The sequence below is a fragment of the Vibrio sp. L5-1 genome, assembly GCF_021728315.1.
GTDB classification, from domain to species: Bacteria; Pseudomonadota; Gammaproteobacteria; order Enterobacterales; family Vibrionaceae; genus Vibrio; species Vibrio splendidus_K.
In genome coordinates this window covers 1010591-1125933 of record NZ_JAKKCQ010000002.1, presented here as the reverse complement: position 1 = coordinate 1125933, position 115343 = coordinate 1010591, and the positions used below count along the sequence as shown (strand labels likewise).

Genomic DNA, 115343 nt, shown 5'->3' with positions numbered 1-115343 from the left:
TATTTCCTAGAGAGCATGCTGCAAGGTAGGCTTTTTCTATATCCTGATTGAAAAAGTGCATGATCATTGATTCACCTTGTGTCAGCAAGGCGCTTTGAGCCAATAGAGCCTGCATTACACTGGTTACGCCATTGAGAGAAAGTTGCGGTAACTCTTGAAAAGGTTTTGGTAACTTTTCCTTACTCAGGTCGATGTGTTCTGATTTTAATTTTACGATCAGCTCTGACAGCGCAGTCGTTTGAATGCCAACTGCGAGAATAGATTGTCTACCCATGACGACTGTTTCTAAAAAGTCCGCCGCTTCTATGCGTTTTTTAGAATGAGAAAAGATCTCTTTGACTCGTTTACTATCAGCAAAGAACCCTTGTAGCAAAACGGCATTATGGAGTTTGGTTAGGCTATTACTTGCAATGAGCAAGTTGTTCTTTGTTGAGCCCAGCGCCATAGGCTCTTTTTTAACCTCAAAGAAACCTTTGCTTCTTACTAGTGGGTACACCAAATCTTTGAATGATTTATGTTCGGCTAACTTTATGTTAAATAGCTTCTTAATTGCATCAGGCGTTGAGATGTAGCTATCGGTTGAGGTGTAGCTATCGTTAGATTTCACACGATAGCTCCAATAGTTTTCGCTCTGGCAACGGCTTATCTTTTAATGACTCGCGTGCAATAAACTGTGCTCGCTCATACCAATCTGAACGGCAGCCATATTCGGACTTTTCATATTGGTCAATCACTCCCAAGCAGTATCCTGCACGTAAACTTTCTGATAGCGATGTGGTTTGTGCCGCTAACAATCGTTTCGAACTTTTGGAGTCATAAATATTGATAAGTTCAACACAGCTATCGACCAGAGAGAGTTTTTTAGCATTGGAAACCATTGGTAAGATCGCTAGTGCAATAGCAAGCATGGCGTGTTTTTTATTGAGCATTTGTTACCTCAGCGTCCGTTTGTGCTTGTTTAGTATCGTTGTCGTTATTTGGGGTTTCTAATGGGGTGTCTGAGCCTGGGTTTAGAATCAGATCCTGGCTTGGAACTGCAATATACAAGCACAGTAATATAATGCTGAAAGAAAAGATTTGGTCGTAACTTTGCTCTAGCAATAACAGGTTTTTAAAGTGCTCGGTACCTTCGAATAGGTCAATAAAAACAATCGTACTGGCACAAAGTAACGCAGCCGTAACGAATTTTCCGTGCCATAAAAACGGGGTGCTAATGATATGCCACCAGCGAAGTGAGGTTTGTTTTGTATATACCCAATAGCGTTTTAGCAACACAAGAAATGAGATAAAAAAGATAATCTCGATGGTTGATACATCAGAGAATCCATCTTGATATTCAAAAATATTGAGTAATTCAAAACTGATGACTGCAATACTCATACTGACGAGGAAAATGTAAATTAACGCTTTTAAAATAAATCCTAGCAAGCGACTTAATGTCCAATCAGCCTGCTGTAAATAGTGTTTTAAAGAGGGCGTAGCCAATTTGGGCTTCGGGGTATCGTTGTTGATAGTGCTCTGCTCATGATTTGTTTACGTAATAGATATTTTACATACATCACTGGTATTTAATTGCATAAAATATAGATACTCATATGAAATGTTATGCAAATCATGGATTGCATCGATGATTTGTTGTGTTTGCACTCTTTCATTGCCCCACCTGCCACTTCCCCGTAAAAATCCGCGTCAATATTTTTTGAATATCAATGGATAGTCGAAAAGGTAGCTTAGTACCAAACCACCAGCTCTGCGACAATGAAAGAATATGTTTCAGGTGGGTTATTCCATACTTAGGGCGCAATTACCGCTTAAAAGTGCTTAAAGGCGACTTAGCGCCTACAAAACTGCTTAATGGGCGTATTACGGTCACCGTTCCTGAACCATCCACACAAACGCACTATATTCGCCGCGCTTTAACGAATTGGTATAAGCGTCATGCTGATAAGAAGATTCGTGAGAAGGTAAGGCGTTACGAGTCGTTGGTGGGCGTTGAAACGGGAGTTGTTCGTACTAAAGAGTTTAAGAGTAGATGGGGCAGTTGTACCCCTTACGGTGATTTAGAATTTAACTGGGTGATTGTCATGGCTCCCAACAGGGTTGTTGATTACGTAGTGGTGCATGAGCTTTGTCATCTAATCCACCATGACCATTCGCCATAGTTCTGGAAAGAAGTTGAACGAGTCATGCCTTACTATAAAGAGCATAAAGAGTGGCTTAGAGGAAATGCACAAAATCTAATCATATAGTGTGTACGCTCATTAATGTAAGAAGGCATCCTCAAATAAGACATAAAAAAAGGGCCAACTCTTTCGAGTTGGCCCTTTCCAAACGTTTGGTGGAGCTGGCGGGGTTCGCCTTCAAATCCCTTTAAAAACAGTGACTTAAATAGGTTAGGGTATTTGTGATTTTTTAGAATAACCCGTTTAGTACCTCATCTTAGTACCATATGAAGCCAGTATCAAGATGGAAGCCTATTATCCTAAATATGGACGTCGGTTCAGCTCCCAAGTAAGAGCTGAATACTTTAAATAGACACGATGAACAGACCTACCCGGACAGGTTTGTTATTCAAAATTATATTTTATTTAGAAAAGTTCGGAGTTACGAGTCTTGCAGGAAAAATAACAGAATGGGCTATAGAAGCTGACTTCCTCACCTTAAGTTGTACATCTTATATTTGTATGGTTTTAAAAAGGTTACTAATCTCAATCAGCTCTTGGAGCATCGTTACAAACAAGTGAAGGACATTCTAAAGTTATTTGCTAAGCGCCTCATTGATGCAACTTAGAATTATAAAGGGTGATAATTCTGACTTAGTAAATATTCTAAGCGACGAATGGATTAAGTTTAATGATGAGATTAGTGCTTGCAACCCCTAGAGCAGCCCCAAGAACAATATCGGTTAGAAAGTGCACTCCGAGTAAAACTCGGGATATTGCAATCGCTGTTGCCCAACATAAGCTTAAGATCAATAAGCTTGGGTGAAAATACCCAATTAATGTTGACATTACGAAAGCGGCTGCAGCATGACCTGAGGGTAAACTATATTTATCGGGAGGAGTTATGTGAGAGTGAATTAATGAAGATGAATCAGAGGGTCTTTGGCGTCTAAATGTATTCTTCGTTAGCCAATAGATAGGTAATTCAATGGCAAAGCTTGCTAAGCCAATTATTACAAATTTTTCTCCATTATTACTTATTAGTGATGCAATTAAAGCGATAAAAACATAGAAAGGTCCATTCCCTGTATGGGAAATTATTTTTGCTATGGGAACTAAACTGGAGTATTTCTTTGAGAAGAAAATGGAAAATGCCAAGTCAAAATTAGCTATAATATTTAAAATACGCATGTGATTTATTGAGGTATATTATTATTGTATTTTTTGGTAATTGGCTTGAAAAATGAAAGCTCACACAAGCCAATTACTGATAAAGAGAAGTGGGTTATGTTATTTACATGGTTAGTTGAATTCGGTCTACATCAATCTTTACTTCAGACCAATCTTTATCTATTTCACCAATTATAGTAATTTTATCTTTTGGTGTTACTGCAATGCCCATCCATTTATCGCTGTCGATTTCGATAGCGATATTATTAACGCCATCACTAAATTGATACTCATCATCACCTAAGAAGTGAGTGATGTTCCCTGTAATTTGAACCATAGAATCATCCCGAGCGTTTAATGCTTGAGCTACAGTAGTGCCCATTTGAGCAACTGGCCCGTTAAACCCCCCGCCTATAGTTAAGTTTTGAGGGTTTGCAATTGCAAATCCTGAAGTGAAAATAAGTGCTGATGTGATGATTGTTTTTTTCATGGTTTTTTCTCATGTAATGTGAACTGTTTGGAATGGCTAAACTCTAACAAAGTGCGGATGAATAGGGTTTGAAGTTAAAATTCATATTATATTCATTTAAGGATGAAAGGCTGTTTAAATAAATTCCCCGGATGAATCAATCAAGACTTAGTCATTTTTTCTTGTTATTTATTTCTTTGTCAATGCATTGGTTTTATTCTATGTTTATATTTTTTAAATAAACTCGTGCTCTTTTTAAAAGAATGATGTGTGAAAAATTACTGTTAGTTACCATTTTATTGCCAGTGCTGTTCTTGCAAGTTAATATTTAATTTTTGAATATGGTATCGGAACTATAGAACATGGTTATCAGCCAATAGTTGACGGTGAAACTCTACATTCTAATATGGATTATGGGGTTGTAGGAGGCTTTGTTGGATATAAATTTAATGATGATTTGGTTATTGAGTTAGGTTGTCGAGGGTATAAAGTTGATGATTCCATTGAGTTTGAAACATTTGATTTGACCTATGAGTATGATGAGGATTGAGATACTGAAGCCCGAGCCTAGAAATTATCAGTCATGCCGATTTTTACTCTGTATTAAAATCAAAGTTGGAAGATCAACGTAGGAGTTGGAGGATCTAATGCAATGTATAATTACCGCTCTTCATATACAAAAAACTAAAGAGTCGCACTTTATAGGTAATGAACAGCTAGTTAAATATATACAGGGAGATACGGGTGGTTTTAGTCAATGGGGTGGGATTATCAGCACTTCTTTAAATTATCTCGTTACGCCGAAATTAACTTTAGGTATTGGAGTTAAGTATCAAGTAGATGACTGTACGAATTTTACTTCATTAAGCTTTAAGATGGCATATCAGTTTTAACTAATCCTTTAGTTAAGGTGTTTGTGATTTTTTAGAATAACCCTTTAGTACCTCATCTTAGTACCATATGAAGCCAGTATCAAGATGGGTGCCTATTATCCTAAATAAGGACGCCAGTTAGTTGAGTTACTTTTTATTGGCTTTCCCAATAGGGGGAGCGATTTATCATGATATCCAACTTTCTGTTCTCTCAGAAAATATTGAAAAGCTCCGCGTATGTCGGTGATTGCGAACACTTCCCTCCAAATCAGAATAAAATATAGCATCACAAAATAATCTTAATCGACTACGTTTTATTTATATGTATGATTAATAATTCATTTTGAAACTATAAATCAAGAAATATTTTTTTACTGTTTTTATTAAATTCCTGTTTTGTAAGGCTTTTGTGGTGAAATTTGGGCGTGAGATCACGCCCGAAATTAAGGCTTTTTTACGATTTACCCGATTCTCTTAGGTTGGTGGCGTTATATTGAGCAATTTTACAATTGCTTCTATCTCAATCAGGTTAATTACCTCTTGAAGCTGACTAACATCTAGCTCTTTTCCGTAACGATCGTAGGTAATGTTGTGTAAGGTGTGACCTAAGATTGCACCAGCGGCAATATGTGAAACCTGTCTTCGTTTGAACTGCGTAGCAACGGTATGCCTAAAAGAATGGAAATCATGGCCTCTACTAAAGCCGAGCTTGGTTTTAAATCGGCCATACCACTTAGAGGCGGCGCTACCAAAACCATCTCGTGAGTCTTTCAGCTCAGGAAAAACACGCTCGTGTTTAATTGAATGTAGGTAATCAATGAAGCCTAGTTCTATTAATTGTCGGTGAATTGGAATCACATGACGGCTCGTTAAGTTTTTGAGTTTCTGCCCTTCGTACTTGTCATCGATTTCAATAACCCAAATCCCATCGCGTTGGCGAACGTCCGATTTGTAAAGCTGGCAGAGTTCATTCAGTCTGGCACCCGTTAGACTGGCAAGGAGTGGTAGCCAGTAGTAGTAGGGGTGTTTTAACTGTCGCTTAGTATGAATCTCGGAACCAAAGATTTTTTGTAAGTCTGTTTTTGTATATGCGTTTTTGGCTTCACTGTCTTTGCGCTGTTTTCGAAATCGGATTGCTTTGAATGGGTTGATATCGGTGAGTTCGTTTAAGAGGCACCACTCGAAGAAGCCTGACATTTTTTGGCAGTAATCTTTTACGGACTCTTCGCTCAGTGTCGGCATTTCAAGGCTCTTATTGAGTTCAATCGCTCCCTTTGCCGTTAGTTCCTTAAATTGGGCATGCTTTCTCATATTGACGGGGTACATGCGTAAGAGGTGCATGGCATCCTCGGCATTACCTCTTCGAATTTCGGTAAGGCTTGCCTTTCCTATTAACCCAAGAACGGTTTGGCATTTAGCTTTAAGCATTCCGACGGCCTTTGGCGATATATGTTGGGCTTTGTAGAGACAAAAGTGTTCCAGTATATTTTCAGGCGATAGCGTTTTAGTTTGTTTGGTTTTCGTTGCGGTGTCTTTTTTATCTTGGTTGAGAGGTTTTACTTGAGGTGATGTTGCGATGGAAGTTGGCGTTAAAATGGTACGACGAACCTGTATCTCTAGCTCTAACGCCAAAAGAATAGCTTTGTCTTTGTTGGATGTTTTCAGCGAGCGCTTGATCTCATGGAATCCATTAAACCGATGTCGATGCTCAGAGGGGATCTGATATCGGAACTGCCAAATACCGGATTTCGAGATAGATAAATAGTGCATGTCTTAGTACCAAAATGTAGTACAAACAGCCTAATATCGAAGTTACAAATACAAAAAGGGCGGTAAATCAGTGGCTTACCGCCCTTTCCAAACGTTTGGTGGAGCTGGCGGGAGTTGTATCGTCAAGTCTTAAAATATGAACCAACCCTCAATTCTTGTTTTTCTAATAATATGAACAACCCTAAAGTCTTGACTTTGTCATTTTTATGAACGAATCTGATTGTGTTACTAACAGCTAAGTTGCCTTCGTATGTATATGACTCACAAGATCAAAAGCCTAAACCTATTATCCGATTTTTATGATAATGAAAAATTATCATTGAAAGATGGGGTTCTCTATGCTGATTCAGATCAGAAAACTTGTGAGAATTTATACGTTGTTATAGATAGTGAAACAGGTGTAGTAGTACCACCTGTATTATCATTTATAGTATCGCACTATAGAAATCATTCAAAAACTTCGTCAGCAACACAGGCTAAAGCACTACGGCTATATTTTGACTTTCTTCATCAGCACAACTTCTCTTGGAATATAGGGGCGCTAGAATCTGTGGATAGACCTTTTACTGTGTTTAAGTGGTGGTTAAAAGAACAGTACGAGGAGGGCAAAATTGCTGGTAGTACAGCTCGGTCATACTTTAGTGTTGTCGCTAATTTCTATATATTTCATTTAGATATTAGTACTCCATTTTTCTCTATTCCGATGGAATATGAGCACATAGAAATAAATCAGTTTGATGATGATGTATTTGCACATATAGCAGGAAGAAGCAAAGTAAAGTGCGTATCTAAAGAAAAACTGGACGTGTCAGCCCAAAGCAAGGAAGGGTCTTTAAAACCATTTACTATAAAAGAACAAGAGATATTTTTTACGAAGCTGAAAAAACATGGTTCGGAAGAGTTTTTGCTTATATGTTCACTGGCAACCTTATCAGGGCTTAGAGCAAGTGAAATTGCAGATCTTCGAACAGATATGTTTGCAAGTTATAAGGATGACGACCTGCACTTTGAGCTAGAGCTTGGTGCAAAGGTAAATCATAAAAGCAAACAGAATAGTGGGCTTCCAGTAACAATCGCAGGTTCTGCCGTGAAGTTGTTAAAGAGCTATCACATCAGTAGTCGATACGTAAATCGCTTAGAAAAGTTTATAAACAATGGTGGTGAAAGAGCTAATGTCTTTCTTACTCAAAGGGGGGGAGCTTACTCACAACACACAATCTCGACCCTTTTTAATCAATTCGTACATAAGTATATCTATCCTGAATATCCAGATTTTTCTCATGACTTTCATGATCTAAGAGTAACTTTTGGTGTTGATGTAATGAATGCTGCGCTAAACGTAAAAAACCTTAGTAATAGCGATGCTTTGATGTTAACTAAAAGCCAAATGAGACATAAAAGAATCAAAGATACATTGAGATATCTTTCTTACTTTCAGAAGTCCAAAGCTCTGGTAGAGCAATCAAAAGTAAATGAAAAGTTATTAGGCTTAATTCTTGGTGAGGCAGCTTAATGGCTAAGAAATCAAGAAAAATTGAAGTGTTGAAGGGTTCTCATTTGAGGGAAACCAAGGCTGCTGATATCGGATATTGCATCAAATTCGACAATGAGTTTGGTAAAGAGTATTCCGAAAATGTGCTGAATTGGATAAAAGAAACAGAGTTAGATACAAAAGAAATTAGGCAGGAGTTATCTTTATTTGTTAAGCATATTGTAAGTAGTTCGTCCTCCTCAGAAACGAAACTGACCAAAGTTCGAGATTTTAGATTATATGTACAGCACTTAAGCACGTATGACATTGTTAAGCCAATTGCAGCAAAAGATAACATTGAAAGTTATCAAGGACTGTTACACAGGAGATACAACCTTAAAGAGATATCAAAAGCGACTTTCGAGAAGAAAAGAAAAATTCTGAAGCAAGTGATGTCTGACTGCTTTTCTATAGATAAACATGACTTTGATAAGTATTTTCCATCTTTAGGTAAGCGAACAGGGGTGCTGTTTGGCGCAACTATTAATGGGATTGATAACTCGAAAGGTTACAGTAAAGAAGGGTACAAAGCTTTACTTAAGTTCTTAGTAGATGCTGCTGGTTTCTATCACACTTTGAGTGTTCAAGGTGCTCCAATTGAGTGCCTTAACGACACACAATTTAAGCATGATATCAGAGATGTAACCTATACCATCAAGCATAGGGTCGCAGGAGTTATCAATACTAAGGGATACATCTCGAACATCGCTTCGATGCTTTATTCTTCGGTGTTTGTTGCAATCACGGGTATCAACCAGTCTCCTGCTTTCAGGTTGAAGAGAAGCTCTATATCAGAATCAGAAATCATAGATGACATGATAAAGATATCGATAACAGACAAAAGAAAGAAGAAGAAAGATGCAGAAAAACCGTTACTAGTAAAGAAGCATTTTAAAGCTTTACTTGAGAAGATTATTGAACATTCAAAAAGGATTGATCCAGACGGAGAACTCCTTTTTCCGTTTGTTAACCCAGATGGCAGCATTGGTCCTATTCAGTCACAAGCGTACAGAGGACTTCTGCGCAACACTCTAAGCCCTTTAAATCTATCACTAGGAACTGAGAGTTTAAAACTAGATACTCGAAAGCTACGACACTCCTACGGATTATTTTTCAATGACATTCAACAAAGAGCAGAAGTACTTAACAACTCGGTAGCTGTTTCTGATAAGCACTATAACCAAGGCTCTGTCGAAGAAAACAATAAAGCTCTGAAAAAAGGCATGGCTGCCTATCAAGATTTGATTCAGGTAAAAGTGATCGATGAAACAACTTCGAAAACTGTACTTAATGATAATGAAAACTCAACCAAAACGCCTTCAGGTGGAGTGTGTACTAACGCAGTTTCATCTAAAGAGGCTGAGAGAAACACTCGAAAAATCAAGAAGTCTGGCTTACGTAAAGAGGGGGAGGTTGTTTATTGTACAAGTTTTTTGTCGTGTATTACTTGCCCAAATCATCTGTTTGTAAAATCCGAAAGCCATGTTTATCAACTGTTATCGTTACGACAAGTTTTAATCAATAGTCGATATGAATGCGAGGCTGGAGGGCTTTTTGGAAGTAGAAAAGTAATAGAGAACGCTATTAAGAATATTAAATACCTTGCTGAGCATAAGTTAGATAAAAAACTGGTTAAGAAAGCGAAAGATATGATGAGAGAACAAGGTATTTCACCACTATGGATGTATGATCTATGAATAATTATTCAGTTAAATCAGAAATCTTCGTTAAAGAGCCTTGTAAGAACCTATCTGATTTGAGTATTTTTGAGTTATTAACTCAAAACCCTGTTGTTGCTTATGATTTAAAGGGCAAAGTTGTCTCTAGATTCACTGACCCTAAATGGGATTTCAGTGCATATCGAGACCTTAGGAAGAACAGCTCTAACTCAACATGTAAAGTGTACTTTCCAACCGATAAGATGTCGGCTAACTTACTGCTAGAGCTGAGAGTTATTGTTTTAGCTGTCTTTAAATCAGAGTACAAGTACAGTGGTCGTGCAACTGTTGCCACAGATGCCATGAGAACATTACGCCCGCTCTTCAATGAGCTACAAGAATGTAATCTTATGTCAGTGACTAACCTCAACAGTAGTATAGGGATGATTAAATACCTAGAGTCTGTCAAAGGAAAATACTCCCATTCAACTCTAGAAGGCAGGATCGGGAGGCTTAACTCAGCTTCCCGTTTGGATTTAAATGGTTTGAATATTAGTCTTCCAATAAGAGGAAATGTACTAAAGGGTAGCTGGGATTCGATAAAGCAGCTAGTTGCTCCCTACGTAGCTGAAAATGATCATGTCAAGCAAACCTTGTACATACCCTTAGATCTACACTCAAAGCTAGTATCTGAATCGCTAGAGATCATTCATGACGCACCAGATGTGATAACGAAAATTAATCGAGTTTTAGAGAAAAAGTTCAAGCAAGTTAGAGAATCCAGAACAGTTGCACAATCAAAGTCTTTTACAGACGTAACATACCAGGCAGAAAGGCATCGAGTTTTTCAAGAAAAGAAAGGTAAGTTCAAAAGCTTAAAGCAGCTCTTGATAGATGAAGGCTTGGGTCATCTTGCCTCAAAAGACAAGAATACAAGAGTCTACCATGGATATATAAGCCGTGTGTTTGCTGCTTGTTATGTAATTATTTCATCTTATACAGGGATGCGGTTTGATGAAATCACATCATTAAAAGATGATTGTTTTCGGTGTACCCCAGGCGATGACGATGATGATGATAAATATTATTATGTCAGAGCATATGAGACCAAAATATCAGGAGGGGTAGATGTAGATTACATTACTATTCCTGAAGTGAAGAAAGCCATTGATCTAATAAAGTTGATACATAGACCTGCTAAAAAATTAGTACCATCCTTGAAGAATAACGACTTTTTGTTGGTCAGTGCAAATGTCAGTATCCTCCCAACATTTGCAGCTCTAAACCCAGTTACAAAATCGTTGCAAGACTTAGCTAAACACATCGGACTTATCGTGACTGAATCTGATTTAGAGCAAAGCAAAGCGATGAATCGAGGTCGAGAGAGCGTGAAGCTCGGAAGCATCTGGAAGCTGAATACACACCAGTTCAGGAGAACTCTAATAGTTAATTTTCTTACCCATGATCTTGCCTCTGCCCCAGCGGTTAAACAGCAGGTAAAGCATATGTACCAGTATATGACAGAGTATTATGGCAAAGGGTCAGAATTAGCGTTTACTCAAAGGTTGCTAAGAGATGGGTCTTTCATGGAAGATCTAGCTAATGAGAGCATCGTGGTTAAAACCAACATATACAGGGATTTACACTACTCAGATTGCCACCTAGAAGGGATTAAGGGTAAGGAGATCGAGGCAATGAGAGGCTCTGCAATTCAGTTAACTGATGATGAAATTAGGGTTTTGATAGAAAGTGGAGAATGGGATATAACGAGAAGTCCTTTTGGTTACTGCACAAAAGGGCATAAGTGTGAAAAAACGGATACCACTGATCCGTCATCTTGTGGAGAAACTTGTGACACAACGATAATCACACTAAAGAATGCCATTAATTGGAAAAAGCTATACGATAGAAATATGAAGTTACTCAAGCTTGAGAGCTTGGAAGGCTTTGCAGGGAATGAGGAAATGATGAAAAGTCAGAATGTAGTGGCGTTACGAATCATGAAAGCATTCAATTTAGAACCTGAGGTACAAGCATGAGTAGCGAACAAAAATTAAGAGATGCTTTAACAAGATTAAAGGAAGGTAAACCGATTAATATAAGCCCAGAACGGAAAATATCGCTTTCCGCTGTAGAAGATGAGGCAAGAGTTAGTCGTAGCTTAATAAGACAATATCCTGATTTGCATGAAGAAGCTATCAAGGCAAAAAAAGCCCAAAAACAGGGGCTTTTAAGTCAAAATGTCAGACAAGAAAAAACGGAAGATATTGATAAGATAAAGAAAGAGTTAGTTGAAAAGAAGGCTGAGCTATCCGAGTTACGTAAAGCTAATAGTGAGTTAATCAGAACCAATGCCGAGCTATTTACCTTGTTAAATGCAGTGGCGCATAAGAACAGACGAGACATTGACCTAGACAGTGTGGTTGGCTCAGTAACGAAGGTTAATATTTCGGATAACATAAGGTCTTTGCTGAAATGACTCTTGGATCTGATTAACTCTGTGGCATCACGATCATTAGTTAATTGAGTGAATCGTTAATGTAAAATAAATTAATACATTAGGAAATCTTGAGTGGATTTTATCTTGATCGATACACCCCCCAAAAAAGTGCGAGTAAGGTGTAATAGCTTGCTAGTTGATATAATTTAATCATGAGTTTATATCGTAATTAGGTTGAAGCTGATTAGCCATTATCTTTATGTGTAGAAGCGGTAAGATCAGAAAGCAAAAGTGTAAATTGTTCATCAGTGAGTCCCTGAGGTTTACCTTCTAACCAGAGTCGTGTGTATAATCTCTCTTTTTGCTGAACCCTGGCTTGCTCTTTTTCGAATTCGAGGACTTTTGGGAGACCGTGCAGTTTCTGCTTAGTCGAAAACTTCCTTAGCAACACTCCAGAGATGATTGAAATAAACCCCATGACTAATAATGTCAAAGCGAATATTTCTGTCTTTTCCAATATTACAAGGCAGACGCTGGTAATAACGGCTAGCGTACCAAAGCCAACACAGAATGAGGTGTAGTCATTCTCAAAGTTTTTTTGAATCGAGCGTAATAAGCGGTCAGCTTTCTGTCCATAGTTTTCAAGAGCTTTCGAATTTTCGTACATCATGCGAGAGAATTGTTTTTCCTCGTCACTTTTTTCATCTTTCGACATTTTTATCCTCGATTATATATTTTAGGGTTTAGGTTTAATTCAAAGGGGCTTACTGTGTAAGCATTCTGGGGACATTGCGTTTCCCCCTTGTGTCATGAGTAGCAGCCCCTTTCAGACGACTCAGTTAACCTCAGTCGTCTTAGTTTCAGTACTACAAACCGTTTACGCATTCGAGCGTTTTTACAACATGGCTTTGCAACTCGACCATGTTTATATCATTGCTATTAGTGTTACCGCCTTTTGCATGATGAGCTGAATTGACGTAATCATTAACATCTTCAAGCTTTTCAAAAACCTCATCAGAAATGCGAAACTCACCTGCATCTTTCTTATGCCTTACTTTTTTGATTAGCGTTCCTAAATAGTCGTCCTCATCAAAATAAACGGGGTCAGTCGAGAATATCTTTGCCTCTAATAATGGACGAATTCGACCTTTTATATATGCCATTTGAGATGGTTCATCACAAGGGATGTCTCTAAAACCAGCCAAAGCATGATAATCTTGAACGTATGACTGTATTGTTTCTTTTTTTAGGTCTTCACGGCTTACAAGTGCGCACTTTCTATAAAATCCATTGTTTTTATAGTGAGTTGTTCTTTCAAAAGCGAAGTAACTAGTTATTTTGTGATTGTCCTGATAGTCGTGAATGTCATTTAAGAAATAAGCATCGTGGCTAAATACAAGCACTTGGTTTTTGGTGGCTATTTTCGAAAGTAACGCTATAGTTTGATATCGTCTGTCTTTATCCAATGAGCACATTGGGTCATCAAATACAACAATAGTGTTAGGTGTTAAATCCATATTAGCTTTTGCGATAAAAAATGCTAATGCTAATGCATTTTTATCGCCAGTTGATAAGAGGTTTGATACTACTCTTTCAGCATCGTTTTTTTTCGTTACATCTAAGAGTTTATCAATGAATTTTATGGAGAATACAAATCGATTATTGCTATTGCCGTGATCTTTTTTTGAACCAACTAGACGAATACTGGAGCCAAACCCCTTTAGCACATCATTGATGGCAGACTCCAGTCTTTTTATATTCGATTCTTGGTCTGCTGCGACAGCAGCTCTTAATTCTTTAATCTCTTTATCTTTAGCTCTCTTCTCTATGCCCTTATTATTTATTTCTATCAGTTGATTCTGAACCTCTTGCTTTTCAAACTCTAGAGCATTCTTTAGTTCGTCAATTTGTGTATTAACCGTTGCAATATTGGTAGATTGTAAATTGCTGATATGATTATCTATAAGTGATAAAGCGTTATCAATGGCTTTGTTGTAGCCTAGGACTTCTACATTAATAAAAGTAATATAACTTTCAATTTGTTGAAGATGAGTTATTAAATCAGCATTATCTGTAAAGATATCATCTTCTTTTTTCTTAGATTTCTTCTCATACGCTTCAATATTTTTATCAAATTGAGCGAGGCTATCAAAGGAAATATGGCACTGTTCAATATCTATGCGCTCTGACCAGCTTATAATATTAGCGTTTGAAGTTGTAACTTGAGGAACTGCCTCATGAAAAAGTTGAGAGTAACGTTTTAAACTATTTATAAAGCTCTTATTTTTGGCTTTAAAGGTAGCGACAGAGGTTTGAAAAGTATCTTCTAAGAAGTGTTTATAGTGTTCAAAAATAGGTGATTGATTAAGCCCTTGACCGCAAAAAGGGCAGTTATCTCCCTCAGTAACTAGTTCTGTCCCTGTAGTGATCCAAGCTTTGTTTTCGCTTCGCATGTTGTCACTGATATGTGAGTGAATCTTATCTTCTGCTTCTTTGCTTATCTTCTCAATTGATACATCAAGGAAATCTATATTTAGGATAGGAGTATCTAATTCAAGCGTTGTTGGGCGCGGTAACTGTCGAATTAAATCAATAGATTTCATATCTACTAACTGTTGTTCTAATACATTAATATTCTTTTGAGCGTCAGGGATTGCTTTAAGCTTCTTAACTGCTTTAAAGTCTAAACCTACGAAGCGACTGGCTAGTTTAGATTCCAAATCAGCGATTTCACTTTTAATGCAGGAAACTTTTCCGCTTAAAATATCAATCTCTTGTTCTTTCGCTACTGCGTATGAGCCAAGGCACAATTCATAGAAATTTTTAAGGTTCTTCCCCTCAAAACGAGTGCGAGAGTACACGTTGTCTTCAACGAAGTTCTCATTAAATATCAGGAATTTATCAAATGCGCTGTTAAGATTGTTTAGCGTTACTACTTGAGACGGATTATTGAACTTGAGAACAAAATTAACGGTTTTGTTTTCAGGTGCTTCTATCGACTTTAGTTCTTCAATAGAAGACTTATTCTGATCGTTGATGAATTGAAATAACCTAGTGATGGTTGATTTCCCATCCCCATTTGAGCCATAGATTAATGATAGTTGCGAAAACTCAGTGTTTAGTTGTGCGTTATGCTCCAACTGTTTGATATGAGATATTTTATTGATATTCTCTAACACAAAAATCCAACCCTACAGTGACAATAGACCTTTATAATATCACGAACAATGAATACGAATGTGATTGCACACTGAAGATTTTTAGTTGAGGGTGAAAAATAGGAAAATTAAGTCGATTAATTTGGATAGGAGTGAGCCAACTAGTAAAGTTTATATAAAAGAAAAGCCGTATATTCACTGAATATACGGCTTCTCGAATGTGGAGGTGGGGGGAGTTGAACCCCCGTCCAAAAATCATTCATCATTGGTACTACATGCTTAGTCGATCTTTAAATTCACCAAGTACCTGCGAACCGACACGCTAGTAAATGACTATCCTGAATTATATTTCGAACTTCATCTCTCAGGCGGGAGAATCCGATCTAGCTAGTTTGGGTTTGACTCTTTGTTGTTCCCCGTCTTACAAGCGGAAGCTAGGGCAAAGAGGCTCTCAGCAGGTTATTAAGCTGCTAGTGCGTAGTTTTCGTCGTTTGCGACTATTTTTTTGCGGCTTTTAACGTGGCCAACCGCCCCACGGCATGCACCTCAGACTTCAAAATTCCTGTCGAATCCTAAATCACCCCCGTTGTGTATAAATCGATTCGCAATTTATACGGTGCATTTTATGAATCTGAGGTTCATAAAACGACTTATTCGTTTACTAAAGTTATGAATAATATAATCATAACTAAGAATTTATGCAAGATTTTATGAAAAATACGATTAACAGAAAAACTATCGTTGAACCCTTACTCAGTAAGGCTTTTCATAAAAAATACTAATTTTAAGACTTGATGGTAGAATCGAACCCGCGTCCAAAAATCATTCATCATTGGTACTACATGCTTAGTCGATCTTTAATTTCACCAGCAACCTGCGAACCGACACGCTAGTTAAAGGCTAACCTGAATTGTTATTCGCGCTTTTCCTCTCAGGTGGGAGAATCCGCGCTAGCTAGTTTGGGTTTGATCTCTTATTGGTCCCCGTCTTACGAGCGGAAGCTAGGGTAAGAGAGCTCTGAGCAGGTTATTAAGCTGCTAGTGCGTAGTTTTCGTCGTTTGCGACTATTTTTTTGCGGCTTTTAACGTGGCCAACCGCCCCACGGCATGCACCTCAGACTTCAAAATTCCTGTCGAATCCTAAATCAGCCCCAAGTGTTATTAGCATAGTACCAGAAAAGCTTTGCCTGTCTAGCACTGTGCGTTTAAGTGCTTAAAATTAACGCAAATTACTCTTCATAATTCGTGCTTTATCTCTCGCCCAATCTTTTTCTTTCATATCAGTACGTTTATCGTGCAGCTTTTTACCTTTCGCTACGCCAACTTTAATCTTCGCCCAAGAGCGAGACCAGTAAAGCGCGGTTGCGACAAGTGTCATGCCTTCACGGTTAATACGACCGATAAGGTTGTCGAGCTCTTTTCTCGACATAAGTAGTTTACGGATGCGTGTTGGGTTCGCCACGATATGAGTACTCGCCTGAGTGAGCGGAGTGATCGTCATACCACTGATGAATGCTTCGCCGTCTCGGATGTAGACGTAGCTTTCTGCGATATTGGTTTTGCCTTCACGTAGGGATTTTACTTCCCAGCCTTGTAGCTCAAGCCCCGCTTCTATCTCATCATCAATGAAATATTCGTGGCGAGCTTTCTTATTAAGCGCAATGGTATTGCTACCGGCTTTTGATTTTGATTTATTCTTTGCCATAATGGCCTCATTATACGGATTGCACCCTAGTTGGGGAATCCTTTTTATTTGCGCTCTGGCCCAATACAATTAAAATTGCAGTTTGTGTTAATGTAACGCTGTCTTTAACAGGAGTCTATATGCCAAAGGTTACTCGTTCAGCATTAGTGTCGTTTAGTGCCGACCAGATGTTCAGCTTGGTCAATGATGTTGCTCGTTATCACGAGTTTTTGCCAGGGTGTTCTGGTTCACGTGTGATCGAATCTTCAGATTCAACTATGGTGGCTTCGGTTGATGTCTCTAAAGCTGGTATCAGCAAAACATTTACCACATCGAACCGCTTAGCGGATGGCGCTGAGATCTTGATGGAGCTGGTGGATGGCCCGTTCAAAAAGCTGCAGGGCGGTTGGTATTTTACTCCGCTCGATGAGCAAGCGTGTAAGGTTGAGCTTAAGTTGGAATTTGAATTTTCTAGCCGAATGATTGAAATGGCATTTGGTAAGGTTTTCAATGAGCTGACGAGCAATATGGTCAGTGCTTTTACTCAACGCGCGAAACAGGTTTATTAAGCCATGACTATTGAATCGGATATGATCCACGTAGAGGTTGTATTTGCGCTTCCGCACGAGCAGCGTGTGTTTACCTTGGTGGTGAACAAAAACGCGACTGTGGAAGAGATTATTGCGCAGTCTGGTGTTTTGGAACTGTATCCTGAAATCGACTTAGCGAAAAATAAGGTTGGCGTGTTCAGCCGTAACGTTAAGCTAGATGCGACGGTTCGTGATAAAGACCGTATCGAAATCTACCGAGCACTGTTAGCCGATCCAAAAGAGATTCGCCGTAAGCGTGCTGAACAAGCAAAAGCGGCCGCTGCTAAATCGTAATGCCAAACAAGTTTGACTAAGAAGAGAGCTCGCTATATTGGCGAGCTTTTTTGTGCTTGCTGGTTAGACAACGCAGCTAATTTGTTAGCAGATATTAAAAAGCCTGCTCGTGTTAGCAGGCTTTTGCGATTCTTGCTTTGTCGACCGATAGCTTTGTCGACTGATAGCTTTATCGGCTAAGAGCTTTGTTGACTGGAAAGCTTTGTTGGTTGAAAGCTAGCGAAGGCTTTCGAAGAACTCATCACTGGCTTCAAAATCACCGTTGATCGTTACTAGAGTGCCTGTGGCATCAAAGTTAACGACTAGGTTTTTCTGAATAGGGTCTTCATGGCCTTTTTGGTGGTGGTAAATGTAATACCACGTATCTGGGTAGCCGTTTTCGATAAGCATTGGTGAGCCCATAACGTAACGAACTTGTGTTTTTGTCATGCCAAACTTGAGCTGATCGACAGCTTCTTGTTCAACATAGTTACCCTGATTGATGTCAATTCGATAAACCAACTTCTCTAGTAGAGAGCAACCGGTCAACATTGTTAGTGCAAGTGGAACTGCAACTAACCACTTTTTAATTCGCATAGTTTGAGATCTTTCTTCGCTAAAATACTGCCTGATAATAAACAAGCTCCAGCAAGAAGTAAAAAGCTCCTTGCGCTTTGAGCTTGTTATGACTGGCAATTTTGAATTAAGTTGCAAAATTGCCAAGAATTTTCGGTAAATTATCAGAAAGTTGCCGAATATGTAACCTAAGCTGCGATTAATAACTCTTTTGCATTGGCAAGTGTCGATTCGGTAATTTGGCTGCCACCAAGCAGTCGAGCAAGCTCTGAAACGCGTTGTTGTTCATCAAGCGTGTGCATTTGAGTCTCGGTTTTACCTGATTTCGTGTTCTTCGCAACAAACAGCTGTTGGTGACCGCAACCGGCAACTTGAGGTAAGTGCGTCACACACATCACCTGCGTAGATTCGCCCAGCTTACGTAGCATTTTTCCGACAACCGCAGCCGTTGGTCCACTGATACCCACATCGACTTCATCGAAAATCAGGCTTGGTGTATCGACTTTTTGCGCTGTGATCACCTGAATCGCTAGTGAGATTCGTGATAACTCACCACCAGACGCCACTTTCGCAATTGGCTGCATTGGTTGGCCTGGGTTGGTCGAAACAATGAAGGTCACGTTATCCATACCCAATGGGGAAGGGTGCGTGTTGGTGTTGTTCACTTCAATGGCAAACTGCGCTTTTTCCATGCTCAGTTCGTGCATGCTTTGCGTGATCAGTTTGTTGAGCTCTTTTGCATAACGAGTTCGAGATTTATGAAGCTTCTCTGATTTGGCAACGAACGATTGGTATTGGTTTTCTACCTCGTTTGCTAGGTCTTCGAGTTTTTCATCGGAGCAATCAAGAGCTTCAACCTGTTGTAATAAGTCTTGATGGTGCTTGTAAAGCTCTTCTGGTAATACGTGGTGCTTACGAGACATCGACATCACTTTAGAGAAACGCTCTTCAACGTAAGCCATACGACCTGGATCGACATCAATGCTGTCTAGGTAGGTTCTTAATTCGTTATTGGTCTCTTCAATCTGAATAATGGCTTCAGACAGTAAGCTCGGCAATTCAGCCAATCTTTCATCAAGCTCAGCTAACTGAATTAGGGAGTTATTGGCCGATTGCAGAATACCAAGCGCATTAACTTCTTCGCCTTCATAAATAAGCTCGATAGCTTGCTGACAGGTTGTGGCCAGTTCTCCGCTATTGGAGAGGCGCTTATGCTCTTGTTCGAGGTCTTCATATTCTTCCTCCCCAATAGACAGCTCATTTAACTCTTTGATTTGGTATTCAAGAAGTTGTTTTTGAGCTTGATTTTGCTGGCTATTTTCACGTAACTCTTTCAAGTGGTTATCGGCTTGTCGCCAGGATTGGTAAGCATTACGTGTCGATTTCAACAGGTTCAAGTGGCCTGCGTATTGATCAAGCATGGCCATTTGGTAATCGCTCTTCATCAATTGATGGTGCGCGTGTTGACCGTGAATGTTGATCAACAGCTGCCCAAGCGATTTCAATTGTGAAAGAGGGACAGGACTGCCGTTAATGAATGCGCGAGAACGACCTTCTTTTGAGATGGTTCTGCGCAAGATGCATTCACTGCCATCAAGCAGCTCGTTGTCTTCTAACCAGCGGGTAGCATGCAGATTGTTCTCAAGTAAAAAAGCGGCACTGACTTCGGTTTTTTCTTCACCTTGTCGAACCATTCCCGCATCTGATCTTCCTCCAAGACATAAGCCTAAAGCATCGATAGCGATAGATTTACCTGCCCCCGTTTCACCGGTGATTGTTGTCATGCCTTTAGAAAGTTCTAGCTGTAAAGACTTAACAATAGCGAAATTATTAACACTTAGATGAGCCAGCATTTTTATTTACCTGTATAACTGAACAATACTGTATATAAGCTCAGTATATACTGTTTCTTTATACAGTAAAGTCGACAGGTGAAAATTTTTTGTGACCGATCTCAGAATTGAGGTTGTCTGTAGATCACTGAAACCGCTATAGATTCCCAACTCAGTCGTTCCTCCCTCTTGGGAATGACGATGTGGTGGATTGGCGTAAAGGTAGAGGCGGTGGGCTTTTAATCGGCAATAAAAAAGGCTGACGAATGTCGTCAGCCTTTCAAGTTTTCGGTTACCACTAGAGCGTTTATTCTTTTAGAACAGCTTACTCGACCAGCCTAGTTTGTTACGTAGAACATGGTAGTAGTTGTAGTCTTTAGGGTGGATCAGTTTGAGCACATTCGGGCTTTGGTAAATATGGATCTCGTCGCCAGGAGAAACCGGTAGCGAGATTTGGCCATCGCAGCTGACTTCCTGTGTACCGCGGTTATCAGGCGATACGATCAGCTTGATACGACGCTTTCCATCCACCACAAGTGGGCGGCTTGAAAGGGTGTGCGGGAACATTGGCACTAGTGAGATAGCATTTAGGCTTGATGAAAGGATAGGGCCGCCGCCAGAAAGCGAGTAGGCGGTAGAACCTGTCGGTGTTGAGACGATCAAGCCATCAGAGCGCTGTGAGAAGGCGAAGCTATCATCGATATACACTTCGAACTCGATCATGTGCGCGACTTGGCCGGGGTGCAGTACAGCCTCATTAAGGGCTGCATTGTGGCTTTTTATCTGGCCGTGACGATGAATTTCAGTTTCAAGCAAGAAGCGCTCTTCTTCCATGAACTCCCCCTTAAGCACATCAGTCAGCGCGCTCTGGAAGTTTTCAGGGTTGAGATCGGTTAGGAAACCAAGATTACCTCGGTTAACACCTATCACTGAAATGTCGAAACGTGACAAAATTCTAGCGGCACCGAGCATATTTCCATCACCACCCACAACAATTGCGAGATCGGCACGTTTACCCAATTCAATCAGGCTAGAAAAATGTTCTTGTGGGATATCGTCCAAAATGCTGGAGAGCCTATCATCAACAAACACTTGATAACCCTCAGTACTTAACCACTGATAGAGCTCTCTATGAGTCTGAATTGCTTGCTGATCTCGAGGTTTACCAATAATTGCGATGACTTCAAATGGCTTTTTCATAACGTTTCCAAACGAATTAGGCTTGAATCAAAATTCTTCATCCCCATAATAAAGGCAAGTTGAACGTCTATGCGAGTGTTTTATATCAATTTGAGGCGCAAACACGCCTGTCACTGGCATTGAAAACGAATTCTGGAGATATCATGAGCAACGAAGAAAACAAAGTAACCGAAGAAGAACTAGATCAGATCATTGCTGAAGCTGAGAAAGTTGAAGAAGCTGAACTGAATGAAGACGCGGCTGATGAGCAGGAATCAAAAATTGCTCAACTAGAAGCCGCACTGCTTTCTAGTGAGTCTAAAGTGAAAGAGCAGCAAGATTCTGTTCTTCGCGCAAAGGCTGAAGTTGAGAATATGCGTCGTCGTACTGAGCAAGAAGTGGATAAAGCACGTAAATACGCGCTAAACAAATTCGCTGAAGGCCTACTACCTGTTATCGATAACCTAGAGCGTGCAGTACAAGCTGCAGATGCTGAGAACGAAGCGGTTAAGCCGATTCTTGAAGGTGTTGAGCTAACTCACAAAACGTTCGTAGATACAGTGGCTAAATTTGGTCTTACAGAGATCAACCCTGAAGGTGAAGCATTCAACCCTGAATTCCACCAAGCAATGTCGATTCAAGAAAGCCCAGACCACGAGTCAAACACTGTGATGTTTGTTATGCAGAAAGGCTACGAGCTTAACGGCCGTGTTATTCGCCCTGCAATGGTAATGGTTGCTAAGTAATTGAGTAGCCGCTTGCTAAGCAGTTGATTATTGCAGTTGTGAAGTAAGACAATAGCGGCGACAAAACAATTCACTGGTTAACGTGAAATGAAAAGAGAGGCGTATGCCTCTCTTTTTTTATGCCTGTAACTTGAGAGTCCACGTGAATAGTCACCAAAATCGCATTAAGAATGTCGTTCTTTTTATTTTATCCAGAACAGTGATTTAGAGTTTTATATTATGAAACTGGTTGTTAATGAAGAAATGTTTTGATGTCACACTTGTAATGTTTTTGTAAATAAATGCTTTTAATTGTTACCTTTGTATGTAAAATCCACTGCAATATAGCGATTTGGGTCGCATATATAACTATAAAAGTACAATTTTTAAACACAACAAACTGGAGAAGAACGATGGATAAATCGCTCTCAAGTAAGATTTTTGTAGGCTTGTTTGCCGGCCTTATTATTGGTACTGCTATTCAGTACCTATTCAGCGGCATTGCTATTTTTGATACGTACCTACTCGGCGCTGCTGAAGGTGCTGGTGGTATGTTCGTATCACTTATCAAGTTGCTTGTAGTACCTCTTGTATACGTATCTATTGTTTGCGGTATCGTTGAGCTAAAAGATATTCGTTCATTCGGTCGTCTTGGTGGTAAAACCTTTGGTCTTTACATTATTAACACCATCATCGCGATTTCTGCAGCGCTAACGATTGGTCTTATTTTCCAACCGGGTGCTGGTGCGAATTTAGCGGGTACAGTTTCTGAGACAATTGCGCTTACAACAACTGAAACGCCAGATATCTTCTCTCTTGTTGTTAACATCGTTCCTAGCAACCCAGTAGAAGCATTTGCAAGTGGTGACATGCTACAAATTATCTTCATGGCTATTCTGACTGGTCTTGCTATCCAAGCTCTTGATTCTCGTGGTGGCCCAGCTATCAAGACATTCAAGATGGCTAACGAAATCATGATGAAGCTTATCGGCCTAGTAATGAGCCTTGCGCCATACGGTGTATTTGCTCTGATGATTCAACTGGGTGCAACACTTGATGCAAACACGCTAATGTCAGTTGCTGGCTATGTCGCGCTTGTTGTAGCAATGCTTGTGTTCTGGATCTTCTTCTTCTATCCAATGATGGTTGGTTCATTCACTGGTATTTCTCCAAAGCAGTTCCTACGTGCAACTCGTGAGCAAATCCTTTTCTCACTATCGACTGCAAGTTCGAACGCGACGATTCCAGTAACAATGCGTACTCTGACGGACAAACTGAACGTATCTAAGTCAGTGGCAGGTTTCGGTGTACCACTAGGTGCAACAATGAACATGTCTGGTGTATCTATCTACATCGCACTAGCAACTATGTTCGTAGCAAACGCATTCGGTCAGCCAATCAACACTGCTGATATCTTTACTCTAGGTCTAACTATCTTGCTACTGTCTATCGGTGCTGGTGGTGTTCCTGGTGGTGGTGTGGTTATGGTCGGTGTTCTATTGCACCAACTAGGTTTGCCACCAGAAGGTCTAGCGATTGTTGCTGCTGTTGACCGTATCTGTGACATGTTCTGTACTTCTTCTAACGTTGTTGGTGATACTGCGGTTAACACTATCGTAGCGAAATCTGAAAACGAAATCGGCGTTGAAGCTAACGAAGAAGCTGAGCTAAAGAAAGCAGAAGCATAATTCTTAATTAAGATTCGATAATTAGAAGCCCCGCTCAATGAGAGCGGGGCTTTTTTGTTTCTGATGATAAGTGCTTTGGGCTATCTGATAACTTGGCTAGAAAGATCTTTGATTGGTGTTAAGTCTCATTTTTTCTTTTTACTCGTGCCGAATTGGCCATCAGTTTTCAATCTTTAATATAGATCATATATAATAATACAATATTATTTTATTGTTCTGACAACCTACATTATGACGACATAAAGGAAACCCAATAATGAAGCCGTCTTACCTTAGCCTACTGACTGCCAGCCTTTTAGCCGCTCCCGCTCTTGCTTCTAATCACGATATTGGTCAACAGTTCAATCTTGACCCTGCAAAAGCACCAGCACAAAACTTCGATTTATCTAAATGGAAAATTAACTTACCGGAGCTGACGACTGAAGGGTCTAGAAAAGGTAAAACGCTGGAGATTGGTAAAAAGGAACTGTCGAATGTAGACACGCCTTACGTTCACCCTAAATGGTTCTACACGGATGCTGAATCTGGTGCGATGGTGTTTGTGGCTCCGAATACAGCTCCAACGACGCCAAACAGTAAAAACACGCGTAGTGAGCTAAGAGCGATGCTAGCGGATAGCTACTCTGCGCCGAGCAACAACTTCGCTATTTCAAGCCACGAGAACGCTGAAGAGTTTGGTTCTATCGGTGGGCAGATGACGGCGACACTTTCTGTTGATCAGGTGAGTACCAGCGGTAACTATAAGAAAACTGGTGCATTCTCTGTGGTTATTGGTCAAATCCACGGCTCGGATAATGAACCTCTGAAAATTGTTTACCGTAAATTGCCAGAGCACGAGCATGGTTCGTTAACGTGGAACTATGAATTAAATCCGCCAACAGAGATGAAAAATGCGAAGGATGAAAATGGTAAGAAGCTTCGTAAAGACATTCGCCATGATGTATTTGGCCAATACAATCTGAAAAAAGGCAGCTCGGATCCTACTGATGGTATCAAGTTAGGTGAAGTATTCTCATACGATGTGAATATCAAAGATAACATCATGCACTTAACCTTTACGAAGAATCCAAACTCAGCCGATCCTATTGTGAAGACGTATGATGTTGACTTGGCAAAGGGCAAATATCAGGGGCACGATATCGATCTTGGCTATGGTCAAGATTGGATGTACTTCAAAGCGGGTGCGTATAACCAGTGTAATACTAAGAAGTCGAGTTCCGCCTGTGAGTGGCGTGGTATGGAAGCGGGTGACTACACCCAAGCAAGCTTCTACCAGTTAGTTCTTAATCAATAATATTGTCTAATCAAAAATATTGCCGAATCAATAACGGTTCGACGCGCTGTTAGTTGAAAAAAGACCTTCCATATGAAGGTCTTTTTTTATGCGAGATAGAATAGGGAGACATTTTATTTATGAAGATGAACGCGTGAATATGTCAACTTTCGAGCCTTAAGCAGTAAGGGGTAAGCCACTTTTTACCTTTAAGTAGAAAGATAGGGGGAAAAACAGATTTTTTTTACCTATTTCCCTTGAAAATTAGTTTGCAGCCCTTATCTATGGTGCATACGAAAGCAAAATACATTTGCATTTAAATTTTGTGTATTAGGGTTGAATCCCTGATTACTACCCCCCACATAGTGGGTATAGCAAAAAACTAAATAGAATTTATTCGGAGAAAGCCTGATGGGTCGAATCATTGGTATTGATTTAGGTACTACTAACTCTTGTGTTGCTGTTCTTGACGGTGACAAACCACGCGTATTAGAAAATGCTGAAGGCGAACGCACAACAGCATCGGTAATCGCATACACTGAAGGCGAGACGCTAGTTGGTCAACCTGCGAAACGTCAAGCAGTTACTAACCCTCAAAACACGCTATACGCGATTAAGCGTCTAATCGGTCGTCGTTTTGAAGATGAAGAAGTTCAACGCGATATCGAAATCATGCCTTTTAACATTGTTAAAGCTGATAACGGTGATGCATGGGTTGAAGCGCAAGGCCAAAAAATGGCGGCTCCTCAAGTATCTGCTGAAGTTCTTAAGAAAATGAAGAAAACAGCTGAAGACTTCCTAGGCGAAGAAGTAACTGGCGCAGTAGTAACTGTTCCTGCTTACTTCAACGATGCTCAACGTCAAGCAACGAAAGATGCTGGCCGTATCGCTGGTCTAGATGTTAAACGTATCATCAACGAACCTACTGCTGCTGCTCTGGCTTACGGCCTAGACAAGCAAGGTGGTGATCGCACTATCGCTGTATACGACCTTGGTGGTGGTACATTCGATATCTCTATCATCGAAATCGATGAAGTAGAAGGCGAGAAAACTTTCGAAGTTCTTTCAACTAACGGTGACACTCACCTTGGTGGTGAAGATTTCGATAACCGCATGATCAACTACCTAGTAGATGAGTTCAAGAAAGAGCAAGGTATCAACCTTAAATCTGATCCACTAGCAATGCAGCGTGTTAAAGAAGCAGCAGAAAAAGCGAAAATCGAGCTTTCTTCTACTACTCAAACTGACGTAAACCTACCTTACGTTACTGCTGATGCGACTGGTCCTAAGCACATGAACATCAAAGTGACTCGTGCGAAGCTTGAGTCTCTAGTTGAAGACCTAGTTCAACGTTCTCTTGAGCCACTAAAAGTTGCTCTAGCAGATGCTGACCTATCTGTAGGCGAAATCACTGACGTTATCCTAGTTGGTGGTCAGACTCGTATGCCTATGGTTCAAGCTAAAGTAACTGAGTTCTTCGGTAAAGAACCACGTAAAGACGTGAACCCTGACGAAGCTGTTGCAATGGGTGCTGCTGTTCAAGGTGGTGTACTAGCTGGTGAAGTTAAAGACGTTCTTCTTCTAGACGTTACTCCTCTATCTTTCGGTATCGAAACGATGGGTGGCGTAATGACTAAGCTTATCGAGAAAAACACAACTATCCCTACTAAAGCGGATCAAGTGTTCTCTACAGCTGAAGACAACCAAAGCGCAGTAACTATCCACGTTCTTCAAGGTGAGCGTAAGCAAGCGACTTACAACAAGTCTCTTGGTCAGTTCAACCTAGAAGGTATCCAACCAGCACCACGTGGCATGCCACAAGTTGAAGTAACATTCGACCTAGATGCTGATGGTATCCTGAACGTATCTGCTAAAGATAAAGCGACGGGTAAAGAGCAGAAGATCACTATCCAAGCATCAGGCGGTTTGTCTGAGGAAGAGATCGAAGCAATGGTTCAAGAAGCAGAAGCTAACAAAGAAGCTGACAAGAAGTTCGAAGAGCTAGTAACTGCACGTAACCAAGCTGACCAAATGATTCACGGCACTAAGAAGCAAGTAGAAGAAGCTGGTGAAGCTCTACCTGCAGACGAGAAAGCTAAAATCGAAGCAGCTATCGAAGCTCTAGAATCAGTTAAGTCTGGTGACGACAAAGAAGCTATCGACGCTAAAGTTCAAGAACTTATGCAAGCAGCTCAAAAGCTAATGGAAATTGCTCAACAGAAAGCTCAAGCTGAACAAGCTGGTGCTGACGCTGGTGAACAACCTAAGCAAGATGACGACGTTGTTGATGCAGAGTTTGAAGAAGTTAAAGAAGACAAAAAATAATTTTTCGTCGCTATAACACGTGATTTCTGCGTCGAAGGTACTCACTTACACTTGTAAGCTCCGTGCCTTCTCCTTGAACTAACGTGTTTTAGCTTAGAAAAAGTCGTTTTTCGATTTCTAAAGATACGGGCGTCAGAGGTAACTCTCACGCCCGTAAATTTGTATTTAGACTTGTCGATCTAGATAATAGCTTTATTCGGCATTTCAGCCGGCAGAACTTTTATCTAGATTGATACATAGACTACTGAAGTGATCATTCGGTAGTAGCAATTATTTGGTGACCTAGAACATGTCAAAACGTGATTTTTACGAAGTATTAGGCGTAAGCCGCGATGCATCAGAGCGCGATATTAAAAAAGCGTACAAACGCTTAGCGATGAAATTCCACCCGGACCGTAATCAGGGTGATGACAGCGCAGCAGACAAATTTAAAGAAGTAAAAGTAGCGTACGAGATCCTAACCGATTCTCAAAAGAAAGCAGCTTACGACCAATACGGCCACGCAGCTTTTGAACAAGGTGGCATGGGTGGCGGCGGTTACGGCGGCGGTGGCCAAGGTGACTTCGGCGATATCTTCGGTGATGTGTTTGGCGATATCTTTGGCGGCGGTCGTCGCGGTGGTGGTCAAGCGCGTGCACAACGTGGTTCTGATTTGCGTTACAACATGGAGCTTTCTCTAGAAGAAGCCGTTCGTGGTGTATCTAAAGAAATCGAAGTACCAACTCTTGTAGAGTGTGATATTTGTGACGGTAGCGGCGCGAAAGCGGGTTCTTCTGCACAAACGTGTGGTACTTGTCATGGCCACGGCCAGGTACAAATGCGCCAAGGTTTCTTTGCGGTTCAACAGACTTGTCCTACTTGTAACGGTAAAGGCAAGATCATCAAAGACCCATGTAACTCATGTCATGGCCAAGGTCGCAAACAGAAAACGAAAACGCTTAACGTTAAGATCCCAGCAGGTGTTGATACTGGTGATCGCATTCGTCTATCTGGCGAAGGCGAAGCAGGGGAGCACGGCGCTCCAGCTGGCGACTTGTACGTACAAGTACACGTAAAAGAGCACAACATCTTTGAGCGTGACGGCAATAACCTTTACTGTGAAGTGCCAGTAAGCTTCTCTATGGCTGCTTTAGGTGGTGAAGTTGAAGTTCCAACACTAGATGGCCGTGTAAACCTTAAAGTGCCAGAAGAAACACAAACGGGCCGTATGTTCCGTATGCGTGGCAAAGGCGTGAAAGGCGTTCGTGGCGGCGGTGTGGGTGACCTAATCGTTAAACTAGTGGTTGAAACACCGGTTAAGCTAAGCTCTCGCCAGAAAGAACTACTGCGTGAATTCGAAGAAACATGTTGTGGTGAAGCGGCAAGCAAGCACAAGCCAAAGTCTGAAGGTTTCTTCAGCGGTGTTAAAAACTTCTTCGATGACCTAACTAAGTAATTGATAGTGATTTGAAATTTTTAAAGCCTGCTAGTGTGCAGGCTTTTTTGTATCTGTAGATCAGAGAAAAGAAGACCAGAGAAGAAAGAGTCGAGATTTCTCAGATAAATTATCGAGCCCTTTGGTGGTTGTTCTTGTTACTTCCAACACGCTTCTGGCTCTGAAACACCCGAGTGGTGTAATTCCAATATATCGGTATTCGAGTCTAAACATTCATCATTCACTTGCTGTGAAAGTGGTTCTGCTTGAATGGCATAGGTTGTACTACTCGCCGAAATTGCTAACGTGTATCGGCTGGTGTCGGTACCGCAAAACAAACATGTCCCTCCGGAAATAATATTCTCCGCTGCGGATGCATAGTTCCCCGTGTACAGCGTCTCTATTTCCAGTTGAATCTTGGTCATGTCGGCCATTGCAGTGACTCGATGCGCTTTGATTACATGGTTTGTATAACTTGGATAGGCAATGGCGCCGAGTATCCCCACGATGGCGACAGCGATCAATAATTCGATCAATGTCATCCCTCTAATGCTTAAGTTGTTGTTGTTGCATATATTTCTTCGAATCATCGCGAGTAGTTTCCTTTAATATCTCTGCCTATTTTTCTCCGGTGGTAGCATCGGCGCAAGATTAAATACGGTTACGAGCGGTATTACATAGGAAATTGGGAAATGACTCGCGGGTTTACTTTATTAGAGCTTTTAATCACGGTGTCGGTGTTATCGATACTGATAGCGACGGCTGCCCCGAGTTTTAGTTCAGTAACGCAAACTGTGAAGATGCAGCGATTGGCTAGCGAGTTGAATGGTTTCCTTATTCAGGCCAAGTCAGAGTCAGTAAAAAGGAATCAAGATCTTTGGGTTCATTTCTCGATGGAAAAGAATGAAGTGCAATCAACTGGAGATTGGACTGTTTGGTTAAAACCAACCGAAGATCTCTCCGGCGAAACGCTGGTGATGCTATCGGGTCAACAGTTTCGAGATGTCTCGTTTTCTCATAACTACACAGGCGCAAGAATTAGCTTTGAGAGTGTGAGAGGAAGGCCAGCAAGAGGGACGATTTACCTTTCTCCTAATACAGCTTCAACCGATCGGATGTTGATCAAATTATCCAGCCCGCCGGGGCGAATTAAGGTGTGCGGTGAATCGAGTGCACAGTATGGCTATGATGCCTGTTAAATCGACAGCGGTAGCTCCTAGCAAGCAGCAAGGCACATCATTAATTGAGTTAATGGTGGCGTCTGTGATTGGTGTGTTCGCGATTTCGATTATCGGTAGTGTCTTTATAACAGGGCAGAGAATAGCCAAAGACAAAGGCATTGAATTATTGCTGCTACAAAACCTAACAAGCACGATGCAGGTGATGAAGGAGGATATCCAACGGGCGGGCTACGATGGCTCTAATGGTTACTCAATCAAGCTGTCTGGAGCGAGTAACACCATCCAAGTGAGTGGCGGTGTTGCCGTTGGGTTTGTCTATTTCAGAGAGGGCTCGAACGGAAACAAAGATAATCGAAATATCGTTTATCGGAAAGATGGAACCAAGCTACAAATTTGTGAGAAGGGCACCACTGTATCTGAGGCGATTCCTACTTTTAATCAGGTTACTGGATGTTACTCACTTTTCGATGACAGCCTGATCGAGGTAGACGCATTCAGCGTTGATGCTCAGTTATTAGAGCAGAACTCTATTAAAACCACGCTTACCGATATCAGCATTACGGCTTCAATTCCAACCGCAGGTGTTACCAAATCGGTTTCGGTTTCCGTTAAACAAAGGAACTGGCAATGATGGTGTTTAGAAAGCAACACGGCGTGGTGACCTTATTGATCACATCGGTGCTTTTAATTGGTGCTTTAGTGGTGACATTAGGTACGTATCGCAGTGTATTCCATCAAATTAAAGTAGCTCAAAATGAGGTGCAAGGAAGGCAAAATCACTGGCGTTCAGAAGGTGGTTTAGAGTGTACTTATTCCTATCTACGTGAGCTCGATAAAGCCATTTTAGATATCAAAGACGCGAGTGCACGCCCTGCCGACTTTTCTGATTGGTGTTCTCCATATGACAACGCCCCCCAAATTGAGGTTTCGGATAGTGCGAGTTCCATTGCTTATATTGTTGCATCTACAACCGATACACAGCTGCTATCTAAAACCATTCGTGAGAGCTCTCAGTTAGGAAGTGGGGCGATTCAATCAACAGGGCCGATTGAGATCATCGGTACATTGAGCCTGAAGCCTACAGTTAAAGAAGAACCGATTAGTGGTAATGAATATGAATGCGTGAGTGTTACTTTTGCCGACCTTTTTACTTACCAATACGATTCAACACATGGTGATTCAGGACAAACGTTAGGCTTAGAAGTGCTTGACCCAAGTGCGGATGGTCCGTTTTCTGGTTTTGATGGCGTGTGTGATAGCGACTATAAGACGGAGATCCCTAAAGGCAGTTCGGGAAGTAGTTATTCAATCTATGCGCCTGATTCCTATCAAGGAACGAATCCGCTTCCCTTCAAAAAAGATTTTAATCCTGATCCTAATATGAACCCGTTTTATACCTTTTTTGGTATCGCTAAAACGGATCAAAATATTGTCGACTTATCTCAAGACACTGACCTTTTTAAGCACGTACAGATACTGAATGCGACAGAGTGTGGCACCGAAATCATGGACCATTTTACTCCTGGGCAAACCAAGGGATTGTGGGTTGAGGGAAATTGCTATATCAATTCAGCGGTTGCCGCCGCCAACAATCAATCTCAACTTCTAGTGATTCAAGATGGTGTGCTCGCGTTAAATGGTGCCATGACTTACAACGGTGTGATTTATCATTTGGTCGATTATCAAAAGAGTCATGTTAAAACTCGTATAGATGACTTCTGGGAAGCGCTTGTTACTCCTAATGTATTTGCACCTTTTATCAAAGACATCGATGACGCTACCGTCCTGAAAAATAGTGTCGGGATTCAATTTGCTTCTGGTTTACCTTCAGGTGGCCTTATCTTCGATTCGCCACTTGGGGTGACAACGATTGTGGGTGATATGGATTTGGATTTTCGTTCAGAGTCTAATCCGAGTGATCCGCCTTCTATTTATCAATGGAAGCGAGGATCATGGAATGATTTCTAAACACTCAGGTTTTAGCCTGATAGAGGTTCTTATCTCTTTTCTATTGATCGGTGTAGCTTCTTTAGGGTTGGTTAAGCTGCAAGTTTATGCGGAACAAAAGTCGGACTTTGCGCTTCACAGTGTAGAGGCACTTCACTTTGCTGAAAGGCAAATGGAATATTATCGAACGCGAGTCTCGGATGTGAGTGGGGCAGTAGGGCTTATTCCTTTTTCGCAACTCAATCAAGCGAACTATTGTCTCAATACGGCAAGCTCAGATCCTTTATCCGGTTTGTCGGACTCTGGATATGCGATGACTTGTGAGGTGGAGAATGCTGCTGGCGCTTTGTCGGGGGCGTTAAAAAGCATTACTGTTTCCGTTGCATGGCAAGATCGTATGAACCGTTCGCAAAGCATTTACCTCGAGACTATGCTCTCCAAATACAGTGAATTTGATTGATCTATTAAGCAAACGTTTACTGCATGCCAAGGCCTAAGCATCCTCTTTACTGATAGTTTTCACTCCTCGGACATTGTTTACGTGCCAGTTAAAACTCTGTATATGGAATGGTGTTTTTTGTGTTTTTATATTGTTGCTGTTGTACAGTATTTTTGCAAAATATGTCTCCATTTATGGAAAATGATGTGGAACCTTGTGCTTTTTAACAGCGACTTTAATAGAATATGTGCTGTACCAATAGGCCATGGTCAAAACTTTTATTAGGCCTAAACAAACAACATCACATATGGAGTTACAATGAGTAACCAAGCTGTAAAAAAAGCACCATCGACTGAGAAGATCAGTGGGATGGACCGCTTTCTAAACTTCATTGAACGCGCCGGCAACAAAATTCCAGACCCTGCAATTCTGTTCTTCTGGGCTCTAGTTATCGTATGGGTAGCATCTGCACTTTTATCGAATCTTTCATTCGACCTAATCAACCCTCAAACGGGTGCTGCTCTAGAAGTAAACAACCTATTAACTGGCGAAGCGCTTGCTAGCTTCCTAGCGAATATGGTTACCACGTTCACAGGCTTCGCACCGCTAGGCATCGTACTTGTTGCTATGCTAGGTGTTGGCGTTGCTGACTCTTCAGGCTTCATTACGACTGGCCTTAAGAAGATGCTGAACTTCACGCCAGCTAAGCTATTAACGCCAATGCTAATCCTTGTTGCTATCGTGTCTCACACAGCAGCAGATGCAGGTTACGTTCTAGTAATCCCTCTTGGCGGTATTATCTTCCACGCAGCGGGTCGTCACCCTCTAGCGGGTATTGCAGCAGCGTTTGCTGGTGTATCAGGTGGTTTCTCAGCGAACTTCATTCCTTCAGGTATTGACCCGCTACTAGCAGGCTTCACTCAAACAGCGGCAAACGTTCTTGACCCTGCATACGTGGTTAACCCTCTAGCGAACATTTTCTTTACTGGTTTGTCTTCAGTTCTCATTGTTGGTATCGGTTGGTATGTGACAGAGAAGATCATTGAACCTCGTCTTGCAAAAACACCTGTAGATGAAGATGCTGAACAAGCACCGGATCTAGGTACGTTCACGGCGATTGAATCTAAAGCATTCAAATTTGCTGGTTGGGCAATGGTTGCGGGTATTGGTCTGCTTATCGCAGCTTTAGTTCCTGAAAACTCAGCACTTCGTTCGCCTGAAGGTGAGCTAACAGCGTTCTCAGCGCCAGTAATGAAGTCTATTGTTCCTCTGATCTTCATCCTGTTTATCATTCCGGGTATCGTCTACGGCCGTGTAGCGGGTACATTTAAGAATAGCAACGATGTTATCAAAGCGATGTCTGAGACAATGGCAACGATGGGCGCATACATTGTAATGTCGTTCTTCTGTGCTCAGTTCCTTTCTGCATTCGCTCAATCAAACATCGGTACTATGCTGGCGCTTTACGGTGCTGAAGGCTTGAAAGCGATGGATCTTCCTGGTGAAGCAACGGTTGTTGGTATGATTCTACTAACGGCTGCAGTTAACCTTCTTGTAGGTTCTGCTTCAGCTAAGTGGGCACTGATTGGTCCTATCCTAGTTCCTATGCTGATGGTTGTGGGTATCTCTCCAGAGCTATCTCAAGCGGCTTACCGTGTAGGTGATTCAGTTTCTAACATCATCTCTCCACTGATGGTGTTCTTCCCATTGGTTGTTGTTTACTGTCAACGTTACGTTAAGTCGACAGGTATCGGTACTCTAGCTTCTCTAATGATGCCATTCTCGATTGCTATGCTAATCGGTTGGTCAATCTTCTTGCTAGCTTACTGGGCTCTTGGTATCCCACTAGGTATCCAAGCTCCTTACACTTACACAATGTAAGATAAGTAACGCTAAGTAATAAAAGTAAAAGTTAGTAAGATAAAATCATCGAAGCCCGCACCGAAATATGCGGGCTTTTTTTCGTTATTTTTTTCCGTTTTTTTATCCAAGATGTTTATAGCCAAGACTTTCTATATCCAAAACTTTCTATATCCAAAACTTTTTATATTCAAAATAAAGGCACTCAGCTTATACTCCGGATTACGGCTAATTGTTGGCCGGTAAAATTAGGAAATCCAAGCCACATGAAGATTCTGCTTTTAGTAGGGTTAATTGTTTTAAATGGTCTGTTTGCCATGTCTGAGATTGCACTGGTAGCAGCAAAAAATAGTCGGTTGAAACGCTTGGCCGAAAAACATCGCTCCGCTCAGATTGCTCTTGAGCTCAAAGAAAACCCAACCCGCTTCCTTTCAACCATTCAAATCGGTATTACGGTAATCGGCCTACTCAGCGGTATCGTGGGCGAGGCTACGCTATCAGCTCCACTTGCGGTTCAACTTGAACTGTGGGGATTCGACCCAACACAAGCGAATATTTTGTCTACTGCGGTAGTCGTTGTCGGTATTACTTACTTCGCGATTGTTGTGGGTGAGTTGGTACCAAAGCGTTTTGCTCAGTCTCAAGCTGAAAACATTGCTGTGTTAGTCGCGCTACCAATCTTCTGGTTATCTAAAATCGCAACGCCGTTTGTGTTTGCGTTGTCTGCGTCAACCGAAGGCATCTTAAAGCTGATGGGGCGTGGCGGTGAAGAAGATAGTGTCACTGAAGACGATATCCATGCACTGGTGAAAGAGGGCTCAGAATCTGGAGTGATTGAGCGCGGCGAGCAAGAGATGATTCGTAATATCTTGCAGCTTGATGATCGCCTTGTAAGCTCATTGATGACGCCACGTCGAGATGTCGACTTTCTAGATATTGAGCAACCTGTAGAGCAGATATTTAAGAAACTGCGCTCTTCAAAGCACAGTGTATTTCCATTGTGCCAAGATCACCTCAATAAAGTGGTCGGTACGGTGTCGTCCAAAGCCTTGCTGAATCAGGCAGGCAATTTAAGTATTCAAGTTATCATGGGGCTGTCTAAGTCGCCGATCTACGTTCCAGAATCGATGAAGGCACTGCGGCTACTTGGCTACTTTAAAGAGTCGGGTACCGAGATGGCATTCATTGTCGATGAATATGGTGATGTGCAAGGCCTTGTGACTCATTATGATATTCTTGAAGCGATTGCAGGTGAGTTATCCAATAACCCCAATGACCTATGGACAGAACAAGTGGAAGACGGATTGCTGGTGGATGGATTAATCCCTATCAGTGAGCTCAAGAACCGCTTAGAGCTGTCAGAGTTAGAAGGGGAAAGCGAAGGCTTCCAAACATTGAATGGCCTTGTCACTTGGCTGATTGGGCGTTTACCCGATACGGGAGAAGTGGTTCAGTGTCAGCAATGGCAGTTTGAAATCATCTCGGTTGAGAACAACCGTATCGTGAGTGTTAAAGCGACAAGATTAGTCAATGAGCTAGGCGATGATGTTAGTTAGATAAGCCGCTAGCGAGAGATTAAACGAACAAGCCAACGCTTGTTGTTCATTATCTCTTTATTGTTCATTATTACTAAGATTAGGTATGCTTCTCCGCATACCTTTTTTTGTTCTTATCCTTTGTTTTCTGGAGTTCCCTTTGTCAGACCATCAATTCACCCCTCAAGATGAAATCTTCATGCGACGCGCCATTGAGGTTGCTAAGCAAGCAGAGAAAGAGGGAGAGGTTCCCGTTGGTGCTGTGTTGGTGAAAGAGGGGGAGATTATTTCTGAAGGTTGGAACCGTTCGATTGGCAGCCACGATGCCACGGCACACGCAGAAATCGAAACCTTGCGTAAAGCTGGCCAAGCCTTGGAAAACTATCGCTTACTTGATACCACCTTATACGTCACGCTTGAGCCTTGCCCAATGTGTGCTGGTGCCTTGTTACACAGCCGAGTGAAGCGGATTGTCTTTGGTGCACCTGACTTAAAAGCGGGTGCTGCGGGTACGGTATTGAATCTCTTTGAAAGCCAAGCCTCATACCACTATGCCGATGTTGAGCATGGCTTATTAGAAGCAGAATGTCGTGAGCAGTTGCAGGCGTTTTTCAAGCGTCGTAGAAAAGAGATAAAAGAAAAACGGAAGCAAGACCGTCTGTTGGAAGAGCAGTGTTTAGAATCTGACAAGGCAAGTAATAAGAATAAGGTCAGTAACAAGAACAAGGTCTGTAACAAAAAATAGCAGCAAGCTTTCGGCACTCTCTATCGCAAGAGTGCCGCAGAAAACTTACTCGGTATATTTACTCAGAAAGTATCTGCATGAAAGCACGGTTGCGCCAAATGATTTTCTTCTTATTATTTGAAAGCATACGCTTACGACGGTTTGCAGCAACGGTCTTATCAAGGCGCTTCGATTTCAGTTTACTCTTCATCATTTCAACGATTTCCTATTTGTCGTCTGGCTTTGTAATTATGACTTCAGTTTTAATTATAGTGGTTACTTGTTTATGATCTCTGCCGCGAACTTAGCGATACTTTTTGAGTAACCATCGCGATTGTCAGTGTCTGAATACAACAGAACATCATGGCGCTTATGGTGTGTCGTTATAAAGTTCGATTGTTACTGCAATATGACACCTAAAATTTAACGGTCACTTTGTTGGTTTAGTTTCTCAATGCGAACTAGCCAATACGAACCAGTGGCTCATGTATAAAAAAAAGAGCAACGCTATATAGCATTGCTCTTTTTATTTATTTGGAAGACTCAGCTTCGTCGACAGCGGATTCAGCCGCACTGATTGTCGATTCAGCGCCCGAGATCTCTAAAGGTGGGATAACCACCAAACCTTCGAGGCTCGCTTCTTCTTCTTTATTTCGCTTATTCACATGACCAATAATGCTTTGGTAATAACGGCGAATATTCTCAACGTAATTCCTTGCTTCATCACCACGCGCATAGCCGTATCGAGTTTGGCTGTAGTACTTCTTTTGTTTCAATAGAGGAAGTCGATCTTTTACATCACCCCAAGCGTCAGGGTTGCCGCCTTGTGCTTTGGTTAAGCGACGTGCATCCATCATGTGACCGTAACCTACGTTATATGAGGCGAGGGCAAACCAGATCTTTTCATGTTGAGTAATTGAGTCAGGAACTCGATTCACGATACGACGTAAATATTCCACGCCACCTTGTACCGACTGTTTCGGGTCAAGACGATTGGTTACACCTACGCTCTTTGCGGTTGGCAACGTCAACATCATCATGCCACGAACACCTGTAGGAGAACGCGCGACTGGGTTCCAGTGTGACTCTTGGTATGCCAAAGCTGCGATTAAGCGCCAATCAAATTCTTGCGAGTATTTCTGAAATAGTGGCGACCATTTTGGTAGCTTGCTGTCTAGAGCGCGGATAAAGGCACGAGTATCGACATAATCGAAGGTGCCGATATGGCCAATATATTTCTCTTCTAGTGAAGCGAGTTCACCAGACTGCTTTAGGTTACCGAAAAACTCAATCAGCAGCGCATAAAGGCTTTCATCTTCAGACTTCTGTAAATACCAAGAGATCGGTTGGTCTTCTGTAAGTTCAAAAGCCAAAGCCACGTCTGGGTATAAACGTTGTGCGAGTGACAGCTCAATCGAATCCGCCACAGTAAACAAGCGTTCCCCTGTAGAGACTTCTTTTAGCAGGTCGTTGATGTCAGCATTGCCGATCGCATCGTAGATAAAGTCATCGTGCGTGTTTTGCAGCTGTTTTAGTGTTGGCTCAAAGTGTGAGTCTTTCACTACAACCAAAGATGGCGTCAATGTGTCAGTAGACGCTACCTCTTCTGGTTCAGTTTGTGCTTTTACGAAATCAGCCTGACGCTCATTCTCAAACTTGATCAGTTGCTCAAGGTTTCTTGGTCGCCACTGACCTTTTTTGTACACGACTTGTTGGCTTACATAGTAATAAGCAGGTGCAGCGCGATACGCACGTGTCAGGTTGTTGTTTTGTGTTAACCCAGTAGCGATAAGATCGATTTCGCCTTTCTTCAACGCAGGGAATAGGCCGGATAAGCGGTATGCAGGTTTAACTTCAAGCTTTACACCAAGCTCTTCAGCAAACTCGCGAGCTAACTCGTAGTCCAAGCCAGCAGGACCATCTGGACCGATGTAATAAGAGAGTTGGTTATTCAGGGTGCCGACACGAAGAACGCCACGCTCTCGTATCTGCTCAAGGACACTTTTAGGTTCAGATTCAATCTGGCATCCAGCCAACCCAAATAGGGCAATAGCGAGCAGAAGGAACTTAGACGAAAAGATGAGCGTAAATTTAGGCATCAAAATGAAATCTCGAAAAGTGGAAGCCCCTTTATACCAAACCCCGCAAGCCCGGCAAAGCAGGTTTATTTAAACAGTTGTAAAAGTGCTGATAAATGCAGCAAAACTGTCATTTATATCGTTAGATGAAAAAAATAACGCAAACGGTTGCTTTTGGTGTTACGTCACAAAAAGAAATGCTTTATAATGCGCTCGCATTGAAGAGGTGGAATCGGCATAGGTTTGTTAACCTTCGGGAATAGCTTCGAAGAAAACAGTTAGGTTGTTCCTATAACCCACTGAATTTATTCCAATATCACCTTAATCAACTGCATAAGAGACCTAAGCACATGAGAATTTTGCGTGGCTCCCCAGCTCTATCTGAGTTTCGTGTTAACAAGCTTTTAGAGCTTTGTCGTGAATTAAGCTTACCTGTAACAGGTATTTACGCTGAGTTTGCCCACTTTGCTGATTTAACGGCAGACCTAGATGCGTCTGAAGTTGAGAAGCTAGAAAAGCTACTGACTTACGGTCCAACGATTGAAGAGCATGAACCTGAAGGTTTATTGCTGCTTGCAACGCCACGTCCAGGCACTATCTCGCCTTGGTCTTCAAAATCAACTGATATCGCACACAACTGTGGACTGGCTAAAGTGTCACGTCTAGAGCGCGGTACAGCTTTTTACATTGAAACTTCTTCTGAACTTTCTGAGCTTCAACTTGTTGAGCTGAAAGCAATCCTGCACGACCGTATGATGGAAGTGGTTTTCACTGACTTCGAATCGGCAGCGGCACTATTTACTGTTGCTGAGCCTGCTCCTTACGCGGAAGTTGACCTATTAACTGGCGGACGTAAAGCGCTTGAACAAGCAAACGTTACCCTAGGTCTTGCGCTTGCAGAAGATGAAATTGATTACCTTCTTGAAAGCTTCACTGAAAAGCTAGGTCGTAACCCGACTGACATCGAGCTAATGATGTTTGCACAAGCGAACTCAGAGCACTGTCGTCACAAGATCTTTAACGCTGATTGGACTATCGATGGCGTTAAGCAAGAAAAATCATTGTTCAAGATGATTAAGAACACTTTTGAAACGACACCAGAACACGTTCTGTCTGCTTATAAAGATAACGCAGCGGTAATGACAGGTTCTGAGGTGGGTCGTTTCTTCCCAGACCCAGAAACTCGTCAGTACAACTACCACCAAGAGAAAACACACATCTTGATGAAAGTTGAAACGCACAACCACCCAACGGCAATCTCTCCATGGCCGGGCGCATCAACAGGTTCAGGCGGCGAAATCCGTGATGAAGGCGCAACTGGTATTGGTGGTAAGCCAAAAGCGGGTCTAGTTGCTTTCTCAGTATCTAACCTTAAGATCCCGAACTTCGTTCAACCTTGGGAAACTGACTTTGGTAAGCCGAGCCGTATCGTTACTGCTCTGGATATCATGCTTGAAGGTCCTCTTGGTGGCGCAGCATTCAACAACGAATTTGGTCGTCCAAACCTATTAGGTTACTTCCGTACTTACGAAGAGAAAGTAAACTCTCACGCAGGTGAAGAAGTACGTGGTTACCACAAGCCAATCATGCTGGCTGGTGGTCTAGGTAACATTCGTGATGATCATGTTCAGAAGAAAGAGATCCCAGTAGGTGCAAGCCTAATCGTTCTTGGCGGTCCAGCAATGAACATTGGCCTTGGTGGCGGTGCTGCATCTTCAATGGATTCTGGTTCTTCTTCTGAAGACTTAGATTTTGCTTCTGTACAACGTGAAAACCCAGAGATGGAACGTCGTTGTCAGGAAGTTATCGACCGTTGTTGGCAGCTTGGTGATGCGAACCCAATCGCATTCATCCACGATGTGGGCGCGGGCGGTATCTCGAATGCACTTCCTGAGCTAGTCGACGACGGTGAACGTGGTGGTATCTTCAACCTACGCGACGTACCAAACGATGAGCCGGGTATGAGCCCACTTGAGATCTGGTGTAACGAATCTCAAGAGCGTTACGTAATGGCGGTTGCTGATAAAGACTTAGCGACATTTGAAGCGATTTGTAAGCGTGAACGCGCTCCATTCGCGATTGTTGGTAAAGCAACAGAAGAACGAGATCTTAAATTAGAAGATTCACACTTCGACAACACGCCAATCGACATGCCGATGGACATCCTATTAGGTAAAACGCCTAAGATGCACCGTGACGCGAAGACGCTAAAAGCGAACAATCCTGCGATTGACCGTTCTGGTATCGAACTAAACGAAGCGGTTGACCGTATTCTTCGCCTACCAACAGTGGCAGAGAAAACATTCCTTATCACTATCGGTGACCGCTCGGTTACAGGCCTTGTCGCTCGTGACCAAATGGTTGGTCCATGGCAGGTTCCAGTTGCTAACTGCGCAGTAACTGCAGCAAGTTACGACTCTTACCACGGTGAGGCAATGTCTCTTGGTGAGCGTACGCCAGTGGCACTACTAGACTTCGGCGCATCGGCTCGTCTAGCGGTTGGTGAAGCAATCACTAACATCGCAGCGACTAACATCGGCGATATCAAACACATTAAACTGTCGGCTAACTGGATGTCTCCAGCGGGTCACCCAGGTGAAGATGCAGGTCTTTACGAAGCGGTGAAAGCGGTGGGTGAAGAGCTATGTCCGGCACTGGGTCTAACTATCCCTGTGGGTAAAGACTCAATGTCGATGAAGACCAAGTGGGAAGAGAATGGCGAGCAGAAAGAAGTCACGTCTCCGCTATCTCTTGTTATCACTGCGTTTGCACGTGTTGAAGACGTTCGTAAAACGATTACGCCTCAGCTTCGCACTGACAAAGGCGCTTCAAGCCTAGTACTTATCGATTTAGGTAACGGCAAAAACCGCATGGGTGCGACAGCACTTGCACAGGTTTACAAGCAGCTTGGTGACAAGCCAGCAGACGTAGACAACGCAGCACAACTAAAAGGTTTCTACGAAGGCGTTCAAGCACTTGTAGCGAATGATCAAGTTGTCGCTTACCACGATAAAGGCGATGGCGGTCTATTCGTAACGCTAGCAGAAATGGCGTTCGCAGGTCACTGTGGTGTTCAAGCTAATATCGAAGCGTTAGGCGAAGATACACTAGCAGCACTATTCAACGAAGAGCTGGGTGCAGTAATCCAAGTTCGCAACGATGACCTAGATGCTGTTCTTTCTACTCTTGCAGCAAACGGTTTAGAAGCGTGTTCACACGTAATTGGTTCTGTTGAAGCATCAGACGAAGTCGTGATTAAGTCAGGCGCAGACGTTGTAATCCAACGTAACCGTACTGAATTACGTACTATTTGGGCTGAAACCACGCACAAGATGCAAGGCCTACGTGATAACCCAATCTGTGCAGACCAAGAGCACGAAGCGAAGAAAGACAACTCAGACCCAGGTCTGAACGTGAAACTAAGCTTCGACGTAAATGAAGACATTGCAGCTCCTTACATCAACACGGGCGCTAAACCTAAGATGGCGATTCTCCGTGAGCAGGGTGTTAACTCTCACGTTGAAATGGCAGCAGCATTTGACCGCGCAGGCTTCGAAGCGACTGATATTCACATGAGCGACATCCTAACGGGTCAAGCGGTACTAGAAGAGTACAACGGCCTTGTGGCATGTGGTGGCTTCTCTTACGGTGATGTACTGGGCGCTGGTGAAGGTTGGGCTAAATCAGTTCTGTTTAATGATTCTACTCGCGACCAATTTGAAAACTTCTTCAAGCGTGAAGATACTTTCTCTCTAGGTGTGTGTAACGGTTGTCAGATGTTGTCTAACCTGCGTGAACTTATCCCGGGTGCTGAGTACTGGCCACGTTTCGTTCGTAACGAATCTGAGCGTTTTGAAGCACGTTTCAGCCTAGTTGAAGTTCAGAAATCTGATTCTGTATTCTTCAATGGCATGGAAGGTTCTCGTATGCCAATCGCTGTTTCTCACGGTGAAGGCCGCGTAGAAGTGCGTGATAACGACCACCTAAACGCGATTGAAAACTCAGGTACAGTTGCTCTACGTTACGTTGATAACAACGGTAACCAAACGCAGCAATACCCGAACAACCCGAATGGTTCACCAAACGCTATCACTGGTTTAACGACTGCAGATGGCCGCGTGACTATCATGATGCCGCACCCAGAGCGTGTATTCCGTACGGTTGCTAACTCTTGGTCTCCAGAAGGTTGGGGCGAGAATGGTGCTTGGATGCGTATGTTCCAAAACGCACGTAAGAATGTGGGTTAATCTGGTTCTTTAAACAGACATTTTTGATAAAGTGAGAAAAGCGCAGTTCGAAAGGTCTGCGCTTTTTTATTGCACAAAATTTTAGGAACTAAGGCTAAATAATTTGGTTTGCAGTTTGCTGTTCTAAAAATCTCCACTACGCTAAATGTTATGGAATCAATTTGTTAGGCCATCATTTTTTGTATTCATACAAGAACAATTCAATTTGGCCGTTCAAAAACTGAATCAATCATCGTGGCATAAGAGGGATCTATGAAAACAACAATCACAAAAGCAGTTGCAGTGGCAGCGATTGTCATGTCATTAGCTGGATGTGTCGGTAGTAATGCCGTTACTGGGAAGTTAATGAAATTCAACGTAGAGGTTGTGGACAACCGTTACGCTCGTGCTGGGGTCAACTTCTTGCTTGCTCCAGTTTACGCTTTAACATTCGCAGCCGATTACATCGTATTTAACTCGATCGAATTCTGGGCAGGTAAAAACCCACTCACTGGCGCGCCTCACATCTTTGATAGCAAAGTCGATACCATGATTGATGTGAACGACAGCCTAGATGATTCATTGAAAGAAGCCCCACTTGGCTTCAACAATCGCCATATCGAACAAGGCGAAATGCAACAAATCGATGAAAATACCATACGTATGGACATTACCTACAATGATGGCCAAAAAGCTGTACTGATGGGTGTTCGTGATGGCGACAAAGTTAGTTACTACATGGATGGAGCGCTTGTTTCGGAAACTTCAATTCAAGCCCTTGAGCAGTTAGCAGCAGAAAAAGCATAATCTTCTCAGCTTTACCGCTATAAAAGAAAAGCCGCTGGATTAAACCCCAGCGGCCTCGTATTTTTTAATATCTAGTAATTTAGCATCTAGCGCGTAGATTAGTTGTTGCTGTGTAGCTCGCTGTTCAGTTCAACAGCAGACTTGTTCGCTAGGCACTCAATTTGACCAGTGATCGAGTTACGACGGAATAGAAGGTCAGAAACGCCAGCAAGGTCACGAGCTTTGATGATTTCTACTTCGTTACCTTCTTTATCTAACATGCGAACCTTAGTACCCGCAGTCACGTAAAGACCAGACTCAACCGTACAACGGTCGCCCATTGGGAAACCAAGACCTGCGTTTGCACCTAGTAGACAGTTTTCGCCGATAGAGATAACCATCGTACCGCCACCAGACAGAGTGCCCATGATAGAAGCGCCGCCGCCGATATCAGAACCGTTACCCACAACAACACCCGCAGAGATACGACCTTCAACCATGCTTACGCCAGTAGTACCTGCATTGAAGTTGATGAAACCTTCGTGCATTACTGTTGTGCCTTCGCCTACGTGTGCACCAAGACGAACACGAGAAGTATCAGCAATACGAATACCTGTTGGTACTACGTAATCTACCATTTTAGGGAACTTGTCTACGCAATCTACAGACAGAGCGCGACCAGCAAGGCGAGCTTCGATTTGACGCTCAGCTAGTTCAGGAAGGTCGATAGGACCTTCGTTTGTCCATGCAATGTTGTGCAGTAGACCGAAGATGCCGTCCAGTACCGTACCGTGTGGTTGAACTAGGCGGTTAGAGATAAGTTGTAGCTTTAGGAAGCCTTCAGCAACTGATGCTGGCTTCTCGTCAGTTGCAAGAACAACAAGAACAAGTGGCTGTTCAGACGCTGCCGCTTTTTCTGCGAAAGATGCGTTTGCTGCATCGTCGTTTGCTGCGAATGCTTTCGCTAGTTCTGCGCTTTGTGCAGCAGAGATTTCTATAGCTTGGTTGCCTTCAGCGTAACCTGACACTTCAGCTACAGCTGCTAAAAGAGCGTCGCTTGGGTTTAGAAGTGGGTTAGGGAAGAACGCTTCAATGATTTTATTGTCGCGGTTTTTGGTTGCCGTACCGAAGGCTAGTGAAAAGTAAGCCATGTTGAATCTCCATGTGTTGAGTCTTGATTTTGCTATTCATAGCAGTGACTCGAATAATGAGTGCTGCCGTTAGCAAAGTTAATTTAATTGCGTTCATCATAAAGAGAGCGCCCTCGTTATGAAAGGGCGTATCGGGATAAAGTCTGTAAAATGATATTGCTTGTCTTTTTAGAGATAGTTTTCATTATCCGGATATTATACCTTGCTCTTAAATATGGGCGTGCTTACTTAAGTAGCGCGGTGCCATTTCATTTTCACATCTGACACTTATCTTTAGCCCATCCTCTTGTTAGCAGTATCAATAGAGTGAGTCACAATTTCTTTATAAATTCATGTTTATTACCAGAATTATTCGACTTCTGTTGATTAATCGCTTGTGCCTACAGTTAGGGTAAATACTCAATTTCCCAGACGTGTAATTAAGAGAACGATCACTAAAACCCTGCAAGATGTCAGTATATTGCCTGCCATAACGACATTAAAACGATTAATAAAGGATCTTCTATGAATTTTACTAAGTCTTTACTGGTGCTCTCTATCGGCGTAGCGATGGTTGGTTGTGGCTCGGACAATGACGACAATATTATTGCCCCCGATATGACATTGCGCATAGCACATGTGAATGACACCCACTCAAATTTTGATCCTGTAAAATCCAGTTTTACTATGGGTGCTGATGGCAAGAAGGTTTATAACGAATTTGGCGGTTATCCTCGCCTATTGAAAGCCGCTGACGATATCAAAGCGGGGGCTAAAGCAGACAAAGAACCTTTGTTATTCTTGCATGGTGGTGATGCATGGCAAGGTACCGCTTACTTTAAGCTAAATGAAGGTGCTGCAAACGCAGACTTATTGTCCCAGATGGGGTTAGATGCAATGGTACTTGGGAACCATGAATTCGACTTAGATACCGACAAGCTCGCATCGTTCATCAATACAGTTAGTTTTCCTGTATTAGCAAATAATATGGATGCATCAAAAGATCAGTCTTTAAGTAATGTAGATAATTTATATCCGTATCAACTATTTGCATTTGAAGGCTCAGAAAAAAGAGCAATTACCTCTGTTTCTGATGCAAGTGATGAGGAGAAAGTTGTTGCGGTAATCGGTGTTGTTTTGGGGGATATGCCAACGATTGCTACCGGCACTGGTGATGTGACATTTAGTGACCAAATTACAGCAACTCAAGCCACTATAAATGATTTAAAAACCAAGGGTGTGAATAAAATCATCGTTCTATCACACATAGGTAATGCTGCCGATAAGGAGCTTGCTGCCAATACAACGGGTATCGATATCATTGTTGGCGGTCATTCTCATACTTTACTTGGTGATTTTACCGATCTTGATCAAGGTAATAATGGTATTTACGCCGAAATGATTCCACAAAAAGACAAAACACAAAATACTTGTGTGGTTCAAGCAGGCCAATATGCGGAAGCTATTGGAGACGTTGATGTATCATTTGACATAAATGGCAATCTCATGTCATGCGTTGGGAACAATACTTTATTATCAAATGATGAGTTCTATCATGATTCTCATCGAGAACATCAAATGATTAGCACTGATAAAGATGATGTAACGTCGTTTATTGATAATAATGAAAAAATCACGATAAAAGATGAAGATATTGATTTAAGAACCCGTATCGACGCAACTTATAAGCCAGCTCTCGATGCTGCGTATGGTGATGTTGTTGCAGCTGCACCGACTGAAATCAGTCATGAGCGCCGTCCCGGGGATGCTGGAAATGATAAGCACGGTTCAGATGTTGCTCCGATGATTGCTCAAGGTATGATTTATTGGGCAAATCAACCGTCGGTAACAGCGGTTACCGGTAAAAATGTTCAGATTGGTTTGGTGGGAGCTGGTGGTGTTCGAACGGATATTGCGTCAGGTGATTTCAGGGAAGGTAATGCGACATTAGAATTATTACCATTCTCGAACTACTTGTCGATTTTAACCGTTAAAGGCGAAGTGATTCGAAATCTAATCGACAGCACAATTGAGCCTACGCTTGCGGAAGGTGCTCATGCTGGTAAGTTTCCGTACGTCTCGGGCATGCGTTACACGTTTACAGAAGATGTGAAAGGTGTATCTGGCACAGTGACGGCTCTTGAGGTAAATACTGGAACAGAAGACAATCCAGTGTGGACGACAATGAACGATGTTGATAACTACACTGTTATCGTTAATAACTATAATGCAAGTGGTAGTGATGGTTGGAATGTATTAGGCGATGCTCAATTAACATCAACAGATCGTCAAGACATTGTCATTTCAGGCAATGGTTTTAAAACTTACAAAGTTAATAACCTGACATACGATGGAAGTACCGAGAAATATAGCGTCAACTATGATGGTGGTACTAAACCATGTGCGGAAAGCTCAGGTGACGTATGTAATACTGATGCCGAATCATTTATTTCTTGGGCTGAGCATAAGAAAGTATTAGAGCCACTAGGATTTGAAACAACAACGGTGGAATATAAATAGTATTGATACGCTCTTATAGGAGCGTCATGTATTGTTAATGAAAGCCTTCAAATACAAGGTCATAGATTAACAATAAAATAAATATAGCCAGCAAGTTGCTGGCTATATTTGTATAAAACTTAGTGGAATTAGACGTTAAATAAACAGCGCTTTATAAGCCTGCTCAATCCCTTCAATCAACATCTGCATACCGATAACTGCGAGTATTAGACCCATCATTCGAGTAATCACGTTTAGTGCACTTGGTCCGACAGCTTTAACGAAGCGTTCACCGAATACAAACAGTATGTAGGTTAGGGTGCAGAGGAGGCCAAATGCCACAATGGTAATAATGGTCTCGTAGATTCCCTCTGTGCTGGCAAAGTTCATCGCAGTTGCAATGGTGCCGGGGCCCGCCAGTATAGGCATGGCTAAAGGTGATACCGCGATACTCAATGCTGCATCTTGCTGCGCGTCTGAATTGACCTTCTCTTTTGCTTTGGCGTGTGTCGAGTCACCTTGCAGCATGTGAAAACCAATAAGAAATACAAGAATACCGCCGGTTATGCGCAGTGCGTAAAGTGTGATGCCAAACAGATCAAAGATGAGCTTGCCGGAAATAGCAAAGGTACTCACGATGATAAAGGCGATGAGCACTGAGCGAAAAGCGATCGACTTCACCATCTCTCTATTGCTATCAGCCGTTAAACCTAAAAAGATCGGCGTATTGGCGATGGGATTCATTATGGCAAAAAAGCCCATGAACACGGTGATGGTATGAATGATCAACTCTTTCATATTATTCCTTTAAAAATATAGGGTTAAATACTTAGCGACTGGTGCATTTAATCTTATAGATAAATAACTATTAGGAATAGATCGTAGAGCAAATATGGATAAAAAACAGCCAGGTTAATACTGGCTGTTTAGTTTTAGTAGTAGGTGTAAATATTTATTCGTACGTTATTGTCGGTTTCTTAATTAACGGATTTCTTTTGGTTCCTCACGTTCGAATCACGCCGCTCTGCTGTTAGGCGTTTTGAGATTCGCTAACGGCAACCGCTAGTGCCACAGTTGCACCGACCATTGGGTTGTTACCCATACCGATGAAGCCCATCATTGCCACGTGAGCAGGAACAGAAGAGCTACCAGCAAACTGAGCGTCAGCGTGCATTCTGCCCATGGTATCAGTCATGCCGTAAGACGCTGGGCCTGCTGCCACGTTATCAGGGTGCAATGTTCGGCCAGTACCGCCGCCTGAAGCCACTGAGAAGTAAGGTAGACTTTGACGAGTACGTTCCGCTTTGTAGATACCCGCAACTGGGTGCTGAAAACGAGTGGGGTTAGTCGAGTTACCTGTAATACTTACGTCTACTTCTTCTCTGTGCATGATGGCTACGCCTTCGCGTACGTCGTCAGCACCGTAGCATAAGATCTCTCCGCGAGGGCCTTGTGAGAAGCGGCGACGTTCTGTTTCAACAAGCTCACCCGTTTGGTAATCGTATTGAGTGCGTACATAGGTAAAACCATTAATACGAGAGATTAAGTAAGCCGCATCTTTACCCAAGCCATTTAAGATTACTTTCAGTGGTGTTTGACGCGATTTGTTGACGTTAAGTGCAATTTTAATCGCACCTTCTGCAGCGGCGAAAGATTCATGACCTGCAAGAAAAGCAAAGCAGTGGCTCCCTTCATTTAGAAGGCGAGCTGCGAGCGCGCCATGGCCAATGCCCACTTTACGTTGTTCGGCAACACTGCCGGGTTTGGTGAATGCTTGAAGGCCTTCGCCAATGATATTCGCGGCTTGTTCAGCGTTGCTCGCTTTACGAAACAGAGCTAGTGCAGCACCAAGGGTGTACGCATCAGCAGCGCTTTCAAACGCGATAGGCTGGGTATCCATTACTAACGCTTTCGGGTCTACATTGTGTGATAGACAGTATTGGTTCGCTTGCTCTAAAGAGTCGAAGTTCATTTCTGCCAATACGCGACTTACAGATTCATTAAATTGAGTGTTCATCATATCTTTCCTCTAAATTGGCAAAAATTACTGTTGGCGTGGGTTAATAGTGGTAACGGCTTCGTCGAAGCGACCATAGGTACCCATAGCAAGGTCGGCTGCTTCATTGGCTGACATACCTTGATTAATCGCCTTCATCATTTTGCCGAGGTTGAGATACTCGTAGCCAATCACTTCGCTGTGATCATCAAGTGCAAGCTTGGTTACGTACCCCTCTGCAAGCTCTAGGTAACGAACGCCTTTTGCTGAGGTTGAATAGCTGGTGCCTACTTGGCTACGTTGTGTTTGACCTAAGTCTTCCAATGCTGCGCCAATTTCTAGGCCGCCTTCAGAGAATGCTGACTGAGTTCGACCGTAAACGAATTGCAGAAAGATTTCGCGCATGGCTACGTTAATAGCGTCACACACTAAGTCAGTATTCAGGGCTTCAAGAATGGTTCTTCCTGTGAGGATTTCGGCTGCCATCGCGGCTGATTGAGTCATGCCTGAACAACCAATCGTTTCGATTAGTGCTTCTTCGATGATGCCGTTTTTTACGTTTAGCGTCAGTTTGGCTGCACCTTGTTGTGGTGCACAAGTGCCTACGCCATGGCTTAAGCCAGAAATAGCGATGACATCTTTTGGGCTAACCATAGCGCCTTCAACTGGAATGGGAGCTGAAGTGTGAAGATCACCCCTTTGAATAGGGCACATTGATTGAATTTCTGAAGAGTAGTGCATAATGTTTTCTCACTGATAGAGCCATTTAAGACCTAGGGCGTTGAGAAAACAGGACGTGTTGGAAGAGGTGCGGCTAATTCACTACAGATCTTGAGTATCGGTAATCCAAAGGCGTCATGAAGCTCGGTCTTAATAGACTAAGTCCATTTCAAAATGGAGGAATAGCGATACATCCAACAGTATTACCTGTTTTCGATTCTGTAGGAGTCATTAGCACTGTTCGAAAAGAACGGGCGGTTGAAGCAAAAGCTTAGGTGGAACCCCATCACCTGATGACTATAGATTAGATCTTTATCACACTTTTGTGCAAGCGAATGTTTAGAGCGATTTCGACTATAAACAAGCTTCATTATATTTCAATAAGTATAAAAAAACGCCAACAACGGACTCTTATTAGAGGCATTATTGACGTTTTTTAGAAAGGTATCAGCTAGTTATGCTGCATCTTCTTCTGCGTCTTCAACAGCTTCAAGTTTCTTTTCTTTTTTCGGAGCTGGTTTGCGCTTAGCACCTAGTGCGTAAAGAACTTCTTCTTTATTCTTCGCTAGGTACATTGCAAGTTCTTCTTGCTTGCCTTCATCTTCAACTAAATCGCTTTTGCTTAACAGTTCAAAAAGCTCATCAGCCATATCCAGCATTTTGTCGTATGCGTCAGCTTCGGCTTTAGAGGTAAAAGTCATTTTCTCTTCTCCGTTGCGTTCGACCACGTACTTGACGATAACAGCCATGGTTAATCCTCTAAGTTTGATAAATTTTACTGGCTTTTTATACAGTTTCTGATGCTAAAAGTCCAGTTGGAGCCCTAACAATACGGCCTCAATCTTGATGTGTAGCCCAGTCTTCACAATAACCCATGAAAGATTTCAGCAGCGGGCTTTGATATTTGTCTTTGTGCACCAGCATCCAGAATCGGCGTTTCATGTCGAGCGGGACATCGAGTGCTTTTACTCGGCCGGAATCAATCGCTCGTTGTGCGGCTAACCTCGATAAACAAGCGAGCCCAAGCCCTGCAGAAACTGAATTGATGATGGCCTCGGTGGTGTTGAGTTCAAAGGACTCATACCAATGCTCAATACGAGGCGCGACAGCACGCAGGAAAAACTCGCGAGTTCCTGAACCTGACTCTCTCAGTATCCAATGGCTGCCTTCTAAATCTTGCAATGCAACTTTGTCTTGAGAAAGGAGAGGGTGTTGATTACTAACGATAATACACATTTCATCGCTACTGAACTGGCTAGAGATCAACTCCGGATGGAGTGTTTTTCCTTCAATTAACGCGATATCCAGTTCATAATCCACCAACTTTTGGCATATCAGCGCACTGTTTGAAATGAACAAGCTCTGATCTTGATGCTGAGTACGCTCTCTAAAGCCTGACAAAATAAAAGGTGCCACCTGATTACCAATCGTGTCACTCGCGCCAACCTTTAAATTGCCACTTAATGGTTGGTCATCTCGGAACAAAACATCGATGCCTGCGGCTCTGTGAAGAATCTCGTCAGCCAAAGGAAGCAGCTTTTGTCCTTCTTGATTGAGAATTAATCGGTTGTTGACCCGGTCAAATAGAGAGTGACCCAGCTGTTTCTCCATTTCGCCCAGCGCCATGCTGACAGCTGCCTTGGATAAAAACAGTGCTTCCGATGCGGCGGTAAGCGTCGAATGCTGGGTAATGGTGACAAACACTTTGAGTTGTTTGATTGAAATATTAGCCATCAGGTTCCTAGTTTTGCACTGCTGGTGGAATGAATATCGTTCAGAATTAATGAACACTTGTTATATATAATTGGATATTGTTAAACGAAGCGCAAGCGTATTATGGCTTCAACAAGCTGATGAGTTCACAAGTTTAGTGAATTAAGTTTAAGAGAGGCTGACATGATTCAACGTATTAAATATAGATTAACAGGAGCTCCAACACCCATGGCAGGGTTGGCACTAGCAATCGCAAGCTTAGGCTGGTGCTGGGATGGTGTTTTAGTCGCGCAAGGTATCTTACACACACCGGGTTTGGTGCAGTGGATCAGTGCTGGCATGGCTGCGGTATTACTTCTTGTTTTAGCTGTGAAATTTTTGATTCACGGCCACTTATTACGTGAAGACCTTGCTCACCCTGTTGTGGGTAGTGTTGTGCCAACCTTCGCGATGGGTTGCATGGTTGTGTCTGCTTCATTGGCTCCAATATCTCCGTTTCTTCAAGAAGCAATGTGGTTGGCTTCGGTAGCGTTACATGTCGTGTTCTTGGTGAGCTTCTTATACCACAGAGCTAAAAACTTTGAGATCCACCACATGGTGCCAAGTTGGTTTGTACCACCAATCGGTATTATCGTGGCAGACGTTTCTTTTTCAGGTAACCCGATCTTAGAACCCGTTGCTCACGCGACTTTAGTCTTTGGCTTATTGGTTTATGCTGTAATGCTACCGCTCATGATCTACCGTTTGATCTTCTCTCATGAAGTGCCTGACGCAGCAAAACCAACGATTGCGATTATGGCGGCACCAGCCAGTTTATCTTTAGCAGGCTACCTAACGGTGACGGCAAATCCTTCGCCAGTGATCATTGGGTTACTCTTTGGCATTGCAGTGTTAATGACGTTTATTATCTACATCGCGTTTTTCAAACTACTTCGTCTGCCTTTCAGCCCTGGCTATGCGGCGTTTACATTCCCAATCGTGATTGGTGCAACGGCGTTATTCAAATTGGCAGCGTGGATGCAAACTGTTGGTGTGGAAACTCACTATGTGGATCAAGTCTTCAACCTAGCGTATCTAGAATTGATTGTGGCAACGTTTGTAGTGGGTTATGTGGCGGTTCGTTATTACATGAATTACAAACCTCATCGTGTACTAAGCGCGGTAGGCAGTAGATTGTAAGAAGCAATAGTTCAAAAGATAAACGGACCTTAAGTTTTCAGTATTTCATAAGCTTATATTCCTAATCCAAACTCGGCACTTATGCTAATCTGGCTTTATATTGTGGCAAGATTAGCGTGAGTGCACTTTGTTTACTGTTTACCATTCCAATAAAGTCGATACTTTAAAAATCCTTCTCGTTCACTTAATCAAAAGTGACCCTTTAGCCAATCCTTTCGAAAAAGAGCAGATCTTGGTTCAGAGCCCAGGTATGTCTCAATGGCTTAAGATGGAACTCGCCAAAGAGTTTGGTGTAGCAGCAAATATAGACTTTCCTCTTCCAGCAACCTTCATTTGGGATATGTTTACCCAAGTGCTTCCTGATGTACCTAAACGCAGTGCTTTTAACAAAGAAGCGATGACGTGGAAGTTGATGAGTTTGCTACCCGCTAAGCTTGACCACCCTGATTTTTTACCTCTGCAACGTTATCTTGAAAACGACGAAGATGACTCTAAGTTGTATCAATTGGCAGAGAAAATTGCCGATATCTTCGATGGTTACTTGGTGTATCGACCTGAATGGATGGCGATGTGGGAAGCGGGAGAACCTGTTTCCGAACTTATTGATGACGAAGGGCAACAAGATCACCCTTGGCAGCCGATTTTGTGGCAAGCACTCTATGACCAGACCCTGTCTCAAGGCCAATCTAAATATCACCGTGGTAACTTGTATCACGACTTCATTGAAGCGTTAGCCAATCAACAAGGTCAACTGCAGCACCTACCTAAACGCTTGTTCGTGTTTGGTATTTCTTCATTGCCTCCTCGTTATATGGATGCGCTGAAGGCTCTGGGTGAGCAGATTGATGTGCACTTGATGTTTACCAACCCTTGTCAGCATTACTGGGGTGATATTCGCGACCGTAAGTACTTGGCGAGAGTGGAAGCGCAGCGCCGTAAACAGTTTGCTCTGGTTGATGGTTTACCTCAACTGGAAGGCGAAGTGTCACCATTGAAAGATGGCATTGAAGCCAATGTTGAAGATGAACTGCACACCAGCCAAGCCGTGGGTAATAGTTTGCTTGCGTCTATGGGGAAATTGGGCAGAGATAACCTGTTTTTGCTATCTCAATCAGACAGCGAAGAACATGAGTTCTTTATTGATGTTGAGAGGGATAACCTGCTTCATCAACTGCAAGCCGACATTCTCCAGTTAGAAGAGCATCAAGACGACCACATCTTAGATTCTAGTAATCATAAACAGGTGGTTGAGCTTGGCGATCGCTCGCTGACCGTGCATGCATGTCACAGCCCTATGCGCGAGGTGGAAGTTCTTCATGATCAGCTGTTGGCGATGTTTGATGCCGATCCGACGCTAAAACCACGCGATATCATCGTAATGGTGTCTGACATCAATGCCTATAGCCCAGCGATTCAGGCGGTATTTGGTAATGCTCCGGGTGAGCGTTATATCCCTTACTCGATCTCTGATAGAACCGCAGACCAAGAAAGCCCAATTCTGACCGCCTTCATGCAGTTGGTCGCGCTACCGAATACGCGTTGTCTAGCGTCTGAGTTGCTAGAACTATTAGAAATTCCTGCGATGATGGCACGCTTTGGTATTGATGAATTCCAATTTGAGCAAGCCAAGCAATGGGTTGAAGAAGCGGGTATCCGTTGGGGTGTCGATGCTTCAACGGCAACGGAATTTGATCTACCTGCGACCGAGCAAAACACTTGGCTATTCGGTATTCAGCGTATGCTCTTAGGTTATGCGATGTCTGATTCTGCTGGTTTGTTTGAGACCGAGCATTCTCCGATTGCTGCTTATAACGAAGTTCAAGGCATTAACGCCGAACTTGTAGGTAAGTTAACGCACTTTATTGATCGTATTGCCCATTACCGTCAACGCCTTGCTGAGACGCAATCCATCGATATGTGGCGTGAAACCTTGCTGCAAATGATTGATGACTTCTTTGCCGTTGAGCTAGAAGGCGAGGTGGTGCTTAAATCGATTCGCGATGCACTTTCCCAATTGAATGAACAGCTTGATGATGCCCTGTACGAACAAGAACTGTCGCCAAGCATCATCTATCAGTACTTGAACAATAAACTGTCGGGCGCGCGTATTAGTCAGCGTTTCTTAGCGGGACAAGTTAACTTCTGTACCTTGATGCCGATGCGTTCTATTCCGTTCAAAACCGTCTGTTTGTTAGGTATGAATGATGGTGTTTACCCTCGCTCAATGCCGCCAGAAGGTTTTGATCTAATGAACGGACGCACACGACCGGGCGATCGTTCGCGTCGTGATGATGACCGCTATCTATTCTTAGAGGCGATGCTGTCAGCGCAAGAGTGTTTGTACATAAGCTATGTCGGCCGTTCGATTCAAGATAATACTGAGCGAGTGCCGTCGGTGCTGGTTTCTGAATTGATTGAATACTGCCAGCAGAACTACTGCTTAAGTGAAGACCAAGCCTTACCAAGTGATGATTCAGGCATCAACCTGACTCAAGCGATCAGCTTTGAACACACCATGACACCGTTCAGTCCCGCTGCGTTTACTCAAGGTGATGCGAGCCATGTGTTGAGTTACGCCAAAGAGTGGCTTCCTGCCGCTAACCGTTCTGGTGAGCGTAGTGGTGAATTCAATCGTGCTTTGGATGACTATTTGTTGGGTGCGACTTATCCATTGGAGCTTGACCTAGTTGAACTGCAGCGTTTTTGGCGTTTGCCAGTGCAGTACTTCTTTAATCGCCGTCTAAAAGTGGTGTTTGAGCCGCCACTTCCTGTGATGGAAGACGATGAGCCATTCGTACTTAATGGTTTAGAGAGTTTCCAACTTAAGGATGCTTTACTGCAAGTGTTGCTGGACCACCCTGAAGGCGCAGACGAAGCGGTTCGATTGTTTGTCTCTGAGCAAAAAGCACAGGGTCGTTTACCGGTCGGCGCCTTTGGTGATATCGAATTTGAAACCAACCGTGTTCAAGCGGAAGACTTAGCCAAAGAGATTCGATTTGTGAGTGGATCACCGCAACAAGATCTCGAAGTGAATATCGAATTTGATGTGTTAGGCCAAGGCAAACCTGTTCGCTTGATGGGTTGGTTAACTCAAAACTATCAATCAGGTCTAGTGCGTTTCAGAAGCGGTAAAGTACGCTCTCAAGATTATTTGGCAGCGTGGATTGATCATCTATGTTGCGCTGTGATGGGACACGGAAAAACGACCCATATTATTGGCTACGACAGAAAAGAGGGCGTGGTTCACCAAACGCTACAACCTATTGGTGATGCACAGCAAGCGAAGAGCTTGTTGGCTGAGTTAGTGCGATTGTTTTACCAAGGCATGACAGCACCACTGCCTTATTTCCCGAAAAGCGCATTGGCTGGAGTTGAAGCGGGCTTTAGCCGCGGTAAATGGGTCGATGATGAAGAAAAGTCCCTTAAGAAAATGGCCGATACCTTTAATGACAGCTTCGCCTTTACGGGCGAGGGCAGAGACACATACATCTCTCGAATCTGGCCTAAATGGGATGATGAACTCGCTGCTGAGTCGCGGATGTACTCAACACTTGTGCTGCAGGCGGCAAGGTTGGCTGCTGCCGATCTGGAAGATCAGGAGTAAGTGGCTGTGATCGACAAGATCAATAGCGTGCGCGCTGAATTAATGAAAAACGAAAGAGAGTCGCTGGTCAGCGTTTGGGGTGCTTACTTTCTAGGTGAAGGGAGTCAAGGTGAAGAGAAGCAAGGTACAGGAAATAAAGTGGCCGCCAGTAAATCATTATTAGTGTAGGGCGTTCGCTGTACGGCCACAGGTCAGAGGGACCATTATTCTGTGGTTCAAAGTAACGCATGAGTATAAAACTCGAATCGGGCTCCTGAACTCGTGGGCGCATAGTAGCGAGGCGATCTGAATTGATCCGTGAGAGAGATCGCACTAACTATTAACAAATTAGCGTAGGACGTAAATTGAATGACGTTTTCCACGCTAGGTCACATTTGTAACAACACATTTATCAGAAGGCAGTAAGGCATGACGACCACAAGCAGTGTTCAGGTAATCGCTCCACAGACACTCGATACCATGACGTTTCCACTTCATGGCGCGCGTTTAATTGAAGCATCAGCGGGTACGGGTAAAACATTTACCATCGCTGGCTTGTACTTACGCCTACTGCTCGGGCACGGCACGGCTGCACCACAAGGTGATCTGACGGAAGCCACCCGACATCATGAGCCGCTAACCGTAGACCAAATTCTGGTGGTGACCTTTACCGAAGCGGCAACAGCAGAGCTCAAAGACCGCATAAGGAAAAAAATACGCGCTGCATATATATCATTTCGTAGAGGCGTTTGCGTTGACTCTAAAGACCAATTTATCAAGGACTTACTTGAAGAATACGATGATGCCAAGAGAGCATCCGCAGCCATAACATTGCTTAATGCCGAAAGGCAAATGGATGAAGCGGCTGTCTACACCATCCATGGCTTCTGTCAGCGTATGTTGACCCAAAATGCCTTTGAGTCTGGCAGCCGTTTTGATAATGAATTTGTGACCGATGAAAGCCATCTGAAAGCACAAGTGGTAGCCGACTATTGGCGTAAGCAGTTCTACCCGCTGCCAATTCAACTGGCTGGTGAAGTGAGAAATATTTGGGGTTCTCCCGCTTCGTTACTTGCCGATGTAAATCGCTATCTGACGGGCTCTCCGCTGAAATTGACGGTAGATGCGATGTCGGGCGACCTGCAAACTCTGCACAATCAAAACTTAGATAAAGTGAAGCAACTTAAGGCGTTGTGGTGTGAATCCGAAGCGGACTTTTTGGCTTTGATTTCTGGATCGGATGTGAATAAGCGCAGCTACACTAAGAAGTCTTTGCCGACTTGGTTAGAAGCCGTCACAGCATGGGCGCAAAGCGACACTCATGATTACCAGTTTCCAGATAAACTAGAGAAGTTCTCACAAGCAACGTTAATTGAAAAAACACCAAAAGGCACTGCACCTCAACACGCAGTTTTCGAAGCGATTGAAGACTTCTTAAATTCTCCTGCAGATCTTAAAGCCCCATTGTTGGCACATGCGATTATTCATTGTCGAACTATGCTAGCCAAGGCGAAACAGCAGAAGCAATGGTTATCGTTTGATGACTTGCTGACTCAGTTATCTGCGTCGATTGATGTGGATGATCAATCGTTGCTGGTGGAGAGAATCCGTACCTTATACCCAGTGGCGATGATCGATGAATTCCAAGATACCGACCCGCTGCAGTACAGTATTTTCAGCCGAATCTATTTAGATAACCCGCAATGCGGTTTGTTTATGATCGGTGACCCGAAGCAGGCTATCTATGGTTTCCGCGGTGCAGATATCTTTACCTATATCAAGGCGAGAAACCAAGTTAGTGCTCACTACACCTTAGGCACTAACTGGCGTTCGAGTGCTGGCATGGTCAGTGCGGTAAACCAAGTGTTTATGAATTCGGATAGCCCATTTATCTACGACCAAGATATTCCATTTTTGCCCGTTGCTGCCAGCCCATCGGCCGATAAACGCCAATGGGTGATGAATGGTCAAACTCAGCACGCGCTCACCTTTTGGCTGCAAGAGGCGGAAGACAAGCCCTTACCGAAAGGCGAATATCACAAGGCCATGGCTGAAGCGACTGCGAGTCAAATTCAAACCATTCTGACCGCTTCTCAAAACGAACAAGCCTATTTTGATAACGGCAAAAAACAACATGCTGTGAATGCGGGTGATATTGCTGTCTTGGTTCGAACTGGCAGTGAAGGTCGTCTGATCAAGAACGCGCTGTCTGAGCAAGGCATCGCGAGTGTGTACTTGTCGAACCGAGATAGCGTGTTCACCAGCTTGGTCGCACAAGATATTCAGCGTTTATTACAGGCGGTGCTGACTCCTGAAAATGACCGTGCATTACGCGCCAGTTTAGCGTCGGAGTTGTTTGCTTTGGATGCCGCATCATTGGATGAACTCAACAACGATGAAGTGGTGTGGGAAAACGTCGTTAACGAATTTCGAGAATACCGTAAGTTATGGCTACAGCGCGGCGTGCTACCAATGCTTCGCAGCGTGATCAGTAAACGACATCTCGCGGAACGTTTACTGGAAGAAGAAAATGGTGAGCGCTCACTCACTGATTTGATGCACATTGGCGAATTGTTGCAACAAGCAAGACAAGAGCTCGACAGTGACTATGGCTTGTTGCGTTGGTTGGCAGAAGCGATATCAGATGCACAAAATGGTTTAGGCGGTAGTGATGACGACATTCAACGCCTTGAATCAGAAAGAAACTTGGTTCAAATCGTTACCATTCATAAGTCGAAAGGCTTGGAATATGACCTCGTATTTTTGCCGTTTGTCGCGAGTTACCGTGAAGCGAGTGAAGGCAAGTTCTACGATCACGATTCAGATACCACAGTGCTTGATATTACCGGTAGCGATAGCGCATTGGCACAAGCAGATAAAGAGCGATTGGCAGAAGATTTACGTTTGATTTACGTGGCGCTTACTCGTGCTGTTTATGGATGTTTCATTGGCATGGCACCGCTACGTAAAGGGCGTTCAACCAAAGAGCCAACAGGCGTTCACTTGAGTGCTATGGGCTACTTGGTTCAAAACGGACAAGAGCAAGGCATCGCCGAGTTACATCAAGCTCTGTCAGCGATTGAGGGTAAGAATTCAAGCGTATTACTGTCTGAAACACCAACCGCTCACGAGCAAGTGTTTGTTCAGGCAGAGCAAGTGAGTGACGACCTACAGGCTAGCGAACTGAAGGCTTCAATTGACCGAGCTTGGCGTATCACCAGTTACTCGGGGCTTGTAAAACAAGGCAGTCACGGCGCAAGTCATGACGCTACGATTGAGGTGTCTGGCTTCGATATTGATTCAGCCGATGAGCAAGATGAGTCGGAACTGATTGAACCGGAACGTTCTATATTCACGTTCCCTCGCGGTGCTCGCCCGGGTACCTTCTTACACACCTTGTTTGAGGATGTTGAATTTACAGAGCCTGCAACCAGTGACCATAACACGCAAGTAATCACTCACTTGTTAGAGTCAGAGCAATACGAGCTAGAGTGGCTACCCGTACTTCAACAGCTTGTCGATACGGTGCTTAACACCGCATTAGATGGCAAAAATCTAAAGCTGAGCGAGAAAGACTCAACTCAACGATTAGTCGAAATGGAGTTCTTGTTACCGATCGAAGTGTTGGCCGCGTCGGAGCTCAATCAAACCATTCAGTATCATGATCCCTTGTCGGCAAAAGCGGGTGACCTAGGTTTTCAAACTGTACAAGGCATGCTGAAAGGCTTCATCGATTTGGTGTTTGAGCATCAAGGCAAATACTATGTACTCGACTGGAAATCGAACCATCTAGGTGATGACGTTGCCGTCTACCATGGTGAAGCATTGAAATCGGCGATGGCCGACCACCGCTACGATCTGCAATATCAAATCTATGCGTTGGCATTGCACCGCTTCTTACGCAGCCGTGTTGCGAATTATAGTTATGAACAACATTTCGGTGGGGTTTATTACTTGTTCTTAAGAGGAATGGACGGTCAATCTCAACAAGGTATTTTCTCGGCTAAACCAACCTTGGCTTTGCTCGATGAAATGGATCAATTGATTGACGGTAAAGTGATAGACAGACGTTCAGCACAATTGAATGATAATGAAACTGGACAGATGGGGCTTCTATAATGACAACGACCACGATTGATACGACAAACCCTGTAAAGCTAGTTTCACTTATCCCTGAACAGCTTATGGATGTATTAAAGTTCCTCGCGGATAAGGGTTCGATTCGCCAATTGGATTATCAATTTGCCCGTTTTATTGCTCAGCAAGCTACGAGTCATTCTCAAGAGATCGGCTTTCTTGCTGGGGTGGTGAGCCATGAATTAGGCAAGGGGCATATTTGTACTCAGCTTATACAAGCTCAAACGGCAGGCCCTGAACTAACGACAGATCTAGCTCAGTTACTCGGTTTGTATGGTGAAACGGCGCTGCAACTGAACCTAAAATTGTTGGGGATTGATTGGGTGGCGGTACTTCAATCGTCAAACCTAGTAGGTACAACCAATGACTGTGTTAAGCCGCTGATGTTTTATGGGCAGCGTGTCTACTTACAGCGTTATTGGAACTACGAAGTTGTGCTGGCTGACACCTTAAACCGTTTAAGTAAGCCGGTAGAGTTCAATATTGAACAGAAAAAAGCGCTAACCGAAACGTTGAATCAGTTATTCGCACGCAGTTACCATTTTCTGTTTAATGCCTTAGCCAAGGCTGAAGCAAACCAACAAACGTCTCAGGTATTACGCCAACAGCTGGTGTGTGATCATCTTGATATCGTCGATGAGCAATCTCTGAATTGGGGTGCAATCGACCAAGCGATTGTCCAAGCTAAGCAGGTAACGGACTTAGATGTTCTAGACGGTTTGGTGCCGTTATCTGCATGTTTGAACTGGCAAAAAGTGGCGGCAGCGGTGGCGTTAAGTCGTCGTTTTGCTGTGATTTCTGGTGGGCCGGGCACGGGTAAAACGACCACGGTAACCAAATTACTATCGGCGATGGCTGAGCAATCACTAAGCCAAGGTAAAACACCGACGATCAAGCTGGTGGCTCCGACAGGTAAAGCGGCGGCACGCTTAACTGAGTCGATTGGTAAAGCGATTGAGCAATTGCCTTTAGCGCCTGAAGTAAAGGCCAACATACCGACTGAATCCAGTACTTTACATAGGTTACTCGGCGCGATTCCTAATCGAGCGGAATTTAGACATAACCGACGTAATCCACTTCACCTTGATATCTTGGTGGTGGATGAGGCATCGATGGTCGATCTATCTATGATGTATAAGCTGGTGGATGCGCTTCCTGAGCACGCAAGGCTTATCTTATTGGGTGATAAAGACCAACTCGCTTCAGTAGAAGCTGGTGCCGTGTTGGGTGATATCTGCTCGTTTAATTCAACAGGCTACAGCACAGCACAAGGCAACTTGATTGCGGAGATGACAGGCTTTGATGCGATAGCTAAATCCAGACAGGCCAAAGCTGGAGCGGTGAATCCGCCTGCGATTGCAGATAGTTTGTGTATGCTGCAGAAGAGTTATCGTTTCGATGCGCGTTCTGGTATTGGGCAGTTGGCAAAAGCAATCAATAACGGCTCTGCAAATCAGGTCGACCAAGTATTTGCCAAAGGATTTGAGGATATCGAAAACCATCCCCTGTCGAGTGACAGCTATAACTTGATGCTGCGAACTTTGGTTAATGAGTATGGTGCGTATCTGAACCGAATGAATGTACCGCTTGAAGAGCTAGAGACTCAAGAATCACGCGCAAAATCGGTTCTCGATCTGTTTAGCCAGTGTCGATTACTGTGTTCTATTCGTGAAGGGGATTTTGGTGTTAAAGGCCTTAATCACAGAATCGAAAGGGCGCTTGCAGCAAGACGGTTGGTGAATCCGCACAACGATGAACTGTGGTATCACGGGCGACCTGTGATGGTAACGCGTAATGATCATGGTTTGGGTTTGTACAATGGTGATATTGGTATCTGTATGCTCGAAGCCGATGCAACGACTTTAGAGTCAAATAGTGCGAATTCCACACCTAGATTGAAGGTGTATTTTGAGTTGCCCGATGGCAGTGTGAAAGCCGTGCTTCCAAGCCGAGTCCCCGATCATGAGACCGCTTATGCGATGACGATACACAAATCTCAAGGCAGTGAATTTGATTTGACCTTAATGATCTTACCGCCAGATTTCAGCCCCATTTTAACGCGAGAGCTTATCTATACAGGGATTACGCGTGCTAAGAAACGACTGATGATGTTCAGCGACACAAATGTGTTGAAGCGTGGGATTAAGGTGAAAACAGAGCGAGTGAGTGGTTTAGGCAGTCGTTTAACGAATTAGTCGTTAATGGCCGCTAGAAAAGGGCTTGAACTTAGAGCTAGATAAACACAAAGCAACCATCCCTGGTTGCTTTGAGCGTTATTAAGACTCTTTGCTTAAAAACGCTCGAGTAAACGATATATGGTTTATCTTGTACTTTGCTTGGCAATTCAAAATAAACTCTTTTAGATTCTCGCTAACAGGGAACACGCAGTGTACGTCTAGCCCTTCTAAGAATTGGTTATCAGCCATATCCCAAAAACTTTGCAGCGAGTTACAAACAATGGTTCTCATATCAATGTTGCTCTTTTTGCTGTTTATATCAACGGTCAGAACGGCTTCTAGCGTGCTGACCGTCAACGGGTATAGCAATCCGTGCAGTGACCATCTCAATGAGTTCGATATGACTATCGAGATGGCAATTCCAATAAAAACTTTTGTTAATATTATAAAGCGCCTAAATTCTATACAATTATTCGTGTGAGTGAAAGTGCATATTTGATAAATCTCATATAGTAAACGATTACATTTGCAATTATTTTTCTATTAAATTGAGATTCCGCTCCAAAACTTTATTTATACGTTTAGCGCTAAGATTTTTGAGTTTCTCTGATAGTTGTATAGCCCTTGTTTTTCCATCGGTAACTCGTCCACGCCTATCTCGTAAAACCCCTGCTCACGGAACCAGTGAAGGCTGTGCGTAGTAAGGACAAAGATCTGGTCGATATCACGAGATTTTGATTGGTGGCGCATGTAATCCAGCAGTAACTGTCCACGGTTTCCATCGCGATAGTCTGGGTGGATAGCAACACAGGCCATCTCTGCCATGTGGTCTTCTGGATACGCGTATAGCGCAGCGCAACCAATAATTAGGCCGTCTTTTTCGATAATGGTAAAACGATGGATCTCTTGCTCTAACTGCTCTCTTGAACGGCGAACTAAGATGCCTTGTTCTTCCAGTGGACGAATAAGGTCAAAGATACCTCCGATATCATCAATCTGAGCTTGTCTTACTTGCTCGGCACTTGCCATGACCACTTGGGTGCCAATACCATCAAAAGAGAATAGCTCTTGGATTAATGCGCCATCCACTTTGTAGCTGATTAGATGACAACGAGGCACTCCAGCACGACAAGCAGAGATAGCACCTTTTAAGAAGCGTAATGTACCAGTGCTCATATCTTCTTTAGGGTTCTGAGATTCCGTTAAGCGTTCTAGAATTTGTTTAGCGTCTTTAGGGAAGAGTTCAGCGAGTACATTACCGCTTTCATCGGTTACCCCTTGCTCTGAACAAAAACCAATCAGCTTGTCGGCCTTTAAACGAATAGCAACTTGGGTTGCGACCTCTTCAGAAAGCAGGTTAAAGCTTTCGCCAGTCACGGAGCTAGCAATAGGCCCAAGAAGGACGATAGAACCTTGGTCAAGTGTGCGATTAATCCCTTCGATGTCTATTCGACGAATACGCCCGCTGTGGCAATAATCCGTACCATCATCGACACCTAGCGGCTGAGCGGTAATGAAGTTACCACTCATCACATTGAGTTGAGTGCCTGCCATCGGGGTGTTGTTTAGGCTCATTGAAAGTCGAGCTGTGATAGCCAGTTGTAGTTGACCAGCAGCCTGCATCGCGACACCTAAAGAATATTCGTCAGTAACTCTAATATTCTTATGGTAAGGCGTGTGGCAATCTTGCCTTGCTAATAGTTGGTTGATCTGTGGTCTTGCTCCGTGAACGAGAACAATTTTTACCCCAAGGCTGTGGAGTAAGGCTATATCGCTAATTATGTTGCCAAAGTTTCTATCGGCAACGGCTTCGCCACCAAGCATAATAACCATGGTTTTGCCACGGTGAGCATTTACGTAAGGGGTTGATTGTCTGAAACCTTTTACTAGCGCTGTACTTCTTAATTTCACAGAACAAGTCCATTTTTGTTTATTTATTCGCTAATTTAGCATTTAAATTCAAATATAAACAACACCTTTTTTGGAATAAAGCGCAAACTATTCTCATCTAGGGTTCATTATATAAACTGTCTCAGTGTAGAATGCATATAGCATCTTTATGAGTCGTAACCGAATGCAACAAGCTCCAGCAACAAAGAACAAAATCGATGAGATTACCCAAGGCCTCTACAGTGAAGTTGAGCAACGCCATCAATCTAAGTTGAAGCGTAAGATCATTGAACGCTGTTTAATGGTTTTAGCTTTAGTGGGATCGTTTGCTGTGGTTTCCTTGTTCGGTGATGTGCTATCCCGAGTACAAGATGCGGCGACGCCCGACAATCTGATATACGGTACGTGGGTAGAGCAGGACGTTGCACATTATGCGACGGACGAGTTTCGACTAAACGCTAATGGCGTGTCAGTGCGTGGGTCTGTTGTTTCGACGAGTTTTGACTTTGATGGTAACTACTTCGAATATAAAGCGGGTGATAAAACCTATCGCTTCCGCATGACCAATTCTGACAACACAGAAATGGTGCTCGATTCTGATAATCACTACAATCCCGTCTTCCGCCTTAAAGGCCATATCGAGAACTCAGTCCGATAGGTTATCTTATTGTAAACTCTTACAATCTACGATTGTGTTATCTGACTGTTTTTGTCATCCTCGATGCATAGAATTTTTAGGATGACTCTTGTGATTAAAAAATGGCTTCCCCTTGTCGCTGCCTCTTTCTTATTTGGCTGTGCTCAACCGACTGATCTTGCTCAACAACACCTTGATGACGAATTTTCTCGCACCTTAAATAAGGTCGATCAGGTTGAATCCAATAAACCAAGAGACTACACCGCATTTGCAGAGCAAGCTGAAATGGTGGTTTCTAAATCCCCTTCGATGGCTAAAATCTATGAGCCGCTTTATCAGCAACTCAATGAGTGGGCGATGCAAAGTGGAGATCCAAGCGAGCTCGCTAACTTTGGCGTTCAAACTGCTCAATTGGGTGGTGGTGATAAGCAAGGCAACGTTTTGTTCACGGGGTACTTTTCTCCCGTAATGGAGCTACGCCACGAAGCCAGTGAAGAATACCGTTTCCCTGTTTATGGACTTCCAGAGTGCGATAAAGAATGTCCAACCCGCGAAGAGATCTACAACGGTGCATTAGAAGGCCAGGGCCTTGAGTTAGGTTACTCGTCGAACCGCATCGATCCTTTTATGATGGAAGTGCAGGGCAGTGGATTCGTGCATTTCGGTGATGACGATACGTTGCAGTATTTCGCATACGCGGGTAAGAACAATAAAGCTTACGTGAGCATTGGCCGTGTTTTGATCGAGCGAGGCTTAGTTCCACGCGAAAAAATGTCACTGAAAGCAATCAAAGAGTGGGTATTGGCAAACGATCCTGAAGTTGTCAAAGAGCTGCTTGAGCAAAACCCATCTTTCGTGTTTTTTGAAGCGAGAGACGACCTATCAGTAATGGGCAGCGCGGGCATCCCTCTATTACCTATGGCGGCAGTCGCGGGCGATCGCTCTATATTGCCTATGGGGACGCCAATCCTAGCTGAGGTTCCATTATTGAATGCAGACGGTACTTGGAGCGGTGCGCACCAACTAAGACTGTTACTGGTTTTGGATACCGGTGGCGCAGTTAAGCAGAACCATTTGGATCTCTACCACGGTATGGGGCCAAGAGCAGGAACTGAAGCGGGTCATTACAAGCATTTTGGTCGTGTATGGAAGCTTGGCTTAGATGGCAGTGCCACCGAAGCGCCTTGGGCTTTGCCTCCTGAAAAGGTCGAGTAAACAACAATAAAATAGGGCATTGAAAGCGAATCGCTAATCCCCTAGACTTTTAATTCAAGAGTGCGTATAAAACGCACTCTTTTCTTTTTCTCAGAAATAAATTGGCGGCAACAATGCGTGAATTGACCACTCCAGCTTCAGAAAACTATGACCAACGATTTGGTGGCACTCGTCGCTTATATGGCAATAGTGAAGTCGACATACTTAGAGCAGCACACGTGTGTGTGATCGGTATTGGCGGTGTAGGTTCATGGGCTGTTGAAGCGCTTGCTCGTACCGGTTTAGGTGAGCTGACTTTGATCGATATGGATGATGTGTGTGTGACTAACATCAACCGTCAAATCCATGCAATGTCGGGTACCGTCGGTAAGAGCAAAATCGAAGTGATGGCCGAGCGCGTCAAACTGATTAACCCTGAGTGTAAAGTGAACCTGATTGACGACTTTATTGGCCCTGATAATCAGGCTGAATACCTATCGAAAGAGTTCGACTTTGTGTTAGATGCGATTGATAGTATGAAAGCTAAAGCTTCACTGTTGGCATATTGTCGTAGCAACAAAATCAAGGTGATCACCACCGGTGGCGCGGGTGGGCAAGTCGACCCGACTCAAATCAAAGTGGCTGATCTGACTAAGACGATTCAAGATCCGCTAGCGAAGAAGCTAAAAGATACCCTTCGTCGTCATCATAATTTCCCTATGAACCCTGCGCGTAAGTTTGGTATCGATTGTGTGTTCTCGACTGAGCAACTGAAATACCCTCAAGCCGACGGCAGTGTATGTGCTGCGAAAGCAACAGCGGAAGGTCCAAAACGCATGGACTGTGCGACGGGTTTTGGCGCTGCGACAGTGGTCACCGCGACTTTTGGTTTTGTGGCTGTTTCACGTATTGTTGAAAAGCTGATTCAAAAGCACGCTAAATAACGTCTTCTATTCAATTAATAATCGACTGGATATTAAAATGACCACATTCCCAAGCTCTCCATTCGGCACTGAAATTACCAGTGATGATATTGTCGCGAAGATGCAGACATTCAGCGGTTGGGAAGACCGTTATCGTCAAGTGATTCAATGGGGTAAGAAATTACCTAGCATGCCTGATGAGCTGAAGAGTGAGCAGGTTGTAGTTTCTGGTTGTGAAAGCCAAGTCTGGCTAGTTTCTCAGAACATCGACGGTGTTTGGTATTTTTGTGCTGATTCTGATGCTCGTATCGTGCGCGGTCTGATCGCATTAGTGATGGCTGCGTATGATGGAAAAACATCAGAGCAGGTTCAAGCGTTTGATATTGATGGTTACTTCGAAAACATCGGTTTAATCAACCACCTAAGCCCATCTCGCGGTAATGGATTAAAAGCGATCGTTGCTCAAATCCAAGAACTAAGTGCTTAATATCTCTTAGATACACAAAAATAAAAAGGGTTGACGCTAAACGCCAACCCTAAATAATCTCGCTACTCGCTACTCGCTACTCGCTACTCGCTACTCGCTACTCGCTACTCGCTACTCGCTACAGCATATCAACGGCTTTCTCTACTGCAGCAATCAGTTTTTCAACATCATCCATGTTGTTGTAAATCCCAAATGAAATTCGTACCGTTCCTTTCACATTAAGCGTATCCATTAATGGATGAGCACAATGATGTCCTGCGCGTACCGCGATACCTTGTTGATCTAACAGTGTCGCAATGTCTTGATGGTGAACACCATCCATCACAAAAGTAATCACGCTTGCGTTGGGCTGATACCCCAAAACCTGAATATCATCCAGTTTACTGAGTGCACGGTAGGTTTCGTGCTGAAGCTGGTGGATATGATTTTCGACATATTGCTGTGCAAAACCACTCAACCATTCTATTGCAGTGCTTAATGCTATCGCGCCGGCTACATTTGGTGTTCCGGCTTCGAACTTACCAGGCAGTTCAGAAAAAGTAGTGCCAGAAAAAGAGACGCGCTCAACCATTTTGCCACCACCATGCCATGGAGGCATCGCTTCGAGCAATTCAAGTTTGCCATAAAGTACACCGATACCCGCAGGAGCGTAGAGTTTGTGCCCTGAAAATACGTAGAAATCCGCGCCTAAAGCAGCAACATCAGTTGGTTCATGAACGATGCCTTGTGCGCCATCGACCACAACAATCGCATTCATCTTGTGTGCTTTTTCTATGACAGCTTCAATTGGCTGACGAGAACCCGTCACGTTGGTTATCTGAGCTAATGCAACAATCTTGGTTTGTTCATTTAAAAGCATATCAAACGCGACTAGGTCAAATTCGCAATCCGATCTCATCGGCACTTTAACGACTTTAGCCCCGGTTTGTTCTGCCACAATTTGCCAAGGCACAATGTTGGCGTGATGTTCCATTTCGCTAACCAAGATCTCATCGCCTGGTTGAAGCGTACTTCTTGCATAGGTTTGAGCGACCAAGTTGAGCGCTTCGGTTGCACCGCGAGTCCAGATGATCTCTTTTGAAGATCTTGCACCAATAAACTGAGCGACCTTATCTCTTGCCGCTTCAAACTGACTGGTCGCGTTCGCTGTTAAGCTATGACTACCACGGTGAACATTGGCATTTTGTTTGGAGTAATATTGGCTAATGGCATCAATAACCACCTGAGGTTTTTGTGTCGTTGCCGCGCTGTCTAAGTAAACCAACGGTTGTTGATTGATGGTTTGTGATAACGCAGGGAACTGCTCTCGGATGTGATTGATATCAAGCATCTATTCTTACCTAAAATCTTGGAAATTGGTGCTAGCGTTATGCTTAGCGGTATCGTTATTTTATCGCGACTTGTTAACCGTTGCTGACTAATCTTGATGATTCCAGCTATTTTCTCGTTCTTTGACTTGAGCAAACAGCTTTTGGTTAACGGGAACCTCTATCTGATGCTTAAGTGCTGTCTTTATAAGGTGTCCGGTAATGAAGTTTATCTCTGTCTTTCGTTGGTAAAACACATCTTGCTTCATTGAGGAATTGTTCTTTGCCGTGGCTTGGATAACCTGTTTGACGCTTGTCTCTAATTCGTCGAATGAACAAGTAATACCTTCAGCCATCATCACTTGCGTGAGTTCTTTAATTATAGAATTCAAAACTTCGCTAAATCTTTGGTCAGCAAGCTCTCCGTTTTTGATTTGTTCCAGCCCAGTGAGTGGGTTGATGGCACAATTGATGGCGAGCTTAGTCCATAGCGCTGTTTTTATCTCAGGATTCCAACTTACAACAGGTAGGGCATGCTCCAACACATCAACTAAAAAAGTGCATTGCTGACCTTTGAGGTTAAAAGCACCTAGTTGAGTTTGGCCTATTCCTGTGTGGGATACATTGTTGCGATTGGGTTTGAATGCCGCTTGGGTGGTGGTCGCTAGTACTACCGGGTGAGTATCAATTTGAGTTGCTATCTGATCGACCGCGCCCATTCCGTTGTGCATGAACATGAGAATGGTGTCGGGATCGAGATGTTGAAGCAGTGGAGTGGTTGCTTCTTCTACTTGCCAAGCTTTGACCGTGAAAATAACCAAGTCACTCGCTGATAGCTTTTCGATATTGTTGTTACTGAAGGAAAGGGAAGCTTGTCCATCGAGTGATAAGTCAATTGAGTTATCAGTGGAACGACTCCACAAAGAGACATTATGACCAGCTTGAAGTAGTTTTATTGCCCATAAAGAGCCGATGGCCCCTGGCCCAACAATCGTGATGTTCACAGCTATACCGAGATAAAAAAGTGATGCTGCAAGGATAGCGAGGCATTAAATGAAAGCAATAAAAAATGGCACCCGAGGGTGCCATTTAGGAAACTTTCTTAGAAGTTCGATTAGAACTTGTAAGTTACTGCTACGTAGTGACCTACGCCAGAAGATTCAGCCTGTGTAGATGCATCCCATGGAAGGTTTGCGCCATCTTTAAAGCCGTATACATCGCTGTATAGTTTCAAGCCGTAACCAACTGCAAAGCGATCTGAGTGCCAGTAAAGGCCGTTGAACATCGCGCCACCGTTGCTTACTTGAGAGTACTCATCTTGCATACCGAATTGGTAATCGATGTAACCTTGGTAAGAGATGAATGAACCGTTCTCGAAGAAGTAGAATGGCTTGAACCAGTTAGTAGATACTTGGAAGCCGTTCCAGTCTTTATTGTTTGAATCGTAAGTGCCGTATAGGTTTAGGCCAACTTTACCAAACCATGGAACCATTACATCAGAACCAAGACCAACTTTTTGAGTGTTAACGCCAGAGTTACCACCCCATTCCATAAGCGTAGATACGTAAAGCTCTTGAACTGGACCGAAAGAAAGATCTTTACCTGTTAACCCGTCAAGAGACATACGAGGAGCGAACTTCATGAAGATTTTTTCTTGGCCATTTTTATCACTACCTGGATCAGAAGTTAGGTTGAATACGTCAACGTAACCGTAAAGATCAAAGATTCCAGAGCGACCACCGAATTCCATCTCTAGATAATCATGAGTAGACTCAGTAACGCCTTTCTCATTGAATGCACCCATAAGGTTGAACTGCATCCATTTGTAATCGTTCTTATGGATGTCGCCGTCAGAATAATCAGCCGCCATTACTGGAGCAGATGCTGCTGCAAGTAGGCCAAGAGTTAAAAGTGATTTACGCATAATGGAACTCTCTATGTTAAAAATGAATAACCCGCTAATCCGTGCGTGTTTATGATGTCCGAATGCCGAGCATAATAGCGATTTTGTTCTCAAATAAAAGTGAGACGGAGTGAAAATTGCAATTATTAAGGTGAGGTTGATCACACTAACGATCTAAATGATGGAACTTTAATGTGTCAATGCATCTTGATGCACCTCTAATTCTATTGATTTTGTGAAATTAGATTATTTTGTGGATAAATAGGTGAAATACTGTGCTAAGCAAACGATTCTACTAATTAGAGTGACATGCATATCAAAATCAACAGTATTCCTTTCTAAGGCTTTTCGTGCTGAAAAGTGACTAAATCAAATCGCCCTCCATCTTGTCTTTGATCTATTTTTGACCAACTTCGTAATGATGTTGGAATCAATTGATGAACAACTCATGTGATAAGTGAATAGGAACTTGAACCTAGCTACTTTTTGAATCACGGAGAATTAAAGACAGTTCACTGCACTAGATTTTGAGACAATTTTTAAAGATTAGTTATTGGACTAATCATTTGTGTGACGAACTGGTCTAACTTTTTTGGAGAGAAGACCGATGAAATATACACCAATACTCGCGGTAGCGATGTCAGCCCTGTTCATTGTGGGGTGTGATGATGACGATGAACCAACAACTCAACTACAATCTGTACATGCATCGCCAGATGCTCCGTTGGCTAATGTCTTAGTAAATAGTCAGGCTCGTTGGAGCGGTGTCGATTATGCTCAAGCATCCGGATATGCCTCAGTAGATCAAGGTCAAACCACCCTGCAAGTAGATGTCCAACTCCCAGGTGACGCAGTAGCGACTGTGATTCCGCCAAGCCAATTCGATTTGAGCGGTGATCTAGATTACACCGTAATGGTGGTCGGCGATGCTGATGGTTCTAATAACCCGGTTGAGGCTTTAGTTGTTACAAGGCCTGCTGAGGGAACGGCAACAAGTTCAAGTTTAGATGTGCAAGTTGTTCACGCGGCAACTGGGGTTGGTGATGTGAACCTGTATGTTACCGGACCGAGTGATCCGTTGGGCGCTCCGCTTGGCACTCTCGGTTATAAAGACTTTACTGACGTACTCAATATTCCAGCAGGGCAATACCGAGTGAGATTAGAAACAGTGAGCGGAAGTGCTATTGCTTTTGACTCTGGAGAAATCACTCTGTCTGGCGGTAGTGAGCTAACCATAGCGGCGGTGCCAAGAGCTGACTCCAATAGCGCTTCACCTGTAAAATTGATGGTGATGGATGGAACTGGATCATCTTTAATCTACGATATGGCAGAAACTGCAGAAGTAAGAGTCGGGCATTTAGTCGATGGTGCACCGGATGTCGATGTGTTCGTTAACGCTACTAAGTTTGCTCCTCTTGATGCTCTGATGTTTAAAGAGATTCGCGGCTTCCTAGACTTGGCTGCAGGTAGCTACGATATTGATATTTACGAAACTGCAACGACGACTCCAACATTTATCGATGTTGATGGTTTAGCTGTATTTGCCGGAATGGATTACAGCATTTATGCAGTGGGTACGTTAAGTCCACTCAATTTGGAATCACTAGTTGTCCCTGAAAATCGTCGTCCGGTTGCGACCAGCGCAGTGTTGAACATCACTCATGCGGCGGCTAACCCGATTGCAGCATCAGTTGATATTTACTTGACTGAAAACGTGGGAATCTCTGGTAGCACTCCGGCACTAAGTGATGTGAAGTTCAAAGATTACGCGAATGGTATTTATGTGGCAGCGGGATCTTACTACGTGACAATTACTGTAGCAGGAGACCCAACTACTGTTGCCATTGACTCTGCGCCTGCAACTTTGGCTGACGGTGTTGTTTATCAAGTCGTCGCGATTGATGACTCGACGGGAACTGGTTTTAACTTAATCGTAAGTGATACAACAGATTAGCGTTTAAGTATCTGCTGGCAGAAAGTAAGGAGGGTAGCCCAGTGCTACCCTCTTCTCTTTTGTTTTCTTTTACTCTTATTCGTGGTTGTTTTTGGCTTTCTCTAATAAATCAGTGAAAAAGTGGCGTAACGAGTAGAGCATGATCAAACTTGGAATCACCATTAATGACGTCAGTATAAAGAAGGTTGACCAATCATTGAGGAAGTCGACCAGCTCACCGCTAAATGAAGCCAGAGTTGTACGACCGAAATTTCCCAATGATGCTAGCAAGGCATATTGTGTTGCCGAGAAAGCTTGCCCGGTCAGTAGCGTTAAGAAGGAAACGAATGCCACTGTCGAAAAGGCGGTTGTGAAGTTATCGACAATAATCGTTGCCAAGAATAAGTTTTCATTGGGTCCTACTTGAGCAATCCATGCAAACATTAGGTTGCTGGCTGCCATTGCTACGCCGCCAATCATTAGCCCACGTACAATGCCAAATTTCACATTGAAGACACTGCCTAGCAAGGTGAAGAATATTGTTGCACCCCAACCAATTAACTTGGAGTAGTGGCCGATTTGTTCATTGCTAAAGCCGATCTCTTTATAGAAGGGAATCGACATTCTGCCTAAGAAGGCTTCACCTATCTTAAACAGGAATACGAACAGCAGAAGCGTAATAGCAACTTGAACACCGTTTCGCTTAAAGAAATCGTAGAAAGGCTCCAACACTGTAACGCTTAGCCAGGCCACAACTTTAGAGCCCACAACTTTATTATGGCGCTGTTGTGCTTCTTTTTGTAATGCTTCACGTTGTGTTGTTGGCTCTCCGACAAACAGGGTGAATAGCATCAGAATGATGACGACACCGGCCATGCCGTAATAAACACCATTCCAACCTATTGTATCGGCATTGATAAATGCGAGGTAACCAGGAAGAGAGTAGCCAGTCCACCATCCCATCACTGCCATTGCGGATGCTTGCGGTAATTTGGTAGATTCAGATTTAGGAAATGAATCAATACGGAAGGCATCAATGGCTATATCTTGGGTTGCCGACGCAATCGCAATTCCGAGAGCCAACATTGAGGTGAACATCAAGTCATTGGCAGGGTTCACCCCGGCAATGAACAGCGTGCAGATCAATACAAAGCTTTGGCATAGAAATATCCAACTGCGTCGTTGGCCCAATATCGCATGTAGAATCGGCAGTTTGACTCGGTCTACCAGTGGTGCCCAAAGAAAGTTAATGGCATAGACGGCAAATACACTACCGAAATAACCGATAGCAGCACGAGTTAATCCTGCATCTTTTAGCCAGCCTGACATGTTAGAGCCGATAAGAACCCAAGGAAAGCCACTCGAACAACCCAACATAAACACCCAAAGTAGGCGTTTATCTAGGTAGCTACGGAAAGTCTGCATCCAAGAAAGAGAGGGAGTGCCAGATGACATGGGGCGTCCTTGTATAGAAAAACGCCCTTAAGAGGTTAAGGGCGCTGTATGAGATTACTTAAGAAGTGTTACTTTGTTGATGATGATAGGGTCGGTTGGAATATCTGACATGCGGCCCATTCGCTTAGTCGGAATGGTTGCCATCTTTTGTACGACATCAAACCCTTCAGTTACCGTGCCAAAAACAGCGTAGCCCGGGTTACCACCTTTTGCATTCAAGAAGTCGTTATCCGAAAAGTTGATAAAGAACTGACGAGTCGCAGAATCTGGCGCATTAGTGCGAGCCATTGCTATCGTTGCTGTATCATTCTTTAGACCGTTACTGCCTTCATTTTTGATAGGAGCATAAGTTGCTTGTTGATTCATATCTTGGTCAAAGCCACCACCTTGAGCCATGAAGCCAGGAATTACTCGGTGGAAGATAGTGCCTTCGTAGCTGCCGTCTGCGACGTATTTAAGGAAATTATCAACACTAACCGGTGCTTGCTCTTGGTTCAGCTCGATAGTGAAGTCGCCTAATGTTGTCTCTACGTTCACTTTAGGGCCAGCCCAAACGCTTACGCTAACCAGCATTAATGCGATAGAAGTTAGAATGCGGCTCATTAGAAACGTTCCTTCATGTAGTTTTGTAGTTCAGGGTCGTTCGCGATTTCAGTAAGAACCAAGTTGATCACATCGTTTAGAACCATTGAAATGTCGTCGTTTGAAGCGCTTAATGCTCCGGTACGAGTTGCAGTGCCGTTGAATGTTTTTACAAGCTTACCTTCAGGTGTCTCAGCGGTAACTTCAAGTGTGACTTTACCGTCCATTTGGTTTTCCATAATGGTGTGTTCTACGGTAACAAGTGCTTCTTGAATCTCTAAAACAATTGAGTTTTCACTGTTTACGCTTGCGCGGAAACCTTGGGATTCCAGTTGTTTTGCTAATGCGTCCTCTAGAGAAATACGCATGTTCTGTTTAGCGTGAATCGGCTGGATATTTGAACGGCCACTATCAACTAATGCTACGTACTGAGCTGCACGAACATCTTTACTGGTTAGTGTGTATGTTTTGCCTTGTACAAGGTTGCTTGAGCTTAGCGAAGCTTCTGGCATTACATTGATCTGTTCTTGCTGAGGGGCTGAACATGCTGTTAAAGCCATAATAGAGGCAGCCAAAATCAGTTTTTTCATTCCTTTATCCTTTCTAAATTCACACCAGAAGCTCGGTATTTTAAATTCTTATGAAGCAGTCTACTGCCTATTTATTAAAATTAGCAGGTTCTCTTGTTGCCTGTAATATCTCAAATTTTTGGTTCAACTCAAGCGTTTCGACGTTCGCTTCACCAAATAATCTTGCTAGTTTGACATCGTATCCGAGGTGGCGGTTGCCAATAACAATTAATTTGCCTCCATTGCTTAGAACATGCTTTGCATCACAGAACATTTGCCATGCAATGTGGTCTGTAATTGCTTGTTGCTGGTGGAACGGAGGATTACACATAACTAAGTAAGTGCTGTTCTTCTTGAAGCCATCTAAACAGTTGTTGGCGATGAACTGGAAGTTGCCTTCTTCACCAAGGTTATCCTTGACGTTTTGGCGCGCCGATTCCACCGCCATAAAGCTTTCATCCACACAGGTGATACGAGCTTGTGGGTTCAATTGCCCAGCTTTTACACTCAATACACCGTTGCCACAGCCTAAGTCGATAATATGACGTAGCTCAGGATCTTGAGGGATGTGCTCTAGCATATAACGAGCGCCTTGATCGAGTGCTTCCCCTGAGTAAACATTTGGTAAATTTTTCAGGCGGATATCTTCACCGTCTACGTCCCATCCAACATAAGGTTCTACTGTTTGAATCGGTTGGCTGTTTGGAGAAGAGAACACAAGACGATGCTTTTTCTTAGCCAGAGAGGTTTTGGTTTCACCGAGATATTTTTCAAACAGGTTCAGTGTTGAAGTGTGAATCTCTTTTACTTTATTCACACCAATCACTTGGCAACCTTCAGGTAATGCTTGGCGCAACTGGCTCAATTGCCATATTAGGTGGCGGTTGGTTTTTGGCAATTGCATGATCACAAGGTCGATACCGTGTGGGATATCATCCATCGTGTTCAAGAAGTTCACTCGGTTACTTTGATTGCGCTGTAAGTTTTTTAGCGTTCCGCGATGAGAAATGAAAGAGTCACTCATCATGGTCACGTCATGATCTTTGGAGAACCAAGCGGATAGGGCACCAAAACTGTCGTTCATGATCAGGATGTGTTTACCCGGTTCAAGGTTCATCTCTTCAACATGGCTAATCAGATATTCGTCGCCGGCATCCCAAGCTTGAAGGGTTTCATTTGAACGGTTGGGGAAACGATTTAGGGTTAAAGTTCTATCGTGAAGGGTAAGTTCAGTTTTCATTGCTTGAGATACTTATGTAAGAAATAACAAAGATATTGTCTCAAATGCAGCCTGAACAAGATATAAAAAACTCGACTAAACCCCTCGAGTCAGCGATGAAATACTCAGACAGTCGGTCAGTTAGGGTTTATACTGGAGCGACAGATAATGCCAATACGCTATTTAAGGAATCACGATGATCCAAGAAGTTATCGAAACAAAATTGCACAATGAGTTTTCACCAAGTCATTTAAACGTGGTGAATGAGAGCTATATGCACAATGTTCCGGCTGGTTCTGAGAGTCATTTTAAAGTGATTGTTGTCAGCGATGTGTTTGAAGGTTTGCGTCTTATTGCTCGTCATAGAGCGGTGAATAAAGCACTATCAGAAGAGTTAGCGAATAATATTCACGCACTATCCATTCACACTTATACAAAAGATGAATGGATGAAGCAGCTAAATAACGTGCCAGATAGCCCGATGTGTATGGGTGGTGGTAAGTAAGATAATTAACCCATATAGAAGAGGCGGCTAGACCGCCTCTTTTGTCTCAAAATCTATCTGTTTTCTGTTGTTATATCACTCAAGCTGATGGTAAATTGACCTAGCGAAAATACCTACAATGAGTAATGTTTTTATTAACAGTGTTTCAACATAACACGTAAAATATTAGTTTGTGACAGAGTATTAATCTCTTGTTTAAAACACGTTCTAAAAGCCATTCTATCTGTGCGGCTCGTCAAATTTATACATATTTGAGAGTCCATATGCTTCAAATCTCACCAAATAAAGGCCGTATTCAAGTTATTGGTCATGGCATCAAGTTGTCAAAAAATGCTAGAATATGGCACCTGATAAATCTCACATAATTCTTGTGATGAGTTTATTAATGTATTGTTGCGATTTTGGTATCTCAAATTTACCAAAACCGGACACTGTAATGTCGTGTCTAAGGGCGATTTTAAAACGTCCTGAATTTACGCAATTAAAAGAATCTTTTTCCCGATAAAGTAGTGCAAGTGCGTATGATTACAATAAAGAAGGGTTTGGATCTTCCTATCGCAGGAACTCCATCCCAGGTGATTAATGATGGTAAGTCCATCACTAAAGTCGCCTTGCTTGGCGAAGAGTACGTTGGTATGCGTCCTACGATGCATGCTCGCGTTGGTGATGAAGTGAAGAAAGGCCAAGTTCTTTTTGCAGATAAAAAGAACCCAGGTGTTGTATTTACTTCTCCAGCAAGCGGTAAAGTTATTGAAGTGAACCGTGGTGCTAAGCGTGTTCTTCAATCAGTAGTGATTGAAGTAGCAGGCAATGAGCAAATCACGTTCAATAGCTATGAAGCTAACCAACTAGTAGGCCTTGACCGTGAAACGGTTAAAGCTCAATTAGTTGAGTCTGGCGCATGGACCGCTTTGCGAACTCGTCCGTTCAGCAAGGTTCCAGCAGTTGATTCTGAAACTCAGGCTATTTTCGTTACTGCTATGGATACTAATCCGCTAGCAGCTGAGCCAGAATTAATCATTAACGAGCAGTCTGATGCTTTCGTTGCTGGTTTAGATCTTCTTTCAACTCTGACTAACGGTAAAGTGTACGTTTGTAAAAAAGGTACTAGCTTACCTCGTTCAGCTCAGTCTAACGTTGAAGAACATGTTTTTGATGGCCCACACCCTGCAGGTCTTGCAGGCACGCATATGCATTACCTGTATCCGGTAAATGCACAAAATGTAGCGTGGAGCATTAACTACCAAGACGTGATCGCATTCGGTAAGCTTTTCCTTACTGGTGAGATTTACTCTGAGCGCGTTGTTTCTCTGGCTGGTCCAGTAGTTAACAACCCTCGTCTAGTTCGTACTCAAATTGGTGCTAGCCTTGAAGAGTTAACGGACAGCGAGTTGATGCCAGGTGAAGTTCGCCTGATCTCAGGTTCAGTGCTATCTGGTGTTCACGCTTCAGGTCCACATGCTTACCTTGGCCGTTACCATCAACAAGTTTCGGTTCTTCGTGAAGGTCGTGATAAAGAGCTATTCGGCTGGGCTATGCCTGGTAAGAACAAGTTCTCTGTTACTCGTTCATTCCTTGGTCACGTGTTTAAAGGTCAGTTGTTCAACATGACAACGACAACGAACGGTAGTGATCGCTCTATGGTTCCAATTGGTAACTACGAGAAAGTAATGCCGTTAGATATGGAGCCTACTTTGCTGCTTCGCGATCTATGCGCTGGTGACGTTGATAGTGCACAAGCACTTGGTGCGCTAGAGCTAGATGAAGAAGATTTAGCACTGTGTACCTTTGTATGTCCTGGTAAGTACGAGTACGGTCAGTTACTTCGTGAATGCCTAGATACAATTGTGAAGGAAGGGTAATTTTCATGGGCCTTAAAAAGTTTATTGAAGACATCGAGCATCATTTTGAACCAGGTGGTAAACACGAAACGTGGTTTGCGCTTTACGAAGCAGCAGCAACACTTTTCTACACACCAGGTACTGTTACAAAGAAAAGCTCGCATGTCCGTGATAGCGTTGATTTAAAACGTATCATGATCATGGTTTGGCTTGCGGTATTCCCAGCAATGTTCTGGGGTATGTACAACGCAGGTGGTCAGGCTATCGCAGCACTAAACCACATGTATTCAGGTGCAGAACTAGTTTCTATCATTGATGGTAACTGGCACTACTGGCTAACCGAAATGCTTGGAGCCTCCTTAGGGGCCGATGCAGGTTGGGGCAGTAAGATGCTCTTGGGTGCGACTTACTTCTTACCTATCTACGCAACGGTATTTATCGTTGGTGGTTTCTGGGAAGTACTGTTCTGTATGGTGCGTAAGCACGAAGTCAACGAAGGTTTCTTTGTTACTTCTATCTTATTTGCGCTTATCGTTCCGCCAACGCTTCCTCTATGGCAAGCAGCACTAGGTATTACCTTTGGTGTTGTTGTTGCGAAAGAGATCTTCGGTGGTACGGGTCGTAACTTCTTGAACCCTGCTCTTGCTGGTCGTGCGTTCCTGTTCTTTGCATACCCTGCACAGATTTCAGGTGACGTAGTTTGGACTGCTGCAGATGGCTTCTCTGGTGCAACTGCTCTTAGCCAATGGGCTCAAGGCGGCGGTAGTGCACTAATGAACGTAACATCGGGTGAAGCAATCACTTGGATGGACGCATTCATTGGTAACATTCCAGGTTCTATCGGTGAAGTTTCAACGCTTGCACTTATGATTGGTGCAGCAATGATTGTTTACATGGGCATTGCTTCATGGCGCATCATTGCGGGTGTAATGATCGGTATGGTTGCAGTATCAACACTATTTAACGTGATTGGTTCTGACACTAATGCAATGTTCAGCATGCCTTGGCATTGGCACCTAGTTCTAGGTGGTTTCGCATTCGGTATGTTCTTCATGGCGACTGACCCAGTATCAGCTTCATTTACCAATAAAGGTAAGTGGTGGTACGGCATCCTAATCGGCGCAATGTGTGTAATGATTCGTGTAGTTAACCCTGCATACCCAGAAGGCATGATGCTTGCGATTCTATTCGCAAACCTATTTGCTCCTCTGTTTGACCACGTTGTAATCGAGAAGAACATTAAGCGGAGACTAGCGCGCTATGGCAAGTAATAACGATAGCATTAAAAAGACGCTGTTTGTTGTTATCGCATTGAGCCTAGTGTGCTCAATCATCGTTTCAACAGCTGCAGTTGTTCTTAAACCTAAGCAACAAGCTAACGCAGTTCTGGATCAGCAAACTAAGATCCTTGAAGTTGCGGGCATTGAACTTGCGGGTAATATCCCAGCACTGTACGCAGAGAACATCGAACCTCGTCTAGTTGATTTCGCTACTGGCGATTTCGTTGACGGCGACGCTGCTGCATACGACCAACGTAAAGCGGCAAAAGATCCTGCTCAGTCAATCAAGCTTTCAGCTGAAGATGACATCGCAAAGATCATTCGTCGTGCTAACACGGGTACGGTATACCTAGTGAAAGATGGCGCTGAAACTTCTAAAGTTATCATCCCTGTTCACGGTAACGGTCTATGGTCAATGATGTACGCATTCGTTGCGGTAGAAACTGATGGCAACACAGTTTCTGGTATCACTTACTACGAGCAAGGTGAAACTCCTGGACTTGGTGGTGAAGTTGAGAACCCAACTTGGCGCGCTCAATTCGTTGGTAAGAAATTATTCGACGAAAACCACAAACCTGCTATCCAGGTTGTTAAAGGTGGCGCTCCTCAAGGTTCTGAGCACGGTGTAGATGGCCTTTCTGGTGCAACACTGACCAGCGTTGGTGTTCAACATACATTTGACTTCTGGTTAGGTGATATGGGCTTTGGTCCGTTCCTAGCAAAAGTTCGTGACGGAGGTCTGAACTAATGTCTAGTGCAAAAGAAATTAAAAAGAGCATCTTAGCGCCTGTGTTGGATAACAACCCAATCGCGCTACAGGTTCTTGGTGTGTGTTCTGCTCTTGCGGTAACCACTAAGCTAGAAACAGCATTTGTTATGACTATCGCGGTAATGTTCGTTACTGCTCTGTCTAACTTCTTCGTTTCTTTGATCCGTAACCACATTCCTAACAGTGTGCGTATCATCGTTCAGATGGCAATTATCGCATCATTAGTAATCGTGGTAGACCAAGTGCTTAAAGCATACTTATACGATATCTCTAAGCAGCTATCTGTATTCGTTGGCCTAATCATTACTAACTGTATTGTAATGGGTCGTGCTGAAGCATTCGCAATGAAGTCTGCGCCAATCCCATCTTTCATCGATGGTCTTGGTAACGGTCTTGGTTACGGTTTCGTTCTTATCACTGTTGGTTTCTTCCGTGAGCTTCTAGGCTCTGGCAAACTATTTGGTATGGAAGTACTACCTCTAGTGAGCAACGGTGGTTGGTATCAGCCAAACGGCTTGATGCTTCTAGCACCTTCTGCATTCTTCCTAATTGGTTTCTTGATTTGGGCAATTCGTGTGTTCAAACCAGAACAAGTAGAAGCGAAGGGGTAAGGTAGTCATGGAACATTATATTAGTCTGCTAGTTAAATCGATTTTCATCGAAAACATGGCGCTTTCTTTCTTCCTAGGTATGTGTACATTCCTAGCGGTTTCTAAGAAAGTTAAAACTTCTTTTGGTCTTGGTGTTGCGGTAGTTGTAGTACTTACAATCGCTGTTCCTGTAAACAACCTTGTTTACACACACATCCTAAAAGAAAATGCACTTGTTGCCGGTGTCGATTTAAGTTTCCTTAACTTCATCGCATTCATCGGTGTTATCGCTGCACTTGTACAAATCCTAGAGATGGTTCTAGACCGTTTCTTCCCACCTTTGTACAACGCACTAGGTATCTTCCTTCCATTGATCACAGTTAACTGTGCAATCTTTGGTGGTGTATCTTTCATGGTAACTCGTGACTACAACTTTGCTGAATCTGTTGTTTACGGCTTCGGTTCTGGTGTGGGTTGGATGTTAGCTATCGTTGCTCTTGCGGGTATCCGTGAGAAGATGAAGTACTCTGACGTACCTCCAGGTCTACGTGGCCTTGGTATCACGTTCATTACTGTTGGTCTGATGGCGTTAGGCTTTATGTCTTTCTCTGGTGTTCAACTGTAGGGTAAGCACCCAGTAATAAGGAATAACAAATGCAAAGCATTATTCTTGGCGTAGCGATGTTTACCATTATTGTATTGGCTCTAGTACTAGTGATTCTTTTCGCTAAGTCTAAGCTAGTACCATCAGGTGACATCACTATTGCTGTAAACGGCGACCCTGAAAAGGCGATCGTTACTCAACCTGGTAGCAAGCTACTTGGTGCCCTAGCTGGCGCTGGTATCTTCGTATCGTCTGCTTGTGGTGGCGGTGGCTCTTGTGGTCAGTGTCGTGTAAAAGTTAAGTCTGGTGGTGGCGACATCCTACCAACTGAACTTGATCACATCACCAAAGGCGAAGCTCGCGAAGGCGAACGTCTTGCATGTCAAGTTGCTATGAAAACTGACATGGAGATTGAGCTAGACGAAGACATCTTTGGTGTTAAGAAGTGGGAATGTACAGTTATCTCTAATGATAACGAAGCTACTTTCATCAAAGAGCTAGCACTTGCTATCCCTGAAGGTGAAGAAGTACCGTTCCGCGCGGGTGGTTATATTCAGATTGAAGCTGAACCACATCACGTGAAATACGCAGATTACGATATTCCTGACGAATACCGTGGTGACTGGGATAAGTTCAACTTGTTCCGTTACGAGTCTATCGTTAAAGAGCATTCGATTCGTGCTTACTCTATGGCTTCATACCCAGAAGAGAAAGGCATCATCAAGCTTAACGTGCGTATCGCAACTCCGCCGCCAAACAACCCTGACGTAGCTCCTGGTGTGATGTCTTCATACATCTGGTCTCTTAAAGAAGGCGACAAATGTACTATTTCTGGTCCATTTGGTGAGTTCTTTGCTAAAGACACAGACAATGAAATGGTATTCATCGGTGGTGGTGCAGGTATGGCGCCAATGCGTTCACATATCTTCGACCAACTTAAGCGTCTTAACTCTACTCGTAAGATGTCTTACTGGTACGGTGCACGTTCTAAGCGTGAGATGTTCTACATTGAAGATTTCGATGGCCTAGCGGCTGCAAACGAGAACTTCGTGTGGCACTGTGCACTGTCTGATCCTCAACCAGAGGACAACTGGGATGGTTACACAGGTTTCATCCACAACGTATTGTACGAAAACTACCTGAAGGATCATGAAGCTCCTGAAGACTGTGAGTACTACATGTGTGGTCCACCAATGATGAACGCGGCTGTTATCGGCATGCTGAAAGATCTTGGTGTAGAAGATGAAAACATCCTACTAGATGACTTCGGTGGTTAATCCATTTAAGTGATTGATATTATGGCTGACTCTTACGAGTCAGCCATTTGTTTTTCTAAGACTACTCGTGACAACAAACTGGCTTATATAAGAAAGAGTAAGGTATTCAAAATACCTATTTTTTACTCTTATTTTTCCTTATATAAATCCTTAACCTTAAACAGGAGTAAGCAAGTGAGAATTTGGCTTGTTGCATTAACTTCTTTGATTTTTCTTGCGGGCTGTGATCAGGCAAGAGAGCAAGTGCATTTAAGTGGCCCTACAATGGGTACCAGTTACAATATTAAGTACATCAATGGTGATGAATTTCCTGAGTCTAACGAAGTTCATACCGAGATCGACCGTCTGCTTGAAGAAGTGAATGATCAAATGTCGACCTACCGTGAGGACTCAGAACTGAGCCGTTTTAACCAGCATAAAGGTGCCGATGCATTCGAAGTATCTGAACAAACAGCTATTGTTGTGAAAGAAGCGATTCGTTTGAACGGTCTTACTGAAGGTGCATTGGATGTTACGGTTGGACCATTAGTTAACCTTTGGGGGTTTGGCCCTGAAGCTCGTCCTGAAGTGGTTCCATCAGATGAAGAGCTTGCGGCTCGCAAGGCTAAGGTTGGTATTCATCACTTAAGCGTTGAAGGTAATAAGCTAAGCAAAGACTTGCCTAACTTGTATGTTGACCTTTCAACTATCGCAAAAGGTTGGGGTGTGGATGTCGTTGCTGATTACCTTGATTCAATTGGTATTCATAATTACATGGTTGAAGTAGGTGGTGAAATCCGCTTGAAGGGTTTAAACCGTGAAAGTGTGGGTTGGCGTATCGCCATAGAGAAGCCAACTGTCGACGAGCGCAACATTCAAGAGATCATCGAGCCGGGTGATATGGCGATCGCAACATCTGGTGACTACCGTAACTATTTTGAGCGCGATGGTGTTCGTTACTCACACATCATCAACCCTGAAACAGGCAAGCCGCTTCATCATAAAGTGGTTTCTGTAACCGTTTTAAACCCGTCTTCAATGACTGCAGATGGCTTATCTACAGGCCTTATGGTCTTAGGTGAAGTAAGAGGAATGGAAATCGCTAACCAGCATAACATCCCAGCGTTTATGGTGGTTAAAACAGCAGATGGCTTTAAAGAAATTGCTTCAGAAGCATTTAAGCCATACTTAGGTAAATAAGGTAAGCGAGAGAATTATGAATACATTTCTGATTACATTTGGTGTTTTTCTTGCAGTAATCGCAGCGATGTCTATTGGCTATATTATCCAAAAGAAAGTTGTGAAGGGTAGCTGTGGTGGCTTAGGGGCTGTTGGTATTGATAAAGTATGTAACTGTCCTGAACCTTGTGATGCGCGCAAAAAGCGTGAAGCACGTGAAGCGTACCGCGAAGAGAAACTGGCTGAGCGTCAGCAAAAAGAAGCTTCTTGGAATAAAGATCGTATTGCTTAATTGCGATTAGCAGCAATAACGATTAGGAGCGAAACCTGCTCCCCAAAAAACAAAGAGCCCAAGGTTAACACCTTGGGCTTTTCATTTTAGAGGCTGACTCGATTCGTGCTCTAGGAAAGCAGGAGTTACTCATTAACGCGTTGAAGGTTATTACGAGCGCATATCAACTGGTTTCGACCTTGCTTTTTCGCGGTATAAAGTAGCTCGTCTGCTGCTTTGATTTGCTCGTCTAAAGAGCCTTCTTGGTCGGTCACGCCAATGCTCATGCTCACTTTAATCACATGTGAATCATGCTGCACTTCATGATTTTCAATTGCGACTCTCATCGACTCCAAGGTCTCTATAAAATCTTCAAATGGTTCGCATGACTGAATGCAAAACTCTTCGCCACCGAAGCGAGCCGCTAAATCATCTTTAAAGTGCTCTTTGATGATTTTACCAATCTCAATTAATACCGCGTCACCACCGTCGTGGCCGTAGGTATCATTCACCTTTTTAAAAAAGTCGATATCCATCATGGCGATACTGCGATGTTCGCAGCCTTTACATGTTTTATTGAATAGGTAGCGACGGTTCCAAAGTCCGGTCAGAGCATCCTCGTTTGCATGACGAAACAGCTCGTTGGTCGCTTCTTTCATGTCGAGTAATTGGTGAATACGGCAGAAAAATTCTTCTTGGTTAAATGGCTTATAAAGGAAGTCGTTGGCGCCAGCTTTAAGGAAGCGAGCAGTCATTGTGCGATCATCACTGCCAGATAGGCCGAGAATAGCGAGTTGATTACGATCGTGTTGGACTCGAATATCACGGGTCATCGAAATGCCATCTTTGTTCGGCATGTCATGGTCGGTAACAACAAAAGTGATATCAGGATCGTTTTGGAGGAGCTCTAGTGCTTGCTCTCCATCTTCCGCTTGAATCGTTTGAATATATTGATGCTCAAGAAGTTGGACGACATATCGACGAACCACAGCAGAATCATCAACAACTAAAGCTTTATGGTATCGGTTATTCGAGATTCGATTAACCAGAGGAAGTAAGTAACTGACTGACGACATGCTGTCTTTGAGGATGTAATCAAGCACACCTTTTGCGAGTACTTGCTCTCGAAGTGTGTTGTTGAACATGCCCGTGAGCACGATGATTTTTTGTTGATAGCCGAGTACCAAATCAATGATCTCACCATCTTGGCCATCGGGTAAGCAGTAATCGAGCACCGCACACAAGAAATCCGTCTCTTGCTCTAAGATAGCTTTGGCTTCTGCTACAGATTCAGCCAGTGAAACATCATAGCCATCATTTTTAAATTGCTGGTACAGGTAGTTTCTGAATGCACGACTGTCTTCTACTACTAGTATTTTCTCACTCAAAAGCTATCCCTACTTATAGACTAAATACTCCTTAACAATACTATCAGAATAGTAGGCGGCTATTGAAGAGAAACCTCTTGAGCTGGACTCCAGATCATTTTAAATCTAGGAATAATTGATTATACTGTTCATAGATACAGTTGTAAGGTGAGTTATTCCCAAATGTGTAGTGCGGGCGAAGAGAAAGTTAGAAAAATAATCCATGTTGATATGGATTGTTTTTACGCAGCTGTAGAAATGCGAGATAACCCATCTTATAGAAATCGCCCGCTCGCCGTCGGGGGACATGAAAAACAGCGCGGGGTTTTGAGTACATGTAATTACGAAGCTCGCAAGTTTGGTATTCGTTCTGCAATGCCAACAGGAAAAGCGCTGCAGCTTTGCCCCAACCTGTTGGTTGTCCCTGGGAGAATGTCGGTCTACGTCGATATATCGAAAAAGATCCGCGAAATTTTTTCTCGATACACATCCATCATCGAACCTCTTTCTTTGGATGAAGCTTTCCTTGATGTCACCGATTCCAAGCAATGTCATGGTTCGGCCACACTGATTGCAGAGGCGATTCGTCACGATATCTGGAATGAACTCAACTTGACCGCTTCGGCTGGCATCGCTCCAATAAAGTTTCTAGCGAAAGTAGCGTCAGATATGAACAAACCTAACGGACAGTTTGTGATTCCTCCACAAGACGTACAAGCCGTGATTGATGAGCTCCCACTCGAAAAGATTCCCGGTGTTGGCAAGGTCAGTATCGAAAAACTGCATCAAGCAGGCTTCTTTACTTGTAAGGATATTAAGGAGTCTGATTATCGCGATCTATTGCTCAGGTTTGGCCGTCAAGGTGCATCACTATGGAAGCGCAGTCATGGAGTTGATGACCGAGAAGTTATCATCGAACGTGAACGAAAATCGGTAGGTGTGGAGCGCACCTTTACTCAAAACATTTCTACCTACGAGGAATGTTGGCAGGTGATCGAAGATAAGCTGTTTCCTGAGCTTGAAACTCGTCTCGAAAAAGCCAGCCCAAGTAAAGCGATCATCAAGCAGGGCATTAAGCTCAAGTTCGCCGACTTTCAACAAACCACAATTGAACACATACACGCCTCTCTAGATCGTGAACACTTCAAAGAACTGTTAAGTGAAATACTGAAAAGACAACAGGGGCGAGAAATACGCCTGCTTGGTTTGAGCGTGATGCTACAACCCAAAGATCAAATGCGTCAGTTGAGTTTCTTTTAGGCTGTCTTGTTTAGAGAGTAATAAGAATAGAGGGTAGGTGAGGATAGAGGATAAGTGGGAATAGAGTAATGAGATGTGCACTGATAAGCACCGACTAGACTTCATAGCCTAGCCAGTTTCTATATCAATACGTGAGATGCCTTATCTAGGAAGCTGTTTAACTCGCGCTAAGGTATCACTGAATGGTTGCTGCTCTAACTTTCCGTAACCGACCATTTTGCTGGCTTTAAGCTTAGTTGAAAGCGGGGTTGCTATTCCGCATAGAAAACGCGTAATGGCTTCGTCGGTGATCAATTGTTGGCTCTTAGATACAAATTCATGAATCCATGTCATTACGGTTTCGTCGTCAACGGGTTCAATATCGACGGTTGGTAATATTGCCACCTCACCACGGCATACCGAGCAATGACCACATTTTTTTGGTGCCTTATCATCGGCAAAGTAGCTCGCTAGGCGTGAGCTTAGACAAGTGTCTGCCTCAAAGAAGCTCAGCATTTGGTTAAGACGGTTTATTTCACTGTTCTCTTTTTCTTTAAACAATTCAGTTAGACGTTCCGATAACTGCATCATGCCTTCAGAGGTGTTGTGGATCGCATATACATCTGTGATCTGCTTACTTTCCAACTCAATCCAACCTTGTTCATTGAAATAATCGATTGCCGCAATCACACGCTGACGATCAGTCTGGAAATGTGTCCACAGCGCATCGAAGTCGACTTGGCACCAGACTCTGGCTTGAGGCGAGCACTGGAAAATCGCTTCTACAAAATGACGACGTTCGCCTTGGAACTGTTCGGTGATCTGCTGCTTCGGGCGAACGAACTTAAATTTGTAGTCAGCAAAGTAGCTGTACTTCGGCTCAATCACGCCTTCAATTTCAAGATACACCAGTAGTGTTTTTAGCGGTAACTGACGAACGTTGGATTCACGTGATAGCTGGTTAAGCATAATCTCCCATTGGTTTGAGCCAGAAACGCCAATGTTTTGATTTTCGTAGATCTCTTTCAATACTGCTTGGATCGATATGTTGTCTGGCGTATCGCCAAATACGAAGTTCTCTAGTGTACTGAGGCCGTACTTGTTGGCGAGAAGAATACATTCTGAAGGCTGGCCATCTCGGCCTGCTCGACCGATCTCTTGCGAGTAGTTCTCTATCGATTTAGGTAAATCAAAGTGAATGACTCGGCGAATGTTGGATTTATCGACGCCCATACCAAACGCAATGGTGGCCACGATACAGTTCACGTCATCATTCATGAATTGATGTTGAATTACATCTCGGTTTTCAGGCTTAAGACCTGCATGATAAGCAACAGCATTTACGCCAGCGTTACGAAGTTGCTGAGCCACCATCTCTGCTGTTTGTTGAAGGGTGACATAAACAATAGTCGGAGCAAGAGAAGCTTGATTAACGACGTTGCACAAGGTTTCTAGTTTGCTGGTTTGTTCGCAAGGTTGAATTGAGAGGTCAAGGTTTTCACGATAGAAACCGGTAACGACAACTCGATCTTCATCGATATCAAACTTAGACTTCATATCTTGGATAACTGATGTGGTCGCGGTTGCTGTCAGCAGCAGTACCTGAGGAATATTGAGCTGTTTTTGGTACTGGGGAAGCTTTAGGTAGTCTGGTCTAAAGTTATGCCCCCATTCTGAAATACAGTGCGCTTCATCGACCACCAGTAACGAGATTGGTACTTGGGAGATAAACTGGCGAAAGCGTTCGTTCTTAAGACGCTCAACCGAGATCATCAGGATCTTGGTGTCTCCGTTACGTACCGACTGCATCACTTGTTGGGTGGTTTGTCTGTCTTGGCTTGATTCGATTGCAGCTGCGCTAATGCCTTTGCTGTGCAAGAAGCTGAGCTGGTCTTTCATTAAAGCTAACAGTGGCGATATCACTAAGGTTAAATGTGGCAATGCTAGCGCTGGCAACTGATAGCAAAGCGACTTACCTGATCCGGTTGGGAATATGGCCGCCGTCGAATGACCAGATAGAACATTATCAATGACTTGCTTTTGCCCATTACGCAGTGAGTCGAATCCGAATACTTGTTTTAACTTCTGCTCAATCATTTATGTTCTACCTGAATTATTAAGTGTCGTATTGATGATAAAGCGAGCGTCCATTCATGATAGCGTCGCTTGATGAATCAAATGTCTTGCACCTGATTGTACCTAATTCTATTCTGTAGCTCCTATAGAAAAGCACCCCAATAGTATGAATAAGTCTGAGCTTCGCCAAATAATCTTAGAGCAACTCGAATCCCGACTACGTATCGCCCAATCTGCGACTCAGCGTGCGATTGATGCTGCCACCGATGAAGAGACCGTGCCAGAGCACAAGTACGATACCTTAGCGTTAGAAGCCTCGTACCTTGCCCATGGACAAGCGATGCGGGTTCAAGAGTGTGAAGATGACATCCAGTGTTACCGAAACCTCGTATTACGAGATAGTGAAAGAATTGCCGTCAGCAGCTATGTTGTGGTCATTGACGAACATGATGAACATAAGCACTTTTTCCTAGGGCCAAGAGTCGGTGGGCTTTCTGTTACATGGAACGAAAATGAGATTGCCATCGTGACGTCGAATGCACCATTTGGTCAGGCTCTAATGGGCAAAGAAGTCGGTGATGAAATTGAGTTTAGGGTTGCTGATAAACAGTTTTGCTATGAAGTAGTATCGATTGACTGAATGACAGGCTTATAAATATAAACGTTTTTCTGACAAAGAAGCATAAACTAGCGGTATAGTCGTTGGGCAGATTGATGAGAGGGTGTTATGAAAAAAAGCGTATTAATTGCATCATTAACAGTGGCTACCGCTGTTGTGAGCCTGCCAACTTTTGCAGCTCAGTGTCGAGTTGATTTGAAAAATGAACTACGAATTGACGAGCAGAAAGTCGAAATCCATCAAGTAAATGGTGATACAGCTATTCTGGATGGCAATAACGATCTTTATATTCATGGTGAAAAGGTCGCACTTGATGCCGACCAACAAGCGGCAATTGAAAAATACCGCGACAGCATGAATGAGTATTTACCACGCGCAAAACAAATGGCGAATGACAGCTTAGCCTTGGCGAATGATGTTATTGATGACATCGCTGCCAGCCTAGATTCTCCAGAGTCGTTTGATAATGTAAAAGAATCAATGAAAACGTACTTTGCTGAATTAGAGGCTCGTTATTATAAAGATGGCGAGTTAGTCCTACCGGCTAATAGTTTCGATTCGATGGCCAATGGTTGGTCTGAAGATTTCGAAAAGGCGAAAGAAATCTTTAATCAAGAATTTATCTCCAGCGCTTTTAATGCGATGTCAGAAAAAATGAAACAAGATGGTGGTTTAAACCTTACCGAATTGGCTGATAGCATGGCTGAATTAAAGCTTAAAGTTGAAGAGCGAATGAAAGAACACTCTCAACAAGTGCAAGAGGAAGCGAATGAGTTCTGTGATTCACTTGATGAGATGGCAGAACAAGAGCAAGAGCTGCATGAAATCATTCCGAACCTAAAAGATTACCAAGTATTTACTATCTAGCCTGAGTTTCAGATTCGTTAGAAGAGCACCGATTGGTGCTTTTTTTATGGGTTAAATAAGCTAACAATTAACTTAGGAATGCCTCTCAGTAGGCTGATCAATCGTTTTCTTGATTTTATGTGGCCAGTTAGTCTGGGTAATTGTTAATAACTTGGTCTTAAATACTAAATAGATTGTAAAAATAAGATAATTGTTCATTTATTGGTTGTGCCTATCATTGCTTTTGATTACTGTACTTCTAAACTAGTTCACTGATTTTTGATGCGGGCAATATGGACCAACAATCTTCCTCTTCAAGAGAGCACTTTAGCTCTCGTTTGGGTTTTATTTTAGCAGCGGCGGGTGCAGCTGTTGGCTTAGGTAATATTTGGGGTTTCCCAACTCAAGTTGCCAGTAACGGCGGTGGCGCTTTTCTGCTTGTTTACCTAATCATGATTTTCGTGGTTGCTTTCCCGATGCTGGTGGTTGAGATGGCGATTGGCCGCCATGGTCAAGCGAACCCTGTCGATAGTATGCGCTCGTTGACGACAAATCCGTTAGGTAAGAAAGTCGGTGAATTTGTCGGTTGGATTGGCCTAAGTGTCCCAAGTGCCGTGTTAGCCTTTTATAGTATTGTCGGCGGTTGGTTGATTTGCTTCCTAATTGGTGCAGTCGCTGATCTTGTCGGTCTAGAAGCTGTTGCTGATTGGTTTAAAGGCTTCAGTGTTGAGCGCAATGTATTTGGTACGGTCGCATTCTATGTGCTGACTATCTTGATTGTTCAGGGGGGGGTTAAGCAAGGTATCGAGAAGTGGTCGACTCGCTTAATGCCGGCATTGTTCATTTTGTTTGGCTTACTGTTTGTTTACATCATGACGCAAGCCGGTGCGATGGAAGGGCTGAAACATTACTTGGTTCCAGACTTTGAGAAAGTGTGGGATAGAAAACTGATTCTAGCGGCAATGGGACAAGGCTTCTTCTCGCTAACCATTGGTGGCTGCTCTATGTTGGTTTACGGTTCTTACTTAAGCAAGAAAGAGAACCTACCAAAAATGGCGATGAACGTAACTTTGGTTGATACTGCTGTCGCGTTTATTGCTGGCTTAGTGGTTATGCCTGCAATGTTTGTTGCGATGCAGAAAGGTGTACAAATCTATGCTGAAGACGGCTCACTATTGAGCTCAGACACGCTGGTATTTACGGTTCTGCCTTTGATGTTTGATAGCTTAGGCGTACTTGGTCAGATCTTCGCGATTGTTTTCTTCTTATTGCTAACGATTGCAGCACTGACTTCATCGATTTCGATGCTTGAAGGTCCTGTAGCACTAGTGAGCGAGCGTTTCAATACCAGACGAACGCCTACTAGCTGGGTGATTGGTGGTGCCATCGCATTGTTCAGTGTGGTGATTGTTTATAACTTTGCCGCGATGTTTGGCATGGTGGCGATGATTGCGACTCAGTACCTTCAACCGATTGCTGCACTGATGTTCTGCGTGTTTGGTGGTTGGGTATGGAGCCGAGCTTCTAAGGTGAAAGAACTTGAACAGGGCTGCCCTGACTTTCAGCTTGGTTGGTTTGGTAAAGTGTGGCCAATGTATGTGAAGTTCGTGTGCCCAATCTTGGTAGCAACGGTTATCTGGGCTTCTTTCGGCTAACGCTGAACCCTATCGGGACTCTCTGAACCTAAACCCTCAGAAGAACTTGAAACGTTAAGCACAGAGCCACTCATAAAGAGTGGCTTTGTTGTTTTTAAGTGGCACGAACAAGATAGAAAAAAGGCGCTGAACATAATAGTCAGCGCCTTCGTATTTCTAGTTAAGCAATCGTGATTACTTAATTTCCATACCTTGAGCCTGTAAGTCTGCATGGTAAGAAGAACGTACAAACGGACCACAAGCGGCGTGAGTGAAGCCTAGCTCTAGAGCAATTTCTTTCAGCTCATCGAACTCAGAAGGCGGCACGTAGCGTTCTACTGGTAAGTGGTGACGGCTTGGTGCTAGGTATTGGCCTAGTGTCAGCATCGTTACACCATGTTCACGAAGGTCTTTCAGTACTTGAACGATCTCTTCTTTCGTCTCACCAAGGCCCATCATCACCCCTGATTTTGTTGGGATAGTTGGGTGCTGTTCTTTGAATTTCTTCAATAGATCAAGAGACCATTTGTAGTTCGCACCTGGACGCGCTTTGCGGTATAGACGCGGCGCTGTCTCTAGGTTGTGGTTGAAAACATCTGGCGGGTTGTTTTTCATTAGATCAAGCGCAACGTCCATACGACCACGGAAGTCTGGTACCAGCGTTTCGATACGAATATTTGGGTTTTGTTCGCGAATTTCACGGTTACAGTCAGCAAAGTGTTGAGCACCGCCATCACGCAAGTCATCACGGTCAACTGAAGTGATTACTACGTACTTCAGTTTCATGTCTTTAATCGTCTTAGCCAGTTTCTTCGGCTCTTCTGCTTCAGGAGCAACAGGGCGACCATGGGCAACATCACAGAACGGGCAGCGACGAGTACAGATAGCGCCAAGAATCATAAACGTTGCCGTGCCGTGGTTAAAACACTCGGCTAGGTTAGGGCAAGACGCTTCTTCACAAACTGAGTGCAGGTTGTTTTTACGCATTGCTGATTTGATTTCTTGAATACGATGGCTGTCTGAAGGAAGTTTAATCTTCATCCATGCAGGCTTACGTAGAACTTCTTTCTGTTCAGCAGGCATATTCTTTACGGGAATTAATGCCATTTTGTCAGCGTCACGATATTTAACGCCTTTTTCCATTTGGATTGGTTTGCTCATGATTTTATGCTTCTGCTGTAATGTTACTGGTGGCTTGAATGTCTACTTGGTCATAGCCGAGTAGTTCTACTAGCTCTTGTATTAACTGTTGCTCAACGTTTTCTAGTTCACTTGGTCCGCCGAGTTGGCTTACCTGCGCCATTTCCATGCCTTGGTAACCGCATGGGTTAATGCGTAGGAATGGAGACAGGTCCATATCGACGTTGAGTGCTAACCCGTGGAACGAGCAGCCACGTCGAATACGTAATCCGAGTGAACAGATTTTCTTGCCATCGACATAGACACCAGGAGCGTCAGGTCGGGCAGTTGAATTTATATTGTAAGCTTTCAGAGTGTTGATTACGAGGTTCTCGATATGAGTCACCAAATCACGTACTCCGAATTTTTTGCGGCGGATGTTAATCAAAAAGTAAGCGACTAACTGGCCTGGGCCATGGTAAGTCACTTGGCCACCGCGATCGCTTTGAATGACAGGGATATCACCGGCATTTAATACATGCTCGGCTTTGCCTGCTTGTCCTTGAGTGAAGACAGGGTTGTGTTCAACCAACCAAACTTGGTCTACGTCTTCTTCTGTGCGTTCGTCTGTGAACTTATGCATGGCTTTCCATACAGGTTCGTAATCCTGACGGCCTAATTTTTTTACGATTAGCTTATTTTGCAAAGTAGCACTCCCCCAAGGATTAATAAAGTGAACGCATTATAAACGCGAAACATGATTCTAACTACAGACGGACTGCAAGGTTTTTCAACTTTCTTTGTATTTATTGAAAATTAAGTTGAATGAATTTGACTTAGATAGGGTGCTTCAAACAAAAACAGCGGCAATAAGCCGCTGTTTTTCATGTGTAATCGGAGATTACAGAACCATACGAACGATTTCGATCTCGCCCAGTTCTTTATAAAGCGTTTCTACTTGCTCAATTGAAGTCGCTGTAATATTGATCGAAACAGAGTGGTAGTTACCTTTCGCACTCGGTTTTAGCGTTGGGCTGTAGTCACCAGGAGCATGACGCTGGATCACTTCTAGCACTAGCTCAGTAAGTTCTGGCTTTGCATAGCCCATTACTTTGTAAGTGAATGAACAAGGGAACTCTAAGAGATCTTTTAGTTTTGCATCAGAATTGATGTTCATGAATAGCTCCAAAAGGCTAGACTCTCGCAAATTGGCGAAATGTCGATAAAAAGCGTGTTCGGTCAACAGACACGAGTAATAGGGCGGAATATTACGTGTAAACATCGCTGAACTCAAGATCAACAAAAGCCGCACATGGCGGCTTTTAGTTCGTCAATGAGTAAATAATGAACTTACTCATTGAGTTAGCTTTGCACTGAGCTTGTGTGTTGCTTAGAGCAAAGCTTTGACTGGTTTAGAATAAACCCTTAAACAGCAATACTAGGTAGTCCCATAGACGGCTAAATAAGCTGCCTTGGTCTACATCTTCAAGTGCAAGTAGTGGGTATTCAGCAACGTCTTCACCATCAACTTGGTAGAATAGTTTACCGACAACATCGCCTTTGCTGATTGGTGCTTCTAGTTCCTTTTCAAGAACGAAGCTTGCTTTTAGGTTCTTAGCTTGACCACGAGGTAGGGTAACGAAAGTATCTTCGTCGACACCTAGTGCAACTGTATCCTTGCTACCCATCCAGATCTTCTCTTCTACGAAGGTTTCACCGGCTGTGTGTGGCGCCACTGTTTCGAAGAAACGGAAGCCGTAGCTAAGCAGCTTTTTGCTTTCTGTTTTACGAGCGTTAGCATTTTTAGTTCCCATCACAACAGCAACTAGGCGCATTTTGCCTTCGGTTGCTGAGCTTACTAGGCTATAACCTGCCTTGCTTGTATGGCCCGTTTTGATGCCATCAACGTTCATGCTCTTATCCCATAACAGACCGTTACGGTTGTACTGGGTGATGCCGTTGTAAGTGAATTTTTTCTCTGAGTAGATACGGTACTCATCAGGAACATCGCGAATCAGCGCCTGACCAAGTAGCGCCATATCATAAGGTGTTGAGTATAGATTCGGGTTGTCTAGACCGTGCACGTTAGCAAAGTGCGTGTCTTTCATGCCGATAGAGCTTGCCCATGCGTTCATTAGGTCAACGAATGCATCTTCAGAACCAGCAATATGCTCAGCCATTGCAACAGTAGCATCGTTGCCTGATTGAATGATGATGCCACGGTTCAGTTCTTCCACTTTAACCGTTGTGCCCACTTCAATGAACATTTTCGATGAATCTGGGAAGTTTTTAGCCCAAGCATTCTCACTGATAACAACGTCATCAGTTAGATTGATGTTGCCACGTTCTAGCTCTTGGCCGATCACGTAGCTCGTCATCATCTTGGTTAAACTTGCTGGAGAAAGTTGAGTGTTCATCTCTTTCTCTGCTAGTACTTTGCCTGAATGGTAATCCATCAGAACAAAACCTTTAGCGGCGATTTGCGGTGCATCAGGGACTACAATTGGAGCGGCGAATGACGATGTAGCTATCGTTGCAGAAAGAGCAACAGAAGTAGCAAAAATCGATTTAACAAGTTTATTAGATTTAATCATTTTGAATGCAATTATTTGGTGAACTATTCATATATTAACAGAATCACTCTGTCACACCAGAGCGCTGATTACCAGAAGTAACTGTTAGATTAATTAGCGGGTTAGTGTGTGTTTTTTTATATAAGCTGACGGGTAACCCATTAGCTTAACTTGTTCTAATTTCTCTTGAGTCAGAGCATAGTCATGAAATGGCCCAAGCATCAGACGGTAGTTGTCGTCATTTGGCTGCAAGAACGTTGCTACAGCTAGCTTTTCGCCTAGATCTTGGGCTAACTTCTCGGTTCTGTCTTCATGTGGAGAAGTGGCTACCTGAATAATAAATTGTGGCAAAGCGGCCTTTTTATTCGCGTCGGTTGGCATAGCCACAGTAATGACTTCTATCTCAACATTTGCGGTGCCGGTTCTCAATACATCGAGCTTGTAAGCCGCCGCATAACTAAGGTCAATGATTCGTCCTTCATGGAATGGGCCTCGGTCATTGATACGAACAATCGTCGTCTTGTCGTTGTCGGTGTTAGTTACTTTTACATAGCTTGGAATAGGTAATGTTTTGTGAGCTGCAGACATAGAATACATGTCGTAGATCTCACCGTTTGACGTTAAATGGCCATGAAACTTTTTACCGTACCAAGATGCTTTGCCTTTCTCGGTAAATCCTTCCGTTTTTTTGACGATTTTGTAGTCTTCACCACGCAAAGTGTAATTACTGTTACCGCCTAAGCTATAAGGTTCATACTGCGGGTGAGCGTCTTCTAGGTGCTCGACTGATATTGGCGTATCTGGCGCAATATCAGAATCAATGTCGTAGCGACCTTTTTGTTCTTGGGAAGAACAGCCATTAATCAAAACCGCCAATCCGACGATAGACAGCATTTTTTTGATTGGCAGTTCATTGACCAAAGATGTTTTTAGGGGGAATTCTTTAATAGACATCAATTAGGTCGCCTTTGAGAATGCTTTTCTGTGTGTATGGATCGACATTAAAATACCAAAACCAGCCATTAGGGTAACCATAGATGTACCGCCATAACTGACCAAAGGAAGGGGTACCCCAACCACTGGCAGAATGCCACTTACCATGCCAATGTTTACGAATATATAGACGAAGAAGCTCAGTACAATACTGCCGCCCATCATTCGACCAAATGCGGTTTGTGCTTGGCTCGCAAGAACTAAACCACGCCCAATGATAAATAGGTAGATAGCGAGTAAAAACAGAATGCCGATCATGCCCCATTCTTCGGCAATTACCGCAAAAATAAAGTCTGTGTGCCGCTCTGGAATGAACTCCAATTGAGATTGAGTACCTTGCAACCAGCCTTTTCCTGATATACCACCAGAACCTATCGCAATTTTACTTTGAATTATGTGGTAGCCCGCACCTAATGGATCTGATTCAGGATCAAAAAGGGTTCTTACACGTACTTTTTGATACTCACGCATCAAGAAGAACCACAAGATTGGAATAAAACCACCCAGCGCAATCGCTGCACTGGCAATGATTTTCCAACTGATCCCAGCCAGAAATATAACAAAGATGCCTGACGCTGCGATGAGTATTGACGTACCTAAATCGGGTTGTTTAGCAATAAGGATCGTAGGGACAAACACCATCACTAGTGAAATGGCTAAGGTTTGGAAAGTCGGCGGGAGAGAGCGCTTACCAATGAATCGAGCCAGCATCAAAGGTACTGCTAGTTTTAATAGCTCGGAGGGTTGGAATCTTACAAAACCAAAGTTTAACCATCGCTGTGCACCTTTCGAGGCTTCACCAAAGAACAATACGCCTAATAGCAAGATGACACCGCCAATAAATAGTAGCGGAGCTAAAGTCTCATAGGTACGAGGTGAAATTTGAGCTAAGAAGATCATGACGCCTAACGATAGAACCATACGCATAGCTTGACGATCCATCATCGCAAGGCTTTGTCCACTGGCGCTATACATGATCAATAAAGCGAAGCCCATTAAAACCAGAATGCCGAGTAACAGCGGTAGGTCTATATGTAGCCTTTCAAATAAGGCTCTATTTCGCCCAGTAGAGGGATCAAGTTTCATTATTTTATTGCCTTACTTTCATCATCTTCTGCAAGAATAATATGGTCGAAAATCTTTCTTACTACTGGACCACCATTTGATGAACCGCCACCTGCATTCTCTAATACAATGGTGACAACCGCTTCAGGATTTTCAAAAGGAGCGTAGCCGGTGAAGAGCGCGTGATCGCGCAGATGCTCAGCAATTTCGTCGGCGTTGTATTCTTCATCTTCCTTCAAACCAAAGACTTGTGCAGTGCCTGATTTACCAGCAGAGGTGTAAGACATCTTCTGGAATGAGCGTCTTGCTGTTCCTTTTTTACCGTGGTTTACGAGTTTCATTCCTTCCTGGGCGATATCCCAGTATCTCTGTTTTACGCCTGTTATGGGTGGATATGTCTCGATTTCCGAAATAATTTGTTCATCGAATGGTCGCCCGTTTTCAATCGTTGAGCGTAATAGGTGAGGGGCTGTCACTTCACCTTCATTGACTAATACTGAGGTCGCTTTGGCTATCTGCATAGGTGTTGCTGTCCAGTAGCCTTGGCCAATGCCGACAGGGATGGTATCACCTTGATACCAAGGCACGCGGTGTCTTGCCATCTTCCATTCACGGGTTGGCATATTAGCTTTACTTTCTTCATAAATATCAATGCCAGTGTAGTCGCCAAAGCCGAATAGCATCATCCACTTAGATAAGCGGTCAATACCCAAATCAAAGGATATTTGGTAGAAGAAAGTATCGACGGACTCTTCAATGGCCTTCACGATATCAACTTTACCGTGACCCCAACGTAACCAGTCACGGAAAGGCTTAGTTTTGGAGTTCGGTATTTTCCAGTAACCAGGGTCGTTACGTGTTGTATTTGGCGTTATCACACCTTCTTGTAATGCAGCAACGGCAATGAAGGGCTTGATCGTAGACGCTGGTGGGTAAATACCTAGGGTTGCCCGGTTTACCAAAGGTCGGTCTTTGTTTTGAAGTAGAGCGTTATAACCTTTAGATGAAATACCATGCACAAACGCATTAGGGTCATAGCTTGGGCTAGATACCATTGCTAACACACCATTGTCTTTGGGATCCAGAACCACAGCTGATCCACGGCGCCCGTCGAGCAGTTTATGTACGTATAGTTGTAGGTTGATCTCTAAGTTGAGTACGATATCTTTGCCCGGAATAGAAGGGACAAATTTGAGGGTGCGAATAACTCGTCCACGACTGTTTACTTCGACTTCTTGATAACCAGCCGTGCCGTGCAACATGTCTTCGTAGTAGCGTTCAATACCAAGCTTACCAATATCGCGAGTGGCTTGATAATTAGCGTCTTTTTCTTCTCGAACTAAACGTTTCATGTCACGGTCGTTGATGCGAGATACATAACCGATTACGTGAGTAAGCACATCACCATAAGGGTAGAAACGTTTCAAAGTCCCGGTAACTTCAACGCCTGGGAATTTATGTTGGTTTACAGAAAAGACGGCAACTTGCTCTTCAGTGAGCTGATTTAGGATAGGTACTGATTTAAAGCGTCGAGAATTGCGACGATCACGATTAAAACGCTCGATACGTTCTGGTGGAATCTCGATTAATGCTTGAAGACGGACGAGCGTATCATCCATATCTTTGATTTTTTCAGGTATGATCTCTAGGTTGAAAACGGGGCGGTTTTCGGCCAGAAGTACACCGTTGCGATCGTAAATCAAACCGCGATTGGGTGCGATTGGAACGACCTTGATACGGTTGTCGTTTGAGCGAGTTTTATAGTCCTGATATTGATTGACCTGAATGTTATACAGGTTAACAACCAACATCGACATCATCACTATGATCCCCATAAACGCAACAAAAGCACGGCTAGTAAATAGTCGTGCTTCTGCTTTGTAATCACGGATTTGGCTACGTTTACGTAACATTAACGCTTATTCTCGATGATAAGGGTGGTTAGCTGTGATGCTCCAAGCTCGATACAAGCTTTCAGCCATGATAACGCGAACTAATGGGTGAGGGAGAGTAAGTGCAGACAGAGACCAACTTTGGTCTGCCGCTGCTTTACATGCAGGCGCTAATCCCTCAGGCCCACCAATAAGGATAGAAACGTCACGTCCATCCAACTTCCAACTTTCTAATTGCTCAGCAAGTTGTGGTGTATCCCATTTTTTACCTGGGATATCGAGCGTGACAATTCGATTGCCTTTTGGAACCGCAGCCAACATTGCTTCACCTTCTTTCTGAAGAATTCGTGCAATATCAGCATTTTTACCACGTTTTCCCGCAGTGATCTCAATAAGTTCTAATGGCATATCATGAGGGAAGCGGCGTTTATATTCTTTAAACCCTTCTTCAACCCATTTTGGCATTTTTGTACCAACTGCGATTAACTGGATCTTCAAAGCTTAGCCCCAAAGTTTTTCTAGTTGGTACAGCTCACGATGCTCTTCTTGCATAACGTGAAGCATACTTGTACCCATATCTAGAACAACCCATTCACCTTCTTGTTGACCGTCCATACCTAATGGTTGCATACCAACTTTGCGCACTTCATCTGCGACATGCTGTGCAATAGACGCAACATGGCGTTTCGATGTACCAGTACAAACAATCATGTAATCAGTGACACTTGATTTGCCTTCTACATCAATAGTAACAATTGATTCGGCTTTCATATCGTCGGCTTTGTCTGCAAGAAAATCTTTTAGTTCTTCACGTAACACGGGGTGTTCCTTTAATCTGAAATTAGCTTTGTTTAGGATCTATTGGCCCTAGAATATAACACGCTTTTATGCGTGGAATGGTATTGAAGCTGTAGGGAGACAAAACTCTACACCTAACTGATGAATTAGTGGCCAAGGCGACTGTTCATATTGCGTTTTTGTCATCAATTCGGCTTGAGTGAGCAACGCAAAAAGAGAGTGTAATTGAGAAATTGAAACTCTTGTTAGCGCGGCGTTATAAAGAGGCTTCTTAGATTGCCAGATACGGTGTTTTTCGAATACCTGACCGATCGGCATCTGTTTCAATTGTTGTTGCATTTGTAACAGTAAGGCAAGTTCACGTTGCACACTGCGTAATAAAATAACCGGCTCTACACCTTCCGCTTCTAATTGTCTTAGAACTCGCTGTGCTCGGTTACCTTTGCCTGCGAGCAATGCATCAATCCAATGGAACGGAGTAAAATGGTTGTGGCGACTCAAAGACTCTTCTAGTCGTACTAACGTGAGCTTTCCATCTGGGTACTGAAGCGTCAGCTTTTCTAAGCTTTGAGTGAGTGCAAATAGGTTACCTTCATGCCATTGTGCCAACATTTGAATGGCTTCAGGGTCTGGCGATAAACCGATTTGACGACAACGTGTTTGCACAAACTGAGGTAAGCGGCTGACATCTGGCGTTAGGCAACTGACCCAGTGCCCCTGATTAGACAGTGCGATAAACCACTTAGCACTCTCTTGAGCTTTGGTTAGCTTAGTGCCAACCAGTACTAGTAAGATATCACTGTGGATATGCTCAGAGATTGCGAGTAATTCTTTCGCTATCGCCGCGTTCACACCAGATTCCGGTAGCTCTAACTCAATTATTTGACGGCTAGAGAACAGACTTAGAGCTTGAGTACAGTCGTAGACTTGATTCCAGTCCAGATTATTATCTATAGCAAAGCGGTGACGTTCTTCGAAACCTTGTTGTTTTGCAGCCTTTTGAATCGCTTCTCGACTCTCTTGCAATAGCAGGGGCTCGTTACCAAAAATGAGATAAACATTACCCAGCTGTTTAGCAAGTTGTTCTGACAAGCGGTCGGCAAAAATACGCATCAAATAAACCTATTATTCAACAGATTCAGTTGGCTGTAATTGTTCTGTTGAGCTCGGAGTGATCTCAACGTCGTCGATTTCGATGTTTTTGATGTTGTATTGCTTCTCAAGCTCTTTAACTTGAACGTGCTCTAGAGCTTCTAGATCCATGCTATCTGCGGCAATGTTCGCTTTTAATCGAGCCATCTGGCGAAGGATCTGGCTTGTTGCAAGCTTACGCATTTCATCTTCAATCATATCTCGTTCAACTGATTTTGCTAATGCAGTTAACGGGTTGTCTAGGTAACTACGGGTTACGCTCGTTGAGAATGTCTTCGAACCAATCTCAGGGATGGTTACGCGGTACGAAGCACGAAACGTTAACTCTTTTTCTGCTGCACGAGTATTTTGATAAAGAGATAGAGTACGTTCACCAACGCTTTCGCTAATAATATGCAAGTTCGGTGTGTTTTCCGCTGGTGGCACAATTTCTACATCATTCATGCGCAGCTGGCCTTTCATCATACGTGTAAACGTACTGTATTGGTCGTAACTGGTCACAGAGATTTTGTTGAGCTCTTCAGGTACAGAGTAATCGCCACGTAGGTGGAAACCACAGGCACTCAATAGACTAACGGTTAAAATAACAATAGTAACTTTCAATGAAGATAGTGAAATCAGGCGCATTATTTGATGGCTCTCATGAAGGTAGAATACTTATTTAAAGGCTTTAGCCCGTTCGAATTGCTAATGAATCCAAAGCGCTTAAATAAGTAGACAGGGTGTTTTATTCACCCTGTCTAAAGACTGCTTTTAAGGAATTAAGTTCGTTAATTCTGTAGCAATTTAATTGTGTTAACTAAGCTTTTAGCCTGTAACTGTTAGTTAGCAACGATGTTTAGAAGCTTACCAGGTACAAAGATAACTTTACGAATCGTTAAACCATCTAGGAATTTCTTAGTGTTCTCATCGTTTAGGCCAAGCTCACGAACTTGCTCTTCCGTTGCGTCAGCTGCAACGGTTAGTTTCGCACGTAGCTTACCGTTGATCATAACAACGATAGTCTTCTCGTCCTCAACTAGCGCTTTTTCGTCAAATGTAGGCCATGTTGCTGAATCTACGTTTGACTCACCAAGAGCAATCCACATTTCGTAAGAAATGTGAGGAGTCATTGGGTAAAGCATGCGAACCACTGCTTTTAGTGCTTCATCAAGAATTGCACGATCTTGTACCGATTCTTGAGGCGCTTTCGCAAGTTTGTTCATCAATTCCATGATCGCAGCGATTGCTGTGTTGAACGTTTGGCGACGGCCGATATCGTCAGTTACTTTTGCGATAGTTTTGTGGATATCACGACGAAGTGCCTTTTGGTTGCCAGATAGAGCTGAAGTATCAACAGACTCAGCAGCACCTTTAGCAGAGTGTGCGTGAACCAGCTTCCAAACACGTTTAAGGAAACGGTTTGCGCCTTCAACGCCAGACTCTTGCCACTCAAGCGTCATGTCTGCAGGTGATGCAAACATCATGAATAGACGCACTGTATCAGCACCGTACTTGTCTACCATCTCTTGTGGGTCAATACCGTTGTTCTTAGACTTAGACATTTTGATCATGCCTGAGTGTTCAACATTGCGGCCTTCTTGATCTACAGCCGTTTCGATACGACCTTTACCATCACGCTCGATCGTCACGTCAGTTGGAGCAATCCATTCTTTCGTGCCTTTCTCGTTCGTGTGGTAGAACGCGTCAGCTAGAACCATGCCTTGACATAGAAGCTGCTTGAACGGTTCGTCAGACGTTACGTAACCTGCGTCGCGTAGCAACTTGTGGAAGAAGCGAGAGTAAAGTAAGTGCATACAAGCGTGCTCAATACCACCAACGTATTGGTCAACTGGTAGCCAGTAGTTTGCTTTCTCTGGATCTAGAATGTCATCAGCTTGCGGTGAACAGTAACGTGCGTAGTACCAAGACGATTCCATGAACGTATCGAACGTGTCAGTTTCACGTAGAGCCGGCTCGCCATTGAATGTTGTTTCAGCCCAAGACTTGTCCGCTTTGATAGGGCTAGTTACGCCATCCATCACCACATCTTCAGGAAGAATTACGGGCAGTTGGTCTGCTGGTACTGGGTGAACTTCACCGTCTTCGGTCGTTACCATTGGGATTGGAGCGCCCCAGTAACGCTGACGAGATACACCCCAGTCACGTAGACGGAAGTTTACTGTCTTCTTACCTTTGCTTTCAGCTTCAAGCTTCGCAGCGATTGCATCGAATGCTTCTTGGAACGCAAGGCCATCGAATTCACCAGAATCGAACAGTACACCTTTCTCTGTGTAAGCCGCTTCAGATACATCTAATTCAGAGCCGTCTTCTGGCTTGATTACTGGAATGATATCGATGCCGTACTTAGTTGCGAATTCGTAGTCACGTTGATCGTGAGCAGGAACCGCCATTACCGCACCTGTGCCGTAATCCATAAGAACGAAGTTTGCTACGTATACAGGCACAACACGACCGTTAAGAGGGTGGATAGCCGTTAGGCCAGTATCCATGCCTTTCTTTTCCATCGTTGCAAGTTCAGCTTCAGCCACTTTAGTGTTACGACACTCTTCAACGAATGCAGCAAGCTCAGGGTTGTTCTTAGATGCTTTCTCCGCAAGAGGGTGACCTGCAGCGATACCAACGTAAGAAACACCCATTAGTGTGTCTGGACGTGTTGTGTACACTTCTAGCGGCGCTTCTTCACCGTTAACAGCGAAAGATAGTTCAACACCTTCAGAGCGGCCGATCCAGTTACGCTGCATGGTCTTAACCATTTCAGGCCAACCTTCAAGGTTGTCCAGATCGTCGAGTAGCTCTTGAGCGTACTCAGTGATCTTAATGAACCATTGTGGGATCTTCTTTTGTTCTACTGGAGTGTCACAACGCCAGCAGCAACCGTCTTCTACTTGCTCGTTCGCAAGAACCGTTTGGTCGTTTGGACACCAGTTAACAGAAGAAGTCTTCTTGTAAACTAGGCCTTGTTCGTAAAGTTTAGTGAAGAACTCTTGTTCCCAACGGTAGTACTCAGGCGTACACGTTGCGAATTCACGTTTCCAGTCGTAACCAAAGCCTAAAAGTTTAAGCTGGTTTTTCATGTATTCGATGTTTTCGTAAGTCCACGGTGCAGGCGCTGTGTTGTTTTTTACAGCTGCATTTTCTGCAGGTAGGCCGAATGCATCCCAACCGATTGGTTGCATTACGTTTTTGCCTTGTAGACGTTGGAAACGAGATACCACATCACCGATGGTGTAGTTACGCACGTGACCCATATGCAGTCGGCCACTTGGGTACGGGAACATAGAAAGACAGTAGAATTTTTCTTTATTTGGGTCTTCACTTACAACGAAAGTCTCGCTGTCATCCCAGTGTTGTTGAACCTTTTGTTCAATCTCTTGCGGGTTATATTGTTCTTGCATCGATGGTATCCGGTTATCTTGGAATTTGTGAGTTCGGTTAGAACAGAATCTTACAGATCGTCATAGAATACCTAAAGGAGCTTAGTACAACAATAGTTATACCCTTCATACTTGCAGTTGCAGCACGGTTGATTGCGTAAATTCAACCAAATTACTTAGGACAGCTATACTTAAGGGTATGAATTGCATTTGTTTGTTAGGAACTGGTCGCTTAACTACGGACCCGTTTACTAAGATAAAGCTTGGTCATCTTAAGGAGGTCGTTATGCCGAAGAAAAAAGCACTCTATGAAGAAGTCGTCGAAGAGGTGATAGAAACGCTGAAGCATAGTCCTGAAGAGCTTAACAACAAAATCGAAACGTCAGGTAAGTATGCGAAAGCAGCCAATGATATGACCAAAGATGAGCTCTCATTGATCTCTGCCTACGTGAAGTCGGACTTAAAAGAGTTTTCCGAAAGTTATGAAGAGAGTAAAGGTGGTCCATTTTATTTGATGATCACAGACTCTATTTGGCAAGGATTGCTGGATATCACTGATCGCACTAAGGTTGAATGGGTTGAACTGTTTCAAGACTTAGAACATCAAGGCTTGTATCAAGCTGATGAGGTTATTGGGCTCGGGACACTTGTCTGTGATGAGTGTGGGCATCAAACCGAATATAACCACCCAACGACGATTATTCCGTGTATTAAATGTGGCTCGACAGGGTTTAGCCGCAAAGCGCTTAAGCCGTAAATACTGGCGGCATAGCATCTTCAACTTTACACCGTAGTAATAAAAAGGGTTGACTGAATCAGCCAACCCTCAACAACTTTCCGTCGAATCTCGAATCTCGAATCTCGAATCTCGAATCTCGAATCTCGAATCTAGTCTTTTCTTCTCATAAACCAGCCAGCTACCAAACTAAGCAACGCCCAGATATACAGTGGCCAAGTACCGACCACGTGATAAGGGGTTTGACCATCCGTTGAAATGAGTTCAGCTTTCAATACTGCGGTTTCAAACTGCGGTATTTGCTTGATGATCCTGCCTTTGTGATCCGTTACTGCCGTTACACCATTGTTGGTTGAGCGAATCAGCGGCTTACCCAGCTCCAGAGCACGCATTTGTGCGATTTCCATATGTTGCAAGGGGCCAATCGAACGGCCAAACCAAGCATCGTTAGAGAGCGTTAGAATAAAGTCAGTTTCATCCGTTACGTTTTGTCTCACTTGATCATTAAAGATGATCTCATAACAAAGCGCCGGTGCTAGATGACGACCATTTGCCACTATGTTTGGCTGAACGAAATCGCCACGGCTGAATGATGACATTGGCAAATTAAAGAACGGTGCTAACGGGCGCAGGATATCCTCAAACGGTACAAATTCACCAAATGGTAGAAGATGATGTTTATGGTATCGTTCGTCTGGATCGTAGCTGTATTCACCGTATGGGTTGACACCGAGAGAAAGAACACTGTTGTAGTACTTCTTATCTTCAGATTGGTTCAGCACGCCAGTAATGATTGAGCTGTTATTCATCTTCGCTGCGCTATCTAAGTTACGTAGAAAAGATGGAATCTCAACTTCGAATGCTGGAATAGCCGCCTCAGGCCAGATGATGATATCAGCATCCCAGTTTTCTCTACTTAAATCGGTGTACTTCATCATCGTTGGCCAGCGATGGCTAGGTAGCCATTTGCTGTCTTGGTCGACGTTACCTTGAATCAATACCACTGAGGTGGTTTTTTCAGGGTTCGGTGTCACCCAGTCGATATTTCGAATACCGAAACCAGCACTGAAGACAATCGCAGGGATAATGCTGACACTCCACGCTTTGTTTATAACTGTATACGCGAGTGCAGAAGCTGACACAATAATCGCTAGCGTCACAAGTTCGACACCACCAATCGGTGCGAATGAGCCTAATGGAGAGTCGATTTGGCTGTAACCTAGCCATAACCACGGGAAGCCAGTCATTACCCAGCCGCGTAGCCAGTCACAGATTAACCATAGTGCAGGGGCAGCAAGAAAAAATCGGCTTAGGTTATTGCTCGGAAAGAATTTGTTTAAACTCCAAGTAAACAGACCGGAGTAGACAGCAAGGTAACCAACAAGCAATGCCATTAAGAATAAATTGGCAGCCAGAGGCATTCCGCCAAAGCCATCAATACTGACGTATACCCAACTAATACCAGTCGTGAATTGGCCTAAGCCCCATGCGTAACCAATCCAAAGCGCACTTTTAGGAGAACGGTTGTGGATCAGTAACAGCAACAAAGCTGGGCTGAGAATAGCAAGAGGCCATATTGAATATGGAGCGAATGAAAGGGTTGTTATAGCGCCAACAAAAACGGCCGCAAGCGGCCGTAATAGGCGATGAATAAAGGTCTTAGTCATCTAATTTCTGTCATCTCTTTAGAGAGAAGTTGTTATTCTTCGATAGTCGGAAGAGGCTGCTCGTCAGGGATGGTTACCTGTAGCTGAATCACACGACGGTTATCTGCTGATGTTATTTTGAAATGGTAGTTTCCGATTTCTACAATTTCGCCACGAACAGGCAGATGACCGAGTGCTGTCATTACCATACCACCCACAGTATCGACTTCATCATCACTGAAGGAAGTGTTAAACGTATCGTTGAACTCTTCAATGGTGGTTAAAGCTTTAACCGAATAGGTATGCTTACTCAGCTTACGAATATCTAGCTCTTCTTCATCGTCGAACTCGTCTTCAATTTCACCAACGATTTCTTCGAGGATATCTTCAATGGTTACCAGGCCAGAAACACCGCCAAACTCATCGACAACGATGGACATGTGGTAACGCTCTTCTTGGAACTCCTTGAGCAGTCGATCAACTCGCTTACTTTCAGGAACAACCACGACAGGGCGAATCACTTGTTCGATATCAAATGGGGCACTTTCTGAACCCAAATATTTAAGTAGGTCCTTCGCTAATAGAATGCCTTCAACATGGTCTTTATCTTCACTGATCACTGGGTAGCGAGAGTGTTGAGCATCAGTAATAAGCGCAATCAATGTATCTAAATCATCGGTGCGTTCAACTGTAACCATTTGAGAGCGAGGCAGCATGATATCGCGTACTCGCATCTCTGAAATTTCCATAACACCCTCGAGCATGTCGCGTGTGTCGTGGTCAATTAGGTCATTAATTTCTGAGTCGCGGATTACATCTACGAGCTCTTGGCGATCTTTTACTTCACCTTGAAATAGTTGGCCTAGGCGTTCAAAGAAGGACTTTCTACTCGGACCTTCAGATTTTTTACTTCCCTCAGAAGTGGGGGGGTTACCTTCGTTCATGATTTCTCAAAAAATAACGCTATCAGAAGTGTGATAGCACACGTTACAACTCAGATTCCTGCGAAAATCACAGGTTCGATGAGTTATTGTTTCTCTGCAACCTACTTTACTAGAATCAATTTACTTTTCTAGAATATACGGGTCTTCAAACCCCATAGTTTGCATGATTTCTGTCTCGAGTGACTCCATCTCTTCAGCTTCATCATCTTCGATATGATCATAACCTAGCAGATGCAGACTGCCATGTACAACCATATGAGCCCAGTGTGCTAGCAGAGGCTTATTTTGCTCTTCTGCTTCTTTTTCGACAACTTGGCGGCAAATAATGAGGTCACCCAGTAGATCTAATTCCATTCCTGGTGGTGCTTCAAATGGGAAAGACAGCACGTTAGTTGGCTTATCTTTTCCACGATAGTCATGATTGAGCTGGTGGCTCTCTTCTGTATCAACAATACGAACGGTGAGCTCGGCATTCTCTTGAAACTGAGTAATTGTCTTATCTAACCAAAGCTGAATATCTTGCTCAGTTGGAAGTCCTTGCTCATTTTCGACCGCTATTTGCAGGTCTAGTTCAATAGACATCTATTTATCACCTTGTTCTGTAATTACAGAGCTATTTTGTGTTGCTAATTGTGTTGTAACGGCTTGCTGAGCTTCAAGAAGTTTGGCTTCACGCTCTTCACGTTTGCGCTTTTCAAACTCTTTGCGCTCTTTCTGGTCTTTTGCTTCCCACTTCTCGTACGCATTGACGATACGAGCAACGACAGGGTGGCGAACGACGTCTTCGGACATGAAGAAGTTAAAGCTAATGTCATCCACTTCGTTGAGTACTTCAGTTGCATGACGCAGACCTGACTTAGCTCCTCGAGGTAAATCGATTTGCGTAATATCACCTGTGATCACAGCGCGTGAGTTAAAACCGATACGGGTTAAGAACATCTTCATCTGTTCTACCGTGGTGTTTTGGCTCTCATCAAGAATGATAAACGCATCATTTAATGTACGACCACGCATGTAAGCCAGTGGCGCAACTTCAATCACGTTGCGCTCAATCAGTTTCTCAACACGCTCGAAGCCAAGCATCTCAAACAGTGCATCGTAAAGTGGACGCAAATATGGGTCTACTTTTTGGCTTAAATCACCTGGTAGGAAACCAAGCTTCTCACCGGCTTCAACAGCAGGGCGAGTCAGCAGAATTCGGCGAACCTCTTGGCGTTCAAGTGCATCAACCGCAGCCGCAACAGCTAAGTATGTTTTACCAGTACCAGCAGGTCCAATACCAAAGGTGATGTCATGAGTCACCATGTTCATTAGGTATTGAGCTTGATTTGGTGTGCGTGGTTTGATGACGCCTTTTTTAGTCTTAATGGTCACTTCTTTGCCGTAGTCGATTTCAGACTCGACGTGTTGCTCCAAAATGCCAGACTCAGTGACCGCCAGATGTACTTGCTCTGGTTCGATATCGATTATGTTGCCTTTAATTGGAGCCGTTTCAACATAGAGGTGTTTGATGATGTCTAAAGCTGCGGCAGTTGTGTGAGGCTTACCGACAATGGTGAAAAAGTTGCTACGGTAATTAATCTCAACACCCAGACGACGCTCTAGGTGCTTGATGTTGTCGTCAAATGGTCCGCATAAACTTGCCAAGCGCTTGTTGTCTGCTGGCTCTAGATTTATCTCTAAGGTAACGATTTTATTGCTCAAATTAGCCTCTCATTTTGTGCCACTCACTCTTAAATAAAAAAAAGAGCAAGAAGCCCGATTTAGACCGGGCTTCTGATGGTGATTCCCTATTTCTAAGATGGTCACTTAGTTAGGTAATTTCAAGCTTTGTGTTTGAGCTTTGTGCTCAAACAGTTGTATTACCTATGGCGTAAACGTGGCTACACCTAGCTCGTCTTCACGTTTTGTTTTTTCCATCATTTCTGCTGGAGTCATTACAACGCGTAGACCCATGTCTTTTTCTGTGCGAACTAGCTCACCACGTAGTGAGTTGGTGTACACCTCAGTGATCTTAACATCTACGAATTGACCGATAAGATCCGCAGAACCTTCGAAGTTCACAACACGGCTGTTTTCAGTGCGACCACGCAGTTCCATTAAGTTCTTTCTTGATGGACCTTCAACAAGGATACGTTGCTCTGTGCCTAACATTAGACGAGAGAAACGCATAGCTTGTGTATTTACTGTCTGTTGCAGTTCCCACAGGCGATCTTTCTTCTCTTGTGCTGGTACATCACACGGGTAATCTGCGGCAGGTGTACCTGGACGAGGAGAGAAAACAAAGCTGAAGCTCATATCGAAATCAACTTCTTTAATTAGCTTCATTGTATCTTGGAAGTCTTGCTTAGATTCACCAGGGAAACCAACAATAAAGTCAGAGCTGATTTGAATATCAGGACGAGCTTTACGCAGTTTACGGATAATAGACTTGTACTCAATCGCGGTATGTGGACGCTTCATCATCGTAAGAATACGGTCACTACCACTTTGTACAGGCAAGTGTAAGAAGCTCACTAGCTCTGGCGTATCTTTGTAAACTTCAATGATGTCATCACCAAACTCAAGCGGGTGGCTTGTCGTGAAACGAATACGGTCGATACCATCGATAGACGCCACTAAACGAAGTAGCTCTGCGAATGTACAGATGTCACCTTCGTGAGTTGGGCCGCGGAATGCGTTTACGTTTTGACCCAATAGGTTTACTTCACGCACACCTTGCTCAGCCAGCTGTGCTACCTCGTAGAGTACATCATCCATTGGACGACTAACTTCTTCGCCACGAGTGTATGGCACAACACAGTAAGTACAGTACTTAGAACAACCTTCCATGATAGAAACATAGGCCGTTGCGCCATCTGCTTTAGGTTCCGGCAGGTTATCGAACTTTTCGATCTCAGGGAATGAGATATCCATTACTGGCTTTTCGTTAGACAGTGATGACTTAATCATCTCTGGCAGACGGTGTAATGTTTGTGGGCCAAAGATAACGTCTACGTATGGTGCACGTTGACGAATGTGATCACCTTCCTGAGTTGCTACACAGCCACCCACACCGATCACCACACCTTCTTTTTTATCTTTAAGCGTTTTCCAACGACCAAGCTGGTGGAATACTTTTTCTTGCGCTTTTTCGCGGATAGAACAAGTATTCAATAGTAGTACGTCTGCTTCCTCAGGTACTTCAGTTAGCTCATAGCCATTTGCAGCGTTAAGCAGGTCGGCCATTTTTGATGAATCGTATTCATTCATCTGACAGCCCCAAGTTTTAATTAGCAGTTTCTTACTCATTATATGTTCGCTCGATCGTTAGTTTAATTTAAGGGAGCAAATCGCCCATTATTCATCCGCCAGCATTGTTTGTCATAATTAGGTATTCAATTTTATGACAGGCTCTAGCGGCAAGCGGCGTATTGTACTGGTTTCAAAACCGACTGACTAGTAGTCTGAACAAATCTCTTATGTAGTGGTTTTTATTATTGTTAACGCCATATACCATAAGGGATAACCCTTTTTTCGAATAAGGTTTTTGGTTACAAGTTCGTTATGAAAAAGTACAATCAAAAACAGTCAAAGAATCAAACTGATAAGTACAAAATATGAACAGTTACGATATTGTGGTAGTCGGTGGTGGCATGGTTGGCGCAGCAACAGCGGTCGGCTTTGCAAAGCAAGGGCTGAGTGTTGCGGTGATCGAAGGTTTTGCCCCACAAGCTTTTGATGAGTCACAAGCGATGGATATTCGTGTGTCTGCGATTTCTCAAGCATCGGTCGATTTACTTGAAGAACTTGGTGCGTGGCAAAATATCGCAGCGATGCGCGTGTGTTCTTACAAGCGTTTAGAAACGTGGGAGCATCCAGAGTGTCGTACTCGATTTGATGCTGCATCACTGGATCTGCCCCGTCTAGGCTATATCGTTGAGAATAGGCTCATTCAACTAGGATTATGGTCTCAATTTGATGCCTACGATAATCTCGAACTGTTATGCCCAGAAAAGCTGGATGAGATTGAGTTTGGTGAAACCAATATCGTTAAGCTTCAATCTGGAGCTGAGTTATCAGCGAAGTGGGTGATTGGTGCTGATGGCGCGAATTCAGCCGTTCGTCAACAAGCTGGAATTGGCATTACGGCTTGGGATTACCGACAGCACTGCATGCTTATCAATGTAGAAACAGAACTTCCCCAGCAAGATATTACTTGGCAGCAATTCCTGCCAAGTGGTCCTCGTTCATTTTTGCCATTATGTTCTCTAACCTCTGACGGTCAAGACGTCGGGCAGGGGTCGTTGGTTTGGTATGACTCCCCATCTCGTATAAAACAATTATCATCGATGAGTCCTGAAAAGCTGCGTAATGAAGTACTCGCTAACTTTCCTAAAGAGCTAGGTGATATCAAGGTACTGAATTCGGGTTCTTTTCCTCTGACACGACGTCATGCTCAATCATACTCGAAGAATAATTGTATTTTAGTCGGTGATTCAGCGCATACGATTAACCCTTTAGCAGGGCAGGGCGTCAACTTGGGCTTTAAAGATGTTTCAGTACTATTGGATGTCACCAATGAAAAAGGCGAATTGAATCAATCTGTAGCAAGACGCTATGAAGTGATGAGAAGAAGTGACAACTTAATGATGCAGAGTGGAATGGATTTCTTCTATAAAACCTTCAGTAATGACATTGGCCCGTTAAAGTTTGTCCGCAATGCTGCACTAAAGTTAGCAGAAAGCTCAGGGCCGATTAAAGCTCAAGTATTGAAATACGCCTTGGGCCTTTAAAACGGCTAGATCAGGTTATTTATATAGAGAAGGAGAGCCGATGCTCTCCTTTTTTGTTTTTGTTGTAATGCTTATTGTTGCTGAGTGACACAAACTGGTGCATCAAGGTCTAACGAGTAACCGGTATAGGTCAGAGAACCATCTTCAATGTTACGCGTGAATGAGGTGATGCTGTTGGAGTGTTGGTTTGCGGCGACAAGCCATTTTCCATCGTCGGTAATATGAAAGTCTCTCGGGAATTTTCCTTCAACGTCGTAGCTGTCAATGAAAGTCAGTTTTTGAGTATCAGAGTCGACACTGAAGTTACTGATCCTTGATTGGTGTCGACATGACACATAAAGGAATTGCTCATCGGGCGATAGTTTAATGGCAGCGGCAGCTCCTCCCTTCTCCATATTAGGTAAGGCATCAACCTCATCCACTATATTCCAAATACCTAAAGACTTCTCCAAAATCAATATCGTTTCCGAGAGCTCACACACCACATAGGCTTTATCCTCAGCTTGGTTAAAGACTAGGTGACGAGGTCCATTCCCTGCTGGCACTTTAATAGACTGCATTGGCTCATCAAGGAATTCTTCTTGTTCTTCGTCGAAGCAATAGAAGTTGATTCGATCGGCTCCGAGATCGACGGTAACAAACTGCGGATAGTTATTCAGGAAAAGGCTTTGATGAGCATGTGGGCCAGTTTGTCTTTCTGTATTAGGTCCAGAACCAACCATTTTGAGTGTTTTGAGTCGTTTATCGATGTTGCCATTGATACTTAAGCTAAAGATATCGAATGTTCCTGATGAGTATTGCGATGTAATAGCAAACTTATTGTGGGGATCTATCGCAACGTGGCAGGGGTGATCCCCCGAGATGAGGCCTGTATTGGACGTGATTTGTGAGTCAATATTAGGTATATGAATGAGCTTCGGTTGTTTCTTTTTCTCAACCTCAGCTGCTGTATAGATTCCAGACTTTGTCGCTGTGATAAAAGAGGGGTTATGACATTCGGCAATAAGCTCTAGAGGTAATAGTTTTCCTGTTTCTAGATCTAACTGAGTTTGATAGACACCTTGGCTATTACTTGGAGAATCTGTGTAGCAACCGATCGTTAAAGGGAGGGTTTTCATAGGTAGTCATACTCAGTTAGGAAATGGAGCAGACATTGTCTAATAAAATCGTAGTAAAAGTGAGGTTATAGAACAGAATACTTGGTGACTTGGCTTGCAGATTTACATATTCCAGATAAAACAAAACCCAGCTAAAAGCTGGGTTTCATTCAATGATGGTGCGGTCGGAGAGACTTGAACTCTCACACCTCTCGGCGCCAGAACCTAAATCTGGTGCGTCTACCAATTCCGCCACGACCGCAGCAAATCTTTATAGTTATATCGACATTGGTGATTCAATAT

At 43.4% G+C, this 115343-nt stretch carries 98 protein-coding genes, 1 tRNA gene, 2 other RNA genes and 1 riboswitch (1 of these 102 cut by a window edge); of the genes, 48 read left to right on the top strand and 53 right to left on the bottom strand.

Annotated features, from left to right (window positions below):
* The 3 genes in view from L3V35_RS11905 to L3V35_RS11895 are tightly spaced (each overlapping or abutting the next) and all read right to left on the bottom strand, a layout consistent with a single transcriptional unit that may run on beyond the window.
* Positions 1–607: the 5' portion of a hypothetical protein gene (locus L3V35_RS11905; RefSeq protein WP_237299779.1), read on the bottom strand. 95 nt of this gene lie to the left of the window's left edge; only the first 607 of its 702 coding nucleotides appear in the window; the start codon lies at positions 605–607; the stop codon falls past the left edge of the window.
* Positions 597–929 carry a hypothetical protein gene (locus tag L3V35_RS11900; RefSeq protein ID WP_054542203.1) on the bottom strand — a complete coding sequence of 111 codons (333 nt, stop codon included), beginning with the start codon at positions 927–929 and terminating at the stop codon, positions 597–599. The genes L3V35_RS11905 and L3V35_RS11900 overlap by 11 nt, the downstream gene beginning before the upstream one ends.
* Positions 919–1380, bottom strand: coding sequence for a hypothetical protein (locus L3V35_RS11895; RefSeq protein ID WP_146457563.1), 462 nt, complete (start codon positions 1378–1380; stop codon positions 919–921). Before L3V35_RS11895 ends, L3V35_RS11900 begins: the two co-directional genes overlap by 11 nt.
* Positions 1381–1709: 329 nt before the next feature.
* Between L3V35_RS11895 and L3V35_RS11890 the strand changes: the two genes are divergently transcribed.
* Entirely contained in the window at positions 1710–2162 is a 453-nt protein-coding gene (locus L3V35_RS11890; protein ID WP_237299777.1) for a YgjP-like metallopeptidase domain-containing protein, read from the top strand.
* Positions 2163–2828: 666 nt separating this feature from the next.
* Here L3V35_RS11890 and L3V35_RS11885 read toward each other — a convergent pair.
* Together L3V35_RS11885 and L3V35_RS11880 are read right to left on the bottom strand one after the other, a co-directional pair.
* Positions 2829–3353 (bottom strand): phosphatase PAP2 family protein, encoded by a 525-nt coding sequence (locus tag L3V35_RS11885; protein WP_237299775.1) that lies wholly within the window; start codon positions 3351–3353, stop codon positions 2829–2831.
* A 103-nt stretch (positions 3354–3456) separates the two neighbouring features.
* Complete coding sequence (locus L3V35_RS11880) at positions 3457–3822, bottom strand: NirD/YgiW/YdeI family stress tolerance protein (RefSeq protein ID WP_237299773.1); 366 nt, start codon at positions 3820–3822, stop codon at positions 3457–3459.
* A 626-nt stretch (positions 3823–4448) separates the two neighbouring features.
* On the opposite strand from L3V35_RS11880, the gene L3V35_RS11875 reads away from it, so the two are divergent.
* On the top strand, positions 4449–4694 hold the full coding sequence (locus L3V35_RS11875) for a hypothetical protein (RefSeq protein WP_237299771.1): 246 nt from the start codon (positions 4449–4451) through the stop codon (positions 4692–4694).
* Positions 4695–5147: 453 nt separating this feature from the next.
* Here the strand turns inward: L3V35_RS11875 and L3V35_RS11870 are convergent, their stop codons facing one another.
* A complete protein-coding gene (locus tag L3V35_RS11870; RefSeq protein ID WP_237299770.1) occupies positions 5148–6443 on the bottom strand; it encodes a site-specific integrase in 1296 nt (431 codons plus the stop codon).
* A 256-nt stretch (positions 6444–6699) separates the two neighbouring features.
* On the opposite strand from L3V35_RS11870, the gene L3V35_RS11865 reads away from it, so the two are divergent.
* The 4 genes from L3V35_RS11865 to L3V35_RS11850 are packed head-to-tail and all read left to right on the top strand — an operon-like array spanning position 6700 to position 12111.
* Positions 6700–7956: a site-specific integrase gene (locus L3V35_RS11865; protein ID WP_237299768.1), complete on the top strand. Its 1257-nt coding sequence runs from the start codon at positions 6700–6702 to the stop codon at positions 7954–7956.
* Positions 7956–9671 carry a hypothetical protein gene (locus L3V35_RS11860; protein ID WP_237299766.1) on the top strand — a complete coding sequence of 572 codons (1716 nt, stop codon included), beginning with the start codon at positions 7956–7958 and terminating at the stop codon, positions 9669–9671. The genes L3V35_RS11865 and L3V35_RS11860 overlap by 1 nt, the downstream gene beginning before the upstream one ends.
* Positions 9668–11671: an ABC transporter ATP-binding protein gene (locus tag L3V35_RS11855; RefSeq protein WP_237299764.1), complete on the top strand. Its 2004-nt coding sequence runs from the start codon at positions 9668–9670 to the stop codon at positions 11669–11671. Before L3V35_RS11860 ends, L3V35_RS11855 begins: the two co-directional genes overlap by 4 nt.
* Positions 11668–12111, top strand: coding sequence for a hypothetical protein (locus L3V35_RS11850; protein ID WP_237299762.1), 444 nt, complete (start codon positions 11668–11670; stop codon positions 12109–12111). Before L3V35_RS11855 ends, L3V35_RS11850 begins: the two co-directional genes overlap by 4 nt.
* A 205-nt stretch (positions 12112–12316) precedes the next feature.
* Here L3V35_RS11850 and L3V35_RS11845 read toward each other — a convergent pair whose 3' ends face one another.
* The 5 genes from L3V35_RS11845 to smpB all read right to left on the bottom strand — a co-directional run bounded on the left by L3V35_RS11845 (position 12317) and on the right by smpB (position 16934).
* Positions 12317–12787 (bottom strand): hypothetical protein, encoded by a 471-nt coding sequence (locus tag L3V35_RS11845; RefSeq protein ID WP_237299760.1) that lies wholly within the window; start codon positions 12785–12787, stop codon positions 12317–12319.
* Positions 12788–12938: 151 nt separating this feature from the next.
* On the bottom strand, positions 12939–15251 hold the full coding sequence (locus L3V35_RS11840; protein ID WP_237299759.1) for an AAA family ATPase: 2313 nt from the start codon (positions 15249–15251) through the stop codon (positions 12939–12941).
* 197 nt (positions 15252–15448) lie between these two features.
* Positions 15449–15815: a transfer-messenger RNA gene (gene ssrA / locus L3V35_RS11835) on the bottom strand.
* A 207-nt stretch (positions 15816–16022) separates the two neighbouring features.
* Positions 16023–16382: a transfer-messenger RNA gene (gene ssrA, locus L3V35_RS11830) on the bottom strand.
* 66 nt (positions 16383–16448) lie between these two features.
* The gene (gene smpB, locus L3V35_RS11825; RefSeq protein WP_004735156.1) at positions 16449–16934 is read right to left on the bottom strand and encodes an SsrA-binding protein SmpB; all 486 of its coding nucleotides are present in this window, start codon (positions 16932–16934) and stop codon (positions 16449–16451) included.
* Positions 16935–17053: 119 nt separating this feature from the next.
* Between smpB and L3V35_RS11820 the strand changes: the two genes are divergently transcribed.
* Both L3V35_RS11820 and L3V35_RS11815 read left to right on the top strand, forming a co-directional pair.
* Complete coding sequence (locus L3V35_RS11820; RefSeq protein ID WP_004735157.1) at positions 17054–17482, top strand: SRPBCC family protein; 429 nt, start codon at positions 17054–17056, stop codon at positions 17480–17482.
* A gap of 3 nt (positions 17483–17485) precedes the next feature.
* The gene (locus L3V35_RS11815; protein WP_004735158.1) at positions 17486–17797 is read left to right on the top strand and encodes an RnfH family protein; all 312 of its coding nucleotides are present in this window, start codon (positions 17486–17488) and stop codon (positions 17795–17797) included.
* 216 nt (positions 17798–18013) lie between these two features.
* Here the strand turns inward: L3V35_RS11815 and bamE are convergent, their stop codons facing one another.
* The 3 genes from bamE to nadK all read right to left on the bottom strand — a co-directional run bounded on the left by bamE (position 18014) and on the right by nadK (position 21384).
* The gene (bamE, locus tag L3V35_RS11810; protein WP_004735159.1) at positions 18014–18373 is read right to left on the bottom strand and encodes an outer membrane protein assembly factor BamE; all 360 of its coding nucleotides are present in this window, start codon (positions 18371–18373) and stop codon (positions 18014–18016) included.
* A 167-nt stretch (positions 18374–18540) separates the two neighbouring features.
* Entirely contained in the window at positions 18541–20205 is a 1665-nt protein-coding gene (gene recN, locus L3V35_RS11805; protein ID WP_102492459.1) for a DNA repair protein RecN, read from the bottom strand.
* Positions 20206–20499: 294 nt separating this feature from the next.
* A complete protein-coding gene (nadK, locus tag L3V35_RS11800; RefSeq protein ID WP_004735161.1) occupies positions 20500–21384 on the bottom strand; it encodes an NAD(+) kinase in 885 nt (294 codons plus the stop codon).
* A 143-nt stretch (positions 21385–21527) separates the two neighbouring features.
* Between nadK and grpE the strand changes: the two genes are divergently transcribed.
* The 5 genes from grpE to dnaJ all read left to right on the top strand — a co-directional run bounded on the left by grpE (position 21528) and on the right by dnaJ (position 28809).
* Complete coding sequence (gene grpE, locus L3V35_RS11795) at positions 21528–22109, top strand: nucleotide exchange factor GrpE (RefSeq protein ID WP_017059864.1); 582 nt, start codon at positions 21528–21530, stop codon at positions 22107–22109.
* Positions 22110–22501: 392 nt separating this feature from the next.
* Positions 22502–23776 carry a dicarboxylate/amino acid:cation symporter gene (locus L3V35_RS11790; RefSeq protein ID WP_004735163.1) on the top strand — a complete coding sequence of 425 codons (1275 nt, stop codon included), beginning with the start codon at positions 22502–22504 and terminating at the stop codon, positions 23774–23776.
* 256 nt (positions 23777–24032) lie between these two features.
* Complete coding sequence (locus L3V35_RS11785) at positions 24033–25070, top strand: polysaccharide lyase family 7 protein (protein WP_237299757.1); 1038 nt, start codon at positions 24033–24035, stop codon at positions 25068–25070.
* Positions 25071–25460: 390 nt separating this feature from the next.
* Positions 25461–27374 (top strand): molecular chaperone DnaK, encoded by a 1914-nt coding sequence (gene dnaK / locus L3V35_RS11780; RefSeq protein ID WP_004735165.1) that lies wholly within the window; start codon positions 25461–25463, stop codon positions 27372–27374.
* A gap of 289 nt (positions 27375–27663) precedes the next feature.
* Positions 27664–28809: a molecular chaperone DnaJ gene (gene dnaJ, locus L3V35_RS11775; RefSeq protein ID WP_004735166.1), complete on the top strand. Its 1146-nt coding sequence runs from the start codon at positions 27664–27666 to the stop codon at positions 28807–28809.
* 137 nt (positions 28810–28946) lie between these two features.
* Here the strand turns inward: dnaJ and L3V35_RS11770 are convergent, their stop codons facing one another.
* Positions 28947–29378, bottom strand: coding sequence for a type IV pilin protein (locus L3V35_RS11770; RefSeq protein WP_054548065.1), 432 nt, complete (start codon positions 29376–29378; stop codon positions 28947–28949).
* A gap of 102 nt (positions 29379–29480) precedes the next feature.
* On the opposite strand from L3V35_RS11770, the gene L3V35_RS11765 reads away from it, so the two are divergent.
* The 7 genes from L3V35_RS11765 to tadA all read left to right on the top strand — a co-directional run bounded on the left by L3V35_RS11765 (position 29481) and on the right by tadA (position 36495).
* Positions 29481–29987 carry a GspH/FimT family pseudopilin gene (locus tag L3V35_RS11765; RefSeq protein ID WP_237299755.1) on the top strand — a complete coding sequence of 169 codons (507 nt, stop codon included), beginning with the start codon at positions 29481–29483 and terminating at the stop codon, positions 29985–29987.
* Entirely contained in the window at positions 29968–30600 is a 633-nt protein-coding gene (locus tag L3V35_RS11760; protein WP_004735169.1) for a hypothetical protein, read from the top strand. Before L3V35_RS11765 ends, L3V35_RS11760 begins: the two co-directional genes overlap by 20 nt.
* Complete coding sequence (locus tag L3V35_RS11755; RefSeq protein ID WP_054548063.1) at positions 30597–31937, top strand: hypothetical protein; 1341 nt, start codon at positions 30597–30599, stop codon at positions 31935–31937. Before L3V35_RS11760 ends, L3V35_RS11755 begins: the two co-directional genes overlap by 4 nt.
* Positions 31927–32376, top strand: coding sequence for a prepilin-type N-terminal cleavage/methylation domain-containing protein (locus L3V35_RS11750; RefSeq protein WP_017079902.1), 450 nt, complete (start codon positions 31927–31929; stop codon positions 32374–32376). The genes L3V35_RS11755 and L3V35_RS11750 overlap by 11 nt, the downstream gene beginning before the upstream one ends.
* A gap of 297 nt (positions 32377–32673) precedes the next feature.
* Entirely contained in the window at positions 32674–34236 is a 1563-nt protein-coding gene (locus L3V35_RS11745; protein WP_065607463.1) for an AbgT family transporter, read from the top strand.
* A gap of 245 nt (positions 34237–34481) precedes the next feature.
* Positions 34482–35771, top strand: a complete 1290-nt coding sequence (locus tag L3V35_RS11740; RefSeq protein WP_054548062.1) for a hemolysin family protein — start codon at positions 34482–34484, stop codon at positions 35769–35771.
* An 85-nt stretch (positions 35772–35856) separates the two neighbouring features.
* A complete protein-coding gene (tadA, locus tag L3V35_RS11735) occupies positions 35857–36495 on the top strand; it encodes a tRNA adenosine(34) deaminase TadA (RefSeq protein WP_171329468.1) in 639 nt (212 codons plus the stop codon).
* A 58-nt stretch (positions 36496–36553) separates the two neighbouring features.
* Here tadA and L3V35_RS25460 read toward each other — a convergent pair whose 3' ends face one another.
* Both L3V35_RS25460 and mltF read right to left on the bottom strand, forming a co-directional pair.
* Complete coding sequence (locus L3V35_RS25460; protein WP_004735176.1) at positions 36554–36688, bottom strand: hypothetical protein; 135 nt, start codon at positions 36686–36688, stop codon at positions 36554–36556.
* A gap of 316 nt (positions 36689–37004) precedes the next feature.
* Complete coding sequence (gene mltF, locus L3V35_RS11730) at positions 37005–38573, bottom strand: membrane-bound lytic murein transglycosylase MltF (protein WP_237299753.1); 1569 nt, start codon at positions 38571–38573, stop codon at positions 37005–37007.
* A 329-nt stretch (positions 38574–38902) separates the two neighbouring features.
* On the opposite strand from mltF, the gene purL reads away from it, so the two are divergent.
* Complete coding sequence (gene purL / locus L3V35_RS11725; protein WP_237299751.1) at positions 38903–42799, top strand: phosphoribosylformylglycinamidine synthase; 3897 nt, start codon at positions 38903–38905, stop codon at positions 42797–42799.
* A gap of 252 nt (positions 42800–43051) precedes the next feature.
* Positions 43052–43585, top strand: coding sequence for a DUF3332 domain-containing protein (locus tag L3V35_RS11720; protein WP_017074183.1), 534 nt, complete (start codon positions 43052–43054; stop codon positions 43583–43585).
* A gap of 98 nt (positions 43586–43683) precedes the next feature.
* Here the strand turns inward: L3V35_RS11720 and dapD are convergent, their stop codons facing one another.
* Positions 43684–44715 (bottom strand): 2,3,4,5-tetrahydropyridine-2,6-dicarboxylate N-succinyltransferase, encoded by a 1032-nt coding sequence (dapD, locus tag L3V35_RS11715; RefSeq protein ID WP_237299749.1) that lies wholly within the window; start codon positions 44713–44715, stop codon positions 43684–43686.
* 504 nt (positions 44716–45219) lie between these two features.
* On the opposite strand from dapD, the gene L3V35_RS11710 reads away from it, so the two are divergent.
* Positions 45220–47214, top strand: a complete 1995-nt coding sequence (locus L3V35_RS11710) for a bifunctional metallophosphatase/5'-nucleotidase (RefSeq protein WP_237299747.1) — start codon at positions 45220–45222, stop codon at positions 47212–47214.
* Between the two features lie 135 nt (positions 47215–47349).
* Here the strand turns inward: L3V35_RS11710 and L3V35_RS11705 are convergent, their stop codons facing one another.
* From L3V35_RS11705 to L3V35_RS11685, 5 genes are all read right to left on the bottom strand, one after another.
* Positions 47350–47991 carry a MarC family protein gene (locus tag L3V35_RS11705; RefSeq protein WP_017074186.1) on the bottom strand — a complete coding sequence of 214 codons (642 nt, stop codon included), beginning with the start codon at positions 47989–47991 and terminating at the stop codon, positions 47350–47352.
* Positions 47992–48223: 232 nt separating this feature from the next.
* Positions 48224–49213 carry a GGGtGRT protein gene (locus tag L3V35_RS11700; protein ID WP_017074187.1) on the bottom strand — a complete coding sequence of 330 codons (990 nt, stop codon included), beginning with the start codon at positions 49211–49213 and terminating at the stop codon, positions 48224–48226.
* A 24-nt stretch (positions 49214–49237) separates the two neighbouring features.
* Positions 49238–49930, bottom strand: coding sequence for an iron-sulfur cluster assembly scaffold protein (locus tag L3V35_RS11695; protein ID WP_065206889.1), 693 nt, complete (start codon positions 49928–49930; stop codon positions 49238–49240).
* A gap of 194 nt (positions 49931–50124) precedes the next feature.
* Positions 50125–50209, bottom strand: a riboswitch (Fluoride riboswitch).
* A 155-nt stretch (positions 50210–50364) separates the two neighbouring features.
* Positions 50365–50658: a YebG family protein gene (locus tag L3V35_RS11690; RefSeq protein ID WP_004735185.1), complete on the bottom strand. Its 294-nt coding sequence runs from the start codon at positions 50656–50658 to the stop codon at positions 50365–50367.
* Positions 50659–50746: 88 nt separating this feature from the next.
* The gene (locus tag L3V35_RS11685; protein WP_114633051.1) at positions 50747–51643 is read right to left on the bottom strand and encodes a LysR family transcriptional regulator; all 897 of its coding nucleotides are present in this window, start codon (positions 51641–51643) and stop codon (positions 50747–50749) included.
* Between the two features lie 162 nt (positions 51644–51805).
* Between L3V35_RS11685 and L3V35_RS11680 the strand changes: the two genes are divergently transcribed.
* The 5 genes from L3V35_RS11680 to recD all read left to right on the top strand — a co-directional run bounded on the left by L3V35_RS11680 (position 51806) and on the right by recD (position 62716).
* On the top strand, positions 51806–52801 hold the full coding sequence (locus L3V35_RS11680) for a TDT family transporter (protein ID WP_017074190.1): 996 nt from the start codon (positions 51806–51808) through the stop codon (positions 52799–52801).
* 127 nt (positions 52802–52928) lie between these two features.
* Entirely contained in the window at positions 52929–56405 is a 3477-nt protein-coding gene (recC, locus tag L3V35_RS11675) for an exodeoxyribonuclease V subunit gamma (RefSeq protein WP_237299745.1), read from the top strand.
* A gap of 6 nt (positions 56406–56411) precedes the next feature.
* Complete coding sequence (locus L3V35_RS11670; protein WP_162808200.1) at positions 56412–56573, top strand: hypothetical protein; 162 nt, start codon at positions 56412–56414, stop codon at positions 56571–56573.
* Positions 56574–56813: 240 nt separating this feature from the next.
* Positions 56814–60503, top strand: a complete 3690-nt coding sequence (gene recB / locus L3V35_RS11665; RefSeq protein WP_237299743.1) for an exodeoxyribonuclease V subunit beta — start codon at positions 56814–56816, stop codon at positions 60501–60503.
* Complete coding sequence (gene recD, locus L3V35_RS11660; RefSeq protein ID WP_114633054.1) at positions 60503–62716, top strand: exodeoxyribonuclease V subunit alpha; 2214 nt, start codon at positions 60503–60505, stop codon at positions 62714–62716. The genes recB and recD overlap by 1 nt, the downstream gene beginning before the upstream one ends.
* Before the next feature lie 81 nt (positions 62717–62797).
* Here recD and L3V35_RS11655 read toward each other — a convergent pair whose 3' ends face one another.
* Both L3V35_RS11655 and argA read right to left on the bottom strand, forming a co-directional pair.
* Positions 62798–62989 carry a hypothetical protein gene (locus tag L3V35_RS11655; RefSeq protein WP_004735192.1) on the bottom strand — a complete coding sequence of 64 codons (192 nt, stop codon included), beginning with the start codon at positions 62987–62989 and terminating at the stop codon, positions 62798–62800.
* Between the two features lie 282 nt (positions 62990–63271).
* Positions 63272–64609 (bottom strand): amino-acid N-acetyltransferase, encoded by a 1338-nt coding sequence (argA, locus tag L3V35_RS11650; protein WP_065206883.1) that lies wholly within the window; start codon positions 64607–64609, stop codon positions 63272–63274.
* A gap of 163 nt (positions 64610–64772) precedes the next feature.
* On the opposite strand from argA, the gene L3V35_RS11645 reads away from it, so the two are divergent.
* The 4 genes from L3V35_RS11645 (at position 64773) to csdE (ending at position 67829) form a co-directional block, all read left to right on the top strand.
* The gene (locus L3V35_RS11645; protein ID WP_114633055.1) at positions 64773–65246 is read left to right on the top strand and encodes a DUF2850 domain-containing protein; all 474 of its coding nucleotides are present in this window, start codon (positions 64773–64775) and stop codon (positions 65244–65246) included.
* A gap of 81 nt (positions 65247–65327) precedes the next feature.
* Positions 65328–66440, top strand: a complete 1113-nt coding sequence (gene mltA / locus L3V35_RS11640; protein WP_114633056.1) for a murein transglycosylase A — start codon at positions 65328–65330, stop codon at positions 66438–66440.
* 113 nt (positions 66441–66553) lie between these two features.
* Positions 66554–67363: a tRNA cyclic N6-threonylcarbamoyladenosine(37) synthase TcdA gene (tcdA, locus tag L3V35_RS11635; RefSeq protein ID WP_102511055.1), complete on the top strand. Its 810-nt coding sequence runs from the start codon at positions 66554–66556 to the stop codon at positions 67361–67363.
* A gap of 37 nt (positions 67364–67400) precedes the next feature.
* Positions 67401–67829, top strand: coding sequence for a cysteine desulfurase sulfur acceptor subunit CsdE (gene csdE / locus L3V35_RS11630; RefSeq protein ID WP_114633057.1), 429 nt, complete (start codon positions 67401–67403; stop codon positions 67827–67829).
* 118 nt (positions 67830–67947) lie between these two features.
* Here the strand turns inward: csdE and csdA are convergent, their stop codons facing one another.
* The 3 genes from csdA to L3V35_RS11615 form a co-directional block, all read right to left on the bottom strand.
* The gene (csdA, locus tag L3V35_RS11625) at positions 67948–69159 is read right to left on the bottom strand and encodes a cysteine desulfurase CsdA (protein ID WP_237299741.1); all 1212 of its coding nucleotides are present in this window, start codon (positions 69157–69159) and stop codon (positions 67948–67950) included.
* Positions 69160–69246: 87 nt separating this feature from the next.
* Positions 69247–70140 carry a 2-dehydropantoate 2-reductase gene (gene panE, locus L3V35_RS11620; RefSeq protein ID WP_237299739.1) on the bottom strand — a complete coding sequence of 298 codons (894 nt, stop codon included), beginning with the start codon at positions 70138–70140 and terminating at the stop codon, positions 69247–69249.
* A 110-nt stretch (positions 70141–70250) separates the two neighbouring features.
* A complete protein-coding gene (locus tag L3V35_RS11615; RefSeq protein WP_108195591.1) occupies positions 70251–71060 on the bottom strand; it encodes an outer membrane protein OmpK in 810 nt (269 codons plus the stop codon).
* Between the two features lie 586 nt (positions 71061–71646).
* Here L3V35_RS11615 and L3V35_RS11610 point away from each other — a divergent pair.
* A complete protein-coding gene (locus tag L3V35_RS11610; RefSeq protein ID WP_237299737.1) occupies positions 71647–72993 on the top strand; it encodes a DUF4397 domain-containing protein in 1347 nt (448 codons plus the stop codon).
* A gap of 75 nt (positions 72994–73068) precedes the next feature.
* On the opposite strand, the gene L3V35_RS11605 is transcribed toward L3V35_RS11610, so the two are convergent.
* The 4 genes from L3V35_RS11605 to L3V35_RS11590 all read right to left on the bottom strand — a co-directional run bounded on the left by L3V35_RS11605 (position 73069) and on the right by L3V35_RS11590 (position 76818).
* Positions 73069–74427 carry an MFS transporter gene (locus L3V35_RS11605; protein ID WP_017079927.1) on the bottom strand — a complete coding sequence of 453 codons (1359 nt, stop codon included), beginning with the start codon at positions 74425–74427 and terminating at the stop codon, positions 73069–73071.
* Between the two features lie 54 nt (positions 74428–74481).
* On the bottom strand, positions 74482–75030 hold the full coding sequence (locus L3V35_RS11600) for a peptidylprolyl isomerase (protein ID WP_237299735.1): 549 nt from the start codon (positions 75028–75030) through the stop codon (positions 74482–74484).
* Positions 75030–75599 carry a YajG family lipoprotein gene (locus L3V35_RS11595; protein ID WP_017074206.1) on the bottom strand — a complete coding sequence of 190 codons (570 nt, stop codon included), beginning with the start codon at positions 75597–75599 and terminating at the stop codon, positions 75030–75032. Before L3V35_RS11595 ends, L3V35_RS11600 begins: the two co-directional genes overlap by 1 nt.
* A gap of 67 nt (positions 75600–75666) precedes the next feature.
* Positions 75667–76818, bottom strand: a complete 1152-nt coding sequence (locus L3V35_RS11590; protein WP_237299734.1) for a methyltransferase — start codon at positions 76816–76818, stop codon at positions 75667–75669.
* 175 nt (positions 76819–76993) lie between these two features.
* Between L3V35_RS11590 and bolA the strand changes: the two genes are divergently transcribed.
* The 9 genes from bolA (at position 76994) to nqrM (ending at position 85113) form a co-directional block, all read left to right on the top strand.
* A complete protein-coding gene (gene bolA / locus L3V35_RS11585) occupies positions 76994–77302 on the top strand; it encodes a transcriptional regulator BolA (RefSeq protein WP_017079929.1) in 309 nt (102 codons plus the stop codon).
* Between the two features lie 521 nt (positions 77303–77823).
* Positions 77824–79164, top strand: a complete 1341-nt coding sequence (locus L3V35_RS11580; protein WP_017080319.1) for a Na(+)-translocating NADH-quinone reductase subunit A — start codon at positions 77824–77826, stop codon at positions 79162–79164.
* Between the two features lie 5 nt (positions 79165–79169).
* On the top strand, positions 79170–80414 hold the full coding sequence (locus tag L3V35_RS11575; RefSeq protein WP_004735208.1) for an NADH:ubiquinone reductase (Na(+)-transporting) subunit B: 1245 nt from the start codon (positions 79170–79172) through the stop codon (positions 80412–80414).
* Positions 80404–81171: a Na(+)-translocating NADH-quinone reductase subunit C gene (locus L3V35_RS11570; protein WP_004735209.1), complete on the top strand. Its 768-nt coding sequence runs from the start codon at positions 80404–80406 to the stop codon at positions 81169–81171. The genes L3V35_RS11575 and L3V35_RS11570 overlap by 11 nt, the downstream gene beginning before the upstream one ends.
* Complete coding sequence (locus L3V35_RS11565; RefSeq protein ID WP_004735210.1) at positions 81171–81803, top strand: NADH:ubiquinone reductase (Na(+)-transporting) subunit D; 633 nt, start codon at positions 81171–81173, stop codon at positions 81801–81803. Before L3V35_RS11570 ends, L3V35_RS11565 begins: the two co-directional genes overlap by 1 nt.
* 7 nt (positions 81804–81810) lie before the next feature.
* Positions 81811–82407, top strand: coding sequence for an NADH:ubiquinone reductase (Na(+)-transporting) subunit E (gene nqrE, locus L3V35_RS11560; RefSeq protein ID WP_004735211.1), 597 nt, complete (start codon positions 81811–81813; stop codon positions 82405–82407).
* Positions 82408–82436: 29 nt separating this feature from the next.
* Positions 82437–83663, top strand: coding sequence for an NADH:ubiquinone reductase (Na(+)-transporting) subunit F (gene nqrF, locus L3V35_RS11555; RefSeq protein WP_004735212.1), 1227 nt, complete (start codon positions 82437–82439; stop codon positions 83661–83663).
* 174 nt (positions 83664–83837) lie between these two features.
* The gene (locus L3V35_RS11550; RefSeq protein WP_065206872.1) at positions 83838–84842 is read left to right on the top strand and encodes an FAD:protein FMN transferase; all 1005 of its coding nucleotides are present in this window, start codon (positions 83838–83840) and stop codon (positions 84840–84842) included.
* 16 nt (positions 84843–84858) lie between these two features.
* Positions 84859–85113 carry a (Na+)-NQR maturation NqrM gene (gene nqrM, locus L3V35_RS11545; RefSeq protein WP_004735214.1) on the top strand — a complete coding sequence of 85 codons (255 nt, stop codon included), beginning with the start codon at positions 84859–84861 and terminating at the stop codon, positions 85111–85113.
* A 125-nt stretch (positions 85114–85238) separates the two neighbouring features.
* Here the strand turns inward: nqrM and L3V35_RS11540 are convergent, their stop codons facing one another.
* Positions 85239–86480, bottom strand: a complete 1242-nt coding sequence (locus L3V35_RS11540) for a diguanylate cyclase (protein WP_054548041.1) — start codon at positions 86478–86480, stop codon at positions 85239–85241.
* A gap of 162 nt (positions 86481–86642) precedes the next feature.
* Here L3V35_RS11540 and dinB point away from each other — a divergent pair, with 162 nt between their 5' ends.
* Positions 86643–87719 carry a DNA polymerase IV gene (dinB, locus tag L3V35_RS11535; protein ID WP_054548040.1) on the top strand — a complete coding sequence of 359 codons (1077 nt, stop codon included), beginning with the start codon at positions 86643–86645 and terminating at the stop codon, positions 87717–87719.
* A 141-nt stretch (positions 87720–87860) separates the two neighbouring features.
* Here the strand turns inward: dinB and L3V35_RS11530 are convergent, their stop codons facing one another.
* Positions 87861–89795 (bottom strand): RecQ family ATP-dependent DNA helicase, encoded by a 1935-nt coding sequence (locus tag L3V35_RS11530; RefSeq protein WP_237299732.1) that lies wholly within the window; start codon positions 89793–89795, stop codon positions 87861–87863.
* A 145-nt stretch (positions 89796–89940) separates the two neighbouring features.
* Here L3V35_RS11530 and L3V35_RS11525 point away from each other — a divergent pair, with 145 nt between their 5' ends.
* The 3 genes from L3V35_RS11525 (at position 89941) to L3V35_RS11515 (ending at position 92894) form a co-directional block, all read left to right on the top strand.
* Positions 89941–90414: a GreA/GreB family elongation factor gene (locus L3V35_RS11525; RefSeq protein ID WP_237299730.1), complete on the top strand. Its 474-nt coding sequence runs from the start codon at positions 89941–89943 to the stop codon at positions 90412–90414.
* Between the two features lie 87 nt (positions 90415–90501).
* Entirely contained in the window at positions 90502–91260 is a 759-nt protein-coding gene (locus tag L3V35_RS11520) for a YggN family protein (RefSeq protein WP_237299728.1), read from the top strand.
* 272 nt (positions 91261–91532) lie between these two features.
* Positions 91533–92894 (top strand): sodium-dependent transporter, encoded by a 1362-nt coding sequence (locus L3V35_RS11515; RefSeq protein WP_237299727.1) that lies wholly within the window; start codon positions 91533–91535, stop codon positions 92892–92894.
* A gap of 174 nt (positions 92895–93068) precedes the next feature.
* Here L3V35_RS11515 and lipA read toward each other — a convergent pair whose 3' ends face one another.
* From lipA to leuS, 12 genes are all read right to left on the bottom strand, one after another.
* The gene (lipA, locus tag L3V35_RS11510; RefSeq protein WP_171317138.1) at positions 93069–94034 is read right to left on the bottom strand and encodes a lipoyl synthase; all 966 of its coding nucleotides are present in this window, start codon (positions 94032–94034) and stop codon (positions 93069–93071) included.
* A 4-nt stretch (positions 94035–94038) separates the two neighbouring features.
* Positions 94039–94698 (bottom strand): lipoyl(octanoyl) transferase LipB, encoded by a 660-nt coding sequence (gene lipB / locus L3V35_RS11505; RefSeq protein WP_017079937.1) that lies wholly within the window; start codon positions 94696–94698, stop codon positions 94039–94041.
* Between the two features lie 195 nt (positions 94699–94893).
* Entirely contained in the window at positions 94894–95169 is a 276-nt protein-coding gene (ybeD, locus tag L3V35_RS11500) for a DUF493 family protein YbeD (protein WP_017079938.1), read from the bottom strand.
* Between the two features lie 235 nt (positions 95170–95404).
* Entirely contained in the window at positions 95405–96586 is a 1182-nt protein-coding gene (locus tag L3V35_RS11495) for a serine hydrolase (protein WP_237299725.1), read from the bottom strand.
* A gap of 93 nt (positions 96587–96679) precedes the next feature.
* Positions 96680–97519, bottom strand: coding sequence for a septal ring lytic transglycosylase RlpA family protein (locus L3V35_RS11490; RefSeq protein WP_237299723.1), 840 nt, complete (start codon positions 97517–97519; stop codon positions 96680–96682).
* A gap of 3 nt (positions 97520–97522) precedes the next feature.
* On the bottom strand, positions 97523–98644 hold the full coding sequence (gene rodA, locus L3V35_RS11485; protein WP_102551504.1) for a rod shape-determining protein RodA: 1122 nt from the start codon (positions 98642–98644) through the stop codon (positions 97523–97525).
* Positions 98644–100536, bottom strand: coding sequence for a penicillin-binding protein 2 (mrdA, locus tag L3V35_RS11480; RefSeq protein WP_017074228.1), 1893 nt, complete (start codon positions 100534–100536; stop codon positions 98644–98646). Before mrdA ends, rodA begins: the two co-directional genes overlap by 1 nt.
* 6 nt (positions 100537–100542) lie before the next feature.
* Positions 100543–101013, bottom strand: coding sequence for a 23S rRNA (pseudouridine(1915)-N(3))-methyltransferase RlmH (gene rlmH, locus L3V35_RS11475; RefSeq protein WP_004735246.1), 471 nt, complete (start codon positions 101011–101013; stop codon positions 100543–100545).
* 3 nt (positions 101014–101016) lie between these two features.
* Entirely contained in the window at positions 101017–101334 is a 318-nt protein-coding gene (gene rsfS / locus L3V35_RS11470; protein WP_017080327.1) for a ribosome silencing factor, read from the bottom strand.
* Between the two features lie 66 nt (positions 101335–101400).
* On the bottom strand, positions 101401–102426 hold the full coding sequence (gene holA, locus L3V35_RS11465) for a DNA polymerase III subunit delta (protein ID WP_237299721.1): 1026 nt from the start codon (positions 102424–102426) through the stop codon (positions 101401–101403).
* 12 nt (positions 102427–102438) lie between these two features.
* The gene (gene lptE / locus L3V35_RS11460; RefSeq protein ID WP_237299719.1) at positions 102439–103092 is read right to left on the bottom strand and encodes an LPS assembly lipoprotein LptE; all 654 of its coding nucleotides are present in this window, start codon (positions 103090–103092) and stop codon (positions 102439–102441) included.
* 194 nt (positions 103093–103286) lie between these two features.
* Positions 103287–105863 carry a leucine--tRNA ligase gene (gene leuS, locus L3V35_RS11455; protein ID WP_237299717.1) on the bottom strand — a complete coding sequence of 859 codons (2577 nt, stop codon included), beginning with the start codon at positions 105861–105863 and terminating at the stop codon, positions 103287–103289.
* Between the two features lie 265 nt (positions 105864–106128).
* On the opposite strand from leuS, the gene L3V35_RS11450 reads away from it, so the two are divergent.
* Positions 106129–106599 carry a zinc ribbon-containing protein gene (locus L3V35_RS11450; protein WP_017104427.1) on the top strand — a complete coding sequence of 157 codons (471 nt, stop codon included), beginning with the start codon at positions 106129–106131 and terminating at the stop codon, positions 106597–106599.
* A 131-nt stretch (positions 106600–106730) separates the two neighbouring features.
* On the opposite strand, the gene lnt is transcribed toward L3V35_RS11450, so the two are convergent.
* From lnt to miaB, 5 genes are all read right to left on the bottom strand, one after another.
* The gene (lnt, locus tag L3V35_RS11445; protein WP_237299715.1) at positions 106731–108245 is read right to left on the bottom strand and encodes an apolipoprotein N-acyltransferase; all 1515 of its coding nucleotides are present in this window, start codon (positions 108243–108245) and stop codon (positions 106731–106733) included.
* A 32-nt stretch (positions 108246–108277) separates the two neighbouring features.
* A complete protein-coding gene (gene corC / locus L3V35_RS11440) occupies positions 108278–109168 on the bottom strand; it encodes a CNNM family magnesium/cobalt transport protein CorC (protein ID WP_004735253.1) in 891 nt (296 codons plus the stop codon).
* A gap of 120 nt (positions 109169–109288) precedes the next feature.
* Positions 109289–109750: an rRNA maturation RNase YbeY gene (gene ybeY, locus L3V35_RS11435; protein WP_237299713.1), complete on the bottom strand. Its 462-nt coding sequence runs from the start codon at positions 109748–109750 to the stop codon at positions 109289–109291.
* On the bottom strand, positions 109751–110872 hold the full coding sequence (locus L3V35_RS11430) for a PhoH family protein (protein WP_237299706.1): 1122 nt from the start codon (positions 110870–110872) through the stop codon (positions 109751–109753).
* Between the two features lie 162 nt (positions 110873–111034).
* Entirely contained in the window at positions 111035–112459 is a 1425-nt protein-coding gene (gene miaB, locus L3V35_RS11425) for a tRNA (N6-isopentenyl adenosine(37)-C2)-methylthiotransferase MiaB (protein WP_017074239.1), read from the bottom strand.
* 308 nt (positions 112460–112767) lie between these two features.
* Here miaB and L3V35_RS11420 point away from each other — a divergent pair, with 308 nt between their 5' ends.
* On the top strand, positions 112768–113943 hold the full coding sequence (locus L3V35_RS11420) for a 2-octaprenyl-3-methyl-6-methoxy-1,4-benzoquinol hydroxylase (protein ID WP_237299704.1): 1176 nt from the start codon (positions 112768–112770) through the stop codon (positions 113941–113943).
* Between the two features lie 71 nt (positions 113944–114014).
* On the opposite strand, the gene L3V35_RS11415 is transcribed toward L3V35_RS11420, so the two are convergent.
* Both L3V35_RS11415 and L3V35_RS11410 read right to left on the bottom strand, forming a co-directional pair.
* Complete coding sequence (locus tag L3V35_RS11415) at positions 114015–115061, bottom strand: lactonase family protein (protein WP_237299702.1); 1047 nt, start codon at positions 115059–115061, stop codon at positions 114015–114017.
* Positions 115062–115217: 156 nt separating this feature from the next.
* Positions 115218–115302: transfer RNA gene (locus tag L3V35_RS11410), tRNA-Leu, on the bottom strand.
* Positions 115303–115343: the final 41 nt, after the last annotated feature.

Coding starts and splice junctions, on each gene's coding strand:
- L3V35_RS11900 (WP_054542203.1), bottom strand. CDS start 929: ATGCTCAATAAAAAACACGCCATGCTTGCTATTGCACTAGCGATCTTA.
- L3V35_RS11895 (WP_146457563.1), bottom strand. CDS start 1,380: ATGAGTATTGCAGTCATCAGTTTTGAATTACTCAATATTTTTGAATAT.
- L3V35_RS11890 (WP_237299777.1), top strand. CDS start 1,710: ATGGATAGTCGAAAAGGTAGCTTAGTACCAAACCACCAGCTCTGCGAC.
- L3V35_RS11885 (WP_237299775.1), bottom strand. CDS start 3,353: ATGCGTATTTTAAATATTATAGCTAATTTTGACTTGGCATTTTCCATT.
- L3V35_RS11880 (WP_237299773.1), bottom strand. CDS start 3,822: ATGAAAAAAACAATCATCACATCAGCACTTATTTTCACTTCAGGATTT.
- L3V35_RS11875 (WP_237299771.1), top strand. CDS start 4,449: ATGCAATGTATAATTACCGCTCTTCATATACAAAAAACTAAAGAGTCG.
- L3V35_RS11870 (WP_237299770.1), bottom strand. CDS start 6,443: ATGCACTATTTATCTATCTCGAAATCCGGTATTTGGCAGTTCCGATAT.
- L3V35_RS11865 (WP_237299768.1), top strand. CDS start 6,700: ATGACTCACAAGATCAAAAGCCTAAACCTATTATCCGATTTTTATGAT.
- L3V35_RS11860 (WP_237299766.1), top strand. CDS start 7,956: ATGGCTAAGAAATCAAGAAAAATTGAAGTGTTGAAGGGTTCTCATTTG.
- L3V35_RS11855 (WP_237299764.1), top strand. CDS start 9,668: ATGAATAATTATTCAGTTAAATCAGAAATCTTCGTTAAAGAGCCTTGT.
- L3V35_RS11850 (WP_237299762.1), top strand. CDS start 11,668: ATGAGTAGCGAACAAAAATTAAGAGATGCTTTAACAAGATTAAAGGAA.
- L3V35_RS11845 (WP_237299760.1), bottom strand. CDS start 12,787: ATGTCGAAAGATGAAAAAAGTGACGAGGAAAAACAATTCTCTCGCATG.
- smpB (WP_004735156.1), bottom strand. CDS start 16,934: ATGGCAAAGAATAAATCAAAATCAAAAGCCGGTAGCAATACCATTGCG.
- L3V35_RS11820 (WP_004735157.1), top strand. CDS start 17,054: ATGCCAAAGGTTACTCGTTCAGCATTAGTGTCGTTTAGTGCCGACCAG.
- L3V35_RS11815 (WP_004735158.1), top strand. CDS start 17,486: ATGACTATTGAATCGGATATGATCCACGTAGAGGTTGTATTTGCGCTT.
- bamE (WP_004735159.1), bottom strand. CDS start 18,373: ATGCGAATTAAAAAGTGGTTAGTTGCAGTTCCACTTGCACTAACAATG.
- recN (WP_102492459.1), bottom strand. CDS start 20,205: ATGCTGGCTCATCTAAGTGTTAATAATTTCGCTATTGTTAAGTCTTTA.
- nadK (WP_004735161.1), bottom strand. CDS start 21,384: ATGAAAAAGCCATTTGAAGTCATCGCAATTATTGGTAAACCTCGAGAT.
- grpE (WP_017059864.1), top strand. CDS start 21,528: ATGAGCAACGAAGAAAACAAAGTAACCGAAGAAGAACTAGATCAGATC.
- L3V35_RS11790 (WP_004735163.1), top strand. CDS start 22,502: ATGGATAAATCGCTCTCAAGTAAGATTTTTGTAGGCTTGTTTGCCGGC.
- L3V35_RS11785 (WP_237299757.1), top strand. CDS start 24,033: ATGAAGCCGTCTTACCTTAGCCTACTGACTGCCAGCCTTTTAGCCGCT.
- dnaK (WP_004735165.1), top strand. CDS start 25,461: ATGGGTCGAATCATTGGTATTGATTTAGGTACTACTAACTCTTGTGTT.
- dnaJ (WP_004735166.1), top strand. CDS start 27,664: ATGTCAAAACGTGATTTTTACGAAGTATTAGGCGTAAGCCGCGATGCA.
- L3V35_RS11770 (WP_054548065.1), bottom strand. CDS start 29,378: ATGATTCGAAGAAATATATGCAACAACAACAACTTAAGCATTAGAGGG.
- L3V35_RS11765 (WP_237299755.1), top strand. CDS start 29,481: ATGACTCGCGGGTTTACTTTATTAGAGCTTTTAATCACGGTGTCGGTG.
- L3V35_RS11760 (WP_004735169.1), top strand. CDS start 29,968: ATGGCTATGATGCCTGTTAAATCGACAGCGGTAGCTCCTAGCAAGCAG.
- L3V35_RS11755 (WP_054548063.1), top strand. CDS start 30,597: ATGATGGTGTTTAGAAAGCAACACGGCGTGGTGACCTTATTGATCACA.
- L3V35_RS11750 (WP_017079902.1), top strand. CDS start 31,927: ATGATTTCTAAACACTCAGGTTTTAGCCTGATAGAGGTTCTTATCTCT.
- L3V35_RS11745 (WP_065607463.1), top strand. CDS start 32,674: ATGAGTAACCAAGCTGTAAAAAAAGCACCATCGACTGAGAAGATCAGT.
- L3V35_RS11740 (WP_054548062.1), top strand. CDS start 34,482: ATGAAGATTCTGCTTTTAGTAGGGTTAATTGTTTTAAATGGTCTGTTT.
- tadA (WP_171329468.1), top strand. CDS start 35,857: ATGCTTCTCCGCATACCTTTTTTTGTTCTTATCCTTTGTTTTCTGGAG.
- L3V35_RS25460 (WP_004735176.1), bottom strand. CDS start 36,688: ATGATGAAGAGTAAACTGAAATCGAAGCGCCTTGATAAGACCGTTGCT.
- mltF (WP_237299753.1), bottom strand. CDS start 38,573: ATGCCTAAATTTACGCTCATCTTTTCGTCTAAGTTCCTTCTGCTCGCT.
- purL (WP_237299751.1), top strand. CDS start 38,903: ATGAGAATTTTGCGTGGCTCCCCAGCTCTATCTGAGTTTCGTGTTAAC.
- L3V35_RS11720 (WP_017074183.1), top strand. CDS start 43,052: ATGAAAACAACAATCACAAAAGCAGTTGCAGTGGCAGCGATTGTCATG.
- dapD (WP_237299749.1), bottom strand. CDS start 44,715: ATGGCTTACTTTTCACTAGCCTTCGGTACGGCAACCAAAAACCGCGAC.
- L3V35_RS11710 (WP_237299747.1), top strand. CDS start 45,220: ATGAATTTTACTAAGTCTTTACTGGTGCTCTCTATCGGCGTAGCGATG.
- L3V35_RS11705 (WP_017074186.1), bottom strand. CDS start 47,991: ATGAAAGAGTTGATCATTCATACCATCACCGTGTTCATGGGCTTTTTT.
- L3V35_RS11700 (WP_017074187.1), bottom strand. CDS start 49,213: ATGATGAACACTCAATTTAATGAATCTGTAAGTCGCGTATTGGCAGAA.
- L3V35_RS11695 (WP_065206889.1), bottom strand. CDS start 49,930: ATGCACTACTCTTCAGAAATTCAATCAATGTGCCCTATTCAAAGGGGT.
- L3V35_RS11690 (WP_004735185.1), bottom strand. CDS start 50,658: ATGGCTGTTATCGTCAAGTACGTGGTCGAACGCAACGGAGAAGAGAAA.
- L3V35_RS11685 (WP_114633051.1), bottom strand. CDS start 51,643: ATGGCTAATATTTCAATCAAACAACTCAAAGTGTTTGTCACCATTACC.
- L3V35_RS11680 (WP_017074190.1), top strand. CDS start 51,806: ATGATTCAACGTATTAAATATAGATTAACAGGAGCTCCAACACCCATG.
- recB (WP_237299743.1), top strand. CDS start 56,814: ATGACGACCACAAGCAGTGTTCAGGTAATCGCTCCACAGACACTCGAT.
- recD (WP_114633054.1), top strand. CDS start 60,503: ATGACAACGACCACGATTGATACGACAAACCCTGTAAAGCTAGTTTCA.
- L3V35_RS11655 (WP_004735192.1), bottom strand. CDS start 62,989: ATGAGAACCATTGTTTGTAACTCGCTGCAAAGTTTTTGGGATATGGCT.
- L3V35_RS11645 (WP_114633055.1), top strand. CDS start 64,773: ATGCAACAAGCTCCAGCAACAAAGAACAAAATCGATGAGATTACCCAA.
- mltA (WP_114633056.1), top strand. CDS start 65,328: ATGACTCTTGTGATTAAAAAATGGCTTCCCCTTGTCGCTGCCTCTTTC.
- tcdA (WP_102511055.1), top strand. CDS start 66,554: ATGCGTGAATTGACCACTCCAGCTTCAGAAAACTATGACCAACGATTT.
- csdE (WP_114633057.1), top strand. CDS start 67,401: ATGACCACATTCCCAAGCTCTCCATTCGGCACTGAAATTACCAGTGAT.
- csdA (WP_237299741.1), bottom strand. CDS start 69,159: ATGCTTGATATCAATCACATCCGAGAGCAGTTCCCTGCGTTATCACAA.
- L3V35_RS11615 (WP_108195591.1), bottom strand. CDS start 71,060: ATGCGTAAATCACTTTTAACTCTTGGCCTACTTGCAGCAGCATCTGCT.
- L3V35_RS11610 (WP_237299737.1), top strand. CDS start 71,647: ATGAAATATACACCAATACTCGCGGTAGCGATGTCAGCCCTGTTCATT.
- L3V35_RS11605 (WP_017079927.1), bottom strand. CDS start 74,427: ATGTCATCTGGCACTCCCTCTCTTTCTTGGATGCAGACTTTCCGTAGC.
- L3V35_RS11600 (WP_237299735.1), bottom strand. CDS start 75,030: ATGAGCCGCATTCTAACTTCTATCGCATTAATGCTGGTTAGCGTAAGC.
- L3V35_RS11595 (WP_017074206.1), bottom strand. CDS start 75,599: ATGAAAAAACTGATTTTGGCTGCCTCTATTATGGCTTTAACAGCATGT.
- L3V35_RS11590 (WP_237299734.1), bottom strand. CDS start 76,818: ATGAAAACTGAACTTACCCTTCACGATAGAACTTTAACCCTAAATCGT.
- bolA (WP_017079929.1), top strand. CDS start 76,994: ATGATCCAAGAAGTTATCGAAACAAAATTGCACAATGAGTTTTCACCA.
- L3V35_RS11580 (WP_017080319.1), top strand. CDS start 77,824: ATGATTACAATAAAGAAGGGTTTGGATCTTCCTATCGCAGGAACTCCA.
- L3V35_RS11575 (WP_004735208.1), top strand. CDS start 79,170: ATGGGCCTTAAAAAGTTTATTGAAGACATCGAGCATCATTTTGAACCA.
- L3V35_RS11570 (WP_004735209.1), top strand. CDS start 80,404: ATGGCAAGTAATAACGATAGCATTAAAAAGACGCTGTTTGTTGTTATC.
- L3V35_RS11565 (WP_004735210.1), top strand. CDS start 81,171: ATGTCTAGTGCAAAAGAAATTAAAAAGAGCATCTTAGCGCCTGTGTTG.
- nqrE (WP_004735211.1), top strand. CDS start 81,811: ATGGAACATTATATTAGTCTGCTAGTTAAATCGATTTTCATCGAAAAC.
- nqrF (WP_004735212.1), top strand. CDS start 82,437: ATGCAAAGCATTATTCTTGGCGTAGCGATGTTTACCATTATTGTATTG.
- nqrM (WP_004735214.1), top strand. CDS start 84,859: ATGAATACATTTCTGATTACATTTGGTGTTTTTCTTGCAGTAATCGCA.
- dinB (WP_054548040.1), top strand. CDS start 86,643: ATGTGTAGTGCGGGCGAAGAGAAAGTTAGAAAAATAATCCATGTTGAT.
- L3V35_RS11530 (WP_237299732.1), bottom strand. CDS start 89,795: ATGATTGAGCAGAAGTTAAAACAAGTATTCGGATTCGACTCACTGCGT.
- L3V35_RS11525 (WP_237299730.1), top strand. CDS start 89,941: ATGAATAAGTCTGAGCTTCGCCAAATAATCTTAGAGCAACTCGAATCC.
- L3V35_RS11520 (WP_237299728.1), top strand. CDS start 90,502: ATGAAAAAAAGCGTATTAATTGCATCATTAACAGTGGCTACCGCTGTT.
- L3V35_RS11515 (WP_237299727.1), top strand. CDS start 91,533: ATGGACCAACAATCTTCCTCTTCAAGAGAGCACTTTAGCTCTCGTTTG.
- lipA (WP_171317138.1), bottom strand. CDS start 94,034: ATGAGCAAACCAATCCAAATGGAAAAAGGCGTTAAATATCGTGACGCT.
- ybeD (WP_017079938.1), bottom strand. CDS start 95,169: ATGAACATCAATTCTGATGCAAAACTAAAAGATCTCTTAGAGTTCCCT.
- L3V35_RS11495 (WP_237299725.1), bottom strand. CDS start 96,586: ATGATTAAATCTAATAAACTTGTTAAATCGATTTTTGCTACTTCTGTT.
- L3V35_RS11490 (WP_237299723.1), bottom strand. CDS start 97,519: ATGTCTATTAAAGAATTCCCCCTAAAAACATCTTTGGTCAATGAACTG.
- rodA (WP_102551504.1), bottom strand. CDS start 98,644: ATGAAACTTGATCCCTCTACTGGGCGAAATAGAGCCTTATTTGAAAGG.
- mrdA (WP_017074228.1), bottom strand. CDS start 100,536: ATGTTACGTAAACGTAGCCAAATCCGTGATTACAAAGCAGAAGCACGA.
- holA (WP_237299721.1), bottom strand. CDS start 102,426: ATGCGTATTTTTGCCGACCGCTTGTCAGAACAACTTGCTAAACAGCTG.
- lptE (WP_237299719.1), bottom strand. CDS start 103,092: ATGCGCCTGATTTCACTATCTTCATTGAAAGTTACTATTGTTATTTTA.
- leuS (WP_237299717.1), bottom strand. CDS start 105,863: ATGCAAGAACAATATAACCCGCAAGAGATTGAACAAAAGGTTCAACAA.
- L3V35_RS11450 (WP_017104427.1), top strand. CDS start 106,129: ATGCCGAAGAAAAAAGCACTCTATGAAGAAGTCGTCGAAGAGGTGATA.
- lnt (WP_237299715.1), bottom strand. CDS start 108,245: ATGACTAAGACCTTTATTCATCGCCTATTACGGCCGCTTGCGGCCGTT.
- corC (WP_004735253.1), bottom strand. CDS start 109,168: ATGAACGAAGGTAACCCCCCCACTTCTGAGGGAAGTAAAAAATCTGAA.
- ybeY (WP_237299713.1), bottom strand. CDS start 109,750: ATGTCTATTGAACTAGACCTGCAAATAGCGGTCGAAAATGAGCAAGGA.
- miaB (WP_017074239.1), bottom strand. CDS start 112,459: ATGAGTAAGAAACTGCTAATTAAAACTTGGGGCTGTCAGATGAATGAA.
- L3V35_RS11420 (WP_237299704.1), top strand. CDS start 112,768: ATGAACAGTTACGATATTGTGGTAGTCGGTGGTGGCATGGTTGGCGCA.
- L3V35_RS11415 (WP_237299702.1), bottom strand. CDS start 115,061: ATGAAAACCCTCCCTTTAACGATCGGTTGCTACACAGATTCTCCAAGT.